The 115,343-nt window shown below is 42.4% G+C and carries 120 protein-coding genes, 3 tRNA genes and 2 riboswitches (2 of these 125 running past the window's edge); of the genes, 81 read left to right on the top strand and 42 right to left on the bottom strand.

The window, feature by feature from the left end; translation table 11 throughout:
• The 4 genes in view from glmS to ACSFC1_RS01730 are tightly spaced (at most 4 nt apart) and all read right to left on the bottom strand, a layout consistent with a single transcriptional unit that may run on beyond the window.
• Positions 1-709: the 5' portion of a glutamine--fructose-6-phosphate transaminase (isomerizing) gene (glmS, locus tag ACSFC1_RS01745; protein WP_435564411.1), read on the bottom strand. 1,115 nt of this gene lie to the left of the window's left edge; 709 of the gene's 1,824 nt are visible here — the first part of the coding sequence; its start codon is at positions 707-709; the stop codon falls past the left edge of the window.
• On the bottom strand, positions 681-1,667 hold the full coding sequence (gene plsX, locus ACSFC1_RS01740) for a phosphate acyltransferase PlsX (RefSeq protein ID WP_435564410.1): 987 nt from the start codon (positions 1,665-1,667) through the stop codon (positions 681-683). The genes glmS and plsX overlap by 29 nt, the downstream gene beginning before the upstream one ends.
• A 4-nt stretch (positions 1,668-1,671) precedes the next feature.
• Positions 1,672-1,854 (bottom strand): 50S ribosomal protein L32, encoded by a 183-nt coding sequence (rpmF, locus tag ACSFC1_RS01735; RefSeq protein ID WP_435564409.1) that lies wholly within the window; start codon positions 1,852-1,854, stop codon positions 1,672-1,674.
• A 3-nt stretch (positions 1,855-1,857) separates the two neighbouring features.
• The gene (locus ACSFC1_RS01730) at positions 1,858-2,400 is read right to left on the bottom strand and encodes a YceD family protein (RefSeq protein WP_435564408.1); all 543 of its coding nucleotides are present in this window, start codon (positions 2,398-2,400) and stop codon (positions 1,858-1,860) included.
• A 49-nt stretch (positions 2,401-2,449) separates the two neighbouring features.
• Here ACSFC1_RS01730 and ACSFC1_RS01725 point away from each other — a divergent pair, with 49 nt between their 5' ends.
• Genes ACSFC1_RS01725 through ACSFC1_RS01705 form a run of 5 tightly spaced genes read left to right on the top strand, consistent with a single transcriptional unit; the run spans position 2,450 to position 7,938 of the window.
• Positions 2,450-3,328, top strand: coding sequence for a lytic transglycosylase domain-containing protein (locus tag ACSFC1_RS01725; RefSeq protein ID WP_435564407.1), 879 nt, complete (start codon positions 2,450-2,452; stop codon positions 3,326-3,328).
• A gap of 22 nt (positions 3,329-3,350) precedes the next feature.
• Positions 3,351-4,964, top strand: coding sequence for a flagellar basal-body MS-ring/collar protein FliF (gene fliF, locus ACSFC1_RS01720; RefSeq protein ID WP_435564406.1), 1,614 nt, complete (start codon positions 3,351-3,353; stop codon positions 4,962-4,964).
• Position 4,965: 1 nt separating this feature from the next.
• Positions 4,966-5,976, top strand: a complete 1,011-nt coding sequence (gene fliG, locus ACSFC1_RS01715; RefSeq protein WP_435564405.1) for a flagellar motor switch protein FliG — start codon at positions 4,966-4,968, stop codon at positions 5,974-5,976.
• On the top strand, positions 5,973-6,632 hold the full coding sequence (locus ACSFC1_RS01710; protein WP_435564404.1) for a FliH/SctL family protein: 660 nt from the start codon (positions 5,973-5,975) through the stop codon (positions 6,630-6,632). The genes fliG and ACSFC1_RS01710 overlap by 4 nt, the downstream gene beginning before the upstream one ends.
• 10 nt (positions 6,633-6,642) lie before the next feature.
• Entirely contained in the window at positions 6,643-7,938 is a 1,296-nt protein-coding gene (locus ACSFC1_RS01705) for a FliI/YscN family ATPase (protein ID WP_435565963.1), read from the top strand.
• On the opposite strand, the gene ACSFC1_RS01700 is transcribed toward ACSFC1_RS01705, so the two are convergent.
• Positions 7,939-8,505, bottom strand: coding sequence for a class I SAM-dependent methyltransferase (locus tag ACSFC1_RS01700; RefSeq protein WP_435564403.1), 567 nt, complete (start codon positions 8,503-8,505; stop codon positions 7,939-7,941).
• A 126-nt stretch (positions 8,506-8,631) separates the two neighbouring features.
• Between ACSFC1_RS01700 and ACSFC1_RS01695 the strand changes: the two genes are divergently transcribed.
• Positions 8,632-10,047: an MATE family efflux transporter gene (locus ACSFC1_RS01695; RefSeq protein ID WP_435565962.1), complete on the top strand. Its 1,416-nt coding sequence runs from the start codon at positions 8,632-8,634 to the stop codon at positions 10,045-10,047.
• Here the strand turns inward: ACSFC1_RS01695 and ACSFC1_RS01690 are convergent, their stop codons facing one another.
• The 4 genes from ACSFC1_RS01690 to ACSFC1_RS01675 are packed head-to-tail and all read right to left on the bottom strand — an operon-like array spanning position 10,048 to position 14,168.
• Entirely contained in the window at positions 10,048-11,217 is a 1,170-nt protein-coding gene (locus tag ACSFC1_RS01690; protein WP_435564402.1) for a hypothetical protein, read from the bottom strand.
• Between the two features lie 2 nt (positions 11,218-11,219).
• Positions 11,220-12,245, bottom strand: a complete 1,026-nt coding sequence (locus ACSFC1_RS01685) for an AI-2E family transporter (RefSeq protein ID WP_435564401.1) — start codon at positions 12,243-12,245, stop codon at positions 11,220-11,222.
• Entirely contained in the window at positions 12,232-13,353 is a 1,122-nt protein-coding gene (locus ACSFC1_RS01680; protein WP_435564400.1) for an MFS transporter, read from the bottom strand. Before ACSFC1_RS01680 ends, ACSFC1_RS01685 begins: the two co-directional genes overlap by 14 nt.
• Complete coding sequence (locus tag ACSFC1_RS01675; protein ID WP_435564399.1) at positions 13,350-14,168, bottom strand: Mrp/NBP35 family ATP-binding protein; 819 nt, start codon at positions 14,166-14,168, stop codon at positions 13,350-13,352. The genes ACSFC1_RS01680 and ACSFC1_RS01675 overlap by 4 nt, the downstream gene beginning before the upstream one ends.
• A gap of 72 nt (positions 14,169-14,240) precedes the next feature.
• Here ACSFC1_RS01675 and ACSFC1_RS01670 point away from each other — a divergent pair, with 72 nt between their 5' ends.
• The 16 genes from ACSFC1_RS01670 to ACSFC1_RS01595 all read left to right on the top strand — a co-directional run bounded on the left by ACSFC1_RS01670 (position 14,241) and on the right by ACSFC1_RS01595 (position 25,813).
• Entirely contained in the window at positions 14,241-14,420 is a 180-nt protein-coding gene (locus ACSFC1_RS01670; RefSeq protein WP_435564398.1) for a hypothetical protein, read from the top strand.
• Positions 14,421-14,486: 66 nt separating this feature from the next.
• Positions 14,487-14,846, top strand: coding sequence for a 6-carboxytetrahydropterin synthase QueD (gene queD, locus ACSFC1_RS01665; protein ID WP_435564397.1), 360 nt, complete (start codon positions 14,487-14,489; stop codon positions 14,844-14,846).
• Positions 14,847-15,629, top strand: a complete 783-nt coding sequence (gene folE2 / locus ACSFC1_RS01660; protein ID WP_435564396.1) for a GTP cyclohydrolase FolE2 — start codon at positions 14,847-14,849, stop codon at positions 15,627-15,629.
• On the top strand, positions 15,629-16,285 hold the full coding sequence (gene thyX, locus ACSFC1_RS01655) for an FAD-dependent thymidylate synthase (protein ID WP_435565961.1): 657 nt from the start codon (positions 15,629-15,631) through the stop codon (positions 16,283-16,285). Before folE2 ends, thyX begins: the two co-directional genes overlap by 1 nt.
• Positions 16,282-16,635: a hypothetical protein gene (locus ACSFC1_RS01650; protein ID WP_435564395.1), complete on the top strand. Its 354-nt coding sequence runs from the start codon at positions 16,282-16,284 to the stop codon at positions 16,633-16,635. The genes thyX and ACSFC1_RS01650 overlap by 4 nt, the downstream gene beginning before the upstream one ends.
• A gap of 3 nt (positions 16,636-16,638) precedes the next feature.
• Positions 16,639-17,586, top strand: coding sequence for a CBS domain-containing protein (locus ACSFC1_RS01645; RefSeq protein ID WP_435564394.1), 948 nt, complete (start codon positions 16,639-16,641; stop codon positions 17,584-17,586).
• Entirely contained in the window at positions 17,583-17,915 is a 333-nt protein-coding gene (locus tag ACSFC1_RS01640; protein WP_435564393.1) for an iron-sulfur binding hydrogenase, read from the top strand. Before ACSFC1_RS01645 ends, ACSFC1_RS01640 begins: the two co-directional genes overlap by 4 nt.
• Positions 17,912-18,625, top strand: a complete 714-nt coding sequence (locus ACSFC1_RS01635; protein ID WP_435564392.1) for a PHP domain-containing protein — start codon at positions 17,912-17,914, stop codon at positions 18,623-18,625. Before ACSFC1_RS01640 ends, ACSFC1_RS01635 begins: the two co-directional genes overlap by 4 nt.
• Positions 18,616-19,170 carry an ATP-binding protein gene (locus ACSFC1_RS01630; RefSeq protein WP_435564391.1) on the top strand — a complete coding sequence of 185 codons (555 nt, stop codon included), beginning with the start codon at positions 18,616-18,618 and terminating at the stop codon, positions 19,168-19,170. The genes ACSFC1_RS01635 and ACSFC1_RS01630 overlap by 10 nt, the downstream gene beginning before the upstream one ends.
• On the top strand, positions 19,167-21,365 hold the full coding sequence (locus ACSFC1_RS01625; RefSeq protein ID WP_435564390.1) for a BamA/OMP85 family outer membrane protein: 2,199 nt from the start codon (positions 19,167-19,169) through the stop codon (positions 21,363-21,365). Before ACSFC1_RS01630 ends, ACSFC1_RS01625 begins: the two co-directional genes overlap by 4 nt.
• A gap of 97 nt (positions 21,366-21,462) precedes the next feature.
• A complete protein-coding gene (locus ACSFC1_RS01620; protein ID WP_435564389.1) occupies positions 21,463-22,341 on the top strand; it encodes a YicC/YloC family endoribonuclease in 879 nt (292 codons plus the stop codon).
• A 21-nt stretch (positions 22,342-22,362) separates the two neighbouring features.
• The gene (locus tag ACSFC1_RS01615; protein ID WP_435564388.1) at positions 22,363-22,638 is read left to right on the top strand and encodes a DUF370 domain-containing protein; all 276 of its coding nucleotides are present in this window, start codon (positions 22,363-22,365) and stop codon (positions 22,636-22,638) included.
• A gap of 4 nt (positions 22,639-22,642) precedes the next feature.
• Positions 22,643-23,281, top strand: coding sequence for a guanylate kinase (gmk, locus tag ACSFC1_RS01610; protein ID WP_435564387.1), 639 nt, complete (start codon positions 22,643-22,645; stop codon positions 23,279-23,281).
• Positions 23,262-23,492, top strand: a complete 231-nt coding sequence (locus ACSFC1_RS01605) for a DNA-directed RNA polymerase subunit omega (protein ID WP_435564386.1) — start codon at positions 23,262-23,264, stop codon at positions 23,490-23,492. The genes gmk and ACSFC1_RS01605 overlap by 20 nt, the downstream gene beginning before the upstream one ends.
• 1 nt (position 23,493) lies before the next feature.
• Positions 23,494-24,675 carry a bifunctional phosphopantothenoylcysteine decarboxylase/phosphopantothenate--cysteine ligase CoaBC gene (coaBC, locus tag ACSFC1_RS01600; protein WP_435564385.1) on the top strand — a complete coding sequence of 394 codons (1,182 nt, stop codon included), beginning with the start codon at positions 23,494-23,496 and terminating at the stop codon, positions 24,673-24,675.
• Positions 24,611-25,813, top strand: a complete 1,203-nt coding sequence (locus ACSFC1_RS01595; RefSeq protein WP_435564384.1) for a L,D-transpeptidase family protein — start codon at positions 24,611-24,613, stop codon at positions 25,811-25,813. Before coaBC ends, ACSFC1_RS01595 begins: the two co-directional genes overlap by 65 nt.
• Here the strand turns inward: ACSFC1_RS01595 and ACSFC1_RS01590 are convergent.
• Both ACSFC1_RS01590 and rpmE read right to left on the bottom strand, forming a co-directional pair.
• Positions 25,810-26,172, bottom strand: a complete 363-nt coding sequence (locus tag ACSFC1_RS01590) for a S1 RNA-binding domain-containing protein (protein ID WP_435564383.1) — start codon at positions 26,170-26,172, stop codon at positions 25,810-25,812. The genes ACSFC1_RS01595 and ACSFC1_RS01590 overlap by 4 nt on opposite strands.
• A gap of 32 nt (positions 26,173-26,204) precedes the next feature.
• Positions 26,205-26,420, bottom strand: coding sequence for a 50S ribosomal protein L31 (gene rpmE / locus ACSFC1_RS01585; RefSeq protein ID WP_435564382.1), 216 nt, complete (start codon positions 26,418-26,420; stop codon positions 26,205-26,207).
• Between the two features lie 442 nt (positions 26,421-26,862).
• Between rpmE and ACSFC1_RS01580 the strand changes: the two genes are divergently transcribed.
• The 5 genes from ACSFC1_RS01580 (at position 26,863) to ACSFC1_RS01560 (ending at position 30,971) form a co-directional block, all read left to right on the top strand.
• A tRNA-Pro gene (locus ACSFC1_RS01580) sits at positions 26,863-26,940 on the top strand.
• A gap of 587 nt (positions 26,941-27,527) precedes the next feature.
• A tRNA-Glu gene (locus tag ACSFC1_RS01575) sits at positions 27,528-27,603 on the top strand.
• Between the two features lie 320 nt (positions 27,604-27,923).
• Positions 27,924-29,189, top strand: coding sequence for an extracellular solute-binding protein (locus tag ACSFC1_RS01570; RefSeq protein ID WP_435564381.1), 1,266 nt, complete (start codon positions 27,924-27,926; stop codon positions 29,187-29,189).
• Positions 29,190-29,222: 33 nt separating this feature from the next.
• Positions 29,223-30,122 carry a carbohydrate ABC transporter permease gene (locus ACSFC1_RS01565; RefSeq protein ID WP_435564380.1) on the top strand — a complete coding sequence of 300 codons (900 nt, stop codon included), beginning with the start codon at positions 29,223-29,225 and terminating at the stop codon, positions 30,120-30,122.
• 9 nt (positions 30,123-30,131) lie between these two features.
• Positions 30,132-30,971, top strand: coding sequence for a carbohydrate ABC transporter permease (locus ACSFC1_RS01560; RefSeq protein ID WP_435564379.1), 840 nt, complete (start codon positions 30,132-30,134; stop codon positions 30,969-30,971).
• A 37-nt stretch (positions 30,972-31,008) separates the two neighbouring features.
• Here ACSFC1_RS01560 and ACSFC1_RS01555 read toward each other — a convergent pair whose 3' ends face one another.
• From ACSFC1_RS01555 to ACSFC1_RS01545, 3 genes are read right to left on the bottom strand one after another with little or no spacing between them, the layout of a single operon-like run.
• Positions 31,009-31,530 (bottom strand): hypothetical protein, encoded by a 522-nt coding sequence (locus tag ACSFC1_RS01555; RefSeq protein ID WP_435564378.1) that lies wholly within the window; start codon positions 31,528-31,530, stop codon positions 31,009-31,011.
• Positions 31,531-31,570: 40 nt separating this feature from the next.
• Positions 31,571-32,086, bottom strand: a complete 516-nt coding sequence (locus ACSFC1_RS01550) for a chromate transporter (RefSeq protein ID WP_435564377.1) — start codon at positions 32,084-32,086, stop codon at positions 31,571-31,573.
• 1 nt (position 32,087) lies between these two features.
• Entirely contained in the window at positions 32,088-32,621 is a 534-nt protein-coding gene (locus tag ACSFC1_RS01545; protein ID WP_435564376.1) for a chromate transporter, read from the bottom strand.
• A 294-nt stretch (positions 32,622-32,915) separates the two neighbouring features.
• On the opposite strand from ACSFC1_RS01545, the gene ACSFC1_RS01540 reads away from it, so the two are divergent.
• On the top strand, positions 32,916-33,200 hold the full coding sequence (locus ACSFC1_RS01540; RefSeq protein ID WP_435564375.1) for a zinc ribbon domain-containing protein: 285 nt from the start codon (positions 32,916-32,918) through the stop codon (positions 33,198-33,200).
• Positions 33,201-33,288: 88 nt separating this feature from the next.
• On the opposite strand, the gene ACSFC1_RS01535 is transcribed toward ACSFC1_RS01540, so the two are convergent.
• On the bottom strand, positions 33,289-33,864 hold the full coding sequence (locus ACSFC1_RS01535; RefSeq protein ID WP_435564374.1) for a phospholipase D family protein: 576 nt from the start codon (positions 33,862-33,864) through the stop codon (positions 33,289-33,291).
• A 311-nt stretch (positions 33,865-34,175) separates the two neighbouring features.
• Positions 34,176-35,312: a lysoplasmalogenase gene (locus ACSFC1_RS01530; protein ID WP_435564373.1), complete on the bottom strand. Its 1,137-nt coding sequence runs from the start codon at positions 35,310-35,312 to the stop codon at positions 34,176-34,178.
• Between the two features lie 129 nt (positions 35,313-35,441).
• Here ACSFC1_RS01530 and ACSFC1_RS01525 point away from each other — a divergent pair, with 129 nt between their 5' ends.
• From ACSFC1_RS01525 to ACSFC1_RS01475, 11 genes are all read left to right on the top strand, one after another.
• Positions 35,442-36,491 (top strand): GntR family transcriptional regulator, encoded by a 1,050-nt coding sequence (locus ACSFC1_RS01525; protein WP_435564372.1) that lies wholly within the window; start codon positions 35,442-35,444, stop codon positions 36,489-36,491.
• 24 nt (positions 36,492-36,515) lie between these two features.
• Entirely contained in the window at positions 36,516-37,841 is a 1,326-nt protein-coding gene (locus ACSFC1_RS01520) for an extracellular solute-binding protein (RefSeq protein WP_435564371.1), read from the top strand.
• A gap of 45 nt (positions 37,842-37,886) precedes the next feature.
• Complete coding sequence (locus ACSFC1_RS01515; RefSeq protein WP_435564370.1) at positions 37,887-38,768, top strand: carbohydrate ABC transporter permease; 882 nt, start codon at positions 37,887-37,889, stop codon at positions 38,766-38,768.
• Entirely contained in the window at positions 38,765-39,586 is an 822-nt protein-coding gene (locus ACSFC1_RS01510) for a carbohydrate ABC transporter permease (protein ID WP_435564369.1), read from the top strand. The genes ACSFC1_RS01515 and ACSFC1_RS01510 overlap by 4 nt, the downstream gene beginning before the upstream one ends.
• Before the next feature lie 16 nt (positions 39,587-39,602).
• Positions 39,603-40,658, top strand: coding sequence for an ABC transporter ATP-binding protein (locus ACSFC1_RS01505; RefSeq protein WP_435564368.1), 1,056 nt, complete (start codon positions 39,603-39,605; stop codon positions 40,656-40,658).
• Positions 40,655-41,920: a CehA/McbA family metallohydrolase gene (locus tag ACSFC1_RS01500; protein ID WP_435564367.1), complete on the top strand. Its 1,266-nt coding sequence runs from the start codon at positions 40,655-40,657 to the stop codon at positions 41,918-41,920. The genes ACSFC1_RS01505 and ACSFC1_RS01500 overlap by 4 nt, the downstream gene beginning before the upstream one ends.
• Complete coding sequence (locus tag ACSFC1_RS01495) at positions 41,917-44,382, top strand: hypothetical protein (RefSeq protein WP_435564366.1); 2,466 nt, start codon at positions 41,917-41,919, stop codon at positions 44,380-44,382. The genes ACSFC1_RS01500 and ACSFC1_RS01495 overlap by 4 nt, the downstream gene beginning before the upstream one ends.
• Before the next feature lie 11 nt (positions 44,383-44,393).
• A riboswitch (Fluoride riboswitch) is annotated at positions 44,394-44,455 on the top strand.
• A gap of 32 nt (positions 44,456-44,487) precedes the next feature.
• A complete protein-coding gene (locus ACSFC1_RS01490; RefSeq protein ID WP_435564365.1) occupies positions 44,488-45,183 on the top strand; it encodes a DUF6062 family protein in 696 nt (231 codons plus the stop codon).
• Complete coding sequence (locus tag ACSFC1_RS01485; protein WP_435564364.1) at positions 45,150-46,097, top strand: AAA family ATPase; 948 nt, start codon at positions 45,150-45,152, stop codon at positions 46,095-46,097. Before ACSFC1_RS01490 ends, ACSFC1_RS01485 begins: the two co-directional genes overlap by 34 nt.
• Positions 46,087-47,367, top strand: coding sequence for a DUF58 domain-containing protein (locus ACSFC1_RS01480; protein ID WP_435564363.1), 1,281 nt, complete (start codon positions 46,087-46,089; stop codon positions 47,365-47,367). Before ACSFC1_RS01485 ends, ACSFC1_RS01480 begins: the two co-directional genes overlap by 11 nt.
• Positions 47,348-48,712 (top strand): hypothetical protein, encoded by a 1,365-nt coding sequence (locus tag ACSFC1_RS01475; protein ID WP_435564362.1) that lies wholly within the window; start codon positions 47,348-47,350, stop codon positions 48,710-48,712. Before ACSFC1_RS01480 ends, ACSFC1_RS01475 begins: the two co-directional genes overlap by 20 nt.
• A gap of 38 nt (positions 48,713-48,750) precedes the next feature.
• Here the strand turns inward: ACSFC1_RS01475 and ACSFC1_RS01470 are convergent, their stop codons facing one another.
• Positions 48,751-49,587 carry a VIT1/CCC1 transporter family protein gene (locus tag ACSFC1_RS01470; RefSeq protein WP_435564361.1) on the bottom strand — a complete coding sequence of 279 codons (837 nt, stop codon included), beginning with the start codon at positions 49,585-49,587 and terminating at the stop codon, positions 48,751-48,753.
• A 275-nt stretch (positions 49,588-49,862) separates the two neighbouring features.
• On the opposite strand from ACSFC1_RS01470, the gene ACSFC1_RS01465 reads away from it, so the two are divergent.
• The 12 genes from ACSFC1_RS01465 to purD all read left to right on the top strand — a co-directional run bounded on the left by ACSFC1_RS01465 (position 49,863) and on the right by purD (position 61,375).
• The gene (locus ACSFC1_RS01465; RefSeq protein WP_435564360.1) at positions 49,863-50,204 is read left to right on the top strand and encodes a ferritin family protein; all 342 of its coding nucleotides are present in this window, start codon (positions 49,863-49,865) and stop codon (positions 50,202-50,204) included.
• 1 nt (position 50,205) lies between these two features.
• A complete protein-coding gene (locus ACSFC1_RS01460; RefSeq protein WP_435564359.1) occupies positions 50,206-50,988 on the top strand; it encodes a family 1 encapsulin nanocompartment shell protein in 783 nt (260 codons plus the stop codon).
• 110 nt (positions 50,989-51,098) lie between these two features.
• Positions 51,099-51,201: riboswitch (purine riboswitch) on the top strand.
• A gap of 46 nt (positions 51,202-51,247) precedes the next feature.
• Positions 51,248-51,733 (top strand): 5-(carboxyamino)imidazole ribonucleotide mutase, encoded by a 486-nt coding sequence (gene purE, locus ACSFC1_RS01455; RefSeq protein WP_435564358.1) that lies wholly within the window; start codon positions 51,248-51,250, stop codon positions 51,731-51,733.
• On the top strand, positions 51,730-52,431 hold the full coding sequence (gene purC / locus ACSFC1_RS01450; protein ID WP_435564357.1) for a phosphoribosylaminoimidazolesuccinocarboxamide synthase: 702 nt from the start codon (positions 51,730-51,732) through the stop codon (positions 52,429-52,431). Before purE ends, purC begins: the two co-directional genes overlap by 4 nt.
• Before the next feature lie 10 nt (positions 52,432-52,441).
• Positions 52,442-52,696, top strand: a complete 255-nt coding sequence (gene purS, locus ACSFC1_RS01445; protein WP_435564356.1) for a phosphoribosylformylglycinamidine synthase subunit PurS — start codon at positions 52,442-52,444, stop codon at positions 52,694-52,696.
• Complete coding sequence (purQ, locus tag ACSFC1_RS01440; protein ID WP_435564355.1) at positions 52,693-53,394, top strand: phosphoribosylformylglycinamidine synthase subunit PurQ; 702 nt, start codon at positions 52,693-52,695, stop codon at positions 53,392-53,394. The genes purS and purQ overlap by 4 nt, the downstream gene beginning before the upstream one ends.
• Positions 53,384-55,567 (top strand): phosphoribosylformylglycinamidine synthase subunit PurL, encoded by a 2,184-nt coding sequence (purL, locus tag ACSFC1_RS01435; protein ID WP_435564354.1) that lies wholly within the window; start codon positions 53,384-53,386, stop codon positions 55,565-55,567. The genes purQ and purL overlap by 11 nt, the downstream gene beginning before the upstream one ends.
• The gene (gene purF, locus ACSFC1_RS01430; protein WP_435564353.1) at positions 55,558-56,949 is read left to right on the top strand and encodes an amidophosphoribosyltransferase; all 1,392 of its coding nucleotides are present in this window, start codon (positions 55,558-55,560) and stop codon (positions 56,947-56,949) included. Before purL ends, purF begins: the two co-directional genes overlap by 10 nt.
• Positions 56,950-56,958: 9 nt before the next feature.
• Positions 56,959-57,972, top strand: coding sequence for a phosphoribosylformylglycinamidine cyclo-ligase (gene purM / locus ACSFC1_RS01425; RefSeq protein ID WP_435564352.1), 1,014 nt, complete (start codon positions 56,959-56,961; stop codon positions 57,970-57,972).
• On the top strand, positions 57,969-58,595 hold the full coding sequence (purN, locus tag ACSFC1_RS01420; protein ID WP_435564351.1) for a phosphoribosylglycinamide formyltransferase: 627 nt from the start codon (positions 57,969-57,971) through the stop codon (positions 58,593-58,595). Before purM ends, purN begins: the two co-directional genes overlap by 4 nt.
• A gap of 4 nt (positions 58,596-58,599) precedes the next feature.
• Positions 58,600-60,120, top strand: a complete 1,521-nt coding sequence (gene purH, locus ACSFC1_RS01415; protein ID WP_435564350.1) for a bifunctional phosphoribosylaminoimidazolecarboxamide formyltransferase/IMP cyclohydrolase — start codon at positions 58,600-58,602, stop codon at positions 60,118-60,120.
• Between the two features lie 10 nt (positions 60,121-60,130).
• Positions 60,131-61,375: a phosphoribosylamine--glycine ligase gene (gene purD / locus ACSFC1_RS01410; RefSeq protein ID WP_435564349.1), complete on the top strand. Its 1,245-nt coding sequence runs from the start codon at positions 60,131-60,133 to the stop codon at positions 61,373-61,375.
• On the opposite strand, the gene ACSFC1_RS01405 is transcribed toward purD, so the two are convergent.
• Genes ACSFC1_RS01405 through ACSFC1_RS01390 form a run of 4 tightly spaced genes read right to left on the bottom strand, consistent with a single transcriptional unit; the run spans position 61,356 to position 65,187 of the window.
• Positions 61,356-62,189 carry a carbohydrate ABC transporter permease gene (locus ACSFC1_RS01405; protein WP_435564348.1) on the bottom strand — a complete coding sequence of 278 codons (834 nt, stop codon included), beginning with the start codon at positions 62,187-62,189 and terminating at the stop codon, positions 61,356-61,358. The two genes, purD and ACSFC1_RS01405, sit on opposite strands and share 20 nt — an antisense overlap.
• Complete coding sequence (locus ACSFC1_RS01400; protein WP_435564347.1) at positions 62,186-63,076, bottom strand: carbohydrate ABC transporter permease; 891 nt, start codon at positions 63,074-63,076, stop codon at positions 62,186-62,188. The genes ACSFC1_RS01405 and ACSFC1_RS01400 overlap by 4 nt, the downstream gene beginning before the upstream one ends.
• 6 nt (positions 63,077-63,082) lie before the next feature.
• Positions 63,083-63,898 (bottom strand): amidohydrolase family protein, encoded by an 816-nt coding sequence (locus tag ACSFC1_RS01395; RefSeq protein WP_435564346.1) that lies wholly within the window; start codon positions 63,896-63,898, stop codon positions 63,083-63,085.
• Positions 63,899-63,945: 47 nt separating this feature from the next.
• A complete protein-coding gene (locus ACSFC1_RS01390) occupies positions 63,946-65,187 on the bottom strand; it encodes an ABC transporter substrate-binding protein (RefSeq protein WP_435564345.1) in 1,242 nt (413 codons plus the stop codon).
• Between the two features lie 121 nt (positions 65,188-65,308).
• On the opposite strand from ACSFC1_RS01390, the gene ACSFC1_RS01385 reads away from it, so the two are divergent.
• Complete coding sequence (locus ACSFC1_RS01385) at positions 65,309-66,358, top strand: ROK family protein (protein WP_435564344.1); 1,050 nt, start codon at positions 65,309-65,311, stop codon at positions 66,356-66,358.
• A gap of 40 nt (positions 66,359-66,398) precedes the next feature.
• On the opposite strand, the gene ACSFC1_RS01380 is transcribed toward ACSFC1_RS01385, so the two are convergent.
• Together ACSFC1_RS01380 and ACSFC1_RS01375 are read right to left on the bottom strand one after the other, a co-directional pair.
• Entirely contained in the window at positions 66,399-67,127 is a 729-nt protein-coding gene (locus ACSFC1_RS01380; protein ID WP_435564343.1) for a radical SAM protein, read from the bottom strand.
• On the bottom strand, positions 67,124-69,166 hold the full coding sequence (locus tag ACSFC1_RS01375) for a GumC family protein (protein ID WP_435564342.1): 2,043 nt from the start codon (positions 69,164-69,166) through the stop codon (positions 67,124-67,126). The genes ACSFC1_RS01380 and ACSFC1_RS01375 overlap by 4 nt, the downstream gene beginning before the upstream one ends.
• Before the next feature lie 93 nt (positions 69,167-69,259).
• On the opposite strand from ACSFC1_RS01375, the gene rbsK reads away from it, so the two are divergent.
• From rbsK to ACSFC1_RS01360, 3 genes are read left to right on the top strand one after another with little or no spacing between them, the layout of a single operon-like run.
• Positions 69,260-70,162, top strand: a complete 903-nt coding sequence (gene rbsK, locus ACSFC1_RS01370) for a ribokinase (RefSeq protein WP_435564341.1) — start codon at positions 69,260-69,262, stop codon at positions 70,160-70,162.
• Positions 70,159-71,151 carry a hypothetical protein gene (locus ACSFC1_RS01365; RefSeq protein ID WP_435564340.1) on the top strand — a complete coding sequence of 331 codons (993 nt, stop codon included), beginning with the start codon at positions 70,159-70,161 and terminating at the stop codon, positions 71,149-71,151. The genes rbsK and ACSFC1_RS01365 overlap by 4 nt, the downstream gene beginning before the upstream one ends.
• Positions 71,148-71,825, top strand: coding sequence for a YjjG family noncanonical pyrimidine nucleotidase (locus tag ACSFC1_RS01360; protein WP_435564339.1), 678 nt, complete (start codon positions 71,148-71,150; stop codon positions 71,823-71,825). The genes ACSFC1_RS01365 and ACSFC1_RS01360 overlap by 4 nt, the downstream gene beginning before the upstream one ends.
• On the opposite strand, the gene ACSFC1_RS01355 is transcribed toward ACSFC1_RS01360, so the two are convergent.
• Complete coding sequence (locus tag ACSFC1_RS01355; RefSeq protein WP_435564338.1) at positions 71,814-73,493, bottom strand: M3 family oligoendopeptidase; 1,680 nt, start codon at positions 73,491-73,493, stop codon at positions 71,814-71,816. The two genes, ACSFC1_RS01360 and ACSFC1_RS01355, sit on opposite strands and share 12 nt — an antisense overlap.
• Positions 73,494-73,603: 110 nt before the next feature.
• Between ACSFC1_RS01355 and aspS the strand changes: the two genes are divergently transcribed.
• The 9 genes from aspS to ACSFC1_RS01310 are packed head-to-tail and all read left to right on the top strand — an operon-like array spanning position 73,604 to position 82,787.
• Positions 73,604-75,352, top strand: coding sequence for an aspartate--tRNA ligase (gene aspS, locus ACSFC1_RS01350; protein WP_435564337.1), 1,749 nt, complete (start codon positions 73,604-73,606; stop codon positions 75,350-75,352).
• On the top strand, positions 75,352-75,687 hold the full coding sequence (locus ACSFC1_RS01345) for an STAS domain-containing protein (RefSeq protein WP_435564336.1): 336 nt from the start codon (positions 75,352-75,354) through the stop codon (positions 75,685-75,687). Before aspS ends, ACSFC1_RS01345 begins: the two co-directional genes overlap by 1 nt.
• A 1-nt stretch (position 75,688) precedes the next feature.
• Positions 75,689-76,360, top strand: a complete 672-nt coding sequence (gene cmk, locus ACSFC1_RS01340) for a (d)CMP kinase (protein ID WP_435564335.1) — start codon at positions 75,689-75,691, stop codon at positions 76,358-76,360.
• Positions 76,347-77,174 carry a 4-hydroxy-3-methylbut-2-enyl diphosphate reductase gene (ispH, locus tag ACSFC1_RS01335; RefSeq protein WP_435565960.1) on the top strand — a complete coding sequence of 276 codons (828 nt, stop codon included), beginning with the start codon at positions 76,347-76,349 and terminating at the stop codon, positions 77,172-77,174. The genes cmk and ispH overlap by 14 nt, the downstream gene beginning before the upstream one ends.
• Positions 77,171-78,790, top strand: a complete 1,620-nt coding sequence (locus tag ACSFC1_RS01330; RefSeq protein WP_435564334.1) for a S1 RNA-binding domain-containing protein — start codon at positions 77,171-77,173, stop codon at positions 78,788-78,790. The genes ispH and ACSFC1_RS01330 overlap by 4 nt, the downstream gene beginning before the upstream one ends.
• Positions 78,790-80,106, top strand: a complete 1,317-nt coding sequence (gene der, locus ACSFC1_RS01325; RefSeq protein ID WP_435564333.1) for a ribosome biogenesis GTPase Der — start codon at positions 78,790-78,792, stop codon at positions 80,104-80,106. Before ACSFC1_RS01330 ends, der begins: the two co-directional genes overlap by 1 nt.
• A complete protein-coding gene (gene plsY, locus ACSFC1_RS01320; protein WP_435564332.1) occupies positions 80,103-80,705 on the top strand; it encodes a glycerol-3-phosphate 1-O-acyltransferase PlsY in 603 nt (200 codons plus the stop codon). The genes der and plsY overlap by 4 nt, the downstream gene beginning before the upstream one ends.
• A gap of 1 nt (position 80,706) precedes the next feature.
• On the top strand, positions 80,707-82,314 hold the full coding sequence (locus ACSFC1_RS01315) for a hypothetical protein (protein WP_435564331.1): 1,608 nt from the start codon (positions 80,707-80,709) through the stop codon (positions 82,312-82,314).
• On the top strand, positions 82,314-82,787 hold the full coding sequence (locus ACSFC1_RS01310; RefSeq protein WP_435564330.1) for a tetratricopeptide repeat protein: 474 nt from the start codon (positions 82,314-82,316) through the stop codon (positions 82,785-82,787). Before ACSFC1_RS01315 ends, ACSFC1_RS01310 begins: the two co-directional genes overlap by 1 nt.
• Here ACSFC1_RS01310 and ACSFC1_RS01305 read toward each other — a convergent pair.
• The 11 genes from ACSFC1_RS01305 to ACSFC1_RS01255 form a co-directional block, all read right to left on the bottom strand.
• Positions 82,784-83,407 carry a sigma-70 family RNA polymerase sigma factor gene (locus tag ACSFC1_RS01305; protein WP_435564329.1) on the bottom strand — a complete coding sequence of 208 codons (624 nt, stop codon included), beginning with the start codon at positions 83,405-83,407 and terminating at the stop codon, positions 82,784-82,786. The two genes, ACSFC1_RS01310 and ACSFC1_RS01305, sit on opposite strands and share 4 nt — an antisense overlap.
• A gap of 5 nt (positions 83,408-83,412) precedes the next feature.
• Positions 83,413-84,207, bottom strand: a complete 795-nt coding sequence (locus ACSFC1_RS01300) for an HAD-IIA family hydrolase (RefSeq protein WP_435564328.1) — start codon at positions 84,205-84,207, stop codon at positions 83,413-83,415.
• Positions 84,208-84,363: 156 nt separating this feature from the next.
• Positions 84,364-86,112 (bottom strand): ABC transporter ATP-binding protein, encoded by a 1,749-nt coding sequence (locus ACSFC1_RS01295; protein WP_435565959.1) that lies wholly within the window; start codon positions 86,110-86,112, stop codon positions 84,364-84,366.
• 20 nt (positions 86,113-86,132) lie between these two features.
• Positions 86,133-86,948: a peptide chain release factor N(5)-glutamine methyltransferase gene (gene prmC, locus ACSFC1_RS01290; RefSeq protein WP_435564327.1), complete on the bottom strand. Its 816-nt coding sequence runs from the start codon at positions 86,946-86,948 to the stop codon at positions 86,133-86,135.
• The gene (locus tag ACSFC1_RS01285) at positions 86,945-87,244 is read right to left on the bottom strand and encodes a metal-sulfur cluster assembly factor (protein WP_435564326.1); all 300 of its coding nucleotides are present in this window, start codon (positions 87,242-87,244) and stop codon (positions 86,945-86,947) included. The genes prmC and ACSFC1_RS01285 overlap by 4 nt, the downstream gene beginning before the upstream one ends.
• Positions 87,245-87,256: 12 nt before the next feature.
• Positions 87,257-87,739: a ferritin family protein gene (locus tag ACSFC1_RS01280; RefSeq protein ID WP_435564325.1), complete on the bottom strand. Its 483-nt coding sequence runs from the start codon at positions 87,737-87,739 to the stop codon at positions 87,257-87,259.
• Positions 87,740-87,743: 4 nt separating this feature from the next.
• Positions 87,744-88,229 carry a ferritin gene (locus ACSFC1_RS01275; protein ID WP_435564324.1) on the bottom strand — a complete coding sequence of 162 codons (486 nt, stop codon included), beginning with the start codon at positions 88,227-88,229 and terminating at the stop codon, positions 87,744-87,746.
• 90 nt (positions 88,230-88,319) lie between these two features.
• Positions 88,320-88,952: a peroxiredoxin gene (locus tag ACSFC1_RS01270; protein WP_435564323.1), complete on the bottom strand. Its 633-nt coding sequence runs from the start codon at positions 88,950-88,952 to the stop codon at positions 88,320-88,322.
• A gap of 524 nt (positions 88,953-89,476) precedes the next feature.
• Positions 89,477-90,322 carry a protease modulator HflC gene (gene hflC, locus ACSFC1_RS01265; RefSeq protein ID WP_435564322.1) on the bottom strand — a complete coding sequence of 282 codons (846 nt, stop codon included), beginning with the start codon at positions 90,320-90,322 and terminating at the stop codon, positions 89,477-89,479.
• Entirely contained in the window at positions 90,319-91,239 is a 921-nt protein-coding gene (gene hflK / locus ACSFC1_RS01260) for an FtsH protease activity modulator HflK (protein ID WP_435564321.1), read from the bottom strand. The genes hflC and hflK overlap by 4 nt, the downstream gene beginning before the upstream one ends.
• 79 nt (positions 91,240-91,318) lie before the next feature.
• Complete coding sequence (locus tag ACSFC1_RS01255) at positions 91,319-93,307, bottom strand: efflux RND transporter permease subunit (RefSeq protein WP_435564320.1); 1,989 nt, start codon at positions 93,305-93,307, stop codon at positions 91,319-91,321.
• A gap of 92 nt (positions 93,308-93,399) precedes the next feature.
• Between ACSFC1_RS01255 and ACSFC1_RS01250 the strand changes: the two genes are divergently transcribed.
• Positions 93,400-94,167: a TatD family hydrolase gene (locus tag ACSFC1_RS01250; protein ID WP_435564319.1), complete on the top strand. Its 768-nt coding sequence runs from the start codon at positions 93,400-93,402 to the stop codon at positions 94,165-94,167.
• A gap of 6 nt (positions 94,168-94,173) precedes the next feature.
• Here ACSFC1_RS01250 and ACSFC1_RS01245 read toward each other — a convergent pair whose 3' ends face one another.
• Complete coding sequence (locus ACSFC1_RS01245) at positions 94,174-95,352, bottom strand: MFS transporter (protein WP_435564318.1); 1,179 nt, start codon at positions 95,350-95,352, stop codon at positions 94,174-94,176.
• A 190-nt stretch (positions 95,353-95,542) separates the two neighbouring features.
• On the opposite strand from ACSFC1_RS01245, the gene ACSFC1_RS01240 reads away from it, so the two are divergent.
• The 12 genes from ACSFC1_RS01240 to ACSFC1_RS01185 all read left to right on the top strand — a co-directional run bounded on the left by ACSFC1_RS01240 (position 95,543) and on the right by ACSFC1_RS01185 (position 107,289).
• Positions 95,543-95,785, top strand: a complete 243-nt coding sequence (locus tag ACSFC1_RS01240; protein ID WP_435564317.1) for an NAD(P)H-dependent oxidoreductase subunit E — start codon at positions 95,543-95,545, stop codon at positions 95,783-95,785.
• The gene (locus tag ACSFC1_RS01235; RefSeq protein WP_435564316.1) at positions 95,763-97,364 is read left to right on the top strand and encodes a [Fe-Fe] hydrogenase large subunit C-terminal domain-containing protein; all 1,602 of its coding nucleotides are present in this window, start codon (positions 95,763-95,765) and stop codon (positions 97,362-97,364) included. Before ACSFC1_RS01240 ends, ACSFC1_RS01235 begins: the two co-directional genes overlap by 23 nt.
• Position 97,365: 1 nt before the next feature.
• Positions 97,366-98,505, top strand: a complete 1,140-nt coding sequence (locus tag ACSFC1_RS01230) for a SpoIIE family protein phosphatase (protein WP_435564315.1) — start codon at positions 97,366-97,368, stop codon at positions 98,503-98,505.
• A gap of 12 nt (positions 98,506-98,517) precedes the next feature.
• The gene (gene nuoE / locus ACSFC1_RS01225; RefSeq protein ID WP_435564314.1) at positions 98,518-99,009 is read left to right on the top strand and encodes an NADH-quinone oxidoreductase subunit NuoE; all 492 of its coding nucleotides are present in this window, start codon (positions 98,518-98,520) and stop codon (positions 99,007-99,009) included.
• Positions 98,990-100,870: an NADH-ubiquinone oxidoreductase-F iron-sulfur binding region domain-containing protein gene (locus ACSFC1_RS01220; RefSeq protein ID WP_435564313.1), complete on the top strand. Its 1,881-nt coding sequence runs from the start codon at positions 98,990-98,992 to the stop codon at positions 100,868-100,870. The genes nuoE and ACSFC1_RS01220 overlap by 20 nt, the downstream gene beginning before the upstream one ends.
• Before the next feature lie 12 nt (positions 100,871-100,882).
• Complete coding sequence (locus ACSFC1_RS01215) at positions 100,883-102,856, top strand: [Fe-Fe] hydrogenase large subunit C-terminal domain-containing protein (protein WP_435564312.1); 1,974 nt, start codon at positions 100,883-100,885, stop codon at positions 102,854-102,856.
• Positions 102,826-103,497, top strand: coding sequence for a redox-sensing transcriptional repressor Rex (locus tag ACSFC1_RS01210; RefSeq protein ID WP_435564311.1), 672 nt, complete (start codon positions 102,826-102,828; stop codon positions 103,495-103,497). The genes ACSFC1_RS01215 and ACSFC1_RS01210 overlap by 31 nt, the downstream gene beginning before the upstream one ends.
• Positions 103,487-104,023, top strand: coding sequence for a FadR/GntR family transcriptional regulator (locus ACSFC1_RS01205; protein WP_435564310.1), 537 nt, complete (start codon positions 103,487-103,489; stop codon positions 104,021-104,023). Before ACSFC1_RS01210 ends, ACSFC1_RS01205 begins: the two co-directional genes overlap by 11 nt.
• Before the next feature lie 169 nt (positions 104,024-104,192).
• The gene (locus tag ACSFC1_RS01200; RefSeq protein ID WP_435564309.1) at positions 104,193-104,558 is read left to right on the top strand and encodes a YkvA family protein; all 366 of its coding nucleotides are present in this window, start codon (positions 104,193-104,195) and stop codon (positions 104,556-104,558) included.
• 117 nt (positions 104,559-104,675) lie between these two features.
• Positions 104,676-104,751: transfer RNA gene (locus tag ACSFC1_RS01195), tRNA-Asn, on the top strand.
• Between the two features lie 638 nt (positions 104,752-105,389).
• Complete coding sequence (locus tag ACSFC1_RS01190) at positions 105,390-106,232, top strand: DNA-methyltransferase (RefSeq protein WP_435564308.1); 843 nt, start codon at positions 105,390-105,392, stop codon at positions 106,230-106,232.
• Positions 106,216-107,289 carry a hypothetical protein gene (locus ACSFC1_RS01185; RefSeq protein ID WP_435564307.1) on the top strand — a complete coding sequence of 358 codons (1,074 nt, stop codon included), beginning with the start codon at positions 106,216-106,218 and terminating at the stop codon, positions 107,287-107,289. The genes ACSFC1_RS01190 and ACSFC1_RS01185 overlap by 17 nt, the downstream gene beginning before the upstream one ends.
• A 288-nt stretch (positions 107,290-107,577) precedes the next feature.
• On the opposite strand, the gene ACSFC1_RS01180 is transcribed toward ACSFC1_RS01185, so the two are convergent.
• From ACSFC1_RS01180 to ACSFC1_RS01165, 4 genes are all read right to left on the bottom strand, one after another.
• Positions 107,578-107,889, bottom strand: a complete 312-nt coding sequence (locus ACSFC1_RS01180) for a cupin domain-containing protein (RefSeq protein ID WP_435565958.1) — start codon at positions 107,887-107,889, stop codon at positions 107,578-107,580.
• A gap of 84 nt (positions 107,890-107,973) precedes the next feature.
• Entirely contained in the window at positions 107,974-108,834 is an 861-nt protein-coding gene (locus ACSFC1_RS01175) for a bifunctional methionine sulfoxide reductase B/A protein (protein WP_435564306.1), read from the bottom strand.
• Positions 108,835-108,872: 38 nt separating this feature from the next.
• On the bottom strand, positions 108,873-110,243 hold the full coding sequence (locus tag ACSFC1_RS01170) for a deoxyribodipyrimidine photo-lyase (protein ID WP_435564305.1): 1,371 nt from the start codon (positions 110,241-110,243) through the stop codon (positions 108,873-108,875).
• Positions 110,244-110,247: 4 nt separating this feature from the next.
• The gene (locus ACSFC1_RS01165; protein WP_435564304.1) at positions 110,248-110,640 is read right to left on the bottom strand and encodes a GIY-YIG nuclease family protein; all 393 of its coding nucleotides are present in this window, start codon (positions 110,638-110,640) and stop codon (positions 110,248-110,250) included.
• 194 nt (positions 110,641-110,834) lie between these two features.
• Between ACSFC1_RS01165 and ACSFC1_RS01160 the strand changes: the two genes are divergently transcribed.
• Positions 110,835-111,323 (top strand): flavodoxin family protein, encoded by a 489-nt coding sequence (locus ACSFC1_RS01160; RefSeq protein WP_435564303.1) that lies wholly within the window; start codon positions 110,835-110,837, stop codon positions 111,321-111,323.
• 581 nt (positions 111,324-111,904) lie between these two features.
• Here ACSFC1_RS01160 and ACSFC1_RS01155 read toward each other — a convergent pair.
• Positions 111,905-113,161: an ABC transporter permease gene (locus ACSFC1_RS01155; protein ID WP_435564302.1), complete on the bottom strand. Its 1,257-nt coding sequence runs from the start codon at positions 113,159-113,161 to the stop codon at positions 111,905-111,907.
• On the bottom strand, positions 113,143-113,853 hold the full coding sequence (locus ACSFC1_RS01150; protein WP_435564301.1) for an ABC transporter ATP-binding protein: 711 nt from the start codon (positions 113,851-113,853) through the stop codon (positions 113,143-113,145). Before ACSFC1_RS01150 ends, ACSFC1_RS01155 begins: the two co-directional genes overlap by 19 nt.
• Positions 113,854-114,048: 195 nt before the next feature.
• Between ACSFC1_RS01150 and ACSFC1_RS01145 the strand changes: the two genes are divergently transcribed.
• The 3 genes in view from ACSFC1_RS01145 to wecB are tightly spaced (at most 14 nt apart) and all read left to right on the top strand, a layout consistent with a single transcriptional unit that may run on beyond the window.
• A complete protein-coding gene (locus tag ACSFC1_RS01145) occupies positions 114,049-114,669 on the top strand; it encodes a site-2 protease family protein (RefSeq protein ID WP_435564300.1) in 621 nt (206 codons plus the stop codon).
• A 14-nt stretch (positions 114,670-114,683) separates the two neighbouring features.
• Positions 114,684-115,172, top strand: a complete 489-nt coding sequence (locus tag ACSFC1_RS01140) for a fumarate hydratase C-terminal domain-containing protein (RefSeq protein ID WP_435564299.1) — start codon at positions 114,684-114,686, stop codon at positions 115,170-115,172.
• Positions 115,169-115,343, top strand: partial view of a non-hydrolyzing UDP-N-acetylglucosamine 2-epimerase gene (gene wecB, locus ACSFC1_RS01135; protein ID WP_435564298.1) — the beginning only. The gene runs 905 nt beyond the window's last position; 175 of the gene's 1,080 nt are visible here — the first part of the coding sequence; its start codon is at positions 115,169-115,171; its stop codon lies beyond the right edge, outside the window. Before ACSFC1_RS01140 ends, wecB begins: the two co-directional genes overlap by 4 nt.

Below are 115,343 nucleotides of genomic sequence, written 5' to 3'. Positions count from 1 at the left end.
TTGTGTTGTACGATTTTGTGCGTTCAAGTCCATCTATACCAAAAACCTTCACTTCGTTTCTTTTCAGCAATGCTACTTCTCCATCTTCAAGAAAGATGACATCTCTGGTATATCGGAGCAGAGGAGTGAGATCTGAGGCAAGAACGGTGCAGCAATCACCTTTTCCAACCACTAAAGGACTTCCCTTTCTTGCAGCAACGATGACACCTGGGTGATCTGCATGTACTACGGCTATCGCATAACTACCTTCAAGTCTCAAGAGGGCTTTTCTCACGGCTTCCAACAACTCTCCGTTGTAGTACTCTTCAATCAGGTGAGGAATGACCTCGGTGTCTGTGTCTGAGACAAAGTTATGGCCGATCTCCTTCAGTCTTGCTTTGAGCTGTCGGAAATTCTCGATGATGCCGTTGTGAACCACAGAGATTTTCGAAGAACAATCCAAGTGAGGGTGTGCGTTTACATCGTTTGGTTCTCCGTGAGTAGCCCAGCGCGTGTGGGCGATACCTGTACTGGTTAACTCAGACAACGACGCTGCTAAGCTTTCCCTCAGCATCCCCACTTTCCCTTTATTCTTATAGACTTTGACTGAACCATCTTTCAGAAAGGCAACTCCGGCAGAGTCATAACCACGGTACTCGAGTTTTTCAAGTGCCTCGATGAGCTCAAGCACTTGAAATTCATCAGCCACCAACCCCACGATTCCGCACACGCTCTATCTCACCTCTGATAGATTCTACAAGCTTCATTTGAACTCCACGATATGCCACCTGCAAGGCGTTGTTTATCGCAAATCTGTCTGAAGAACCGTGTGCTTTCACAACAACTCCGTTCACGCCTAAGATAAAACCCCCGCCATAAGTTCTCGGGTCAAGTGTCTTTTTCAGTGAGGAGAAAACCTTTTTCATCAAGAGCGCACCGAGTTTTTGAAAGAGACCAGCACCTTCGACTTGAGATTTCAAAGTCTGCAGTATCATCTTAGCTGTGCCTTCCATTGTTTTCATTGCAACATTTCCAGAAAAACCATCTGCAACCACGACATCCGCTTTGCCGAGATTTATGTCGTGGCCTTCGACGTTCCCAATGAAATACTCCGCGAAATTCTCTTTTAAAAGTTGGTAAGCTTCTTTTGTTGTTTCATCACCTTTTGATTCTTCTTCGCCAACATTCAGTAAGCCAACCCTTGGACTGTCTCGTCCCAGTACGCGAATGAATGACAAACCCATAGCAGCGAAGTCCAAAAGATGTTCTGCTCGCACGTGAACATTGGCACCTGCATCTATTAGAATTGTGAAACCATTTGTGGAGGGTACGGGGACAGCAAGAGCCGGTCTTTCAACTGAATCGATCCTACCGAGAACAAAGGTGGCGCCAGCCAGCAATGCACCAGTGTTGCCAGCACTCACGAAGGCATCGACAACACTATCTTTCAGAAGTTTCAAACCCACATACATCGAAGAATTCTTTCTACGAAGAATTTCGGTGGGTTTCACATCCATCGGTAGGTAATCGTCTACTTCGATCTTTTCATAGCCTTCTATTTCATCAAGGGCATCTTTGGTACCTATTAAGTAAAGCTTGCAATCACTTAGGGAAGATAACTTGGCACCCTCCAAGATCTCGGTGGGTGCCTTATCTCCTCCCATCAAATCAAGGGCGACACTTATCATTGCCTCACTCTGCTACTTCCAAAACTTGCCTGCCGTTGTAGTAACCACAGTGCAGGCACACTCTGTGTGGCAACTTTGGCTGACCACAGTTAGGACACTTGCTCATCGGAACAGATATCGCTCTGTAAATCTTTGCGCGTTTTGCATGCGTTCTCGACCTCGTGCGTTTGTATTTTGGTACCGCCATCTATTAACCCTCCTTACCTGGATTTTCTTTTAGCGACAGCAACTTGCTAAACCGTGGATCTGAAATCTTCTCCGTACAGGAATGATCAGCGTTTTCGTTTAAATCAGTTCCACAGTACGGACAAAGACCTTTGCAATCAGGCTTACAGAGAACCTTCATTGGAACGTCCACAACGATTGCCTCAAGTATTCTCTCAGAAAGATCTATTTTGTCCGATGAGTAGTATATCACGTTTCTCAGGGACTGTAACTCCTCTTCCTTTTCTTTTGGAATATTGCTTTCAGGTTTGTAAAGAGCCTCTATTGTGCCGTTTATTGGCAGTTTAACTGGCTTTAAACACCTATCACAAGGGTGCTCCAAGACGGTCTTGACATAACCTCCTACTGCTATTCCATCCTTCGTGATAACCGCAACGATCTTCACCTTTATGGGTTCAAGAACCTTGCACTTAGCGCCTGGCAGATCGATCGTTTCTGCGTCATATATGCCCTGTAGGAATACCCTCCGTTCTTTGGTAACTTTTTCAACTTCGATTGTCCAGTTCAAGAGATCACCTCAAGTTCCTTATATATAATCTGAGTAAGGAGGTGGATTTTTGCAAAAGCTCCTAATAACTCTTCTTATAGGCATTGCGTGTTTCATTCTTGCCGATCCACTTTTCTTTTTCATAGATCCAAAAACTCATGTTTCCATAGAATTGTACAACAACCAGTTCAAGTTGTCCATTCTTCAACCATTTGTTTACAGTTCTGTACCAATAGACCCCCTGTTGTCACCAGACAAGCGAGAAACAATGAAGGGTTTGATGAGTGTTGAGTCAAGCTTTTTTCTGCACGCCTTTTCGAAAACAGGTGCGATGGGTCTAACGCAACTGATGCCTTCAACAGCAAGAAAGCTTAATGTTTTGAATCCTTTCAACCTCTTCTGGTCAATAGATGGTGCACAAAGATATCTGACAAAACTTGAAAACAGGTTTGGCAATCTTGAATACGCATTAGCTGCTTATTATGAAGGACCTTCGAAAGTTGCCTCTCGTGGTGTAAGCACTGAAGGATCCAGATATGCAAACAGAGTCTTAGCTGAGTCAAGACGATTGAAAGATCAAAATGTTCTGATAAAAGACGTACTCTACATAAAGCCATACATTGGCGTTGGTGAGAGTTTCTCAATAGGTACTGAACTTATCTTGTCAGTACTCGGGATTTTCGATGTTGAAGCCGGTCTGGATTTTACCAACAGCTGTTCACATTTTGTGTACATGCGGCCAAATATCTCTGATTCTCTGGGATTGATAATTGGAGAAAGAGATCTGGACTTCACATTGGGGCTTGCCTATAGAAAGTTGCCAAATTTTGGTGTACAATTCTTGTTAAGCTCGAATGATTTTGACCTGTCCATGATGCTCAAAGTATGGCAGATCTACTTCACCGCAGGCATTTCACCCAAAGGTTTGCGCTTTGGAGTGGTAAAATAGTAACGTCCGAGGAGTGGTAAGTTTGGACTTCTTGAAAAAAATCTGGGGATACATCAAGGGCCTCTACGAGAAGTACAAAGGTCTACCAACTCCCAGTAAGGTACTCTTCATGGGTATCTTTGTAGCGATAATTACCGTCAGTATTGTTATGATATCCATCTTTGCTGCTCCAAGATATGTCCTTCTTGTAAGTGGCTTAACCGATGAGCAATCAGGGTATCTGATTCAACAGCTCCAGACGATGGGCGTGCAATACAAGGTAGAACCAGGAAGAATTCTTATCTCTGATAAGTACAACGTCTACGAACTAAGGATGAGACTCGCTTCAATGGGTGTAATAGGTGCAACGACAAAGGGTTTTGAAATACTCGACCAACAGAGTTTTGGTGCCACGAGTTTCGACAGGCAGGTCAGATACCAGGTAGCCTTGCAAGGTGAACTTGAAAGAAGCATCATGACCATAAGCGGTGTAAAGTCTGCACGTGTTCATCTCACACTCCCAAAGTACACATATTACGTTCGCGGTGAAATGGCTGAACCGAGGGCATCAGTTTTGGTCGTTCTGCAACCCGGACAAGATCTGACACAAAACCAAGTAAAAGGAATCATGGAGTTGGTGGCTGGAGCCGTCGAGGGAATGAAACTCGAGAATGTCAAAGTGATCGACCAGATGTCAAGGGTTTTGAGCGATAAAGTGACCGCATCTACTGACATGCTTTTGGCTTCAAACAGGACTGAGTTGAAGATGAACTTAGAGGCTTATTATGGCAAGAAGATCAAACAAACGCTCGAAGCAGTTTTTGGTCCCAGTAGAGTCGAAGTGATTCCAGACATCAAGTTGAACTGGGAGAAGATAGAGAAACAGTCTACTACTTATGAACCAGTCACAAGACAGGGTGGAATCGTCAGAAGTCAGGAACAAGAAGCTGAGAAAAGTACAAACCAACCACCTACAGGCGGAGCAGTTGGTACAGATTCAAATATACCACCGACTTATCCCAGTACCACGGGCCAGGGCACATCGACCTACGAAAAAACACATACTATAACAAACTATGAGATCAACACCATCGTCGAAAACGTCGTTCAAAACAAAGAAGGCGAGATTGAGGGTTTGAGTCTGTCAGTGATAATCGATGCATCTTCATCGGTATTTCAGAAATTCGATGAAAATGAAAGATTGAAATGGGCGAGCATTGTTTCAGATTTAGTCGGTAAGGGTATAGGTGCGAATTCGAGTGATCCCAAACTCTCGGTTTCAGTGGCATTTTTACCTTTCGACAGATCTCTTGAACAAGAATATCAGAGAAGTCTGGTAGAGATCGAGAAGAAGAGACGCTTCACCATGATGGTTTTGGGCTTGAGCTTACTGTTCATACTTGGATTTCTCTTGATATATTTGATGATCGTGCAGCTTAGAAGAATCAAAGGCAGAAAGTTGGTAGAACAACGGAGATTGAGGATGGAAGAAGAACTGAAGAAAGTGCTGGAAGAAGAAAAGGTCAAAGAAGCACCTCTCACACCAGAGCAGCAGGCATTGCTTCAACTGAAAGAAGACCTCGAGAAGATGTACAGAGAATCCCCAGAAGAGGTTGCCAACATAATAAAGCTCTGGTTAGTGGAAAGAGGGATATGAAATGGCTGAAAAGAAGCAAATCACTGGTAGAAGAAAGGCTGCAGTGTTGTTAGTGATGCTTGGGCCAGAAAAAGCGGCCACAGTCTTGAAGCATCTCGATGAAGCCGATGTCGAGCAACTCACCGTTGAGATTGCCAATGTTGGTAAGATCACGGAGGAAGAAAAAAAGGTCGTTCTCTCAGAGTTTCAGGAGATAGCCCGAGCACGTGAGATGATCTCTCAGGGTGGAATTGAGTATGCCAAAGAGGTTTTGCAAAAGGCTTTCGGTCCAGAAAGAGCCATGAAAATAATAGAGAGATTGATCTCCAATCTTCAAGTCAAGCCATTCGATTTCCTCAGGCAAACAGATCCCTTACAGCTCGTGAACTTTTTGCAAAGTGAGCATCCTCAGACAGTTGCCCTAATACTCAGCTATCTCGAACCACAACTTGCAGGAAGAATACTTTCATCACTTCCCGAAGATCTTCAGGTCGAAGTTGTCAAGAGAATTGCGTTGTTGGAAAGATCTTCACCAGATGTCATAAGAGAGATTGAAAAGAACCTGGAGAGAAAACTTTCAGGCTTCGTGAGTCAAAGCTTCAGTCAGGTTGGTGGTGTTGATACGGCAGCAGAGATCATGAACAGCATAGACCGATCTTCAGAAAGAAAAATCATGGAAAAACTCGGCTATGACTCACCAGAACTTGCTGAAGAAATCAGAAGAAGAATGTTTGTTTTCGAAGATCTCACAAAACTCGACGACAGATCGGTGCAACTCATACTCCGCGAGGTAGAAACGAAAGATTTAGCACTGGCACTCAAGGGAGCGTCAGAAGAGGTCAAGGAAAAGATATTCAAAAACATTTCAAAGAGGGCTGCTCAGCTGTTGCAAGACGAACTGGAATACATGGGACCAGTCAGAATCAAAGATGTCGAAGAAGCTCAGCAGAAGATCATAAACGTAGTCCGTAGACTTGAAGAGGCTGGTGAGATAATTGTTGCCAAAGGTGGTGGCGAGGAGCTGATTGTGTGATCATTAAAAAGCGACAGCTTTTCATAGACAGTCCTTATATAGCAAACCGGGTAGTAAAGATCACCGAGGATCCAATGGAACTTCTCAAAAAAGCTGAGCAACAGTTAAAAGAAGCCCAAGAACAAGCCAAAAAGATAGTAGAAAGTGCTCAACTGCAAGCACAGACCATAGTTGATGAAGCAAAAGAACAAGCCAAGAAAATCGTAGAGAGCGCCAAAAAAGAAAGCCTTGTCATACAAAATCAGATAAAAACTTCCACAGAGCTGCTTGAAAAGATCGTCAAGAAATTCAACGAAGAACTTCGTTCAAAGACAACCGAAATCTCTAATTCACTTTCAGAAACCGTCTTCGAGCTTGTCAGAAAGATAACTTACAGAGAAATAGACAAGGTAGACTACCAGAGAAAAATCGAAGAGATCTTGGCAAAGATCATAGGCATGAACAACGTGAAAGTCACCGTCAACCAATCAGATTTCGAAACATTTCCCCAGATAATGGAAAAATTAAAGGCTCTGGGTATAGAGGTTGTGAAATCGGCAAAACTTCAACGTGGCGATGTATTAGTTGACACTGAACTTGGTGTCATCGATGCCTCCAAAGGGTACCTTCTGAGAGTTGCAGATCAGCTGTTTGAGGAGGTATTCGGAAGTGATTGAGTTGTTACAGATGCTGAGCCTTCTCAAGCAAAAGGTTGGGGAAGAAGATTTTTTGAAGGTGAACGGTAAGGTCAGTCGAATAGTGGGATTGACCGTTGAATCAATCGGTCCTGATGCATTCCTTGGTGAAACTTGCAAACTGAACTTGGATGGCAAGCAACCACTGTGCGAAGTGGTTGGATTCAAAGATGGAAAGGTCTTACTCATGCCATTAGAGGATCTATCTGGTGCAAAACATGGAACGACGGTCTGTAGAACAGGCAAACGTTTGGATGTAGCTGTATCCGATGAAATGAAAGGCAGAATTCTCGATGGTTTGGGAAGACCGATAGATGGGAAACCGATTCTTGCAAGACAGAGGTATCCTTTGATCAACACAGCACCGCATCCACTCAAAAGGGCAAGAATAACAAAACCACTCTCTGTGGGTGTTCGTGCAATCGATGGTTTTACAACAATAGGCAAGGGACAACGCATAGGAATCTTTGCCGGAAGCGGTGTGGGTAAGAGTACCCTTCTTGGTATGATAGCGCGAAACACCGTTGCTGATGTGAACGTCATTGCCCTAATAGGTGAGAGAGGTAGAGAGGTTAGAGAGTTCATAGAAAAAGACCTCGCGAGTGGTATTCAAAAATCGGTTGTTGTAGTTTCCACATCGGATCAACCGGCGTTGATGAGATCTAAAGCTCTGTACACGGCAACCAGCATTGCCGAGTATTTTCGTGACAGAGGTTTGGATGTCCTTCTGATGGTGGACTCTTTGACACGTTGGGCGATGGCACAAAGAGAGATAGGACTTGCCATTGGAGAACCACCAACAGCCAGAGGATACCCACCAAGTGTTTTTGCAGGCATACCTGGTATTTTAGAAAGGGCTGGAAACTCTGACAAGGGAAGCATTACTGCCATATACACAGTACTTGTCGAAGCAGATGACTTCAACGAACCTATATCTGATACCGTTAGAAGTGTTGTAGATGGTCACATAATGCTCTCCAGAAGATTGGCAGAATTGAATCACTATCCAGCCATAGATGTCTTGGCAAGTGTGAGCAGATTGATGATCGATGTAGCCAGTAAGGAGCATTTGGAGGCGAGTAAGAAATTGCGTGGCCTTATGGCTGTTTATTACGAAGCAAAGGATTTGATCGACGTAGGTGCTTACAGGCCAGGATCTAATCCACAGATAGACAAGGCGATTGAGATGATAGAACCTATAAACAACTTTCTCAAGCAAGCAATCGATGAAAAACCAAGTTATGACGAAACAATAAAACAGCTTTTGAAGCTTTCCTCCATGGTTTGATCATCTTTTCACGTCGGCAATCTTGGAGAACTCTAAATGAAAGATCTGATCGGACAACTCTTCGTTGAGCAATTTGAAACCATTTTCACGTGCGATTTTCTTGATAAGACCTGAACTCTGTTCGAACTTCCACTTAGTTACATGCACCATTTTGATCATCTCAAGACCCGTATCGATTAGAATCGGTACCGCGAAGAAACTCTTATGCCCAACCTTCTTGGGTATGGTCACATCCCACACAAGTAGTCTTCCCCATCTTTTCAAAATGTAATTGACATTTTCGAAGATAGCTTTGTGTTTTGGCAAGTAAAAAAAGGTGAAAAAGCATAGCACAACATCAAAAGATTCAGGGGCAAAAGAAAGTTTCGTTGGATTCATCAAGATTTTTAAAGCTTTCGCATCAGCTGCTTTCAATAGATCCTCAAGCGGTGTGACAAAAACAATCTTTTCCTTGAGTAGTTTACTGAAAAGATCTTCACCACCGCTACATAGGACAAGTATTCTGTCAGCAGAGAAATCTGTCTTAAGTTTTATCTGCTGATCTTTTATGCTGTAATAACCACTCATGTGATGCCTCCAAGAAAAGTATACGATGAATTACCCAACTGCGCGACCTTCATATAACGAAAAGTTACTTCTGCGAACTAAATTTGGAAAAGATAAAGTGCTATTGATGGTATTGGAGGCTTTGTTCTGAAGTATTCATTGTTGAAGGAATATCTCAGCAAGACTCAAAAAAGGGAAGTCAGAAAAGAGCTTCTGCTGTTGGGCTTGCCTTCTATGGCTGAGAACGCTTTGCAGATGCTCTTGGGATTGGTCGACACAGCTTTCTTGGGACACCTGTCTTGGCAAGCAATGAGTGGTGTATCGCTCGCAAACCAAGTCTTTTTTATCTTTCAAGTCGTGCTAATAGCCGCATCCACTGGTGTTACAGTGCTTGTATCTAATGCCGTTGGCGCGAGAAACAACAAGATGATAAGCAGATCTCTTTGGAATGGCTTATACTTGGCAACGATCTGGGGATTGGCTATGATGGTTTTCGTCCCTTTTATTCCAACAATCTTGAAGATCTTTCCAAACGTCGATCAACAAGTTTATCAGATGAGTGTTGATTATCTCACGGTAATACTTTCTGGCATACTGACGATGTCTTTCATGGGAACTCTTTCGGCGGCACTGAGAGGATCTGGAGACACCAAGACTCCTATGTTGGTGGCAGCAATTTCAAATGCCTTGAACATTGTCCTTGATTACGGTATGATCTTTGGAAAACTGGGTTTTCCGAGACTTGAAGCAAAAGGAGCCGCACTTGCCACCGTTTTGTCGCGCCTGGTTGGAGTCATCCTACTTTTGATCGCGGTACTCAACAGCTATAACCTACACGCGCGAGAAAAACAGGGAAGAAAGATTGATTTCACTACGATGGGAAATATCCTCGCCGTTGGTTTGCCAACAGCGGCAGAAAACATGCTCTTTTCAACTGGTCTTTTACTCTTCGCCAACATACTGTTGATGGCTGGAGCGAAAGCCTATGCAGCACATCGTGTTGGGATAAACATTGAATCAATCTCCTTCATGCCGGGTATGGGTTTGTCTGTTGCGATAACGGCACTCGTTGGGCGTTACAACGGTAGAGGAGAACTGACAAAGATAGCCGGAGTTGTTCGACAAGGTTGGATACTCACAACAATTTTTCAAGTATCTGTTGGGATCTTCATCTTCGCCTTTCCAAAACTTCTGATCACCCTTTTCACAAACGATGCAGAAATCATTTCCATCGCTCTGTTGCCAGTGAGACTCATAGGTTTGTTTCAAGCCTTTCTTGCAATCGATTATTGTATGAATGGCGCACTAAGAGGTACTGGCAACACATCCTTCCCAATGATAACTGTCGCCATTGCAATGTGGCTCATCAGACTGCCAGTTGGCTATTTTCTTGTCAAAAACTTCAATCTTGGTTTACTCGGTGCTTGGATTGGAATGATGACAGACATAGTCTTCAGAAGCTTGATAAAGTTGTTCTTCTATTTGAGTGGTAGATGGGAAAAGAGGGCAAAGAAAACTACATTAAAGGTTAAAGCCACATCAGGTGACTTGCCGGGGAATTGATCATCTGCCCTTTTCTTGAGGTGCCCTAAGCATTTTACTCAAATCCTTTATACATTGATACTCTTTTATTGCTTCATCCACTTTGCCAATCTGTTCGTACAACATTGCCAGCTTAAAATGCATAGACAGATCTGAAGGTTTCTTCAAGAGAATCTTTTTGCACAACTTAATAGCTGATTTTCTCATCCTGAAGAATAAAAGAAAATTCAGTTTCAAACGACTGATGGATAAAACTAATGAAGCAAAACTTATCACACCGAGTAACAGCCAAATCCAAACAGGAATTCTTCTAACGACTTTTTTCTCTAATCCTCGAAGAAGCGAATTTATATACTCATCTTTTGTTTCAACGTATACAAGCTCTGCTCCCATCTTCTTGGCAGACTGTATCAAGAAGATCAGACGTTTTCTGATTTCTTCTTTCGGTTCAGCCAATCTATCAAAGCTCATGAGAAATGCATAAAATTCCGAAGAGTTCAACCTTGAAGGCTCAAATCTGCTCAGCATATTGAGCATTTCCATATAGGTGGTCAATCTCTTTTCAAACTCATCGGGCTGCCGGCTACTCAACTGATTTGCGATTTCAAATAACCTGTAGAGCGATGGAAAATGCTGTTCTTGGTTTTGGTAAAACAAGCATCTTTCAACAATTTGTCGCGAGATCTCTTCAGCATTGTCTGAATTTTTCAACATTGCAATCAGATTCCAATCAACTGTGTAGGGATCTTTCAAGAATCTATCTACAACCCAACGACCAAAGTCACTCGGCGGTGAAACTTTGACGCCTATCTTCCAGATACCTTTGAGCTTCTCAAAGTTTTCGAAGCTGTCTTTTTCAAAGGCTGTTATTGTATCTCTTAACTGAGGGAAAACCAAGAAAACCTCTTGTGAAAGATCTACTTGCAAATCAACTGAAAAAACCAAATCTTTGAGAAATCTGTCAAAGTTTTCATCAACAACGGCTTCTCTGAACGATTCGAATCTTGCAAGACGTCTCTTGGCTGATATTTTTGGACCTTCGGTCAGTATCACATTCGAATCTGGATCGGTTTTTATAAGCTTTATCAACTCTTCCCAACTCTGCTCTGGATCTTTACCAGCCTTGTCAATGACGCCTGCGAAAACACAAATGGATAAAAGAACGATCATTGCAAGTGATACGCATTTCATCATTAATCCCTTTCAAATTCTGAACGTAGAAACTGCTTGTAGAATACCACCGCAAACACCGCAGCTGGCACACCGAAGAACACACCAGCTGGTCCAAAGATCTCCCCGGTGACCAAAATTGCGAAGATCATGAGAACTGGATTGACTTTCGCATAACCTTTCATAACCTCAAAGAAGAGCACGAAGACACCAAGGTGTATCAGCACCGAGAACAAAACAATCCACAACATGCCTTCCAAACCAAGAGATAGAGAAAACAAGAAGATTGGAATGAATTCGAAAACGACACCAACAATTGGTATGAAATTGGTGAGAAAAGCCCAGAAGGCGACAAGAGGTGCATAACGCAAATTCATGGCTCTGAACAAAATGTAGAACGCCGCTCCCACTATAACGGCATTCAGTGCTATGACTCCTATGAATCTTCTCATGTTGATCTTAAGTTCGTCGAGAAAACTCTTCACATGGTCTCTACTCCTCTTGGGATAAAGCAAGGGTACAACTTGTAAAATACTTCGTGCATAGAGAGAGACATAGATCGTGCCGAGTATTGTGAAAAACAGTATTACCAAGGCTCCAGGAATCTGTCCAGCAACAGTTCTAATCAAATAGTTGGCGAGCTCGTTGATACTCGGTTTTATGAAATCGACAAGACCATTCAACATATTCAACAAATCTTGGTTGCCTTGGATATACTGCTCCCATGCTCGTTTTTCAACAACATCTGATATCAGTTTGTAGAAGTCAGCAATCTGTGTAAAAGCAGCTGGAATGATCGCGATCAGTCCCCAAAGTAGCAGTGAAAAGCAAGTAATCAACGACAAAATAGTTGACATCATTCTTGGAATCTTGACCTTGCGCAAAAGGCTCGCCACCGCGTCTACCACCATAACGGCAATGAAGGTGAACAGCACGGTGCTGAAGAAATTCTTGTAGATCAGAAACAGAAGAACGAAAAACACAGTGTAAAGCAGAGTAAAGTACATCGCTACCTTTCTTGGTTCAACGATCTTTTCACCTAACGGCAAGATATCTTCTCCCTCCTAAAAGTACAACAAAGGCCATCATAGCGGAAATTGATGCCGTTACGTAGAACAGAGTGTCCGTAGCATTACCAAAGGGTATTATCAGAAAGAACCTCAACCCTGTCCCACAAGCCCAAGCAAAGCCCATAACCACAGAAGATGCGAACGATGTGTGATTGGGCAATCCAGCTTGAGCATGAGAAAGATTCGAAGACATAGTTAGATAACCAAAGCCATCCATGAGAATGTAGCTCAGCAGCATCACTATTTTACTCGCGCTGCTGACAAGAATCAGTAAGGCTAATGCCATCCCAAAAAAGCTTACAAGATTCACGACATGATTTCCGAATCGGTTGCTCAGTGCCGCACCCAACACAGTGGTCAAAACACCAACAGTAACACCTGCAGAAAGTAGACTTCCACCGAAGACGAGCGAAAACCCTTTTTGGGTAGATAAAATCGGTGCGTACAGATGCGCTATAGACATGACAAGGGTTCTAATGGTTACCAAAAGCCATAGACTGATCAACAGCCTTTTCTGCTTGAAAGTTATTTTCTCATGACTTATTGAAACTGCCAGTCGATCTGAACTTTCATTTCTCACCATCAAAGTCATCAAGAAAACTATTGGCAGACTCACTATCCACAGAAATCTTAACCCCACCTTTGAGGAAAAAACTGTTATGAAAATTGGCCCGAGTGCAGCACCAAGAGTGCCTGCTGACACAAAAAACGGCACGGCTCTTTTCGATTTTCCATGCACAAGTGCCGCACCGGCTGGATGAAAAGCTGAGTTCGCGAAATAGGCAATTATGAAGATGATGAATAAAACCAAGATACTCGGAGCGAATTCTATTATGCTTATCATTAGAACCGTTGCAACAGTCAGTATGTATATAAACCTACTCGTGTTACTGACCTTTTGTGCCAGAAAGCCAAAGAGAATTTGAAATACGGACGATATGAATGAGATCAAGGTTATGAACAAAGCAATATCTTTTGCTTCTACACGATATTTGTCCATAAAGTAAGGCGCAAGTGGTGTCAAGAAGGAGACATAAAAATCGGATACAAAGTGGCTCACAGACGCAAGAAGTTGAATTTCAATCACTCCCCGACTTCTCTTAGAATATTCCCTACAATCTTTCTGAAACTCTTTTCAGCCTCTGAACCTCTTAAGAACGAAACAACCGGCTTACCAACATCTGAGTACTGAGCCACGACGGGATCCATCGGCACTTCGCCCAAACAATTCACTCCGGTTCGTTGCATCAATTCATTCACAACTCCTTCACCAAATGGTTTGATCTTCGTACCGCAATTTGGGCAAATCAAGTACGCCATGTTGGTGACAAAACCGAGTACCTTCTGTCCCATCTCATTAACGAAATTTATCGCCCTCTCAACATCATCAACTGCCACACGTTGCGGTGTCGTGACAATCACAGTTCCATCGAGCTTCACGAGTTGGAAAAGACTCAGAGCCTCATCGCCAGTTCCAGGTGGCATATCGAATATCAAGAAATCCAATTTACCCCAATTGGTGTCACCCAGAAATTGCTGAATCACAGTGTGTTTCAATGGACCTCTCCAAACTACAGGTTGACCATCTTCAAGCAACATCGCCATCGAAAGAACCTTGAGATTGGTTAAATAGGTCAATGGAAGGATCAAACCATCTTGCATAACTGGCTCATCCATTAACCCAAGCATACGCGCGACGTCAGGACCGTGAATGTCCAGATCGGCAAGCCCTACTTCAAATCCTTCCTCTGCTAAAGCCACGGCGAGATTCACAGCAACGGTTGTCTTCCCAACACCGCCTTTTCCACTGAGAACGGCTATCTTGTGGTTGATTTGAGATAGATTCTCTTCGATTCTCTTCTGCCTCTCCTTGATCTGAGCAAATCTGTCAGTTTGTTCCATCCTCTCTCACCTCTTTAAGATATTCTACACTGTTTGCAAATGATAGAATCAATTCATGAGGAGGAATTCTCGATGGTGAAAAACATTTCTGAAAGATTTGAAATAATCGATGCTAAAACCAGAACTCTGAATAATCCCTCAAGATTCCTACCAAAAACGGAACCTATTAATCTCATGAAGAATTCAAGATATGTGAAAGAATCACTGAACATCAGAGAGCAACTTGCAGTTGCTTTGTCTGTTTGCTTCTGATAAACTTTTTGAATCTTCATTTGCTATTATTGTCGTAATGATGAAAGAGAAAAAGGAGTTGAAAGGATGTTTTTGATTTCGCGAGATTTCACTTTTGATGCAGCTCACAAACTTGAAAGATATCACGGAAAATGTGAATCACTACATGGTCATACCTACAGACTCAGAGTAACACTGTCTGGCGAACCAGATGAAGAAGGTATGATAATAGATTTCGTACAGTTCAAAGAGACAGTTCAGAAAGAAATACTGCTTCAGCTTGACCACAACTATCTGAACGATATAATAAATCAACCAACTGCGGAGAATATAGCAAGGTGGATATGGCATAGACTGAAAGATAGACTGAGTTGTGACAGATACAAGTTGTACGAAATCATCATTTGGGAAAGTGAAACCGCTTTCGTAACTTACAGAGGTGAGTGAATGAAAGACGTTCAAAGCCAACCAGATATGAGAAATGTGTATCTGCAAAGGGTTGGTATAAAGAATCTGAGTTACCCCGTAACGGTGATGGATAAGAAAGACGGTTATCAAGACACTGTGGCAATTATCAACATGTACGTCGATCTACCAGTTGAATTCAGGGGTACTCATATGAGCAGATTTGTTGAAGTTTTGAACAAATATCGCCTTGGAATAGATCCAAAGATCATAAGAGAGATGCTTGAAGAGTTGAGAGCCACTTTGAATGCGAGCGTTGCGAGAGTTGAAATCGAGTTTCCATACTTCGTGCTAAAAAAGGCACCTGTTTCAAAGCACGAAAGTTTCACAAGATACATCTGCCGAATCGATGGTCAAAAATCAGCAAACACATATGATTTCACCGTTTCAGTCGGTGTACCTGTTTTGACGCTCTGTCCGTGTTCGAAAGAAATCAGTGAAAGAGGTGCACACAACCAGAGAGCGATCGTCTGGATACACGTGAGATCGAAAAAGCTCATTTGGTTCGAAGAATTGATAGAATACGCAGAGGAGAGTGCTAGTTCACCTGTTTACACCATTCTGAAAAGAGTTGACGAGAAATTCATTACAGAACACGCTTATGATAATCCGAGATTCGTTGAAGATGTAGCAAGAGAGATCGCGCTTAGATTGAACAACGACCAGAGAATCTCTTGGTATAGGGTTGAAGTAGAAAGTTTTGAATCTATACACGATCACAACGCATATGCATGCGTTACCAAGAACAAGGAGGAATCAAGGTGATTACAATAGAAGTACTCGACAAAGGCTTTGTAAAACTCGTTGATAGTATGGGCACAGATCTTTCAGCGGTTAGAGCAGCGAGGATTTCACATGGCAGAGAGCCCATAGACGAAGAAAGAGATAAAAGACTACTGGAACATCTCATGAAAAGTGGACATGAATCTCCATTTGAACACATCGTTTTTACCTTTCATGTGAAATGTCCCGTTTTCGTTGCAAGACAGTGGATGAGGCATCGAATAGCTTCTTATAACGAGTTGAGCGGCAGATACACTGAAATGGCAGATGAGTTCTACATTCCAGATCTTGAGAAGAGAGGTAACATGAATTCCGATAACCGCAGTGTACAACAGATCTTTGAAGAATCTTACGAAAGATCTTATGAGCAGTACAAGAAGTTGCTCGAAATGGGTTTTCAAAGGGAATTGGCAAGATTAGTTCTACCTCTCGCCACCTACACACAGTTCCTTTGGACTATCAATGCGAGGAGCCTAATGAACTTTCTCTCACTCAGAGCTGATTCACATGCACAGTGGGAAATGCAGCAGTTTGCGGTTGCCGTGGCACGAATATTCAAGCAACTATGTCCATGGACCTTTGAGGCTTTCGTTAAATACCGTTACACAGGTGATCTACTAAAGGAGGTGGAGCCGTGAGACTATCCGAGATACTGAGCGAACTGAAGGCAAAGGTACTCGCTTGTGAAGAAAAAGTGGACCAGCTTGAATTTGAATACGTCGCAGCTTCAGACCTGATGAGCGAAGTCTTGGCTATAGCAAGACCAAGTATGATCTTGCTGACTGGATTGACAACTCCACAGAGCATTAGAACTGCCGACGTCGTGGGAATACAAGCCGTTGTCGTGGTCCGAAAGGATTCATTACCGAGTGAAACAATAGAAATGGCTAAGACAACAGGCGTCGTCCTCGCCGTAACCAAAATGACGATGTTTGAGGCTTGTGGGCGATTGTACAACAGACAGCTCAAACCCATCTGGGGAGTGTAGTTGATGGAAAAAGTACTCGATCGTGTACAGAGTTACTTCGTAGATATGCCGATCACCGAAGTGATGAATCAAAATGTCATCTCTGTTAGACCGGATAGGACTCTAAGACAGGTAAAAGAAATCTTGCGTATAAAGAGAATCTCAGGCCTTCCCGTGGTCGACAATCAGAGGAAACTCGTTGGTATAGTGAGCATAGAAGACATAATTAAGGCTCTCGAAGGTGGTTACATCGACGATACCGTCGAAAACAGGATGACGAGGAATGTGATTTCAATAAGAAGTGATGCAACACTCAAAGATGTAATAGAGATCTTTGAAAAATGGTCTTACGGAAGATTCCCAGTCATCGATTCAAATAACAGGCTCGTTGGAATAGTGACCAAGAACGATGTGATGATGGCTTTGTTGGCAAAGTTGGGTTTGGTTTATCTACACGATGAAAGACGACGTGAAGTTCTCGAAAGCCCAGATTATTTTGGAAGATCACTGCTCACAGGTGAAAAGCTTGATAAATCCGGTGCAGATTTCTATTTTTCAATAGATTATTTCGACATAAACTTGGCGGGAATTGGTGCATCACGGCTGAGACAGTTCTTGCTTTCTAAAGGTATTGACGAGAAAACAGCGAGAAGAGTAGCAATAGCCACATACGAAGCCGAAACAAATGTGGTGATACACAGTGGCAGTACTGGTTCTATATACTGTTTCATAAAACCAGAAAGTATCTTCGTGAGAGTTGAAGACACTGGAAAAGGTATCGAGGACGTCGAACTCGCAATGAGAGAAGGTTATTCCACCGCCCCTGATTATGTCAGAGAACTTGGTTTTGGAGCAGGGATGGGGCTTGCGAACATGAAACGGTGCTCTGACAACATGATCGTCATGTCAAAGGTAGGTGCTGGTGTAGTGGTGGAAATGGAATTCATACGGGGAAGGGAGGCAAAGATGTGAAAATCTCAGAAGTTATCGAGAAAGTTGGTTTGGAAGTGTGTTGTGGAAATTGCGAGGAAGAAGTCTTTCATGGTTGTTGTGGCGATCTTCTAAGCGAAGTGATGTCACATGCAAAACCTTCCTCAATTTGGGTCACGGTACAGTCACATGTGAACATAGTAGCTGTTGCCGCGATATCTGGCATCAAGGCAGTTGTTCTTTGCAACGATCACAATTACCCTCAAGAAACCTTACTGAAGGCTGAACACGAGAAGATCTGTCTTCTCAAATCGAAGAAATCTCCATTTGAGGTAGCAGGTTTGCTTTATTCGATTGGTATTAAACCATGATAAAGGCAGATTTGCATGTGCACTCATGCTTATCCCCGTGCGCTGAGATAACCATGGTACCAAGTCTTGTCGCCAAGATAGCAGTCGAGAGGGGACTTGATGCGATATCGATAACCGATCACAATGCATGTGATAATCTGATGAGCTTCTCCAGAAAATTGAAAAACTTACTCATTCCAGGAGTTGAGCTCACTTCAGCCGAAGAGGTTCATGTACTTGCTTACTTCGATTCAATCGAGAAGACTTCCAATTTCTGTGAAAGAGTGAAGAAACTCTTGATGAGAGTAGATTACAATCCAGAACTGATGGGCTACGAGATCGCGGTGGATGAGAACGATAATTTTCAGAGATTGGAAGATCGCTTCTATGGTGTGGCACTTCAGATATCTTTGAACGATCTTGTGGGGATGATTTGTGAACATGGAGGGATACCTGTTTATGCTCATATCGAGAGGCGTTTTGGCGTTCTCTACCAACTGGGTATTTTTCCAAGAGATGAACGAGTCAAAATAGTTGAGGCACGGAGTAAACAAGGTTGGGAAGATGCTATTAAATCAGGTTTAGTTGTCATGAGTAACTCTGATGCCCATAGCCTTGATGAAATTGGGTGCAGATTCACGAGATTTGCAGCCGAGACCTTAAGCCTTCAAGAACTGTTCAGCATTTTGATTTCGCCAAACAGAGAGAGGATCTTATCGATATGGGACTGAGAACGATTGCCGATCATATTATGGACATAGTGCAAAACTCATTCAACGCACAAGCAAAAAGGATCTATTTGAAAATAGAGCAAAACCAAAACTGGTTCTGCTTTGAGGTCCAAGATGATGGAAAAGGAATGGATGAATTACAACTACAAAAGATCTTTGACCCATTCTATACGACACGAGATCCAAGAATAAGAAGAGTGGGTTTTGGACTGCCGTTCTTGAAACAAGCAGCAGAAGCAACTGGAGGGACTGTACAAATTCATAGTACTAAAGGGCTCGGAACAACTGTAAAAGCCTGTTTTGATACAAGTCATATCGACTGTCAGGAAATCGGAAATCTTGCGGATGCAATTTCAACGTTACTCTTGACCTCAAATGATATAGAATTAGTCGTGTACAGATCAAGAGATGGTAACGAGTACTCTGTGTCGAGCACTCAGCTCAAAGAATTCTTGAAAGATCTGTCTTCACCTTCAGCAATGAAATTCGTATATGAAGCCGTTGAAGAACTCGAAAGAAGCATCATTGAGGAGGTGCAACGATGAAGCTCAGGTTCATTTTCTTACTGACAGTCCTTATTTGTTTTTGTTCTGTTGTATCGGCAGTGGTTATAAACGATCTGAAATTCCTGGGATTGGAAACTGTGGAAGCCTCTGAGCTGAGACAATTAGCGAGAGACTATCTGAATGTTGAACTGACTGATCAAGGTGTTCAAGACCTTCTGAAAAAGATCTTCGACACTGGATATTTTTCTTCACTTGAACCAAAAGCTATTACAACAGCGGCTGGTTATGTTCTGGAAATCCACCTTCAGGAGAATCCTGTTGTGAAAGACTGGCAGATCACTGTAGAAGGACCTGATTTGATAAAAAAGAGCGATCTTGAAGCAGTCGTGAAGGTGGAAAAAAACAAGGCATTGAGTATCACAAAAGTTAGAGAATCTCTCCAAGCGATAAAAGACAAATTCGATGAGGCTGGATACTTTCTCGTTGAAATCAGCGGCGATTTCAAAGATGGCGTCTACGTATTTAATGTTGTTGAGTACGCTCTGTGGGAAGTGTATTTCGAGGGGGAAACAGACGGTCTGGATTTTTCAAAGATCAGACAACAGATCAAGATAGACACACTGAAAGACTATTACACGACACCGGGTTTTCTGAGAATCTTTACAAAAGATATAAAACGCTGCTATCCAAAGGTTGAAAACATATCTTCAGTAATGAGTGTACTGAGCAAGTATGTGTATTTCGACGCTAACACGTCGATGAATTTCGAAAAAGTCAGCATCGACGGAGTAGATGAAAAAACAGCGGTTCTGAAGATCAATACTGTCTTGAAGAAAGTTGTCAGTGATGGAAAACAATTTGAAAAGATCGAAATCATTGGCAACACATTGATTCCCACTAAAGAACTTGAAGCCATCTTGTCGTTTAGACCAGAACAAATTCTCTACAATGTCGATGTGCTCAAGGCAATGCAGGCAATCGTCGAATATTACGAGAGCAAGGGATATTTGATGACCTATGTTCTTGCTGCAGAAAGAGGAAATGTTCTCACCTTCCAGATCTTCGAAAAATATGTCTCAGACGTTGAGTTCAAAGGTTTCGAGATAACAAAGAAATACGTGATCGACGATCTAATAACCTTCGAAAAAGGTGAAGCACTCAAAAAGCAAGACTTTTATGACACATCATCAGCTTTGAACCGAACACAGTTTTTCGAATCTGTGAGCGTTTATCCCACAGGAACGATGGAAGCGACAAATGTGAATGTAGTCATAGAGATTGCCGAGAAAAAGAGGAAATTCGACCTTTCAGGCGGTATATCATGGACTCCATTCGCTGGCAAAGAATGGTATGAGGGATTCGTCGGGCAAGTCACACTCTCAGCCATAAATCCATTCGGTTATGGACAGAGCTTTTCGATCTCGGGTGAACTTGGTTTACAGACGAAGACCGTCACCTTCGAGTACTCTATAAGAAAACCCTTCGAACTGCCGGCGACACTCGGCGCACTCATAAGCTATGAGAACACAACAGCGGATTCGTCTCTTACGAACATCTTCAAGGTCGGAGGCAATTTCACTACATTGCGTTCGCAAGGTCATGCGTTCGGTGCTGGTATAACATACGAGTACAGGTATTACTCATTGTTGAGTGCGGACGAGAATACCATTATACTGTCTGGAAACTACTCTTATGACACTCGAAACAACGCGATCTATCCAACCGAAGGACGATATCTGCACGTCAACTTGGATAAAGCGGGATTGTTTGGAATTCTTGACGACAGGGATTACTGGAAGGCAAGACTTGATGTGAGGATCTACATACCAGTTTATCAAGATATCTTATCAGTCGCTGTCAGAGGTTTTGCTTCATCACTTTTCTTAGAAAAATACAAGGTCTCCGGCACAATACAAGAGACTATCACCTTTTATGGTGTGAACTCTGTAAGAGGTACCGACAGTGCAAAGGCGAAAGCTGGTTGGCTTGGTACCTTCGAATTGAGATATGATTTGAAATCCCAAACTGTGCCAATGTACGTTCTTGCTTTTGTCGACGTCGGCGGAACCGGCAATAGCCTGCAGCAAACAAATGTAAAGTTCACCGCTGGACCTGAGCTGGACATAGCCTTACCGATGCTTGGTGTTCTGGGCTTCGGCGTGGCTTACGACTTTGATGGGAATTGGACCTTTGAAAACTTCAAACCGTTCTTTAGGTTTGGTGCAGCTTTCTAAAGAAACCAAGTGTGAAAAGAAGAAATCGTAACCTTTCTGGGCAATAGTCGGAATTTTTTCTCAAAGAATGCTATAATTGGGTGTAGGTGATGGAATTTTGGCAAAAAGCATGACAGGTTATTCAAAACTCGATAAGGTAAAGGACAAGTACAGAGTCTCATGTGAGATCAGGTCTTTGAACTCGAAATATTTCACCACCGATCTTCAAATACCTTCTTACTTGTCTGCTCGAGAAAAAGAAATAATACAATTGGCTCAAAGCGTAATCAAGCGTGGAAAGGTTACAATAAGGATATACATTGAGTTTTTAACGCCGATTGACGCTGTGAGGATCGATTATGGCTTGGCGAGAAGTTATTACGAAGCCCTTGAGAACTTAGTAACCCAACTCGGGATACCAGAACCAGTCAACCTTGAGAATCTCTTGAGATTCCGTGAATTGATCAGGTTTGAATTACCGCAGCAGCAAGAAGAAGAAATATTCAGCATCGTGACATCGGTATTAAATGAAGCTCTCAGATCGCTGGACGAAGATAAGGTTTCGGAAGGATCGAAGCTCACTGAAGACTTACTCAGAGTTATCCGGCAGTTGTTTGAATTTCAGAAAGATGTACTCAAGATCTCTCAGGAAGCCCCGCTTTTGCTCAAAGAAAGAATCAAACAAGATATCCAGAGATTACTTGAAGATACCGTCCAACTGAACGAAGGTTTGCTCGAAAATGCTGTTGTCTTAGCTGTTCAGAAGACGGACATCCGCGAAGAAGTTGCCAGACTGGAAAGCCATCTCCAGAAGGCACAGAAACTATTACTCTCGAATGAATCGGTCGGAAACCATCTGGACTTTTTAGCTCAAGAGATGTTCAGAGAGGTTAACACGATTTTGTCCAAGTCACAAGATCAAAGGATCATAGATGGTGCTTTGAAAGCAAAGGTATTGATCTCTCAGTTCAGAGAGCAGGTCCAAAATATCGAATGACATTGGGAGGTGCGGTCCGCGATGTACGGTCTGATCAACATAGGTTTCGGAAATGTGATTTCTGGTGACCGAGTGATAGCAATCGTGAATCCAGAATCTGCACCACTCAAGAGATTGAAGGATGAAGCAAAAGATGAGGGAAAACTCATCGATGCAACATATGGTCGCAAGACAAGAGCAATACTCATCACCGATAGCAATCACATAATCCTCAGCGCCATTCAACCGGAGACAATAGCTCAGAGATTCAAACAGTCGATGATAGAGATCGAAGAAGATCTGAGCAAAGCGAGGTAATAGGGTGAAAGGTGTTCTTTATGTAATCAGCGGACCATCAGGAGTCGGCAAAACCTCCATCATCGAAGCAACCTTGAAAAGAGTTAAGAATCTGGTCTTTTCTGTCTCATGTACGACAAGGCCAAGGAGACCAAGCGAAACAGAAGGCAAGGATTACTTCTTTGTCGATTTTGATCACTTCAAGAAAATGATACAGAACGACGAATTTCTCGAGTGGGCGATTGTTCACAACCATTACTATGGAACACCGAAAAAGTTCGTAGAAGACCAGCTTGATCAAGGAAAGAACGTACTGCTGGATATAGATGTTCAAGGTGCCATGACAGTCATGAAAAAAGCAAAGGAAGCTGTATATATTTTCATAGCCCCACCTTCTTTCGATGTTCTCAAGCAAAGACTGATCAACCGAGGTACTGAGACAAAAGAAAATCTCGAGCGTCGTTTGGATGACGCAAAAAAAGAGCTGTCGTATATCCCAGTTTTCGAGTATATAATAGTCAATGCTAATCTACAAGAGTCGGTTGACCAGTTGTGTTCCATAATCGTTGCTGAACAATTGAAGGTGAAAAGAGTTATCGATCGTCTCGGAGTACACAGATTTTTCGAAAACGGAGGTGAAACGAATGAGCAAACCGGTCGTTAACTACGACTATTTGTCTAAGAGAATTCCTTACAAGTATGCCGTACCAATAGCCGTGGCAAAAAGAGCCGAGGCTCTGAAAGAATATGCGAAACCATATACAACAACACCTGATGGAAATCTGGTGTCTATAGCCTTCAAAGAGTTGCAAGAAGGTTACATAAGAATCAAGAACGAGGAGATTCTCAGAATTCTTCTTCCAGAAGTAAAGTGATATGAAGATCCTTTTGGGAGTGACTGGGTGCATAGCGATCTATAAGGTCGCTGGGCTTGCCAGTTCCCTGAGAAAAGAAGGAAATGAACTGAAAATAATCATGACACAGAGTGCGGAGAGACTCGTGTCAAAGGATTTGTTTTCAGCTGTTGGAAACTGTGAGGTCTATACTGACTCAGATTCATTTAACATAAGAAATGGCTTCATACCACACACAGATCTCTCGAAATGGCCAGACGTACTGGTCATTGCACCGGCGACCGCTAATACGATTGCAAAAATAGCTCACGGTTTTGCCGACAATCTACTGACAATGATTTGTCTTGCGTACAACGGCGATAAAAAACTGATTGTGCCGGCTATGAATTACAGAATGTACGAAAATCCACTCACACAAGAGAACTTGAGAGCTTTGAACCAAAGAGGCTGGTGGGTCCTTGAACCAACGGTGGGCCATCTCGCTTGTGGAGAGTACGGTAAAGGAAGATACCCAGAGAATGAAATCGTCGAGGAAGCGATCAAGATTCTTCATTGGGAAAAACCCTTAAAAGGTATGAAAATTCTCATCACAGCTGGACCAACCTGGGAGCCAATCGACCCCGTGAGGGTTATCTCGAATCGTTCAAGTGGGAAGATGGGTTATGAACTAGCGAAGATTGCAAAAAGATTGGGTGCATTTGTGAGATTGGTCTCTGGACCAGCATCGATCCAACCACCGTATTTTGTAGATGAATTCGTTAGAATTGAAAGCGCTCAAGAGATGTTTGATGCGGTGGTTGAAAGATTTGAGCAAGTTGATGTTGTTATAATGGCTGCCGCTGTAGCTGATTACACACCGGTTCAAACAAGCAAGACAAAGATAAAAAAGACAGCAGAAGAACTTCAAATACTTATGAAAAGGACAACGGATATCTTGAAGTATCTGGGCTGCAAAAAGAAAAACCAGATTCTTGTTGGCTTTGCAGTAGAATCAGAGTCACTCGAAGAATATGCTAAAGAAAAACTTTTCACTAAGAACCTTGACATGATAGTTGCCAATCAAGTTGAAGCAATGGGAAGTGACAAAAACAGCGTGATTATCTTCAAGAAAGATGGTATGGCAAAGAGAGTTGGTCCTGATGAGAAAGAGCGCATTGCTCTTGATATTCTGCTTGAGCTTGTTGGCATTTGGAATAGACCATGAACTGACTGTTCTGTCCTTTGAAAACGAGAAACTCACCTTTGCTGTCAAACCACTTTACACCCAGCTTGGTCCTCAAAGGGCATATATTTTCACTCAAACCGGCCACAGACTTGTAAAAGAAAGCTCTCAAGGGACTTTCATTTTTGACGTTTCCAGAACTGATTGGGTAATCCCCGAAGTCACTGGAAAGAACATTCTTCACAGTCCTATGACCGGGACCAATCCTACTGTTTTGAGAATAACAACCTTCAGAGAACAACCGGAATTGTTCCTTTTCAGCGATACTCAGCACAACAAAAGATTGTACGTGATATTGAAGATTCCAAAAGACTGGAAATTCATCAAATGTACTCTGCAAAACAGCAACTTTCACTCTTTCACGTACTCTGGTTATCTCTACCTCTACACAGATAATCCACTAAAGGACGGTATTCACCAGATCACATTGGACTTTGAGTTACCATACGGCATGAAAAAACAGCTCAAGAGAGATCTCTTCATTCTTGGAGGAATAGCGAATTTCCTACGAGGCAGCACGGCACCATATATCGTCGAGCAGGTACCACCTTATCAACACCTTGTCAAATCTGGTGAAACGCTTTGGTCAATTGCAAACACCTACGGACTAAGGATAGCAGATCTTGAGCTTGCCAACGGTTTAGAAGACGGCAGTAGGATCATCGCGGGCACGACGCTGAAGCTGGCAAGAGTTAGATTTGACAGCGCGTTGACAACAGTAGTCATAAACACAATGGTGGCACGCATGGCTGTTTACTACAACGGTTTCTTAGTGAAGACCTTTCCTGCAGCCATTGGAAAGAGTGATACTACACCCCCAGGAATTTACTGGATCACCAAGAAAGAGATCGATCCTGCGTTGTACTGGTATGGCGAGTACATACCACCAAGATCACCCATAAATGGCTTGGGCACAAGGTTTTTGCAACTGTCGAACCCCACCTATGGTATTCACGGTACAACAAAACCGTGGGAGATTGGAAAAAGAATCTCCCACGGTTGCGTACGTATGTTGAATCAAGATGTGGAAACCTTGGATGCCTTTGTCGACGTTGGAACTAAAATAATAGTCATTAGAAACACAGAACCTTTTCCTGAAAGACTTGAGGATCTTCTTTAGAACCTCCCACCCTTTTTCTCTACCCTCTTGCGATACTCTGCCATTCTTCTCTCGCTTTCCTTCATGAACTTAGCGAGTTTTCTCTCAAAATCTGCCTTGCTTGAACCTGCACTTTTCTGTTCCTCGGTACCTTTCTGCTCTTTCAGAGAAAGTTCCCACTTTCCATCCTTTGTCTTACCGATGACTCTTGCGGTGACCTCTTGACCTTGCTTCAGAAAATCCTCGACGTTCTTCACATACTGATTCGCAATCTTGGAAATGTGAATAAAACCTGGTTCTCCACTCTCGAGTGTGACTACTGCTCCGAACTTAGTGATTTGAGTTACCTTGCTCTTCACAACGTCTCCAACCTTTGTCACAAAAATGCCCCTCCTTGAAGAATGTATTGCCTTCAATATTGCTTACCTTTGTATTTGCGGCGGAATTTTTCGATTCTACCTTCGGTGTCTATTACCAAGCTCGCGCCTGAAAGTCCCTTGTACAGCGGATGACAGCTGGAGCACACGTCTATTCTCACGTTCTCCTTTGTTGTGTAAAACTTATGCTCTGCACCACAAGCGCACTTTACCGTAAGAAACTTCATCTCTGGATGTATCTTTTCCTTCATTCTTATATCACCTCTCCAAACTTCTTGTTTACCTTATCAATCATATCACACAATTTATAACAGTCAACTGAAGCGACAATTTCCAAAAAATGATATCACTTTGCCGAGAAAAAATCAACAGATAGTGTAAAACAAAGACAACTCAGAAAAAAATCTCAATTCATTCCTTTACTACTTGAAACGTAACAACATTCTCGTGTCTTTAGACATGAGTAACCTATAGCATCTTCCCACTTGATTTATTCTGTGATTTAAGCTATGATAAACATGTAGGGTTGGGACGACCCGAGCCTAATGGCTATGCCTGTGGAGATTGGGTTTCTACTGCTGGGAAGTCAAACCTTAGCTTTTCAGCAGCAAGCTCGGTCGATGAAGCAGGAAGCCCACGACTTTAGTCATGGGTAGTTCACATACTTTCTCTAAAGTGGTATCATTATTCACGCGGGGCGTGGCGCAGTTTGGCTAGCGCGCTTGCATGGGGCGCAAGAGGTCGCTGGTTCAAGTCCAGTCGCCCCGACCAGGCGGCATCTGCCGCCTTTTTTCTTGAGAATCTGGTTGGCTTTCTTAAGCACTTTGTGAGTAGATAGAAAAATCAACCTTTGTCATTCTGTTAGACTCAGAAGAACAGATAAACTGTCCGTTAGTATGAGTTTTGCTGAACGCTTTTATTCATCTTTTTCAAAATCTAAGGCTCTTTGCACGATTATCGAAGCATTCTAACATACCACGCCAAATCAGCTGTCTTCTGACTCTACGCATAGGGCAAAGATTGTGTGATTCTCAGTTAGTCAATCACCAATACAGCGTGTGAAAAATAACACCATCACTCGCTCAGAATTCTCTAATTTGTACAGTCCGTTTCTTGAATTCACTTGATACTGTCTAAATCTTTATATTTGCGCCCACTCAGACTAAGGAGCACCTAAAACTTCGAATGTAGATGATCTTTATTTGTAATTGCGTTTGCATCGAGCTATTCTGGGTAATCTCATTTTCTCACTAAAGCGAGAGAAAAGAAAGATGGATCTGCCACACAAGGCTTAGCGAACAGAACCAAAAGACCTCTTGACCATTTTGGTGAGATAGTGTAATATAACCTTGTGCTGAGCCCCCATCGTCTAGCGGCCTAGGACACTGGCCTTTCAAGCCAGAAGCAGGGGTTCGAATCCCCTTGGGGGCGCCACCCAAAAATCTTGAACAAGGGCACTTTGTGTGCCCTTTTGTTTTTGACACAACAGATACACTCTAAAAACTAAACACTCTTGAGATTTTGTTTTGTTAGATCTTCCACGAACCTTCAACATAGAGAAAAGTCCTCACAATACAAGATTGGAATATATTTGAAGCATAGAGAATCCCACATCAGCTTATGCAGAAAGGTCTTCAACTTTGCAGAGTATTCCCACTACCAGTGACAGATGCTATATCTCTTGGTATTTCCAGGTGTATAAGGGTATAATACTGTTGAAGGTATTGATTCTATGTAGAGAGGGGGGGATTGGTATGAAGTGGTTAGCGGTTTTGTTAATCTTTGTCTTGTCAGTCTCGTTGCTCGCCGCTCGAATCGAGATAATCTTCTGGACACACGAAGATCCAAACAGGACTCCTCTGGAGGAGCGGTACATCCAAGAATTTGAAAAGATGTACCCAGATGTTAAGATCACGCGCGTGACATACCCATCGGCAAAGATCAGAGAAGTTGTGCTGACTGCATTCGCTGCTCGCAAAGGGCCTGACATCTTCAACATGGAGATACAAGATGCGTACCCCTACATCATCAACGAAAGAGTGGCCCCAGTGAATCTGAGTGTACTTGGCTTGAAAGATTTTGGCGAACTCAAAGACCTCTATGTTGAAGGAGCTCTTGATGCGGTTACCTATCAAGGCAAGATCTATGGTCTGCCATTGGAACTCACAAATTGGAGTGTTTTCATCAACAAAAAATACTTCAGAGAAGTGGGACTTGATCCCGAAAAAGACTATCCAAAAACGTGGGAAGAGATGATGCAGGTCAGCGAGAAGCTCGTCATAAGAGATGGGCAAATACTCAAGAGAAGAGGCTTTGACTTTCGATATCCATACTATCTGACATTCTTCTTGCCCATGGTTGAGCAACTTGGTGGAGCTCTGTTCAGTGAAGACGGTAAAGTTGCCATCGTGAACGACGAGGCTTGGCTAAAAGTACTGAAATTCATGAAAGAATGGGGACCAAATGGTAAGAACCTGGGTTCTCCTACGTACACAGCTGCAAGAAAGGAATTCAACAAGGACAACAACACAATCACGATGTGTCTATCTGGTCTATACCAGATAGATAGAATCAAAGCAGAAAACCCAAACTTCTACAACAGTAAAGAATGGATGGTCGTACCATTCCCTGTCTTCAAAGATGCTGTCAAGGATGTCCGATGCAATTACTATGGACACTACTACATGGTCAACGCCGAAAGCTCAAAAGAGAAGCAAGAATGGGCTTGGAGATTCATAAACTACATGCTCAACCATCCGGAAGATTACCTCTTGAATGTGGGGCTTATTCAACCTAAGAAATCCCTGATAGAGTCTGATACCTTCAAGAACTATCCTTATGCGAAGGTTTTTCTGCAAGATATGGAGAAGGCTCATATCGTCCCACTTCATCCCAAAGGACCACAGTTTGAACAGCTGATCAAAGAAGCTGTCGAATCTGTGATGTTGACAACCACAACGCCAGAAGAAGCATTAAAGGTCCTGAAAAGGAAAGCGAACGAACTTCTCAAAGAAGAATAAAGAGGTGGGCTCTGCCCACCTTTTTGTGGAGTGATGTCTCTGAGAAGCTTGGAGAGAAAGAAAGCAGCATGGGGATTTGTGTTCACCTTGCCTGCGATTGTCTTTTTCGTTCTTTTCAGTTTCTATCCGATGGCAAATGCCTTTTGGACCAGTTTCTTCAAGAAGGAACTCTTGTCGCTCAAACCACCAAAGTTTGTGGGATTTGGTAATTACCTATATCTTTTCAGATCGGAAAGTTTTTGGAATTCCATCAAAGCAACTGCGATTTTTGCCGTTGGAACCTTTGTCCCAATGGTTGTGTTCAGCTTGATTTTTGCAGCTCTGATACTCACCAGAAAGAGATTTCAGAAGCTTCTACAAATGGCTTATTATTCACCCGCAGTTCTTTCATCAGTCGTTGCAGCGGCAATATGGCTTTTGATATTTGATCCAAGAGGGTTGTCAAACCAATTTTTGAACTTTTTCTTGAACACGAGAGGTGTGGATTATCGCTGGTTGGCAAATGAAAATATGTTGAGGTTCGCAACGATAATCGTTTATTTTTGGAAATACGTCGGTTATTTCACGATAATCTTTGTCGCCGGCATGACGAGTATCCCAAGATCTGTTCATGAAGCTGCCATAATTGATGGTGCGAACAAGTGGCAAGATTTTTGGTACATAACCCTGCCGTTGCTAAAACCAACGACGCTGTTGGTCTCTGTAATGTCGATGATCCAATGTTTGAGAACCTTCAGCACCCAGTATTTGTTCGTTCAAGGCGGTGCTCCCATCAAACCTATCGACGTGATAACACTCAGTATATACAACACAGCCATTCGAGATCATCAGATAGGCCGTGCCAGCGCGATGAGTGTGATTTTGTTTTTGATAATCATGTCTTTCAGTTATCTACAGATCAAGATATCTAAAACGGAGAACGTAAGTTACTGAGGTGGTTTTGTGAGACAATCGATTTTTGTCGATATTCTCATATGGTTTTTTCTGATAGTCTTTGCACTTTTCATAGTTCTCCCAATTGTCTTCATGTTTACCGCTTCAATCATGTCGTCAAAAAACATAATGAAGATACCATATCCATGGATCTCTGGGGAATTCCGCTGGCAGAATTACTGGCAAGCTATAAGGGGAAATGACGGAAAGTTCTTCTATTTGAGAAGTATTTGGAATTCTTTTCTCGTCGCATCTCTCACAACAGTTGGTACAGTACTTTTGAGTTCTTTAACTGGCTATGGCCTTGCAAAATACAAATTTAGAGGACGCACATTTGTCTTGATGATGATACTGAGCACGATGATGATTCCATTTGAGGCAATTATGATCCCGCTGTATTTGATCATCACAAGAATGGGTATGCAAGATACCTATTCTGGTCTAATAATCCCACTGTTGATGAGCGCCTTTGGTGTTTTTATGATGAGACAGTACTTACTGACTTTCCCAGATGAACTGATCGATGCAGCCAGAATCGATGGAACAACTGAGTTTGGTATATATTGGAAGATCGTATTACCCAACAGTCTGCCGGCTGTTGCAACATTAGCTATACTGACTTTCAGATCCCAGTGGGACAATCTTCTCTGGCCTTTGCTTGTGATCCAAAGCCCCGAAAAGAAAACAATACCCCTTTACATAATTCAGTTCGCAACAGAAAAATACACCAACGAAGGTGCTATGATGGCAGCCGCGGCAATCGCAAGCATACCTATGTTCATCTTGTTCTTTGCCTTGACAAAGTACTTTCTATCTGGCGCAGAACTTTTCGCAGCCAGAAAGGATTGATTTTGTCCTTTGACCTGACCATCAGCAGAATCGCATATTATCTTTTCTGAAAATCTACCAGTTCAAAGGTGTAACCAGATTCATGAATAATGGATTTGAGAACCAATGGCACATTCTTGTTAATCACCCAGCTTATCAGTGGCTTATCGTTTACATAGTAGGTGAACTTTTTCCCTTGGTACTTACCAACCTTTTCTTCGCCTTCATAGGCGATCTTTACACCGTACATGTTCAGCGTCGTTGGATTGTCAACATCGATCATACCAAAGAAACTCATATACGCCGGGTTATAAACGAAAGTGAAAAGCGCAGCTAAGTAAGATGTTGCGAAGTAATCATAGCTCAGTTCTTCGTCTTCGGGAACGGTGAATTTTGACCAATGTGTGATTTCATAACTATTTTTTATCTTCTCGCTTGTAAAACCTGCCAAAATTTCTTGTCCATCCTCTGTGATAACTTTGTAGGTGAAAAACTTGAAATCAGACAAGTTTAGAGTCTCCTGAGCAGCGAAAAGAAACACAGAAATGCCAATGAACAACCACAGCAGAAGCTTTCTCATTCATATCCCCCCTCATGATTTAGGATCAATCTATTATACATCAAAAAATGCCATAGACAAGAACTCCCACAAAACCACTTGCAAAGATTAGTATGAGAGGATGAATCTTGAACTTATTGATAGAGAAGAACACCACCGCGGCAATAAAGATCGTCCATAGATCACTTATTCTCGGTAGAACCAGTGAGTACAAAGTTACCGTAACCATCACTGTGGTGATACCTGCCAAAGCCTTAGACCATCTTTCCTTATCAACACTCACTCGATTGGCGAGTACGAAGAGAAAAAAGATGATCACTATAGGTGCCAAGAGAAAGGTAAATGTAGTGACCAACGCCCCGAGAAACCCAAAGTACTTATAACCTGTGTAAGTGGCAAGATTTATGGCAACAGGTCCGGGAGTCATCTGGGCAATCGAGACTGCTTGAGCAAATTCTTCTGCAGAAAGTATTCCCTTGGAAATCATCTCAGATCTCAGGATTCCTACAATTGCCCAACCACCGCCAAAAGCGAAAAAACCTATCTTTAAGAACGTGAGGATTAAGTTCAACAGCATCTCATTTTGCTCCTTTCAGATAGAGAACACCTATCACTCCGAGAAAGACAAATATGAGCAAAGATGAATTCAAGATCAGCAAGATCACACCAGTTAAAACAACCAAAATCCTGAAAAGATCCCACTTCTGTCTCTTCAACATGCCGTAGAAAACATTGAAAACAAGACCTATTACAGCTGCATAACAACCATTGAGAAATCCTTGAACATAGACACTGGCAGAGAAGGACTTTATCACAGATGCTACAGCCACTATTGCGAGAAATGGAGGAATAACTATTGCGAGTCCAGCCAAGAAAGCTCCTAAGATGCCTGCCACTTGCTTGCCTATAATTATAGCCGTGTTAAAGGCAATAGGACCCGGTATCGACTGAGCAATAGATAGGTTTTTGTAGAACTCATCTTCCGTCAGCCAGTTGAGTTTTTTTGCTTCCCACTGCATCACAGGAATCATTGCATATCCTCCGCCAAGTGTCAAAGCGGAAATCTTCAAGAAAGTGAAAAACACTTTGCGCAATAGCTTGGCATTGATCATCCCGAAATACTCCTTTCACCAGAACAATTGTTATTTTAGCGAACATATCCATTTTCTGTGTCCGTTTAACCTTTGTTAAACTCATCTTTATACATCTCTTGATCCAGACGATCGAACCATAAAGAAATGGTAACCCAGTTTAGATCTTCTCACCACACCAACTGTTTGAAAGTCAGTTACCTCTGAATCAATTTCATGGAGTTGTACACCATTGCAAGGAGGTTGAAAAGATCGATAATCAGCGAGAGAGAAGTTGCGCTATTTGGCTGATGTTTTTAAAGTGCAAGCAATAAGATGCGGCTCACTACGTTCAAAGCTCATAAGGAATTTCTAAGGCAAACCTACAGTGTGAAGTTCGATTATCTATATATTCTCTACTGCCACTGTAGCTCAATATGCACAACGAAGACATGCAGTAACTGTGGAAGCACACGAGAGATAAGACTGTCAGAAAGAGAGTATGAATGTCCTGTATGTGGACACAGTATGAACAGAGATTTGAACTCGGCGATTAATATGTTAAGGTTCGTAGGGCTGGAGCGGTTTGAAGTGAAACCTGAGGAGGTCACCCAGCAGTAATCGATATGGCTCAACTAAAGGTTATATCGAGAACCCAAAGCTCCTCGATTCATCAAGAATGTAGTTCACAACAGCTTGATAGCTGTGATTATTCAATAGTCATTAGTGTAGCATCTTCAGTTGGAGTGGCAGTTTCAGTTTCATCTATCTCTGCTGGTACTTCAAAGACCAAGTAAGAATGAGCCTTGTGAACCTCGTAGTTCTCAAGGTAGATGGCAGCAAGTTGAGAAGACTTCAAAATCACCAAGTTTTCAGCATTTGTTTGCTCGGCAGCCTTTGAGAAATTGAAAGAACCAGTGATTACTATTTCTTCATCTATAACAATCACTTTGTTGTGGTGAATGGATTCTTTGGCATCCACATATACAGGAATACCAGCCTTTCGGAGAAATGGAGTTTGAGAATATCTTGATCTGTCATTTGCCTCATCTATAATAATCTCAACGTGTATTCCTCTGTAAAAAGCCTCCAAGAGGGCATCAGCAATAGGTTTGGATGTAAATGAGTATATCATTACTTTGATCTCTCTTTCTGCTTGTTGAATCTGCTGAACAATTGCGTTCGTAGATCCACCTTTCGGAGAAAAATAAACGCCGAGAACTTCAACCTCAAAGCCAAGCAGAAGAGTACAAAGCAGCAGAAGTGAAAGAACGATCCTTTTCATGGTAGTTCCCTCTGTAAATTGTATCACAAAAAATAGGGGCCTCGTTGGGGGGCCCCACAATCCCGCGAGAAGGTGTTGATCTATGAGAAAGGTTGCTGGTCGCCGAAATTATTCGTGAATCTTTGATATCGAAGAGTTTCTACTGCAAAGTTCGTTCTCCGATTTCTATCATAATAGAGATTTCAAAAAATGCTCACCACTTAAAGTGATTTTTCGTGAATTGTTTCACTATTATCACATTCACGACCTCTTTTGAAAAGCGCACTTCAATACACTTATCTTCGCTAAGAGAAGGAAAAAACTTTTCCAATTCAGAAAATAGTGGAGAGTGAGATGATCCACTGAGATACGAAATAACTTGCGAGCACTATCGCATCGCGCGCTGGTATCTCACGAACATATTTGTCTACAGCTAAGCAGAAATCTGAAAAAACGAAGAGGCCTCCAGCAAGTGGTAGAAGCACTCTTAGAAAATAGATTTGCTCGTTTAGGACTGAAAATGTCGTACAGAACATCCAACCAATCACGAGCACGTACACAAAGATTGGCAACCTCATCTCACCAAGATGTTTGTGAAGAACCACAAAGTACAAAAACAACAGCGAGCCAAAGACGATCAAAACAAAATGAAAAGCTGGAAAAGAAAACTCTGAAACAAAAGCAAGGCTGTAGAATAAATGCCCCAATAGGAAGGCGATCATTCCGCGTAAAAAGCCTTCTGGTTTCTCCAAGAAGATATCTCCGAGAAGACCAAAGAGCAATCCAAAGAAGACAAGCCACTCTTTGCCACTGGCATTCAAGAATGCTATCACAATCGCACAAGAAGTCGTTAACGCTTTTAGTATCACAGCGCTCTTGTTTTTCTTCTTGAAAATAATCGTCAGCATAGCAAGAACGGCCATAATGAGAGACAGAAAAAAAGTTGCCTTCAATCTTAAACCACTGCGCCAACTGTAGATCTTTTCAGCATCTTGCCTTGTTCCTTTCAAGTTACCCAAATCAAACGAAGCGTATTCGATGTTCTGCAAAGGTTTGTTTGAAAACATATGATTCCATGTGCTGACATAGATCACTATTTGTCCGTCTTCTGTCTCGAAACTCTCAATTGGTACCTGTGCCTTGTTGTGTAAATTCTCAGTCTGAAAATACGACCGCGAATCACAGAAATCGTCTTTGAATTCAACATGATCTTCAAAAATGAAAAAGGTCTCTATATCATAAAAACGTCCCCACTTGAAGAACCTGTACAGATCGTAAATAAAGTCGGTGAATGGTTTTGGATGATCCTCGTCCCAAAAAACAACGGTTATCTCGATTTTGTCAGCATCTTCATATGAATAGATTGCATGAACTGAGTTCTCTTTGTCAAAAGTTGGAATCTTTATCCTCGCCCCGAACCCCAAAACGACGAATACCAAGATGACAAAAATGAAGGTCTTCTTTTGCACTTGGTCACCTCCATAACAATTATTATACTTTTCTCATGAAAAGTTCACATCACGTGTCAAATTTGTCAATCTTGTTGACATGAGAGCAAATATATGATATAACATGTAATGATAAGTGGGGTGAGTGTGTTGAAGAACAAGCCGATGTACAAAGTGGTGAAAGAATACATCCTCTCTAAGATTAGGAAAGGTGAACTTGCAGCCGAAGAACGAATACCGTCTGAAAAAGAGTTGATGGATCTATTTCAAGTGAGCAGAATAACTGTGAGAAAAGCCATAGACGAACTTGCTTTGGAAGGATACATTTACAGATTGCAGGGCATAGGTGCTTTTGTTCAAAAACCTTCTTCGAAAATTCAACCTGTTTCCTCAAAGTTGGTTGGTGTCTTTCTGACAACAGCTTCTGATGTGTTGAGTGTTGGCATCCTGCGGGGTGTCGAAGAATATCTATCTACCTTGGATTTTCATCCGGTGGTGCAGTTTTCTGACGATGATGAGAACTCCGAGAGAGAAAAACTGAACAGACTCGTGCGGCTTGAAGTAGCTGGTTTCATAATCCTTCCACATCTGTGTTCTCTTTCTGATGAGACACTCCTTGAGTTGGTAAGGCAGAAGAAGCCAGTTGTCTTCGTAGACAGAACAATCGAAGGGTTGGAGTATCACAGCGTTCAGTCAGACAACCAAAAAGGCGCTTACGATATCACGAAGCACTTAGTTGAGGTGCACAACTACAGGAAGATCGCCTTCGTTTCTTGGGAGAGCACCAAGGTGAGCAGTGTTAGAGAAAGATTTCGCGGTGCAAAAAGAGCGTGTGACGAACACAACGCAATTATCCACTTGATTCAGATCGATAAACAACAGATAAAGGATTTGCACCAGATGGTAAAACAATTTGACGCCATCTTTGCCTGTACAGATTTACTCGCTGTAGAGATAATATCTCATTTACAGACCTTTGGTTTTTCGATTCCAGAAGACATTGCTGTAGTAGGCTTTGACGACAGGCCTTTCAGCGAGTTCATTCAACCAAAACTCACCACGGTGCGTCAATATCCAGAGAAAATAGGCGAAAGAGCAGCTGCAACTCTCATCTCTCTTTTGGCATGGAATGATGTAGAAGAAAGAGTGCAGTACGTTCCCACAAAGTTGGTTGTTCGACATTCCTGTGGTTGCAAGTAGCACTTCATAGGGGGAGGTGTTTTCATGAAAAGGTTGTTTTGTTTGTTACTGCTGGTCGCTTTGGCTATCTTTGTAGCTGCTGAAAAAGTCACCATCATCGCAAATGCCATCAAGGGTGGCAAGAACACGCAGGTAGTTGACTGGTTTGAAAAGTTCATCCCAAGTATTGAGAAAGAACTGAATATCCAAGTTGAATTGATTCAGACCGGTATCAAAGACGAAGACTTCAAAGCCAGGATAGTTCTGGACATCAAAGGTGGCGGCGGAGCAGACATACTCTGGATCGACGGCTTTTGGGTACCGGAGTTCGTCGAAGCAGGTTATCTGAGGCCCATCGACGATATTCTTGAATCTATTCCAGCTTGGAAATACTACTATGATTCAATGAAAGCGATGGGTAGTTACAAAGGAAAGACCTATCTTGTACCTGCCTCCACAGATGTCAGAATGATTTATTACAACAAGGAGCTCTTCAAGAAGGCAGGGATACCAATTCCATGGCAACCGAAGAGTTGGGAGGATATCATCAAAACTGCAAGAATCATCAAAGAGAAGCTCCCTGGTGTGACACCATTGCAGATCAATGCCGGTACAGAGATGGGCGAAGCTACAACGATGCAGGGATTCTTCATGGTTCTGCTCGGGGCTGGTGGAAATCTCTACGACTGGGAAAGCGGAAAGTGGATCACAAACAGCAGCGCATTGAGAGACACACTTGCCTTTTACAAACAAATCTACGTCGATGAAAAACTTGGAGATGCACAACTTCAAGTCTCACCAGGTGCACGTGAAAAAAGCTTTGAGCTCTTCAGACAAGAGAAGATAGCCATGTACGTTGAAGGAACATGGATGTTCACCTCCGTACTCAATCCAAACAATGCATCCTGGGGCTTTCCTGATAGAGACGAGAGAATCGGTTGGGCTGCAATGCCTGGGAGAGGCAAACCAGGAGATCCAGAGTTTGTCTCAATCTCTGGCGGTACAGGCTTCGCGGTCAACCCGAATACAAAGAATCCAAAACTAGTGGCAGAAGTCCTCAAGAGAATCCTCTACATAGAACCACAACTTACCTACTTTGAACTGAAACCATTTGTCTCACCAAGATCTGACCTTGCCGATTCTTGCTGGACTATCAACAGAGACAAATTCATCGCTGAAACGAGCAGAGCCTTGGTGAAGTACACTACCTTCAGACCTGCATTCCCAGTCTATCCAGAGATATCTTTCCAAGCTCAACTTTTGACAGAGAGAGTCGTGACAAAACAAATGACGATCGACCAGGCACTCAAAGAATTTGCAGCAGAGGTAACTCGAATAGTTGGCAAAGAAAATGTGACCGAAAAACCTTGATTCGAAAGGGGGGTTTATCCCCCCTTCTTTTGGATGGTGATCTCTTTGCACAGAAGATATTTGATGGGTAAAAAGATGACTTTCATTCTTCTGATACCAGCTTTAGTGTTCATATCGATCTTCCTCATCTTTCCAGCAATCTGGGTTCTGAAAGTGGGTATGACGAATGAAACACTGACTGGTGTAAAAGCAAGAAGTCCAGACTTTGTCGGCTTTGATAATTTCAGAAGAATTCTTTCAGATCGTTTCTTTTACAACGCCCTTCGAATAAGTTTGTTGTTCGTTTTTGGCTCCGCAATAATAGGGCAAGCTGGTCTTGGGATGGTCTTAGCACTACTGACTTATAGAAAAAGTCACAGACTCAAAACACTGGTTCAATCAGTAGTCATTCTTGCATGGATCATACCAGAAGTTGTAGTCGCCTACTTGTGGATTGCCTTTCTTGACAAAGACTATGGAACGCTGAATTCATTACTCTCTTGGATGGGAGCTGGAAAGATTAACTGGTTCTACGATCATCCGATTTTCACAATCGTGATCTTCAACACCTGGAGAGGTACAGCATATTCGATGCTTCTCTTCTCGGCAGCCCTTGAAACTATTCCACCATCTTATCTTGAGACTGCCGACATAATAGGAACGTCGAGTTGGAGAAAGTTCAAAGATATCATTCTGCCGAACGTAAAAAGCTACATCTTCACCGATTTCATATTGATAACCCTGTGGACCTTCAACGTCTTTACACCTTATCTGTTGACAGGTGGAGGACCATCCTTTAGAACAGAACTTCTACCAATTTACATCTACAGAAATGCCTTCAGGTATTTCAAAATAGGTTATGGTTCAGCGATATCAACTGTTGTTCTGATGATAAATCTTGTGCTTGCCGTTTTCTACATAACTCTGTCACGGAGGAAAAGAACATGAGAGACCCAAGAAGGATCAGTAAGATCACAACTTATATAATACTCAGTCCAATACTTGCTTTCTTTATTGCCCCAATTCTTTGGTTGCTGGTAACACCCTTCAGCTCGCGACCATCGCTTTTCATATCATTCTCGACTCCGACACTTGAAAACTTCGTAAAGGTCTTTCAGAACAAAACCGCAGTAACTGCATTCAAGAACAGCGTGATCATTTCTGTAGGAGTAGTCCTCCTCGTAACTACTTGTGCGCTCTTTGCATCATATGTTCTCTCAAGGCATTATTTCAGAGGTAGAGATATCCTGCTCTACGTACTCGTTCTCTTTTCGAGCATAGTTACAGGTGTGGCAGCGATGGTACCGATATTCATATTGAATCTGAGGTTTGGCCTGATCGACAAAGAACTTGGCGTGATCTTGACGATGACAGGAGGTATGTTACCGACCTCGATATTCATTCTGAAAGATTTTTTTGATTCAATTCCCAGAACTTTCGAAGAAGCTGCACTCGTCGATGGAAGCTCTCCACTTCAAGTCATGTTCAGAATATTCTTACCTCTTTCGAGCAAGGGAATAATAGTGATTGCAATGCTTGTTTTTGCTCAATCATGGAGTAATTTTCTCATACCGTTCATACTTCTGAGGTCTCATACAAAATATCCAGTATCAATAGCGATATACACATTCTTCACCGAAATAGGTGTTCCAGACATAGGCATGATCTCTGCTTATGCCTTGCTCTACACAACCCCAGTCATAGTGACCTATTTTCTGATCGAAAGAAAGTTTGGCTTTTCATTCTACGGTGGCATAAAAGGCTAAAAGGAGGTATTCTGAAGTGCCTTGGATAGAGTTCGTAAACGTTGTAAAACATTTCGACAATGTGATCGCGGTGAAAAATGTGAGTTTTTCAATAGAAAGAAACGATTTCTTCACCTTACTTGGACCATCGGGCTGTGGAAAGACCACCACATTGAGACTCATTGCCGGACTTGAGATACCAGATGATGGCAAGATTTTCATAGCCAATCAGGACGTTACGTACAAACTCCCGAAGGAGAGAAATGTTGCCATGGTCTTTCAAAACTACGCGCTTTATCCTCACATGACCGTTAAGGAAAACATCTCATACCCACTTGTCGTCAGAAAAATGCCGAAGGCAGAGATAGAGAAAAGAGTCGGTTATATTGCACAAAGTCTTCAAATACACCAACTTTTGGACAGATACCCACAACAGATAAGCGGTGGACAACAGCAGAGAGTGGCATTGGCTCGGGCAATGATACAAACACCATCGGTTTTCTTGTTAGATGAACCTTTGTCTAATCTTGATGCAAAACTCAGATTGGAGGCAAGAAGTTTCCTTAAACACCTTTACACAGAACTTGGCACTGCTGTGGTGTATGTCACGCACGATCAGGCTGAGGCAATGGCTTTGTCAACGAAGATAGCAGTAATGGATAATGGGGTTGTCAAACAGATTGGCTCTCCCAAAGAGATCTACGACGAACCTGCAAATACATTTGTTGCATCCTTTATAGGCAATCCTCCGATGAATATTCTCCGGTGCGAGATATCTGAAAATCACTGTTACATAGGTGAACAGAGGATCGACCTACAACCTTCACTGAAGAAAGATCTTCAAAGAGGCTATCTTGGAATAAGACCAGAGAACCTTCAACTACATCCAACCAAAGGAGATCTTGTTGCAGAGATTTTCGTTGTTGAACCACTCGGCGTCGAAACAATAGTGACTCTCAGTGTCAATGGGTACCAGTTGAAATCTCTTGTTTTCGAAGATGTCCCTTACAAACCTGGTGATAAAATTTGGATTAACTTCAAAAGAGACAAGATCCACATATTCGATGAAAATGGACAGAGGGTGGCCAGATGAGTGAACCTGTGATAATCGAAGGAAAACTGGCAGCAGAAGATTCTAAGAGATTGATCTTCCAACATTTTGAAGTCCCAGAAAATACAAGCAGTGTACGAATACATTTTGAGTACTCTCCAACCTCAGTTGGACCGATACAGAATCACGTCAACCTTCTGATCTACGATTCACTTGGAAGATTCATGGGGAGATACGATCGAGGAACGAAAGAATTCACAGTTGGAAAAGATGCAACTTGCGCTGCAGAAAGAACACTTCCTTTACCTGGAGAATGGACGATTTGCTTCGAAAACCACTACTTATTCACAGATGTTAGATACAAAGTTCTTATTGAAACACAGGGTGATCTGAAGTACACAGCTTTCATTGGAGAATTGCACACACACAGTGTGCACAGCGATGGGGTTTTCGCCGTTCAGGAGCTCTCAAGATACCTCAAGGAAATTGGGTTTGACTTCTTCTTCTTGACAGATCACAGCAACATAACTGGATGGAGAGAGATAGAAGATATCGAAGGTATCAGTTGTTTCCCCGGGCAAGAACTCAACACCTTTAACGGTCACGCACTCATCTTGGGATGCAAGACCTTCATAGACTGGAAAGAGGCTGACGGCACCCAGAAAAAGATACCTCAAATACTAAGAGAAGTTCATCTGCAGAATGGACTCATTGGAGTTGCCCATCCATTCGCTTTGGGAGATCCGTTGTGTGTTGGATGCAAATGGATGTATGATTTCAACCCATTTGTGAGCGATTTTGTCGAAGTCTGGAATTCAGATTTGAGCAGATTTGAACTGAATTTCGAAGCAATAGGAAAGTGGATTGAGAATCTCAAAAAAGGTAGAAGAACAACGGCAACTGCGGGTAGAGATTTGCACAGACGTTCTGACTCAGATTGGCTCAAGACTGTTGTACTTGTAAGAGAATTGAGCCTATCAGAGGTGATCTATGCAATAAAGTTTGGCAAAACTTATCTGGGCTACACGAACGGCCTGTCCTTTACGGTTGAAGGAAAATCCTTTGGACAGACCATCTCTTGGCAGGAAAGTGTGCGCGTGATGGCTAATATCGGTGACTTTGATCAACAAAATGTGATGATAGTCACAAAAAGCTCATCAAAAGATTTCGGCAAAGTCAAGGAGATAGATACAAAAATAGAGGTTCACCCAGATGATTTTGTGATTCTCATCGTCTACGGCAAGCACAGTTTACCGATTTTCATAACAAACCCAGTCTTTGTAAAGAGAGGTGAAGAGAATTGAAAAAGGCTTACATGATCACACATACCCATTGGGACAGAGAGTGGTATGCCACCTTCGAAATCTTCAGAGAAAGACTGACACTCCTGCTGGAAAAATTGACTCAAATCATGAGCAAAGATGACTCTTTCAAACACTTTCACTTGGATGGTCAAACGATAGTACTCGAAGACTTTCAAGAGACTATGGGTCAAAAAGAGGAACTTCTAAAGTTGATACGAAAAGGAAGAATAGCCGTAGGGCCCTGGTACATACTAGCAGATGAATTTCTGGTAAATTCTGAATCTTGGATCAGAAATTACCTGTACAGTGAGAAAATCGCCGAGCAGCTCGATATCAAAATCTCAAAGATTGGTTACCTACCAGACATGTTTGGTCACAACGCTTACATGCCATCTATAATCAAAGGCTTGGGTATGAAATGGGCAGTTATATGGCGCGGAATAGATAACATTGAAAAAACGACCTTTTCTTGGTCGAGCCCTTTTGGTGATTCTGTTAACGTAGTTTATCTGATTCACAGTTACTCAAATGCTGCGCACTTTGGAATTGAGCGTGAAGCCCTCAAAGAAAAGTTCATAGAAGAAGCAAAGATTCTCTCAAAGATCGATCCAACCAACCCGCCTCTTCTGATGAATGGGACGGACCACGAGATACCGTACTGCGATGTTGGGAAGATCATTGAGGAGGCTTCTACATCGGAAATGGAGTTTGTCCAGACGAGTTTTGAAGAATACATCTCGAAACTCAGTACTCCGAAAGTGAGCGTTTCTGGAGAACTTAGATCACCGAGGGCCTTCCCGATTCTCAAAGACGTGACTTCAGCACGAATCTGGGAAAAGATATTGCATCACAGAGCTGAGAAATTCTACATTCACTATCTTGAACCGATCCTTGCAATCTCAAAACTTCTTGGCAACTCAACCCCATATCAGTCGCTTTCTTATGGATGGAAGTTGATACTGCAATGTCAACCTCATGACAGCATCTGTGGTTGTAGCATCGATGAAGTTCACAGAACAGTTCAGAACAGGTTGAAAAGATCAATAGACCATGGCAAGGCTTTGTTTGCGAAAACCTTCCTCCAGATCATGGGGGAACGCACCAGCGATATGGCGCTCACATTCTTCAACCCACTTGAAAGAGAGTTCAAAGGGGTTGTCGAAAGTCATCTGCGTTTACCCGAAGGAAGCTACGATTTTGTCGACGAGGAAAATGGAGAGATCGCTGAGTCAGTTGCATTGAATTGCGTAGAAAACTCTGAAACAGATTTGAGCACTCTTGTGAGATTCTATGAAAACCACACGACTAAAGCTGTTGAAAATGATCTCAGGGAAAGGCATACTTATTTGGTGAACATAAACGTACCAGCCTTTGGCTTCAAGACCTTCAAAGTCGTACCAAAAGGCAAGCGATCTGAGAATGTCTTCAACTCACCTCATCGAATAAAAGAGAACGGAACTTTGACACTGAATCATGCTGGAAAGACTGTGGAAAATCTTTGCTACTTGGAGGATATTGAAGACGTTGGCGATGAGTACAACTACAGCTTTGCACAGAAAGAAATCTTCACTTCACTCGATTCAAGGGCAACAATAACTGAGACTGTCAACTGTTCCTTTGTCAAGAAGGTGGCTGTGAAAAATCATATGCTCATACCTGAGTCGATACAGAGCAACAGAAAGAGTCGTTCTGAAAGATTGGTTCACTTACCCTTTGAGATCGAGTACACTTTTTATCGTGATCTGCCAAGAGTAGATGTTAAGCTAAGATTCACCAATCTTGCCAAGGATCACAGACTTTCGGTTGTCTTCCCGATGAAAGACTTGACCGAAGTCATTACCGATGGATACTTTGGTCCTGTTGTTCACAAGATAGAAAACTTCAACGCTGATTACTCCCAGTGGGCAGAGCTTCCTGAGAACAACTTTGCCATGTACTGGTTTGTGACGATACCGCAAGTGGGTATCACGATTTCCACCAAAGGATTGAGAGAAGTACGCGTGGAAAAGGAAGGTTTGAAGATAACTCTTTTGAGAAGTGTCGAATGGCTTTCGAGAAACGATCTTGTCACCAGACCAGGACACGCAGGACCTGGCATCAAGACACCTGAAGCACAAGGCATTGGCGAGCACAGTGTGGAATTTTCAATCATACTTCACGAAGATTGGAGTCTTGAAGAAGTCTACAGAAAGGTCAGAGAGTATCAAGTCCCGCCTCTGGCGATACAGGGGAAGTTTGAAGAAACTCTTAGTGTGGAGAAAATCGAACTGACCGATGGATTTTTGAACGCCTTCAAACCATCACAAAATGGTGAAGGCGTGATAGTACGTGCCTTCAATCCAGAGGGAAAAAGCCCAATTCTCAGATGCACAAAACCGATCTCAGAAACAAATCTTGCTGAGAAAGCTGTCCAAGATCATGATAGATTGACGAATGTGAGAAGTTGGTTGATCCAGGTATAAACCATGCTATAATTTCCTTAGGCAATGGAGTCTGCCATAATTGCCTGTAGAGGCTGATGACTCCTACTCGAAAGAGTAGGAGCTTTTTTCTTTGAGGTGGGACAATTGAAACCAAGAGACTTCACCGAAATCAAGATTATCGACACTCTTATGAAAAAAGATAGAAACTGTCCTGTGTGCGTGCTTGTTGAAAGAAGTGTTGAACAACTCATCGATACGATACTCTATGAACTTGTGAATGATCCTCAGATCAGAGCAGATCTGAGGGAGGTTGGCTTGTGCAAGAGACATACCGACAAGGTTCAGCAATACCTTCAGAAGCATCCTGAGCTCGGGTTGTTAGGAATTGCAATAATATATGAAGACATGATGGATAGCCATCTCAAAGCCTTAAATGAAACCACGTCTTTGAATCACAACTGTTACTTGTGCAACCGTGAAACTGAAATTGAGAGAATGTACATAACTTCCTTTGGCAAGTTGTTCAACGATAGAGAAGGCTTAGATCTTTTCAGAAAAAGCAAATCAATCCTATGTATCGATCATTATTGCAAATTGTCTTCAAAGATGAATCCTGCTTACAGAAATAGCTTAAGTGAAATTGAGATAGCAAAGCTGACTTCACTGAAAAATGATCTATCTATGTTCATTAAGAAACACGATTATCGAAACAGGGAATCTTTTAAGGAAGAAGAAGCAAGTGCGTATAGAATTGCTGGTGGGATACTTGCCAAACCAGTGAATTTGAATGCCAGGAGGAGTTCGAGATGGAAACCTTGGAAACTTTCGCAAGACGCGTAACTGAAAATGTGTCAAAGGTGATCGTTGGGAAAGAACTCATCATTGAGAAAATATTGGCTTCGATGCTGAGTGACGGACATGTCCTTCTAAACGATGTACCCGGTGTTGGTAAAACAATGTTGGCAAGAGCATTGGCAATCTCTACTGGACTGAGCTTCAACAGAATACAGTGCACGCCAGATCTGTTGCCATCAGACATAACTGGCTTGAACATCTTGGATACCAAACAGAATGAATTTGTTTTCAAAAAGGGACCTCTCTTCACAGACCTACTTCTCGCAGACGAGATAAACCGAGCAACTCCAAGAACACAGTCTGCCTTATTACAAGCCATGGCGGAAAGACAGGTAACAGTGGATGGTACAACTTACCCACTGAGCAAGCACTTTTTTGTGATAGCCACGCAAAATCCCGTTGAGTTCGAAGGGACATTTCCATTACCAGAGGCACAGTTAGACAGATTCGCAATCTGTGTGTCACTGGGGTATCTCGAAAAAACAGAAGAAATGCAGATGCTCCGCAGATTAGAAAAGATGCATCCTATTGACTCACTACAGCCAGTCTGTGATGAAAGTGAATTGGCTCACGCCAAGGAGATGATTAAGAAAGTCTATATTGACGACTCTATATTAGAGTACATCGTGAGAATCGTCTCACGCACCAGAAGCCATGAAGACATAGCCCTTGGCGCAAGCCCAAGAGGTGCCATCGCCTTAATGGAGATTTCGAAAGCACTCGCTGCGTTGAGAGGTAGAGAGTATGTCCTACCAGACGATGTGAAGGAAATAGTAATCGATACACTCGCCCACAGAATAATACTCAGACCCGAGGCAAGGCTCATGAGAAAAACTAAGCAACAGATAATCGAAGAAATTCTCAAAACGGAGGAGGCTCCCATAAAGAGTGAAACTTAAACCAAGAAAAATCGTTTCGTCGAACAGTTTGCTCGCGATCTTGACAGTTCTCTCAACACTCTGGCTTGTCGCAAACCTCAATGGCTTTTCGGTGCTCTTGAGCGTCTCATGTGCATTTCTTTGGATGAATTACTTCACAACAAGACAAACAATAGCAAATCTTGAAGTTGAACGATTTTCAAATAGAACAAGGGCTTTTACAAATGAAGATGTCATTGTAACTCACAGGTTGTACAATAATTCTGGATCATTAAGAGTAACCGTTCTGTCTCAAATAGAGATTGCTGAGTTTCTGTCATACAATCTACTGGAACAGGAAGTGACGCTGAAAAAGTCTCAAACAGTTACGATACAGGCTAAGACATCCTTTTCTACTCGTGGCAGAAAGGTTCTCACAGATTTTGTTGTTGTCTACGAACATCCTCTTGGTTTCTTCAAGCATTGGGCTTACTACCACGCAGATCAAGAAATACTCGTACTTCCCAAGATCATGCACTTAGAATCATTCCCATCGAGACTTCGAGAGTTACTTCCGGGAAGCAAATCTGATTTCAAATTGCTCGAAGACACAACTCAGGTGAAGGGAGTGAGGGAATACTCAAATGAGCCTTTGAACAGAGTTCATTGGAAGATATCGGCGAAACTTGGCTCACTGTATGTGAAGGAATTCGATTTCACTGCGATCAGTAGTACAATACTCTATTTGGATCTGAATCTATCTAAAGAAATCTTTGCCAAAAATGTGTGGGCACAGATAAGAAAGAACTACGAAGAAGAGGCGGTGCTGGCGGCTTCATCGATCATTTACTGGCTGACACGTTTTGGTAATCTAATCGATCTCGTTGTGATCGCGAAGGATGTCCTCAAGACGAATTACACACCAAAGTCTGACTGGGTGAGCGCCGTTGAACTTCTGGCAATGGCAAAAGGAGATGAGAATGGACCACAACTGAATGAAGAATTGGCAAAAGATCTGTATAGGTTGACACCATCGAACACCTTGGTCATCATATCAATGTATTTGACCGATTCACTCTTACCGCTTTTGATAAATGCCAGGGCAAAATGTTCACGTGTAATAGTGCTTCTGATTCCATATGGCTACAGAGATCCAAGGTATAAACCTTCCAGAACATACGAGATGTATCCAATAGACATGCAGAGACTTGGTGATAGAGCAAAATTGCTCGAAAGAGAACAAATAATCGTCAGAATAGTAAAACCAAGTCAAACACTTCAGGAGGTCTTCGATGAAATCCAAAGCCCTTAACCGCTTTTTGTCAAGCTCTGTCATTGCCTTAGTTGCATTCTATGTATTCAGTTCGTTGATGCCTCTGTGGGCAAACTTAATACTCGTTGCTCTGACAGTTTTCTGTGTACTACTTCTCACTTGGGATATAGGTTGTTCGATCGTTCTCATATTGCCAATCATCTTCATTACTACCTTTGTGATCTCTGGAATCGTAAAGATTGAATTCTTCAGCGCCATGGTACTAATCTTTGTGATCATCTCATTAGTCTTGGTCTCGACCTCCGATGGGGTTCTTTCACTGAGTTCTTTAATCTTTCTGGGACTCTATTTCAGCTTGACAACAGTTCACGGTAGAATCTTCGATCTTCTGTGCTTTGGGCTTTTGATTGGCTTTTGGTACGCAAACAAATCAAAGTTGTTCAATCTGAAGGTTGCTCTGATGTACGTTATGGCAACTGTCTTGGTAGCGGTTGGCTTTGCCAGAGTAAATCTCTTCCCACTGAAACCTGTTTTATCTTCTATTCCACAACCTCAGAAACAAGAAAGTTCCGAGAAAATTCAGTCACAAGAGCAGCTCATAATCACGATCAAATCAAGCGATCAGCAAGAGTCATCAAAAAAAAGCTGGCTGACAGACTTCATAGACAAAGTGTGGTTTCCAATTGTACTGATACTCTTTGGCCTTCTTCTCTTCACATTTTCAGTAACTAACTTTGGCGTAAAAGGGACACTCAAACTTCTCTTACTCGGATTGCTCATCTTTACAGTTTCAGTCTCAACTTTGTCACTCATCTTTAGATTTATAAAACCTAGTGAAAGAGTCTCACAACAGCTTCTGTCACTTCAAGAAGGTGAACAGCAAGCTCAAGAGAGCTATCAGGTTAGCCAAGAAGCAACTGTTCTGATCGTCGAAGATTCAAGAACAAAAAAATCTTTGACAAACATGCAAACAATTCTTGATTGGATAAGCGTTCTTTCACTCGCACTCATGAGTGTTGTTTTGGTATATTCTATTTTCAAAGTTTCGGAGCGCATAAAACTACCTGTGAGAGATGAACAAACTGACTTTCTTGAAGATATTGTGGTTTATCCGTTGGATAAGATTCCAGAATATGAGTGCAGTGAAAGGTATGTTCTTGGAGCTTATTGGTGGCTTCGCAGAAAGTATTTCCCCCAACATCACAACATGACACCATATGAAATTCTTGCACTCACAAACAAAGACAAGGATCTTTATGTGATAAGTGATATCTATGTAAAAGTGAGATATGCCAAACACACGATCAGTGAGCAAGATACAGAACTGTTTCACGAACATTTTTTAAAATTCATAAGAACTATTGACAACTCACAGACAGGTTGAGAAAACTTGAAAAGACTTACTGCAAAACATGAAAACAGCTACACTTCAATGCCGAGAAATTTCCTAACCAACAGACCTATGAGAAACGAAACTGCTGTTACTCCCATGCTTATGAGAAACATCTCAAGAAAATTCTTTTTGAAACTCTGATCCTTGACAGTTGAGACAAAAAAGGTGAAGATGAATATCACAAAGACTGCATTCACTACGGTGAGAAACAACGCAGCAAATGGATTTTCGAACAAAAGGTACGGAAAAGTGAGAAACAGAACTGTAAAGATATAAGCGATTCCAGTGTACAATGCTGACTTGAGTGGTTTCTTCTCTCCTCCCTCAGACTTTCTGGACAAATAATCTGAAGCAGACATCGAAAGTGCAGCGGCTATGCCGGTGATTATGCCAGAAAGGGCAACGATAGAACTATTCTGCAGAGCGAGTGTTAAGCCGGCGAGTGCCCCCGTCAGTTCCACAAGGGCATCGTTCAGACCAAGGACCATCGAACCTATGTAATCAAGTTTTTCTTCATCGATCATCTTGAGTAACTTTTCTTCATGTTCCTTTTCTTCCGTTGCGAGCTGACTTAGATTAATTTCTCCAACCTTCCCATAAGCCTCCTGTGCTTTTTCTTCGCCTCTTTCCATCAATTTCAGTGCGAAGGTCAAGCCAAGAGTCTTTGCGAGTACAAAATACCAAAAGACCTTCATCCAGTTGGGAGAAAGATCTTCCCTTGTTATGGCTTTGATCTTCTTGTAGTGAGCAAGTTCGTCATCGGCTATCTTTGCCAGAATTTCTCGATTTGAAGATCTCTCGTACTTTGCAAGCAGTCTATAAACATGATATTCAGTAATCTCATTTCGCTGAAGTTCTGTTAGCAATCACGAACACCCCTTTGAAAGTAGTATAACTTAGAAAAAATTGGAAAACAAGAGGTTCTAAGGAGTTTTTGTCATTTTTTGCCAAAGTTCAAGAGCGCTCGGTGTAGATTTCTCAGCAATTGGCAGTCAATGGTGCTTCAAAATCTGCAAGAAAGGCATAATAAAAAGAATAACTGCTGTTGAAGGGAACCAAATTGTGCATAAACCTCAAATGTACTAATAATTGGAGTTATGAAAATAATGATAGATGATACAATATTCTTGGAGGTGAACATATGCCAGAATTTGTCAATCCATTTAGTGGTAAGGTTCCTGAAAGAAAGTTGACACTCTCGGAATTGATAAGAGCCATCAGACTCAATATTGCGGCGGAGCACGAAGCCGTTCATCAATATCTGTCTCATGCCGATGCTACTGACCATCCTTTGGCGAAAAAAGTCCTCAAAGAGATCGCCGACGAAGAAAGAGTTCATATTGGAGAGTTCACAAAACTGTTGGAGATTCTCACAAAAGACGAGGCACAGTTCATGGCTGAGGGTGCTAAGGAAGTTGAAGATATTATCAAAGAAATTGGTGATGAAGAACCCACCGTTGGTTCTCTCAAAGAAGGTGAGTAAGATGGCGAATAAGTATTTGATGCAGGAAGATGCACCTCTCTCGGCAGAGCTTTGGGAACTTTTCAACAGAACCATGATAGAAGTTGCAAAAAGCCAGCTTGCAGGAAGAAAGATCCTTTCAGTGAAAGGACCGTTCGGTTTTGGCTTACGGCAGGTGTCTTTGGGAGAAGTTGAAATTGAACCTGGCATTTTTTCAACCAAAGTTCTTCCTTTGACTTACATACACAAAACCTTCTCGATATCTAAAAGAGATCTTGCTGCCTATGAAAAAGAAGCGGTCACTCTCGATCTTTCTTCACTGATTGAAGCCACAAAGGAATGTGCAAAGATAGAAGATAGGTTGGTTTTTGAAGGCATAAATTCCAAGGGTTTGCTCAACTCAGATGGTGTACTAAGTTCTGGGTTAAGATCTTGGAAGAATGTAGGCGAAGCAGTCAGCGACGTCATCGAAGCTGCTACTCAACTTGACGAGGCTGGCTTTCATGGTCCATATTTGCTTGCTCTCTCTCCTGACAGATACAACCTTCTTTTCAGAAGGTACGAAAGTGGAAATCAAACTGAATTTGAACACCTCAAGACCATCGTTAAAGCCGTACACAAAGCCCCAGTTTTGAAAAACTCTGGTGTACTGATACAGGAATCAGATGTCTATGCCTCTATCGTAGTTGGTCAAGACATCTCAATAGGTTTCATAGGACCTGTGGGAGAAAAGCTGGAGTTCTCTATCTCTGAAAGCATCGCACTTCTTTTGAATGCACCTTCGAGTATCTGTGTCTTGAAATAGATATAGAGTGCCATTCTAAATTCAACTCAAGGTAAAGTACTTTTTTCTTTTTGAAAACACATAGCAGTCAGGTGTCTGTGCTATTATTGAATCAGTACAAGTGAATATTCCCCTCCCACGGGGAATGCCCTTGTATAATTCCGAGAATAAGGCTCGGAAGTCTCTACCGGACAGCCGTAAACTGTCCTGGCTACAAGGGCTCTATTTGTTTTCGGTAGAGACTTTCGCTACCGATTTTTTATTTTGTGGAGGTGCTGTGATGAAAGTTGCAATTGTTGTAGGAAGTGACAGCGATTTGAAGTTTGCACAGGAAACCTCTGAGGTACTCAAACTCTTCGATCTTCCACATGAAATCTTCATCCTTTCTGCCCACCGAACACCACTTGAAACAATGGACTTTGCGAAAAACGCAGAAAAAGAGTTTTCAGTTATCATCGCAATGGCAGGCAAAGCAGCTCATCTACCTGGAGTCATAGCCTCGATGACCACACTACCAGTGATCGGTGTGCCTCTTTCTGTTTCTTTGAATGGACTCGATTCGCTTCTTTCAATCTGCCAAATGCCAACAGGTGTACCTGTGGCGACAATGGCAGTAGATGGTGCAAAAAACGCCGGACTGTTTGCAGTTCAGATACTTTCACTCACCGATCAAAAGCTCAGAGAGAAATTGAAAGAGTACCGTGAGAATCTGAGAAGTACCGTTGTCAAAAAGAATTCTTCTTTGAGAAATGGGGTGAATAAATGAAGAAAGAAATGATCTACGAAGGCAAAGCCAAGAGGGTGTATAGGACAGATGACTCAGACCTTTTCATCATCGAGTACAAGGACGATGCAACGGCATTTGACGGCAAAAAACGCGGCACAATAACAAACAAAGGTATTCTTAACAACAAGATCTCTGCGATCTTCTTCCAGTTAATAGAAAAGCACGGCGTACAGACACACTTTGTCAAGACTTTGAGCGATAGAGAGATGCTCGTCAGAGCAGTCAAGATAGTCCCTATAGAAGTTATAGTGAGAAACATCGTTGCAGGAAGTCTTTCAAAAAGACTTGGCTTACCAGAAGGGACTACGCTGAAAAGAACCGTCTTAGAGTTCTGTTACAAAAGTGATGAACTCGGTGACCCGATGATAAATCACTACCACACCCTTGCCATGGAACTGGCAACAGAGGAAGAACTCAAACAGATAGAGCAGACCGCTTTGAAGGTGAACGAGATTCTGAAGAGTTTCTTGGCACAACGAGGAATTGTCTTGGTCGATTTCAAACTGGAGTTTGGCAGAAAAGACACTCAGATCTTACTCGCAGATGAGATCTCACCAGATACCTGTAGATTCTGGGACAGCTCGACAAACGAGAAATTAGACAAAGATAGATTCAGAAGGGATCTGGGTAATGTCGAAGAAGCTTACTGGGAAATCTACAAAAGAGTGAGCATTTAGGAGTGATACTGTGTACAGAGCAGTCGTTCAGGTGACACTCAAAGAAGGAGTACTCGATCCTCAAGGAAATGCGGTGAGAGGAGCTTTACATCACCTTGGTTTTCATAAGGTTCAAGAGGTGAAGATCGGCAAAATCATCGAAATCACCCTCAAAGCTGATTCAAAAGAAGAAGTCGAAGAGTCTGCTCAGAAAATGTGTGAAAAACTGCTCGCCAATCCCGTTATCGAGAGATATACCATACTGTCTGTGGAGGAACTCTCATGAAAGCGGCGGTAGTTGTCTTTCCGGGATCAAACTGTGATAGAGACGCATATCATGTACTCAGGCATGTAATAGGTTTCGACTGTCAATATGTCTTCCACAAAGAAAACTTTCACCCTGAGGACTTCGACTTGATAGTCTTGCCGGGTGGTTTTTCCTATGGAGATTATCTCAGAGCTGGGGCAATTGCGAGATTTTCACCGGTTATGCGATCTGTTACAACAGCAGCTCAAAGTGGTGTTTTAGTTCTTGGTATCTGCAACGGCTTTCAGATACTCACCGAAGCAGGTTTGCTACCAGGTGCTCTGATGAAAAACAAAGACCTCAGATTTCATTGTCACGATGTTTATCTGCTGGTAGAAAACAACGAAACACCTTTCACTTGTTTCTATCGAAAAGGTGAAGTTGTGAAGATGAGTATTGCACACGGTGAGGGTAATTACTACATAGAAGATCTGAGAAGCATAAGGGATCAAGTCGTCTTTCGCTACTGTGAAAAAGATGGTAGCACAACAGAATCTGCGAACCCGAATGGATCAATCTTCAACATAGCTGGTGTAGTCAACGAGCGCGGTAATGTTTTCGGATTGATGCCACACCCAGAAAGATGTGGTGAAGCAATTCTCGGATCAGCCGACGGCAGAAAACTCTTTGAATCTATTGCTCTGTATCTAAAGCGAGGTAAATGCAATGTTGTATGAACAGTTCGGGCTCAACGAAAGAGAGTACAGGAAAATTCTTGAAATCTTACAGAGAGAACCAAACGAAGTTGAACTTGGAATCTTTTCAGTAATGTGGTCTGAACACTGTAGTTATAAACACACCAAACCGCTTTTAAAAAAGTTTCCAACGAAGGGAAAACGCGTTATTCAAGGACCAGGCGAAAATGCCGGAGTAGTAGATATAGGTGATGATCTTGCAATTGTTTTCAAGATGGAAAGCCACAACCACCCATCCGCAGTCGAGCCATTTCAAGGTGCTGCTACGGGGATAGGGGGTATTGTGAGAGACATCCTTGCCATGGGGGCAAGACCCATAGCATTACTCGATTCTTTGAGATTCGGTAATCTGAAGGTGCAGAGAACAAAATATCTATTCTCTGGTGTAGTTTCGGGCATAGCCCACTATGGAAACTGCATTGGAGTGCCCACCGTGGCTGGTGAGATCTACTTTTACGACTGCTACACAGACAATCCTTTAGTGAATGTCATGTGTGTCGGGATAGCTCGCCAAGATGAAATAAAATACGCAAGGGCACAGGTTAATGACGCAACGGTGATGCTCGTCGGTGCAATGACAGGCAGAGATGGCATACATGGTGCGAGTTTCGCATCTGAAAATCTCACAGAACAGTCCGAGAAGAAAAGACCTTCAGTTCAGATTGGCGATCCTTTCATGGAAAAATTGCTCATCGAGGCGTGTCTTGAAGCTGCCAAGCTCGACTGTGTACTTGCGGTTCAAGACCTTGGTGCTGCAGGGCTAACATCGGCGTGTTCTGAGATCGCTTCCAAGAATGATAAAGGCATCGAGATAGAGCTTTCGTCGGTACCACAGAGAGAAAAAGATATGAATGCCTATGAGATCGTCCTGTCAGAGTCTCAAGAGAGAATGCTATTGCTGGTAAAACCTGGTCACGAAGAAGAGGTCAAACAAGTCTTTGAAAGATGGGATCTTAATGCACAAGAGATAGGTAGAATGACAAATGATGGTCTTTTCACTGTGAAGATGAATGAAAAGATCGTTGCACAGATTCCTGCGAAGGCTCTTACAGATGAGGTACCAACGATCATTCTCAAGGCGAGCAAAAACATTGCACACCGTGAAACTGTCTTCCCATATGCACAAGATTTAGAGGAATGCTTCTTGAAACTACTTGGAAGTGAAAACATATGCAGTAGAAGATCTGTTTACGAAAGATACGATCACAGAGTTGGTACCGACACAATCATACTACCTGGTTCGGATGCTGCAGTCTTGAGGATCAAAGGGACAAAAAAGGCAGTCGCTTTGACAACTGATTGCAACAGCCTTTATTGCTACTTAGACCCCTATGAAGGTGCGAAGATTGCAGTTGTAGAAGCAGCAAGAAATCTTGTCGTCACCGGAGCAGAACCAGTTGGTATAACAGACTGTTTGAACTTTGCAAATCCCGATGATGAGAATGTCGCAGATCAGCTTGTCAAAGCTATTGAAGGTATTGCAGAAGTGGCAAGATTCTTTGAAATACCAGTAGTTAGTGGCAACGTCAGTCTTTACAACGAAAGCCCAACCAAGAAGATATATCCAACACCAGTTATAGGAATGGTTGGAGTTATAGATGATCTTTCAAAGATCTGTGATGCTTCTTTCAAAGATGAAGGAGACTTAGTTGTCTTACTTGGTAGACAAGATGTGGAAGAGTCTGTCTGCGAGTATACCAGAGTAATTCACAACATAGAAGACGGTAACCCACCTACGATCGATCTAACCTTCGAGAAGAGATTACAAAAGTTGTGTTTGAAGGCTATCAGAGAAGGAATTGTCAAGTCAGCGCACGATCTTTCGGAGGGAGGTTTGGCGATCTGCTTAGCTGAATCGGCTATCTTAGGCGGCATGGGAGTTGAATGCAATGTGTACACAGACAGCAGAGTGGATTTCTGCCTCTTTGGTGAAACTCAATCACGAATCGTTGTTAGTCTTTCAAAGGAAAAACTTGAGTATTTACGAATTCTCTCACAACAAGAAGAGGTACCCATAACCGTCTTGGGTAAGGTGACAAAAGACAGATTCTGCATAAGAGTGAACGGCGAGAAAGCCATAGATATTGATGTGAAGAAAATAGAAGAAATATACAACTCTTCACTCGAAAAGCTGGTGAACGAACAATGGCATTGAAGGAAGCCTGTGGTTTGCTGGGGATTTTCTCATCGTCCTTCGATAAGACAATAGCAAAAACTGTCTACTATGGGCTTTTTGCCCTGCAACATAGAGGTCAAGAGAGCGCAGGCATAGCTGTGAGTGATACCAATTCGATTAGACATCACAAAGGCTTGGGATTGGTCTCTGAAGTCTTTGACGAAGATGAACTTGAAAAACTCTGTGGCAAGATAGCCATCGGTCATGTGAGATATTCAACAACAGGGAGCAATGTGTTTTCAAATGCACAGCCGTTGGTCATCAGATACCATTCTGGGGAACTTGCAGTTGCACACAACGGAAATCTGGTGAATGCTTTGGAAATCAGAGAAAGACTGGAAAAGAATGGTCTCATGTTCCACACGACTACCGACAGCGAAGTGATTGCTGCATTGATAGCAAGATCTCAGACAAACCTCATCGATTCGATATTCAGTTGTGTGAAGCAAATCCATGGAGCTTATTCTCTTTTACTTATGTCGAAAGACCAACTGATAGCCGTTAGAGATCCTCACGGCTTTCGACCGCTGTGCCTTGGCTCTTACAACGGTTCGTATGTTGTTGCATCTGAGAGTGCTGCGTTCAATACAATCGGTGCAACTTTCATAAGAGATCTGAAACCTGGAGAGATCTTACTCATCGACGACTCTGGTTTGAAGAGTTACGAATTACCAAAATCAAAAAGGTCATTGTGTGTCTTCGAGTTTGTATACTTTGCAAGACCAGACAGCACCATAGACGGTGTAAGCGTCTACCTGGCTCGCTACAGAGCCGGAGCAATCCTCGCAGAACAACACCCAGCCGAAGCAGATTTAGTTGTTGCTGTACCCGACTCAGGGAGCGTTGCTGCAATAGGCTTCTCTGACCAATCGAAGATACCGTTGGGTATGGGGTTGATTAAAAATCGGTACATAGGAAGAACCTTCATAGAACCTTCTGAGAGAATGAGAAACCTTGGGGTGAGACTGAAACTGAGCCCTTTGAAGGAACTCATAGATGGCAAACGCGTTGTCTTGGTCGACGATTCCATAGTTCGTGGGACAACAATGGGACAGATCGTGAAGATGCTCAGAGATTGTGGGGCTAAAGAGATTCACGTGCGCATAAGCTCTCCACCCATAACGCACAGTTGCTACTTTGGTATAGACACATCAACTAAGCGTGAACTGATTGCCTCGCGTTTTGATGCAGAGTCGATAAGACAGTTCATCGGTGCAGATAGTCTTGGTTATCTGAATTTGGAAGGACTGATTGAAGCAACTGGTCTGACAGAGAAAGAATTGTGTTTGGCTTGTTTCAACGGGGATTACCCTGTGATGACGCCCATGGAAGGCAAGAAATATCTCTTTGAAAAAAGATGAGGTGGTCCAATGGGTCTTTCATACAAAGATGCGGGTGTAGACATCGATGCTGCAGATTTAGCAGTGCAGATGATGAAAAAGTACGTGCATTCCACTTACACAAAAGGCGTTTTGGGAGACATAGGAAGCTTTGGCGGTTTCTTCCAAATCGAAGGAGATTATAAGAACCCTGTTCTGGTAGCAGGTGCAGACGGTGTTGGGACTAAGTTGAAGATAGCCTTTGCTCTGGACAAACACGATACCGTTGGTATAGACTGCGTCGCCATGTGTGTGAACGACGTACTGGTGCACGGTGCAAGACCTCTGTTTTTCTTAGACTACATTGCAGTTGGAAAACTTGTGCCTGAAAAGATCACCCAGATAGTCAAAGGTCTTGCCGATGGTTGTATTCAAGCTGGGTGTGCACTGATAGGTGGTGAAACAGCTCAGATGCCAGACATGTACAAAGAAGATGAATACGATCTGGCAGGCTTTGCAGTAGGGGTAGTGGAAAGAGAAAGACTTCTCGATGGATCGAAGGTGAAGAAAGGTGATCTGGTCGTTGGAATAAGTTCGAGTGGTATTCACAGCAACGGGTTTTCACTGGTGAGAAAGACACTTTTGAGTAAACTCAACCTCGCAGACTATATTGAAGATCTGCGGAGAACCTTGGGCGAAGAGTTGCTCACACCAACGAAGATATATGTTAAGAGTGTTATGGAAATCTTGAATGAAAAGCTACACGCGATGGCACACATAACCGGTGGTGGACTCATCGAAAACCTTCCCAGAGTCCTGCCGCAAGGGCTTGAGTTCAGATTGGACAAAGATGCCTGGGAAGTTCCACCTATCTTCAAGATCATAGAGAAAGTTGGCAAAATCGATCAAAAAGAAATGTACAGAACCTTCAACATGGGCATTGGCTTTGTTTTAGTCGTTGACCAAAACCACGCCGAAGGGATCTTAGAGAAGTTGCGATCTTTTGAAGAGAAGGCTTGGATAATCGGTGAAGTGAAAGAAGGGGATAGGGGTGTAGTCCTTTGAGTCTTCTCAGAGTGGGGATCCTCGCATCGGGCAATGGTAGCAACTTTCAAAAGATAGTTGATGAATCTGAAAAAGGTGAACTGCCTGCAAAAGTGGTCGTTCTTCTGAGCGACAGATCAGATGCCTTCGTTCTACAACGGGCAAGAAACCATCAAATACCAACCTATGTGGTAAAGCCAAGAGATTTTTCAAGTCAAGAGGAATACGAAGAGAAGATGATTGAGATTCTCAACCAACACTGTGTCCAGCTGGTCGTTCTGGCAGGTTTTATGAAAATACTTTCACCAAGATTCATTCGTGCCTTCAAAGACAAAGTTATCAACATACACCCATCGTTGATACCAGCCTTTTGTGGAAAAGGTTTTTATGGAATGAAAGTTCATCAAGCCGCAATCGAATATGGAGTGAAGATCTCTGGGGCGACGGTTCACTTCGTGAATGAAGATGTCGACGCAGGACCGATCATTATCCAAAAGGCTGTCCTTGTTTCTGATGATGACACTCCTGAGACTCTGGCAGAAAAGGTACACCGAGTTGAACACGAAATACTACCTGAAGCGATAAGACTCTTCGCATTGGGAAAGCTTCAGATAAGAGGTAGAAGAGTGATCGTGAAGGAGTGAGAGAATGCGTGCTCTTATATCTGTCTCAAACAAAGAAGGAGTAGTTGATTTGGCGAAAGCTTTACACAAATTGAATGTGCAGATCATAAGCACCGGTGGTACCGCAAAACATCTGAAAGAAAATTCAATAGAGGTGATCGAGGTTTCGCAGTTAACCTCCTCTCCAGAGATTTTAGATGGCAGGGTAAAGACGCTTCATCCATCGATACATGGAGCAATCCTCGCCAAAAGAGATAACTTGGAACACTTAGAAGAACTCAAAAGACTTTCTATCACACCGATTGACATCGTGGTTGTCAATCTCTACCCATTTAAAGAAACTGTTTTGAAAACAATTGATATAGAGGAAATTGTGGAGAACATAGACATCGGTGGACCTACCCTTCTGAGGGCTGCCGCAAAAAACTTCAAAGACGTGATAGTGATCTGCGATGTGAACGACTATCACTGGTTGGTAGAAAAGCTCTCCAAAGGAGAGTCAATCACACTGAATGAAAGAATGAAACTGGCACTCAAAGCCTTCAGACACACTGCTCATTACGATGCACTGATCTGTGAATACTTCTCGAAGTTGGTGTGTGACGAAGATCTTCCACAAACCTTCACAAAGAGTTTTGAGAAACTCTTCGATCTACGATACGGAGAGAACCCACATCAAAAGGCTGCACTGTACAGAAATCCTTTTTGTAAGATTTCTGGAATAGTTAACGCAGAACAACTTCAAGGAAAGGAGCTCTCTTACAACAACATCTGCGATGCCGATGCTGCATTGAGCCTGGTGTGTGAGTTCGATGAGCCGTGCGCTGTCGCCGTGAAACACACTAATCCATGTGGAGTGTCCTGTGATAAAGAGATCCTCAAAGCCTTTGAAAAGGCTTATCAAGCAGATCCTATCTCGATCTTCGGTGGCATCGTTGCTTTTAACAGAACTGTGGATGAAAAGGTTGCCCAAAGACTTTCAGAGATCTTTCTTGAAGTCTTACTCGCACCAGAATACACTCAGGAGGCGTTGAAAGTACTTTCCAAGAAAAAGAACCTCAGAGTGTTGAAGGTGAAAATGAACAACGAAGGAGATCAAATAGAGATCAGGACGGTGAGTGGTGGCATACTGGTACAAACCAAAGACGATAAGGATTTCGAACAGCTCACCGTGGTTACGAAGAGAAAGCCGACTGAAAATGAAATGAAAGATCTACTCTTCGCTTGGAAGGTTGTCAAGCATGTCAAATCGAATGCAATTGTTTTGGCAAAGGAATTGACCACGCTCGGCATAGGTTCTGGGCAGGTCAACAGACTTTGGCCCACCGAGCACTGTGTAAGAGTGGCTGGCGAGAATGCAAAAGGTGCTGTTCTTGCCTCAGATGCCTTCTTTCCATTTCCAGACGCAGTCGAAGTGGCTGCGAAGGCTGGTGTTACAGCCGTCATTCAGCCAGGCGGCTCACTGAGAGATGAACAGGTCATTCAGATTGCCGACAGATATAACATAGCGATGATTTTCACTGGCACGAGACACTTCAAGCATTGAGGTGAATGCTATGAAAGTCCTGATCATTGGTCAAGGTGGAAGAGAACACGCATTGGCATGGAAACTCTCAGGGAGAAATGAGATCTACTGTGCACCTGGCAATGCAGGAATGAGTGAAATTGCAAGTTATTTTGAGATATATGACAAAGCCGAACTGCTGAATCTCGCAATAAAAGAAAAAATAGATATGACAATCGTTGGACCAGAGGCTTACCTGGTCGAAGGCATCGTCGATGACTTTGAAAAACACGATTTGAAGATATTTGGTCCTAACCAAAAGGCGGCGACTATCGAAGGCAGCAAGGTCTTTGCCAAAGTACTAATGCAAAAATATGGTATTCCAACATCACCATTTGAAGTATTCGATGACCCAAATGCCGCAGACAGATACATCTTAAGAATCGAAAAACCTGTCGTCATCAAAGCAGATGGTCTTGCGGCTGGAAAGGGTGCAATCGTGGCAAGAACGAAAGAAGAAGCCTTCAAAGCGATAGATGATTTAATGAGAAAGAAGATCTTCAAGGACGCTGGCAACAAAGTGGTGGTTGAAGAATTTCTCACAGGCTGGGAGGTTTCGATCCTTGCCTTCTGCGATGGCTATACCATTGTGCCGATGGTGAGCAGCATGGATTACAAGAAAGCTTATGAGAACGACAGAGGGCCAAACACAGGGGGGATGGGTTCGATAGCCCCATCACCGTATTACACCGGTGAACTGTCTCAGTTTGTGAACAGAGAAATCTTACTCAAGACGGTCAACGCTTTGAACAGAGAAGGGATCGAATACAAAGGCGTTTTGTATGCCGGTTTGATGGTTACGAAGGATGGTCCAAAGGTACTGGAATTCAACTGCCGGTTTGGTGATCCAGAAACTCAATCCATACTCTTGCTGTTGAAGAGCGATTTAATGGAGATCTTTGAAGCTGTCGTCGAAGGTGAACTTTCAAAATGCAAGATCTCTTGGAGCGATGAAAAAGCCGTTTGTGTTGTTCTCGCGAGCGAAGGTTATCCTGAATCATACAAGACGGGTTACGAAATATCTGGACTTGAAAAACTAAAGGATGTTGTAGTTTTCCACGCAGGTACGAAAAAAGTAGATGGAAAAATTCTCACCAGCGGAGGAAGAGTGCTGAATGTGTGCGCGAAAGCAAAGACTTACGTTGAAGCCAAAGACAAGGTGTACGAAGCCATAAAAAAGATACACTTTGAAAATATGTACTTCCGCAAGGACGTAGCTAACCTTTCAGACCTGTGAGCGTTATGCCTTTTATGAGGTACTTCTGTCCAACGATAAAGGCTATCACCGAAGGGACAACACCCATCACTGCAGCAGCCATCAAAAGATTCCAGCTGGTTCCATACATACCTTGAAAGCTTGCCAAACCTATAGTTATCGTTTTCATATAATCTTTGCTCACCACCACAAGAGGCCAGAGCAAATTGTTCCACTGAAAGACAAAGGTGAAGATTGCGAGGGTTGAAACTGCCGGTATAGAAAGTGGAATAATGATCCTCGAATAAACGTAAAACCTTGAAGCGCCATCTATTCTTGCGGCATCTTCATAGTCCTTCGGGATCGTCATAAAAAACTGCCTCAGCAGGAAAACCCCAAAAGCTGTGAAAACGTTGGGTAGTATCAACCCAATGTACGTGTCCGTCCAGCCAAAGATCTTGACCAAGATGAAGTTTGGTATCATAGTTACCTGTCCTGGTATCATTAAAGTCGCAATATACAGTAAGAACAATCTATCTCTGCCAGGAAAGTTCAATCTTGCAAAGGCATATGCACTGAGTGAAGCAACTATCAGATGCAGAAATGTAATGAAGGTTGAGACAATGAGGCTGTTGAGCATGTATCTTCCAAAGGGAACTACTGTCCAAACCTTCCTGTAATTCTCCCACTGTGGTGTAGATGGAATCCACCTTGGTGGATATTCAAAAACCTCTCCAACAGTTTTCAGAGACGTTGAAAACATCCAAAAGAATGGTACCAACATGAAAAAAGCTACGACAATCATTGCACAAAACAGTATCCAGTTTATCAACTTCTCTTTCGTGTGCCTTTTCATTCGTAATACACCCACTTTTTTTGATACCGAAATTGCACGAGTGTCGCAAGAAAGATTATGCCAAACAAAACCCAAGCGATAGCAGAGGCATACCCCATTTTAAACCATTGAAAGGCGTTGCTGTATATATAGTAAACAATAGTATTCGTTGCGTTACCCGGTCCACCGCCTGTGAGAACGTAGGCTTGGTCAAAGACCTGAAAAGAGCTTATCACATTGATCACTATCACGAAAAAAGTTGTAGGTGACAGCAATGGCATCGTTATATAAACAAAGCGCTTCCAACTATTTGCGCCATCGAGTTGTGCAGCTTCGTACAGCGAAGAAGGTATACCCTCAAGACCCGCCATGAAAAGCACAGTTGAAAAGCCAACATCTTTCCACACACTGAGAATGACTATTGCTATCAATGCCCATCTTGGTTCGGAGAGCCAGCGCGGCAGATTTGAAACACCTAAGTTGTAGAGAAAATCGTTCAAGAGCCCGAAATCTGCGTTGAAGATCCACCTGAAGACCATCGCAGCCGCCACCGTTGGAACGATCACGGGGAAAAAAACAGCTGCTCTAAAGAAAACCCGAAGCGGGATCTTTCTAACCAATATCAATGCAAAGACAAGCCCCAAGATCACTCTGGTTGGCACCGTGCCAAGGACAAAGATTATGGTGTTTTTCAAAACCAACCCAAAGGTTTTGTCTTTGGTGAATAGAGTCGCATAGTTCTGCAATCCCACAAAACGCGGTTGTGTGAGCATATCCCACTGCAGGAAACTCAAGATCAGAGAAACTATCACCGCACCGAAGACAAAAACACAAAAACCAACAAACCCAGGCAGTAGAAAGGACCAAGCGGCAAGTGTTTCTTTGCTTCGCAATGTCAATTCAATCACCGCTCTTCAACTCAAATAAATCTCCGCAGCATTTGAATAGAAAATCCTGTCTATTTCTTCTTCAGATAAACCCATCGATCTAAGTGAATCATACCATCCAATTATTTCACGCGGCATCTTCTCGATGCTGCTGTCGGTGCCAAAGATGATTTTCTTTACAGAGATCTCCTTCTTGACATAACCACCTTCTATTATGTGCCTTCGCACCACCTCACCACCCGAGAGATCAAAATAAACATTCTTCCTCCATCTGGCAACGGCACACGAGATCATGTATTCGGGCCAACCGAGGTGTGCACCGATTATTCTCAATCTTGGAAAAGAATTCGCAATTGTGTCCAAGTAAATCGACCTCATACGCGCAGAAGATTTCCCTTTGAGCTTGCTTAGAATCTCCTCTTCGTCAGCTACCATACCACTTTTCTCATCGAGTAAGTAATCTACAGGTCCTCCGATCACACCCGTGTGAAACAAGATCACCATATTGTTGTTCTGAGCTTCTTCGTAGAAAGGAAAATAACTCGGATCATCATAATTTCTATCGGTGAGAATGACCTTCAGACCGACGAAGCCCATCTTCTTGTAGAGTTCTACATCCTTCAAATCATCGTTGTCCAGATCAATCCAAGCAATACCAAGAAAGCGATCTGGAAATTCATCAAAGGCTTTTTTCACAAGTTCATTGGCATCAGGTGCACCAATGAGTACCATCTTTTCAACGTTGTTCTTCTCACTGTATTCAAGTAATCTGTTGACAAAATCTGAATACTGACTCTCCTGGGAAATAAAATGAATGTGTGTGTCAAATACGCGCAGTTTCATCGAACACCTTCTTTTTAGGTAATGCGGCGCCGAAGCGCCGCAGAGATCTACCACGTTCCATACTGTTTGATCATCTTCGTGACCTCTTGAGTGACATACTCAAGGACCTCAACAGCGGACTTTTGACCTGTCCAGACATAGTCAAGCTCTCTGGTGACATAATCAAAGATCTCCCACCAGCCCGGCATCTGTGGAAACTTCACACCAAACTCAGTCTCGGTGAAGAAAACAAGTCTTTCCTGTTCGCTCGGTGGATTAGAAATGAACGCTTTAACTGTTTCAGGAGTTCTCATCGCTGGCACAGCATCGCCACTTTTTGCAAAGATTGCTTGTCCTTTTGGACCACACAAGAACTGCATGAACTTCCAAGCGGCATCTTTGTTCTTAGACTTTGAATACATCACAAAACCTGCCCCACCCAAGGTGTTCGTACGTGTCAGCATGTAAGGTAAGGGAGCAACACCAAACTTCAAGTTCTTGTTCGTCAGGAATGAACCTATCTGAGCAGCATTGCTCAAAACCATTGCCACCCTGCCTGTTGTGAACAACTCCGCTGCCGAACCCAGTTGCGCAAGTTCTGCTATGGACGGAGTCACTTTGTAAGAAAGAATCATATCTGCAATGAATTGAATTGCTTCAACCGCAGCTCTTTCATTGAGAGTACACTTCGTTGGTGCATCGTAATTGTCAACGATCCTTCCACCGTTCATGTGAATCCACAGGTGCCATTTGTTCCTCTCGAGCACAACACCCCACTGAGTTACCCTGCCGCGTGAATCAATCTTAGTTAACTTTCTTGCTGCATCCAGGAACTTCTGCCAATTCCAAGAATAATCAGGGTAAGAGACACCAGCTTCATCGAAGAGTGTTTTGTTGTAAAATACCACAGTTGTGTCGTTGTCTCTTGGGAAGCCATAGATCCTTCCTTTGTACGTGAAAGTGCTCAGCAACTCTTGGTTGTAAGCCATCGCTGGAAAGTTTGTTTTCTCAATGTACGGTGTGAGATCCTCCAAGACACCTTTTGCCGCCCAGCTCGGTATAGTGTGTAGAAACATGACATCAGGTGCATCTTCTGCAGCCATCATTGCCTGAATCTTGTCAAAGTACGTCGACCAAGGGTAGTTGATGATCTCCACCTGAATATCTGGGTTTTCAGCCTGGAACTGCTTCACAATCTCCTGATAGGGTGGTAACTCTGCAGGTGAACCCCAGAAAGAAAACCGAATCTTCGTAGCGGCAAAGGAAAGGACAACAGCTGTCAGGACTATCAACACAGCTAGCCTTCTCATGGAAACACCTCCCCCTCTCGTCAACTAAAATGGACTATAGCATATTTTTCATACTTATGTCAAGTCTTGTAAAAAGTCTTGGAAATATCAATTTTGTGGTAAAATTAAAATGGTGAGGTAGATGAGCAAGATAAGAAACAGTTCCTACTTAAGAAGAAATAATTTGAGAGTTGTTCTTAAAGAAGTACTCAAACATCAACCTGTCTCCAAATCGCAGGTTGCCAAGAAGCTGAATGTTAACTCTTCAACTATCTCTGAGCTACTCAAGCCGCTCATCAGTGCAAAGATAATCTTGCAGTCTTCTCAAGGACCTTCATCTGGTGGAAGACCTCCCATTCTATTGAAGATCAACCCATCTGCTGCACGCGTGGTTGCAGTAGACCTATCGAGTTATTCGGTGCGAGTAGCCTTGGTGAACAGCCTACTGAAGGTGGAGCAGGTTAGAGATTTCACCCTGGAGCAGAACATATACACGGGACTTGAGCAAATGATTAGACATATAAACGAAAGTCTTCAGCAGATTGAGAACTCACGAGTTCTTGGAATCTGTATCGCCGTTTCTGGTGTTTTGGACCCTGTGACTGGAAGAGTCAGCAGCAGTCTGATAAAGGGTTTGGAGAATATTCGCCTCGTTGAGTATCTGCAAAAAAGATTCAAATTCCCTGTGATGATTGAGAACGATGCGAATCTTTCTGCACTCGGTGAGTTCATGAGTATGGAAGAAGAGATTGCAAACATGTTTTACATACACTTAGGTGATGGCTTAGGCGGTGGAATGATTTTGGAAAAATCACTCTTCAAAGGAAATCGTGGCTATGCCGGAGAAATAGGTAAGATGATCTATAACAGTAATCCTTTGACTACTACAGGAGAATTCTACAGCAAACTCTTGGAGAATCACTCAGTTCAAGGGAAGTTCAATGAAGAGCAACTGACAAGATTGCTGGCAACGATTGTCCAAAATGTCGTCTCTACAATCGATGTGTACCACTTTGTAATTGGAGGCAGATACGCCATCTTTGGTGAAAATGTACTCCACGAGGTAGAACGAATTGTCAGAGAAAGGTTTTATGGATTTGAGATCTTCATCAGAAAATCTCTCAGCAACCCCGATGCAATCTTGATCGGAGCAGCAGAGTACATGTTAGAAAACAGAATCTTCAACACGTGAAGCTTAGATGAGAATAAAGATCGGCGCCTGTACTGTTCAGTCAGTACCTAACATTGTCCTTTCCAAAGATTTTCTCAAAAACTTCCACCGTTTCGAAAAACTTCTCCTCTGTAAGCCACTCTTGCCAACCACATTTTGTGTACACTGAGTTCACCAATCTGTGGTAATTCAGTGCGTCGAGAAAAACGTTGTCCACATACTTTGACAGTTGCTTTGCCAGATTTTCTGGATTCATTGGCAGAACTGGACCGACAAAGACTGAAACTTTGATACCATCTTCTTTGAGCTTCTTCAAGGTATTTAGTCTTTCCTCCACCGCTGGTGCGCCAGGTTCGAGGATCTTCCTGACATCCTCTCGATCTGTAGTAATCGTGAGCGTTACAGAAAGCTCTCTCAAAAGATCGACGTCTCTACTCACAAGGGTTGATTTTGTCATGATGTGAGCTTCTCGAAAGTGAGATCTCAAAAGCTGCAAGATCCTTCTGGTCAACTGGTATTTTTTCTCTACGTGCTGGTATGGGTCGCACACACTGGAAAGAAAGAAATCACCCGAAGCCTTAGGCAGTTCCTTTTCGATGAGATCTGCTGCGTTCACTTTCACCCAAAGATCTCTGTCCCACTTGGAACTGGTGTACTTGAAAGGACCTATGAACTGTGCAAAACAATAAAGACATCCAAAAGAACAACCGATGTATGGATTGATCACATACTTTGCAACCGGTATCTTGGTGCGTGTGATGATTTTCTTACAATTTACCTCATGTATCATCTTTCTTGAAGAACCAGTCCAAGCAATTTGTTTTGCAAACCGTTCTCTTCCAAGTGTGCAGCCAACTCCTTCTTTGTGTTATTCAACTTAACAGCGATGATGATCTTCTTGACGATCTGCGCCGCGAGCAAACCATCAGCACTTGTCAAGTGTGGTATCTCGATGATTACCTTATCGTAGCGCTGTGAAAGTTCCCCGAGTATCTGTGGTAATTTCGAACTACTCATCAACCAGTCGTCTTCTTTTTCAAGAAGAATCAGATCAAGATTCTCCGAAGCGCTGAAAACACACTCTTCTAACTTTCTGCCATTCAAAAAAGCCAGTAAACCTGGGTGCTCATGATTCTTGAGAAAGATTTCTTTCAGCTTTGGTGCGCAAGAGTTTAGATCGACCAACAAAACTCTTTGAGACATCTTCGACAAGACGTAAGCTAGGTTGATCGCAACGAAGGTCTTTCCCTCTTTCGGCTCAAGGCTTGTAACGCCGATCACATGACCCGAAGAGTCGCTACAAATCTTTACTGCGATCTGTTTGAGTTCCTCGAGTGCTTTGTCGTCGGTAAGAGTACCGGTCAAAGGCGACCTTGAAGATCGAATCTTGCCAAGGATCATCTTTGGAAAGGTTCTTTCAATTTCATCTCTTGTTCTAAATTTCTTGTCGGTGACATCACGAATGAAAACACCCAGAAGACCAAGGAAAATTCCAAGGACTCCACCAACTGCGAGTATCAAACGTTTATTAGGTCTTGAAGGTCTCTTTGGCACAATTGCACTGCTCAACAACTTCACGTTTTCTACAGTACCTGCAGCACCAATTCTCGCTTGCTCATACTGAGCCAAAAGGGCTAAGTAAGTAGTCTGCTTTGCCTGCCTTTCCCTCTCAAGTTCAAAAAGCTTCTGTTCAACAGTTGGAACGATCGATGCTTTCTTAAAGTACTCATCGCGTATCTTTTGCACCGCACTCAGTGAAGCTTCCAGAACCTGCAGTTCAGTTTGTTTGAGTATCACATTCGTATAAAGCTGTGAATATGCAGGATTGATCGTCTGCACTTCTGCACTGACGACCTTTGCTATCTCTTTCTGCAGAAGATCCTGTGTCTCTTCGATCTGCTTTTTAAGTGAGACTACCCTTCTGTCGTCCTCTGAATAGCTTTGCAACAATGCAGACAGCTGCACCTGTAGATCGACGAGCTTTGAACGAAGTTGCTGAACAACTGGATTAGTACTTATCGTCTCCGATGAAATGATCTTTTGATCAACCTTCTTGAGCATATCCTCTGCCGCCTTTATGCCAGCTTTTGTCTGCTGAATGTTCAACAGGTACTCGTTCACCATAGCATCATATTGAGCTATGTACTTAACTAAATTTGCTGCTTGATCACTCAGTGCATATATCTGGTTCTCCTCTTTGAATTTCTTCAGCCTGTCCTCAACTTCTTTCAACTCCTGCTCAACACGTGGCAACTGACTTTCGATGAAATTCAATCTTGCAGTGTATTCATTCGTTGTAAGTCTGCTTTTCATATCTAAGTAGAGATCGACCAGAGTGTTTGCTACTTTTGCAGCGAGCTGTGGATCTTCATTTTCAACAGAAAGCTCGACTATCTTCGAGTTCTTGACGTTTTCGACTTTGATCCATTTCTTTGCAATCACACCAACGACATCTTGTAGATCTACCTCACTGCCCTTCTTTGCTCTGGATTTGAAAAGCTCTAAAAGATTCAATTGCTGCACCAATTTTTCTATGTTCACACGGCTCTTGATCAACTCAATCTCTGTAGTGAGGTCCAGACCTGTACCTGCAATCCCGCTAATACCCAAAAGCTGCGTCACCTGGCTGGAAATGGGAATACTTATTGACTGCCCACCAGCAGAAACGAGCAGCTGTGCTGTCGCAGTGTAGACAGGTTTAGCGAAAAACAAAAGATAGATCAAAGTGACAAAACAGGTGATCAAAAAGATCGACACGAACAATCCAAAACGTCTTTTGAAGATCAGGATAATATCTTTCAATGTTATTTCTGTGTTATCGTCGTTCAAAATCAACCCTCCAATCTCTTATCCTCAGAAAATATTAAACCACAAACCAGCAGATTGGTCCATCGTGATAGACTCTTTTTAGGAGGTGCAAGGGTGATCGCAGTAGTTGGTAGCAACAACGTTGATTTAGTTTTGACGGTGGAAGAGTTCACAAAACCTGGTGAAACACAATCTTGTCTTTCTTTTGAGAGATTTGCAGGAGGCAAAGGAGCAAACCAAGCTGTTGCTTGTAAAAAACTCGGCGGTGAAGTTCTTTTTCTCACCTGTGTTGGCAGCGATGGAAACGGTGATTTTTCCTACAATGAACTGGCTAAGGCAGACGTCAAAGAACTTGTTGTTAGAACACAGCTTTCAAACGGCTTTGCCATGATAGAGATAACTAAGCGCGGTGAGAACAGAATAATAATCTATCCAGGTTCCAACGCCGCGCTCACACCCGAACTGCTCAGAGAACATACAAATGAACTTCTGAAAGCTCAAATACTTCTGCTTCAGAATGAGATCTCTTTTTCAACAACCTTTGAGGCTGCAAAGCTCTTCAAAGAGAATGAAAAGACTGTGATCTTTGACCCTGCTCCTGCTCATAGAATCGATCTTGCTATCCTCAAATATGTCGACTTCGTGACACCAAATGAGACAGAACTTCTCGCACTGACAGGATCAAAAGACCCCGAAGATGGGGCAAGAATCTTACTCGAAAAAGGGTGTAAGAACGTTATAGTCAAAATGGGTGATAAAGGTTGTTTGCTTTTGGGAGAACTTGGAAAGATGAAGATTGGTGCCTTCAAGGTCGATGCTATAGACAGCACAGCGGCTGGAGATATCTTCAACGCAGCCTTTGCTGTAGAGTTTGAGAAAGCAAAAGATGTCGAAAAGGCAATGATCTTTGCCAGTGCGGCAGCGGCAATCAGTGTCACAAAGAAAGGTGCGCAGAGTTCTATACCGACTCGAAGTGAGGTCATCGAGTTTTTAAGAGAGAGGGGTAAAGAAATATGAAATTTGGAGTGAGCTATTTTGGAAACAGAATGCCTTGGTATGTGAAGGAAGATTTGAAGCTCCTCAAGAAGGATGGTTTTGGTATCATAGTACACACTTACAGTGAGAACGATTTTAGGTTCTATGAAAAGACGATGAGAGATATTGCAAAGATCAGTAAAGATATGGGTTTTGAGATCTGGGCAGATCCATGGGGATGGGGTGGTGTCTTCGGTGGCGAAGCTTTCAGCGGCTTTCTGCAGCACCACATGGATCAGGCACAAGTTGGTAACGACGGCAGGCAAAAGGGGTCTGTTTGCTTCAATTCACAGAATTTCAGAGAACAGATGAAAGAATGGATCGATGCCACCAAAGATGCTGGTTTTGACGCAATCTTCTGGGATGAACCACACTTTCACATTCCATCACCATTCACTGACTTTCCTTCTGTCTGGACTTGTAGATGCGACAGGTGTAAAAAACTTTTTCAAGAGAAGTATGGTTACCCGATGCCTGTTGAATACAATGAAGATGTTGCCAACTTCAGAAATGACACGGTGGTGGAATTCTTCTCAGATCTAACAAGGTACGCTAAGGAAAAAACTCTGAAGAACGTTGTTTGTTTTCTTCCTTTTGAGATGGAGTTATTTGGTGTTAGAGACTTCGAACAGATAACCAGACTTGATTTCATAGATAACATTGGTACAGACCCATATTGGTTTTCCTTTGGATTACAGGTCAACCCATTCGTTGAAGAATCTGCCCAGAAAATAGAGAGACTCTCACAAGAGTACAACAAAGAAAACCACATGTGGCTACAAGGTTTCAAAGTACCAGCAGGGAGAGAAGAAGAACTCCTCGAAGGATACTTAACGATAAGAAATCACAAAATAGATACATTACTCTTTTGGGGCGTCTACGCGTGCAAACACATAAGCAGCATCGCACCAGATGATCCAAAAAAGACTTGGCAGACAGTTTTGAAAATAGTCAGCGGTGAAAGAAAATGAAGTATGAGATCGTCTACTTTGATTTAGACAACACGCTTTTGGATTTTTCACGCTCTGAAAAGGAAGCTCTTTACAACACCTTCAGAGACCATGGCATTTTTTTGACACAAGAGCAGATAACTCTCTACACGCAGATCAACAAAAAATGGTGGCTTGCCTTTTCACAGGGAAAATACGACAAAGAATACATAGTTTTTGCGCGATTTGAAGAGTTCCTCGACAATATCAACGTAAAAAGCCTTGATGCCAAAAGGATCGCTCAGAGATATTTGGAAACTCTTTCACATCTTGCCTATTTTCTTCCAGGAGCAGAAGATCTATTAGAGAAGCTTAAAAAGAGAAAACAAAGAATGGCTGTGTTGACCAACGGTGTGAAAACAGTTCAAGAGAGTAGATCAAAGTTACTCAGACTTGATAGATTCTTCGAGTTCATCCTAACCTCTGAAGAAGTCGGAAAACCGAAGCCAGATCCAACACTCTTTTTCAAGGCTCAAGAGATCAGTGGTGTTCCATTGAGCAGATCCGTTTACATTGGAGATGACCCTCAGACAGACTCTCTTGCCGCAAAGAATGCCGGTGTAGATTTCATTTTGTTTGACTACACCGGCACCGGCAATGACAGTCAAAAGACAGCAAGAACTTTCGAGCAACTCTACTCAATGTTATTGATGTGAATCAATCCATCTTGAAACTTCACCTGCGACAAATTCTATGGTCTTTTCTTCAAATGGTGAAGAAAGATTTGCCACCTTTAACAGCTCAGTGAATGGCAGACTGCCTCCCATGTCACACAGTTTCACATAGTCTCTGAAAACATCTCTTTCTTTGCGCGACTTTGCCCAGAACTGAAAGGCACAGATCTGCGCTAAGACATAGTCAATGTAATAAAATGGACTTTCAAAGATATGCATCTGCTGGTGCCATCTGCCACCGTTTTCCAGAAATTTGTTTCCGTCGTAGTCAACCTCAGGCATGTAGATCTTTTCTACTTCTCTCCACAGAGACCTTCTTTCTCTTGGTGTGAGATCTGGATTTTCGTAAACTCGGTGTTGGAACTCGTCAACTGCAGTACCATAAGGTATGAAGTTGATCGCTCCCCACAGATGAACAAGCCTTGCCTTGTCAGCTTCATCCTCGTAAAAGTACTCCATCCATGGCCAAGCAAAGAATTCCATACTCATCGAATGGATTTCGCATGCCTCGAGTGTTGGCCAATGATACTCTGGTACCTCGTAGTTTCTACTTCTGAACACTTGAAAGGCATGTCCCGCTTCGTGAGTCAATACTTCCACGTCGTGTTCCGTACCGTTGAAATTCGCAAATATGAACGGTGCTTTGTACTCTGGAATGAAGTTGCAGAATCCTCCAGGGTACTTCCCCTCTCGACTCTTCAGATCTAACAGTTCGTTGTTCAACATGAAGTTGAAGAACTCATTTGTCTCGCTTGACATCTCTTCGTACATTTGCTTTGCCTTGGCGACGATTTGATCTTCATCGCCCCTTGGTTTTGGATTTCCTTCCTTTAGCAAAACAGAGAGATCATAGTATTTCAGTTTTTCAACGCCCAATAGTACCGCTTGTTTTTCACGTAACTTCCCTACAACGGGCACGATATACTTTTTCACCGCTTTTCTGAGCTTCTCTACCATCTTCGCATCGTAATCTGAACGCGTGAGCCTATCATAAGCAAGCTGTGTGAAAGAACCATAACCCAATTTGTGTGCGATCTTCGTTCTCAGCCTGACAAGTTTATCGTATATCTGGTCTGAACTTTCTTCCTTTGCGGCAAAAAAGGAATAAATTGCCTCGGCTGCAGCCTTACGAATCTCTCTTTTTTCAGAGAGCATATAAGCTCTGAGTTGTGGTAGGGTCAACTTTTTTCCTTCAAAGTCTATCTGTGCAGAAGAAACAAGATCTGAATATTCAGTTGAAAGCTTATTCTCTTCGATGAGATCCTCAAGGATTTCTGGTTTGAAGGTTTTGATCGCAAGTGTTGCAATGTTGAAAAGTTGCTTTCCATAGATCTTCTCAAGATCTTCTCTAAAAGGCGATTGGAGTAGAGCTCTGTAATAATCTGTCGACAAACCTTCAACAACAGGTGTTGCACTGTCAAAGAAGTCTTTCTCCTTCTTGTAGAATTCATCCTTCGTGTTCATGCAATAACGAATCGAGCAAATAACAAAAGCCGTTGAAAAATCCTCCCTGATCTTGTTGATCTCATCGACGACCTCTCTTGCCTGCACTGAATTTCTTGCCGTTTTCAATCTGCTAACCAGTTCTTGGAGTCTTCCCTTGAGTTGTTCCAGATCAGGCCTCTTGTAGACAAAAGATGAGAATTTCACAGTCACACCTCCTTTTTATGCCGGTTGCACTGCTCACAGCTGCTCATACGTGATATATTATTTCCAAGAACAATGATATAGTATTCGAGGCAAAAATAGGAGGATGAAAGATGTTGAGAACTCACACTTGTGGAGAACTCACCCTTCAAGACGTTGGTAAGAAGGTTACTCTGGCTGGTTGGGTTGACAGGATCAGGGACCTTGGTGGCGTGAAGTTTATAATGCTCAGAGACAGGTATGGTCTAACGCAGGTTGTACTATCACCAGAGATAGAAGTCGATCTTCGCAGAGAAGCCGTCGTTCAAGTCGAAGGGCTTGTCAGGGAAAGACCCAAGGAAACTGTGAACAAGGATCTTTCAACTGGCGAGATTGAAGTTATAGCTGAAAGAGTGAAAATTCTCTCTTCACCGTCCAAAGACCTACCATTTTATCCAGGAGAGACAAAATTGCCAGCCGAAGACGTCAGATTGAAGTATCGCTACATCGATCTTCGAAGAAGAGAAGCCATGGACAGAATTATAACAAGACACAAGGTTGCCCAAGCTGTAAGAGAGTATCTAGGAGCACAAGGATTTATAGAAGTCGAAACTCCCTTTCTGACAAAGAGTACACCGGAAGGAGCAAGAGACTTTTTGGTTCCCTCAAGGCTTAAGCCTGGTACCTTCTATGCCTTACCACAATCACCACAACTCTTCAAGCAATTGTTGATGTTGAGCGGATTAGATCGATATTTTCAGATTGTGAGATGTTTCCGTGATGAAGATTTGAGGGCTGACAGACAACCTGAGTTCACACAGATCGATATAGAGATGTCTTTCAACACAAGAGAAGATGTCATGCAAGTCACAGAAGGTATGCTCAGGTATGTCTTCAAAAAAGTTTTGGGTATTGAACTACCTGAAAAACTCGACCGACTGACCTATGAATATTGCATGAACACCTATGGGTCAGACAAACCAGATCGAAGAATACAGATGCAGTTTAAAGATTTCAGTGAGTTTTTCAGAGACTCTGATTACCATGTGGTCTTGAATGTCTTGAAAAACGATGGGGTTGTTAAAGGGTTTGTAGCCAAGGGACTTTCACAGAAGATGACAAGAAAGTTGGCAGACGAACTCGATCAGCTCGCAAAAGCCTTTGGTGTTGGAGGAGTTCTCTGGTTTGCAATAGATGTCAATGGCGTTATGCGTGGTGCCGCGTTGAAACACTTACAAAAGAGCTATGAAGCGATATCAAAAGATCTTTCGATGCAACCAGAAGATGTGTGTATAATCGCAGCGGGGAAAAACACCGATGTCAACAATGCCCTTGGAGAGATCAGAAAGAGTCTTGGCGAACAATTCTATTCACATCTCAAATCTGGTTTTGACATCTTCTGGGTGATAGATTTTCCAATGTTTGAGTACAGCGATGAAGAAAAAAGATTCGTTGCACAACATCATCCTTTCACAATGCCAAACCTTGAAGACTTGGCAGAGTATAGAGGTAGCGATCTTTCTAAAATAAGAGCACAATCTTATGACATTGTCATAAACGGCTTTGAAGTAGGGTCAGGAAGTGTTAGAATTCATAATGCAGAGCTTCAAAGAGAAGTCTTCGAGTTGATGCAACTGACCGAGGAGGAAATCAAAGTAAAGTTCGGATTTTTGTTGGAAGCTTTTCAGTACGGCGCGCCGCCACATGGTGGTATAGCGCTTGGTTTGGACAGATTAGTTGCCATAATGTGTGGTGTCTCTTCGATACGCGATGTGATAGCATTCCCGAAGACTTCGAGCGGTGTTTGTCCGCTTACGGGAGCACCAGACATAGTCAGTGAAAGACAACTGAAGGAACTCAAGATAAACTTAGGGGGCGATTGATGATGAACGATATTTCGGTGAAGTTTGAAGAAGCCAAAGCCATGTTGATCTGCAGAGTAGAAGGTGACTTTGACGCATATCATTCTGCTGACATCAAAAAAACGATTAAGGAGAAACTTGAAAAATCAAGTAATGCAAAAATAGTGATCGACATGTCAAACGTTCCCTATATCGACAGTGCCGGGCTTGGTACGATGGTTTCACTTCTGAAAGATACGAGAACATTGGGAAAAGAACTCGTTTTGGCTGGCTTGAGACAAAATGTCAAGCGTATCTTTGAGATGACGCGACTTGACAAAGTATTCAAAATCGTTGATGTACCGGAGGAAGCGTGAATTGAAGGAACTTCTCATAGCAATAGATGGTCCTGCTGGTTCTGGAAAATCTTCTGTGGCGCAGCTTGTTGCAAAAAAATTGAAGTTGAACTACTTAGACACCGGTGCTATGTACAGAGCTGTCGGCATTTATTTGCACTCAAAAAATCTTTCGCCCTCAGATGATCTGTCAAAAGCCCTCGATGAGATAGAGTTTTTTTACAATTCAGGCGACCTGTACCTCAATGGTGAGAAGCTAAAAGAACAGATAAGAACTGCTCAGGCAGGAAAACTTGCTTCTGATTTTGCTGTAAATCCCTTAGTAAGGTTGAAGCTGACAGAGATTCAAAGAAATATATGTAAAGGTGGAAGATTCGTAGTCGATGGGAGAGACATAGGAACAGTGGTCCTTCCAAACGCACAGGTGAAGATCTTTCTCACAGCGTCCTTCGAAGAACGCGTTCGAAGAAGACTCAAAGAACTGTGCCACAAGGGTGTTGATCTCACCTTTGAAGAAGTAGCAGAACAGATCAGATTGAGAGATGAACAAGACTCCAAAAGATCACTTGCACCACTTCGACCAGCTGAGGACGCCATAGTCATCGACACAACAGACAAGAGTATAGAAGAAGTGGTTCAAGAGATTTGTGACATTGTACTCAGGAGGATGAACTGTGAGAATGATCGTTGCTGAAGATGTAGGTTTTTGCTTTGGTGTTAACCGCGCCTTAGAGATAGCACTGAGCGAGATTTCCAAGAACGAAAGAGTTTACACACTCGGTGAGTTGGTTCACAACAAAACAGTTATACAATCTCTGAAGCAAAAGGGAGTTGAAGTCATAGAAAAAGAGATTCCAGAAGATGCAAAGGATTCTGTCTTGATAATACGCGCACATGGCGTTCCAGAAGAAGAGATAAAGAAAGCTAAAGAGACTTTTAAGAAAGTTGTTGATACAACTTGTCCAATTGTTTTGAATCTGTTCAAAACTGCTCAGCAGATGTACCAATCAGGTTACAGAGTCTTCATTTTTGGTAAGAAAGATCATCCTGAAATGAATGCACTGGTCAGTTATGCACCAACTGCCTTGATCACGACCGAACCTGTTGTGTTAGAAGCGAAGAGTTGTATATTATCACAGACCACAATGTCTGTTGAAGAATTCAACACGTTTGTCTTAAGCTCAATTCAAATGTCTGTTTACAAAGAATTACGTGTCATAAACACGATATGCGATGTGACAGCAAGGAGGGAAAGAGAAACAAAAAAGATATCACAGGAAAGTGATTTGGTGATAGTTTTAGGTGGCAAGAACAGTTCAAATACCTCCAAACTTGCAAAGATCGCTTCAAAGATAACGAGGGTTGTGCATATCGAAGATCCTTCAGAAGTGGAGAAAACTGATTTAAGTGGTATAAACACTATAGGTATTGTCACAGGCACTTCAACGCCCAAAGAAGACTTGGAAATACTCATCGGCAAAATTCTTCATAGGAGGGAAAAGAAATGAGCGAGAAACAAGAAAGGATGGAAAATTTTGAAGAGTACCTGGACATCTCCGAGAACAGTCCAGGTCAGATCGTAGAAGCAACGGTGACCAGAATCAACCCAGCCGAAGGAATCTCCGTTGATTTCGGAGGTAAGCAAGAAGGAATGATACCCCAGAACGAGCTCGTACGCCCGGCGACTACTTACAGATTAGGTGAAAAAATCAAAGCTCAGATACTCAAAATCAACGATGAGGAAGGTTATGCTGTCCTCTCCGAAAGAAAGCCCTTTGCAAGAGAGGTACGAAACTCACTAAAGAAGGCTTATGAAACAAAGACACCGATCAAAGGTAAGATAGTTCAGGCGGTTTCTGGAGGCTATCAAGTTGATATTCAGGGTGTCCTCAGCGCATTCTTGCCAGGATCACACTCTCTGCTCAGAAAGGATCAAGCAATTCCAGACGAGGAAATGGAGTTCCTGATAATCGAGTACACCGTGGACCGGAAACGACAGCGAGTTGTTGTTTCAAGAAGAGCACTTGTAGAGCAACTGCGACGTGATTTCTTCAACTCTCACAAAGTCGGTGATGAGGTTCTCGCAGTTGTTGAACAGATTTCTGAAGATCATGCCATACTCGATTTGGGTATAGTAAAAGCCTTTTTGCCGAGAACTGAGCTCTCCCACGATCCATCGATTTCCTTTGCAGACATCTTGAAAAAGGGAGAAAAGATCAAGATCAAGATAATAGAATTGGACGAAACAAAAGGTTCTGTGACCGTCAGTTTGAAAGCACTTGAACCAGATCCTTGGTTGAAAGTCTCCGAGAAGTACCCTGTTGGAACGATAGTACAAGGTGCAGTGAAGAGCATTCTGCCTTTCGGTGTCTTTATAAATCTTGAGCCTGGTCTTGATGGATTAATACACATCTCGGAAATCTTTTGGGGCAGCAAAAAGGCCGATCTTCACAAATATTTCAAGGTTGGACAGTTAGTGCAGGCTGAAGTAGTTGAAATAGATCCTGAAAAGCGTAGAATTTCCTTAAGCTATAAGAAAGCTAAGGGCGATCCATGGGAGAATGTTGCAGAGAAATATCCTGAGGGAAGTGTTGTGAGCGGAGTTGTACAGAGAGTACTTTCAACCGGTGCTATAGTGGAAATCGAAGATGGCGTGAGTGGGTTTGTACCAAAATCAGAACTCTCCTGGAACAAGATAAAGGATCCATCAGAACTCCTGAAAGAGAAACAAAGAGTCGACGTAAAGATCCTTTCCATCGATCAACAACAAAGACGAATGAGACTGAGTATAAAACAGCTGACATCTGACCCGTGGGAAGAAGTACTCACTAAACTGAATGAAGACTCTGTTGTCAAAGCAACTGTTAAGTCAAAGGTCAACTCTGGATTCATTGTCTTTTTGAACGATTTCTCAGTAGAAGGGTTGATGCCATCTGGACATGCTCATGAAGATCTGAAAGAAGGCGATGAAGTAGAGGTTTTAGTTCTAAGACTCATACCTGAGAGAAGAAAGGTCTTGGTGAGCCAGAAAAAACTTGAAGAAAAGAGAGCTTACGAAGATTACAAGAAAACGATCGGTGGAGAATCGAACCAAAAAACGCTTGGTGATAGGATGAAAGGCTGATGGCTGTTGTTGTAATTGCCGGCAGAACAAATGTTGGGAAGTCCACTCTTTTCAACAGATTGATAGGAAGACGGAAGGCAATAACAGAAAAGCTCGATGGCGTTACGCGGGATGCAGTAAAAGGTCTCGTCAGTTATGACGAGACCGTTTTCACATTGTACGATACCTGCGGTGTCTTTGAAAAGACAAACGATCCAATGCTTGAGGCGATGCGTGAAAGGGCATTCAAAACCTTTCAAAAAGCAGATTTGATACTTTTCGTTGTCGATGGAAGAAGCGGTATAACATCAGACGATGAGTATGTGGCAGACCAACTGAGAAAGACAGGTAAGAAAGTGATACTCGTGATAAACAAAGCTGAGAACATGTCGCTTATCGAAAGCAATCTCTCAGAGTTTCTAAGATTAGGTTTTGAAGATTATGTATTCGTCTCCGCACAACACGGAAAAAGCACCGACGAACTGCTCGACAAGATTGCGAAATTTCTGAAAGAAAACAACTGCACTTCCGAAAAAGTAGATCAAGAGTCTCTGCCATCGATAGCAATTGTTGGTAAACCAAATGTTGGCAAATCTTCTCTGTTCAACGCCTTGGTTGGTGAAGACAGAGCGACAGTGACGCCCATTCCTGGAACAACAAGAGATCCAATCGATGAGGTCGCAGAGATAGGAGGTAAAAAATACATTTTCGTGGACACCGCCGGAATGAGGCGTAAGAGTAGAATCGAAAGAAAAACAGTTGAACGTTTCAGTGTGAGCCGAACTATAGACGCCATAGAATCAGCCGATGTAGTCTTGCTCGTAATGGATGCAACAGAGGGTATTACTCATCAAGACAAAAGAATAGCAGATCTGATACTGAGCAACGGTAGAGCGATGATCTGTGTGATGAACAAATTCGATTTGAGTCAGGTTTCAAAAAGACAGTATGAAGAGATCTTTCATTCACAGATGCCATTTGCAAACTTCTGTCGAATCGTCTTCACCAGTGCGGTGAAAAAAGTTGGTTTAAAACAACTCATAGAGGCAATTGACGAAGCATACGAATCTTATTCGAAAAAGATACCCCAAAACCAACTGAGTAAACTGGTATCGCAGCTTTCTCTTCTTGCCCCCAACCTTTCCAAAGGAGAACTCAGAATATACTCTGTTAGACAAGTGAAAGCAAAACCACCGAAATTCGTCGTTCAAGTTAATAAAAAAGAGCAAGCTACTGAAACTGTCTCAAGGACATTGCAACGACTCATAAGAGAAACGGTCTATCCTTTCTGTGGGTCTCCTATAATTCTTATTTTCAAAGGTAGGGAGAATAGATGAATTACCTCTTGGTCGGGGTGATTTCTTACATCTGTGGCGCAGTACCCTTTAGTTATATACTCCCAAAATTGAAAAAAGTAGACGTGAGGAATGTGGGAAGCGGTAATGTTGGTGGGACAAACGCATTGAGAGCAGCAGGCCCATTGATTGGCATGACGTGTATGATTCTCGATGCACTCAAATCCTTTATCCCAGTGCTAATAGTTTCGAGAATCTTCATGTACGATCCTCATTATATTGGTATTGCGGCAATCTTTGCTGTACTCGGTCATGATTTTCCCATCTTTTTGAAATTCAAAGGAGGGAAAGGCGTAGCGAGTACAACGGGTGTCTTTTTCGCGATATACCCACTCTCTGGATTTGTCTTCTTAGGTGTATGGATAAGCCTCACTCTGTACATCAAATATGTCTCTCTGGCTTCGATCATTGGAATGTACTGTGCAGCACTGGTTACATTTCTTTTCAACAGAGACATTGCCGTACTCTTTTTGCTTCTGGCAACCCTTGCAACTTTGAGACACTCAGAAAACATAGAAAGACTCTTAAAAGGTACAGAAAGAAAAACAGATCTCATATCAATGTTCAGAAAGAGGCGCTGATATGAGAAAGTTCATTATTTTTAGCTTATCGATCGTTTTTTGCGTCATCAGTTTCTCCATAATAAACGAAGAGCAAGCTCGTGAACTTTTTTCTCAGGCGCTTTCGTACTGGTATGAAGGCGACGTCATAAAAGCCAAAAGTCTCATGGATGATGCTTTATCAGGTTTGATCTATGTTTCTGATATTCCAGAATTCTGGTTCTTCACCTCCAAAATAGACATCGACATGCGGGCCGTTGAAAAGGCACAAGAAGACCTGAAAACTATCCTGGTGATCAGTCCCGGCAAACCGGAGGTCCTTTCCCTCCTCAAAGAGATTGACACGCTGCTCAAGCCTTTGGAGTTTTCAACGCCTGCCGTTCAGCAAGAGACTCTTCAGTTCGACGGATTCATCAAAGGCATAGAGTACTTTTACACACCAAATTGTGCCGGTTTTCTGGAAAATTCCTTAGTTATAGCAGACAAAGCCAACAAGAGATTGGTTCGTACTACCGAAGATGGATATGAAATTACCAAACTGAGAACAACTCCATCGAGCATGGCGGTCTCACCCAAAGGAGAACTGTATTTGAGTGGTGATGGTAGACTCCTTCTTTACGATATGAAAACCAGTTCAGAACAAGTTTTATACGATGGTTTTATAAATCCCATTCTCGCCGGTTTCGATAGAATTGGCAGACTTTGGGGCAGTGATGTAGACAGGGTCTTTGTCTACGACGGGAAGACTGTGAAATTTCTTTCACTCGGTGACTTTTTCATCATCAATGATATCGAATTGACACCCTATGGCTTCTGGATTCTCGATGTGATGTCAGACCAACTGATCTACTATGACTTTTCTCTCAAAAAAATCAAAAGCATTCCTGCACATGGCGCTTGGTGCTTTGAGACAACCATTTTAGGTGATCCAATAATCCTGACGAAAGACTTCAGACTTTCAGTACTTCGAGACAACACAGTGAGCGATCTCTATCGTGTCCCGGATGGAACTGTCTTTTTCGAGTACTTCTACCCTTATCTCATCCTTCTGAACTGGAAATCAAATACCGTGACCGTCAAACCGATGAAATCTGAAGAACCGATCATCGTGAAAGTTGACACATTGAGTTTCGAGAACGAAAATCTAAAACTGAGTGTTAGAACTGAAAGTATATACGGAGACCCTATACCTTGTCTGAAAGACTTTCTTGAGGTGCGCGAAGGCGGTGGTCCCGTATTCTTCAACCTATCTGTGGAATACTCTAAACTACAGTGGTTGAAAGGTGAAAAAGGTTTCTTCGAGAAAACATTGCCTTTTATCAAAAGAGGCTTAGCTCATGGCGTATTCTTTGAAAATTCACCTGAAAACTACAAAGAGACAGATTTAGTAACCTTGCGTGGCAAGAACGTGAAGATCTTTTCCAGATCGAATCCAACGGAGTTCGTATTGTTATCAGGAGGAGCTGGTATGCTTTCTTCACCCACTGAAATATGGCAACCTGTGTATCGAATATCTTTCAGCCGCACAAGACCATTGCCATCTGATATCACAGCTGTGACTGTGCAACTGAGATTAGGAAAAGAGCTCTACTCAGATACAATCTATTACACCAGAGGACTGATCAAGTGATGGAAGAGTTATTCAGGCAAGCTTATGAAGCTGCAGAAAAAGGTGATCTAAAAGAGGCAGAAAGACTCTACAGAGAGTGCTTGAGACTCTATCACTCACCAGAAGTTTTGAACAATCTTGGAAATGTGTACAGAAGAATGGAACAAATCGCGAAAGCCATCGAGTGCTATCAGAAAGCCGTTGAACTGGATCGCAATTACACACCAGCTTATGTGAATCTTGCGTCGACGCTTCTCAACTTGGAGAGATACGACAACGCAAAACTCCTTTTGTTAAGAGCCATGGAACTTGGCGTAGAAGATGAGAGAATCACGGCAATGCTCATAGTATGTTATCTTGCACTCGAAGAGGAAATGCAGGCACTCGATCTGTACATTCTGAAGAGAAATGATGAAAAACTTTTGACAGAACTTGTCGAGTACGGTGTTCTGGAGAAATTAGAAAATCTCAGAAGAATTTGGAGGAAAACTTAAATATCTTGGAAGAAACTTCTCACCAGCAGTGGATCTGTCTTTTCTCTGAGTAATCTTTTCAACTTTTGAATGGTGTTATCGACTTTCTTGAAATTCACATTCAGATCACTCTGTATTTGCTCATAACTGGCACCACTTATCCACATATCTACTATTTCACGTTCAAGATCTGTCAGGTATTCGTTTACGGTATCCATTATTAAAGCAGCAATCGCCTGATGTGCAGTTGAGGTTGAAAGATCTTCAAAAGAGTATCCAGTTTCATCAGAATCTTCGCTCGTTAGAAGATCAACACTGACAGCTTCTGTGAGCATTTTGTTCTTCTTTCTGTTGAGGAATGTGATGAAAGATTTCAATTCTGATTCAACGCTTCTCCAAGCAAACGATGAAAAACCACTCTTGTCTGGCTGATAGTAATACACAGCTTTGATCAAACCTACTAACCCATTTTGAACTAAATCTTGGAACTCCGCCCAAGGAGCGTAGTACTTCGAAGAGATCTTCACAACCATTGGGTAGTATCTCTCAACAAGAAGGTCTAGTGCTTCCTTCAAGCCTTGTTGTGCGAGATTAACTAATTCTTCTGTTCTCTTCGTCCTCAGATGATACTTGATCTTCAAGACACTTAGCCACCCTTGAGCATTTTGGCAAGTTCACCTATGTTCTCAAGTACAAGGTCAGGTTCCCAGTCTGCAGACTCTAAGTCTTTCAACGTCGTCTCACCTGATAAAACGAGTACAGAGAATATCTTTGATCTTCTCGCAAACTCCATATCGGTGTAAAGTCTATCGCCAACCATTGCTATCTTTTCTGGATTTGTTCCAGTTTTCTTCGCAATCATCTGAAGCATCAAAGAATTGGGCTTTCCCACTACGAAATCTGGCTTTCTGCCAGTTGATCTCTCTATCAGAGCGATGAAAGATCCAGCATCTGGCACTGGACCATCTAAGGATGGACAGTTTATGTCAGGATGCGTAGCGATGTAGTCTAAACCTTTCCTCAGAAACAAACATCCTCGAGCCAATTTCTCGTAGTTAATCTGTGTATCATAGCCTAAGACAACGATCTGTGGATTCTCAACGACTATCTCATGACCATACTGCCGAAATGTCTCTGCAAGTGACTGAGTGCCTATCAAATAAACCTTGCTCGGTCCATATCTTTCCCTTATGAAGATTGCCGTTGCTTCACCAGATGTGAAGATATCATCCTCCTGAACATCCACTCCCAACCTTCTCAGCTTTGTGGCGTATTCACTTTGACTTTTCGAAGAATTGTTCGTCAGAAAGATAAACTTCTTTGCCTGATCTCTGATCGTCTGTACAAAATCCAAAGCCCCTGGGAGTAGCTGGTCGCCCAGATAGAAAGTTCCATCCATATCGAGCAAGAAGAGTTCGATCTCTTCAAGACACAAAGTCATCACCTCATAGAATACAATACCAAATTTGGGCTACTCAATTCAGAAAGGTTTTTGAAGGAGGAATTCCTTTGAGCCAACGAAATGTAGCATTGAGGTTGTCTATTTTTTCAGCTGAGATTTAACAAAATGCAAAGAAAACAATTACACCCTGTAAGGTCAAGAAGCAAACTGTATTTGGTACAGTTTGTAGTAAACTCCCCTTTTTGAAAGCAGCTCGTTGTGCCGTCCTTCTTCTGCAACTTTGCCATCGTGAATCACCACTATTCTGTCTGCACCCTTCACAGTCGACAATCTGTGTGCGATCATTATCACAGTTCTCTCTTTGGAGAGTTCTCTGACCGCCAACTCTATCCTTGATTCAGTTTCAACGTCTATGTTACTCGTTGCTTCGTCTAAGATCAATATCTTTGCGTTGAATAAAACAGCCCTTGCAAGTGCTATCAATTGTCTTTCACCAGCAGAAAGCGTAGAACCCCTTTCAATTATCTTTGTGTAGATGCCATCACTGAGTTTGCTTATTATGTCATAAGCATAGACCTTTCTGAGCGCTTCAGCAACTTGGTCTTCTGTGTATTCCTCATGAAACAATCTCACGTTGTCGAGTATCGATCCAGAAAAGAGTATGACATCTTGTGGAACTGCCGCAATTTGCTTTCTGATCTTACGCAAATCGTACTCGAGGATGTCTTTACCATCTATCAAAATCTTACCTTTTTGTGGAACATAAAGACCGTTTATCAAATTCATCAACGAAGTCTTGCCCGCACCAGTTTCACCAACGATAGCTGTTAACTCACCAGGTTTGAAAGAGACATTGATCTCTTTCAGAACCCAACGTTGGGAATCATAACTGAACCAGACACCATCAAACTTCAGGTTTCCTTTTGTGATCTCTTTTTCTTCTGAAGGATTTCCCAATTTCTCAGGTTCTTCGTCCATCAACGCGAAGATCTTGTCGCAAGATGCGACAGTGTTTTGAACGATATCGTATTTTTCAGAGATATCACCAAGAGGTCTCATGAAGGTGTCAACGTAAGCTACAAAAGCGTAGAGTTCACCAAATTGAATCGTTCCACCAATGATGTACTTAGAGCCAAACCAAACTATTGCACTCAGAGCAAAGTAATGAATGAGATCGATGAATGGCCTGAAAATTCCAAAGACGTAGAGTTGGTTTATCAGAGATCTGTACAGATCTTTGTTCACTGAATCGAACTCCTTGGATTTGTAATCTTCAGCCATGAACAGCTTGATCACACCTATACCACTTATATGCTCGGCAAGGTAGGCATTGACACGAGCAAGATTTGTTCGTACCTCTCTGTACACCTTCAGATCAAAGTATCTGAACAACACCATAGCACCTACGATTATCGGGAAGATGAAACTGACATTGCTGAAAAGTCTTGTGCTTATCTGAAGCATGAAATAGATAACACCGGCAAGCAAGAAGAAATCTTTGACAATCGCCGTTATGACTGTGGAAAAGAACTCTTGAACATTCTGAGTGTCATTGACAATCCTGGTGTTGATTCTGCCAGAAGGATTTTTGTCGAAAAAGGACATCGGCAGATCAAGAACTTTCTTGTACAGCTCACTTCTTATGTCGTATACTACCCTGTTTCCAAGAAAAGAAGTCAGGTAAGTACTCAGATAACCCAAAAGAAACTGAAGCCCAACCACACCTAAGAGCGCAAAAGCCATTCTTGAGACACCAGCAATTCGATCCTGCATGTTCAGCGTCGAGTTGTTCATGTAACCATCTATAGCACGTCTCACAATTTGTGGAGGAAGCAAATCTATAACTGCTGCAACAAGAACAACGAGTATTGCGAGAACAAAAAACCAAAAATATGGCTTTGCGTATCCCAAAAGTCTTTTCAAGGGTAGATCACCTCGTGTCATTAGCCTCACGAACTATTCTACTACTTTATCTTGATGTGGAAAAACCTAATCTTTCCAAACTGATCGTGATAAAATGAAATCTCTCCAAAAACACCGAATCTCTCAATCTGATCTTTCTGCTCTGGGGAAAACTCCATCAAGATATCTTTGCCTCTCAGCAGATTTACCTGACTGAAAAACTCCCTGTAGAATTCGAGTCCGTCCTCTCCCGCAAACAAAGCATTCACTGGTTCCATCAAAACTTCTTTCGGAAGAATGGCATCTTTTGGAATATAGGGAGGATTTGAGACAATCAAATCAACCTTGTTCAACACAGGCTTTAATGGTTCCAAAAAAGCACCCTTGAAAAGACAAATCTTGGCGCCCAACTTCTCTGCATTTCTTTGAGCCAAAGTCAGCGCTCTTTCATTCACATCAGTTGCATAGACTTGACAAGAGCTGTTCAGAGAAATGGCGATTGCTATTGCTCCTGAACCAGTACCTATGTCAGCAACTACTCTGAGGTCTCCTTTCTCAACGATCTCTAAGGCAATATCTACAAGCACTTCTGTTTCAATTCTCGGTATGAACACCCCATCTTCGATGTCGAGTTCCAAACCGTAGAAATAGCACTTTCCGACAAGGTACTGAAGTGGAAAACCATCAGATCTAAGTCGAGCTAAATCAAGTACCCTTCGAATCACATCATCTTCGACGGGATCATCAAAGTGCAGCAAAACCCTTTCTTTGGTGAGTTGAGTGACATATGACAAAAGCAAAAGAGCCTCCGTTCCGGAAGAATCGGAGGCATTGCTGATCAAGGCTTTCACAGTCTTGTACAACTCTCTGAAAGTCATAGGCCGAATCTTTTTCTCAGCTCCTCATTCATCATCTCTGGAGACCAAGGGGGATCAAAGGTTAAGTTCACCTTTACATCCTTGACACCTTCAAGCTGACGTACCTTATCTTCTGCATCTTGCAAGATCATGCCCGCCAAAGGACATGCTGGTGTTGTCATGGTCATGGTGACTGTAACATTACCTTCTTGATCAACATCAACACCGTAAACCAATCCAAGACTTACCACATCAAGACCTAATTCAAAATCTATGACATTACTCAGAGCTTCCATGACTTGTTCTTTAGTTACCATGGGTCTCTCCTTTCAAAAAGATTCCAAAAGTCCTGTCAAGATGGAAACATGACTCATCTCTTCTTTAACGATGAGATCTATCTTGTCTTTGCCCAGTTCGACAGGTACCATTTCTTTTACACCAAGATAAAAGATTATCGAATCTTTTTCTATATCGATCGCGATTCTCAAAAGTTCAGAGACAGATCTGATGTCTTTGAACTTCGTTGTAGGATCTGCTCGCAGATCAAAGACCTTACTATGGGCTATCGCTCTGAGATATTCAACTGCTTCTCCTTGCGGGTCTAAAAACTCTGAGAGTTCGCGTTCTTTTTGTGCAAGATCAACTCTCATACTGTGAAATCTCTTTTCGTGTTCTTTCTCCATCTCTGCCAACTTCAAAAAGAGCGATTTTTTTGTGTACTCTGGGAATTCTTCAGCGGCCTTTGTGTAGAAGGTAACGCCATTTCGTTCTATCTGCTCGGCAATCTCGAAGATCTCATCGATGTTGAACATCTAATCACTCCCTTTTTGCCAGCTCTCTGTCCAACATCATTATACCAGCAAAGTTGTCCTTTATGCGCTCCAATAAGGTCAGAATCTTCTGTGCATTGGATTCCTCTTCGACTTGTTCGTTGACAAACCAATTCAGAAAGACCAAAGCAGCGTTGTCTTTCAGCTCACTCGCTAACTGAACCAAATCGTTTATGCTCTGAGTGACTTTTTGTTCATGTTCGTAAGTTTGTTTGAAGACTTCCAAGGCAGATGACCAATCTTTCCCCAAGAGGGAAATCGGTTGCAACTCCACGCGTGCACCACGCTCGTTGAGGTGTTCGTAAAATTTCATCGCATGGTTGAGTTCTTCTTGGGCTTGTTTTTTCATCCAATGTGCGAAACCTTCCAGCGTTTGATTATCGAAGTAAGCAGCCATCGCCAGATAAAGATATGCTGACTCAATCTCTTTTCTTATCTGATCATTAAAGGCTTTAACAAGCTTTTCGTTCATCTTTCTCACCTCTTCGCTTAGATTTTGAAAAACTCAAGATCAATTCGCAATATCGCACAAAAAGCCCGGTAAATGCTACCGGGCCTGAACTTATACTTTTTTGTGGCACAGCCACCAATCAAGACAATCATACTGCTGTTTTCTTTTCATCGCTTCTTCTATACTCGTTGGTGGTGGAACTATTACCTCATCTTTGAACAGTTCGTTGTTTGGCCAGTTCGCCGGTATGGCAACTTTGTTGGCATCTGCTACTGTAAAGGCTTTTATGATCCTCAAGACCTCATCGATATTTCTACCGACTTCTTGTGGATAGTACAAAATCGTTCTAATCAAACCATTTGGATCGATTATGAAAACTGCTCTCACTGTGTTGCTACCTTTTGCTGGATGAATCATGCCCAATGTCTCAGCTACCTTGCCTGTGTCAGCAATGATGGGGAACTCAATCTTAACACCAACCTTTTCCTCAATCCACTCCACCCATTTGATGTGTGAAAAAATCTGATCTACACTTAACCCTATCAGTTCTGCCCCCAGTTTTTTGAACTCGTCGTACCTTTTTTGAAAACCTATGAACTCCGTTGTACAAACAGGTGTGAAATCAGCAGGATGACTGAACAAAACAAGCCATTTTCCCTTGTAAGCATCGGGAAGTTTCATCTTTCCATGTGTTGTCAGTACTTCAATCTCAGGAAACCTTTCACCCAAAAGTGGTATACCCATACGATCACCTCCAAGTAAAATATACCACACATAGAATTTGGAATGTGGAAGTCTTACATATTGTTACTTAGAACTATTATATTATTGACTGTAGAAGAAAACCAGCAACACATCTCTTAAGAGAACAGCGACAAGAGATTGAACAACAAATCATCGCAGGCGTATGACAAACGTGACCTCCTCCCATCTCCTAAAGGAGATGAGCTTGCTGCTTTATCGTAGGAAACTTACCAAGATGTTGGGATTATTCCCAAACACCTTAGCAGCGGCCTCCCACTCCACAGGCTTCGCTTCGGACCAGTCCAGACCTACAAACTTTTGATATGCAAGCTTGATTTTTCTCTGCCTTTGTCAAGCACGCATCACCACATGAGATCTCTTTTCTGGCACCAATTCTGTAAAAAAGCTCATACAGATAGTGATACAAACTACTCCGATATGTCAAAGCCAGCAGAACATAGATGTCTTGATCGTCTTGAAGGATTAAGAGAGCAAAGGAAGGCTTACGCCTTCCTCTGTCTAAATCACTTCATCTGATTGAGTATGGTCAAATCTTCGCCGATCAGAATGACGCTGTCTGGGATGATGAGTTTGTAACTTTCAAGCGTTCTGAGAAATCTGTAGAACTCCTGATCCTGTCCGTAAACTTGAGCATAGATTCTGGTTGCACTTGCTTCTCCTGTGCCTTTTATTCTTTCAGCTTCGCTGAGTGCCTCAGCTTTTAGAATGGTTGCCTTCTTATCTGCCTCTGAACGAATCTTTTGTGCTTCTTTCTGCCCCTCTGCTCTTATCAAGGCCGCTATGCTCTGTCTTTCGGATTTCATCCTTTCGAATACTGCTTGTTGATTTTCGGCTGGCAAGTCTGTGTGCTTGATTCTCACATCTTGAATATCGATACCAAAATCTACCAAATTCCGCTTCGAAAACTCTGTGATATCACTCAGATATTGTCTTTCACCGGTCACTATGTCGTCAAAGTCCAGTTTTGCGAGTGTATTTCTAAGCCCAGAATAGACTACATCATCGATTCTCGAGAGCGCCAAGGAAACAGTCCTCACCGACTCAATGAACTTCTTTGGATCGGATATTCTCCACACCGCATAGGAATCAACAAGCATAGTCTTTTTGTCCAAGGTTATTATCTTCTCAACTGGTATGTCGTATATGTAAAAACGCTTGCTGAAACGTATTACGTTGTCCACAAAGGGGGTTTTGACGTAGAGCCCAGGTTCAGAAATGACTTTTCTTATTTCGCCAAATCTGAGTACGACCGCATACTGAGTTTGATCGACTATGAAAAACGACAGCCCTATGAAAAGAACTGCCACAACAGACAGGATCAAAACAAATATCAAAACCATTGTCTTCATTTCTCACCACCACCTATCAACTTATCCAAACTCAGTAGCGTTATGTTTTGTGACCCATCAAGTAGGATTATCCTTTTCGCCTTTGGCAAAACTTCTTCAAGTGTCTCAATTCTCAATCGTGTTTCGGTGATCCTCGGTGATCCTTTGTATTCTTTCAATATGCTGAGAAACCTCTGTGTTTCACCCTGTGCTTGTAAAATCCTCTGTTGGGCATAGGCTTCTGCCTCGAGGATGATCTTTCTGGCTTCACCTTCAACAGATGGTATGAGATTGTTTGCATATCTGAGCGCTTCATTTATGTATCTTTCCTTGTCTTGCTTTGCGTTGTTCACATCGTCAAAGGCAGCTATAACTGTTTGGGGGGGTACTACTTCCTGAAGCAAGACATTGATCACAGTAATTCCCACATCGTAGGCATCCAGTAGTTGCTGCGTTATCTGGTGAACTTCATAGGATACTCTATCCCGTTCCGCCGTCAGAATCTCATCCACTGTGCGCTTTGCAATCATTTCTCGCAGGGCAGATTCGGTGGTGAACTTGACAAGTTCCTCAGGATTTTCAACACGAAAAACGAACTTCACCGGATCGTTTACTTTGAATTGAACAACGGCTTCGACAGAGACTATGTTTCCATCACCTGTTAGGATCAAAGCCTCTTCCTTTTTCTGCACATACTGCCCTGGCCTGACTGTTCTGAAACCTATTTCTTGTTTCCGAACAGTCTGGACATCAACAATCACATGTGACTGAAATGGAAAAGGTGCATGAATGTGAATTCCTGGTCCTACGGTGTGCGTGTACTTACCAAAAGTTTTAACCAACGCCACTTGAGATGGATCGACTTGATAAACTCCTGTTACAGCATACACAACAAGCAATATAACGACAACAACAATGGTTATGAGTTTCACCTTCATTCACATCACTCCCCTACTCGCAGATGTCGCTGATTTGTCATGCATGTAGGAAACTACACAATCTGCCTGTGTATTGATTTTAGCATCTTTCTCTTGTCATCATGATAAGCCAAATAAGAGTGTAAAAAGATGACATAATCATAGCAATGAATATCAGAATTGCTATATGGACGTGCACACTCATAGGTGAGAACAGCAAAACAGAGAATCCAACTGCAATACCAACGGCATTTGCCAGTATTGGTTTACCAGTTATCTGAAGGGTTTGAGAGAGTGCATAAGGTTTTCTACTTTTGCACATCATCTTGTAAGTATATGTGAAGTGAATTGCGTAGTCTATACCTGCTCCAAGTGCTATGTTCATTATATATGCACTTATAACGTTTAAGGGTATTTGAAAAAGCCCCAAGAAACCGTACAGATTCAGAATGGTCAAAACTATTGGAACTGTACTGATCAAGCCAAACTTAAGATCTCTAAGCATCAGAATCATCATCAAGCCAATCACAGTCAGTGCAACTACGATGCTCGCCTTTTGATTGCTAAGAGTTTCATCGTTCATCTGCAAGTATTTGTAATTCTCTCCAGTGACATGAACAGATCTCAACCCATTCATGGAAAAAGATTCAACGGTCTGTTGAAAATCGTAGTGTGTCTTTCTCGATAGATCTTTCAGGAAAACGAGCATCAATGCGCTCTTGTCCCTTCGGTTTACAAAGATTCCTTCAGGCAGAATGATTGACACGAAGTTCCCAAGAACAGAAGGTAAAAGTTCTTTGACTTCGAGAATTGATAAGGTACGTAAAGAGTAGCTTGAAGCTATTCTTCTAACATTCTCAAGTATCTCAAGTGCATCCTTGGAAAGTGGATCAACTTCAAAATTTATCTTAACAAGTACTGGTATACTGACACCAGATACAGTTTCTACTATTCTCGCGCCTTCCATGACCTTTGAAGATCTTCTGAAAAACATCAAGGCATGAAATTCTTCTTTGACGTTCAACGTGAAGAAGCAGAGAATCACCGAAATGACCAAGAAAATGATTAGATTCAGTCTTCGATATCGCAAGAAAAACCTCGTCAGCTTATCTCCCTTGGACTGTTTTCTCTGAGATTTTAAAAAGGTTGCCACCGGTGGAAGGAATACGAAGGTTGATAATCCAGCCATACCGACACCACACGCACCAGACAAACCCAGTTCACTCATCACCGGCGATGATGTAAAACACATTGAGAGAAAACCAACAACCGTTGTTGCAGTGGTCATCAAAAGCGGTACAAATGTTTCCTTTAGTGCCTTTTGAGCCCTCTCAAAAACATCGAAATCAGTTAGAGAAAGATAATGGGAGACATAGTGCAAACCCGCAGCACTGCCCATGACAAGTGTTATGAAGGGCATTAAGACATTTTCAAGGGTTATGGTCTTACCGAAGACACTATAAGCTCCAAGCATGTAAACCGTGGCAAGCAAACTTGGCAAAAAGGAGAGCACCGTTGCCCAGAAATTTCTCAGAGTTATGTAGAATACCACAAAGATCACAACGATAGCTAAGGGTGACAAGAATTTTAGGATGAAACTGATATAATCAAGCGCCTTTGCAGAGATATAGGAATTACCGAACAACGAAGTCCCATATTGCTTTGTTGCCTTTTCTATTCTAAGAGTTGTATCCTCTGGTCTTGAAGATATCACAGCCACCAAAATTGCATAGTTCTTCCCTTTATATTTCCCAACCAAACCAAGTTGTCGGGCAATACCACCTTTTCCCCCGATGGTGAATGGGAACTCCATCGGGTTAACAACCAACGAAACACTTCTCGTTTCTCTGACTATTCCTGCAACCTTATTCACTGTTTGTGGATCTTCACTTGGAACGGCTATCAAAAGAATATCTCTGACTGCAAAAGTGCTTGCTACTTCTCTCTCAACTCTGATGTAATGAGATTGCGTTGTAACCTGAGATCTGAAGTATCCCCCTACTCTTAGATCCTTGAGCTGAAAAATTGAAAGAGAACCCAGCAAGACCATTAGCATGATAGAAAGCCATCTCTTTTTTATCCAGTTCAAGAAAGACCAGCTCCCAGATGCTCTATGTGTTAAACTCTTTTTGGGACTAGATGTCTCCAAACAGAATATAACACAGTCTGGGAGGGAAAAGGTTGAAAATTGTTGATACACATGCCCATCTACATTTTCGGCAATTCAAAGATGATGTTGAATCACTCGTAAAGAAATTTGACTCACACGGCATTGAATTTGTCGTCAACGTCGGAATAGACGTGATAGATTCCGCCGAGTCTCTGGTTTTAGCCAGGAAATTCCAGAAGATCTACTGTTCCATAGGCATTCACCCACATGAAGCCAGTAGGGTTGGTCGAGATTACATTGAAAAGCTCAGAGAAATGGCAGCCGACCCGAAGGTAGTCGCACTCGGTGAGATGGGACTTGACTATTTCAGAAACTTCTCAGAAAAGGCCGATCAAATAGAGGTTTTCAAAAGACAGCTCATCCTTGCAAAAGAACTCGATTTACCCGTTATCATTCATATAAGAGAGGCTTACGAAGACGCTTATGAAATACTATCAGAGATAGGCTTGCCAAATGCCGGAGGAGTTGTCCATGCGTTCTCAGCCGATACTCAATGGGCTTTGAAGTTCGTCGAATTGGGCCTTTTCATAGGCATAGGCGGACCTTTGACCTATCCGAAGAACGTCGTGCTCAGAAATGTAGTTCAAGCCATTGGCACTGAGAACATCGTTACAGAAACTGACTGCCCTTACTTGCCCCCACAACAGTTCAGAGGCAAGAGAAACGAACCTTCATATGTGCGTTTTGTTATCAACGAGATATCACAAATACTGAAAGAAGATCCATCTGAAATTTCTGAAAAGCTTGTTCAGAATGCCAAGGAACTCTTCGGGCTGTAAAAGAAATCATGCCTTGACAGCTGGGTAGTTCTTTCTCATCCACAGCTGTGCTGGTATCGAGACAATCAAAGCTGTCAGCCCCAGCAAACCTGAAACAACGAAAACCCAGTGATAACCAATCCTCGTTGCCACATAAGCAGACAAGACGGGGATGAAAATCCTGCTGAAAATGTTCATTCCCTGGAAAAAACCTTCCCACCTGCCCAGTTCCCTGGGGGCTATCTGGATCTTTATCGTCTCTTTAGCTGGAAACCAAAAGATGAAACCTATTCCCATTATCACATGCGAGATAAAAAACAAATACATGTTTGGAATCACCCAAAGGAAAAACGAGCAAACGATCAACCCAGTCCCAACTGTCAAGTTCAGCGAAGGATGACTTTTCACCGACCTTTTCCAGAAAATTGAAGAAGCGACAGAAAAGGAAAAGATCATCTCAAATAAGAACGGAGACGAACCATCAAGTTTGAAGTAATCGATCAAATAATAAGATATCACCAAGAAACTGGCAAAACTGAACGCTGAGTAGCAGAGGTACTGGTGAAACATGATAGAGAGAAACGTGCCAAGGTGCGTAGTAGCTACGACGTGATCTTTTGGAATTTTCGTGCCACTGTCGATTCTTGGCAGGATTTTCAAATACGAAATGGCGTAGAAAATATTCACAGCGAAAACTGCAAAGAAGATCGCTCTCAAGAATCCCTGTCCCGTCATGAAGGGAGCGAGTATGAAAACAAAGACAAAGTAGGTAATAGATTTGACAAATTCAGTGATGAAAAACTCTAAGGAATATATTTCCTCTCTGATCTTAGGCGGGAAAAGGGCTCTCTCGTACATCACCTGACAAGGATAGAAGATATCGGTGAAACCCAGCAGTACCTGTGCTATGGCAAAGTTCCACAGACCTTTTGTCAAAGCAAAGCTCAGAGATCCAAGAGCAAAGCAAACTCTGGCAGAGAACAAACCATAATTCACAGGGATTTTCTCAAACCGTCTTCCAAAGATATATGACAAGAGTGCCTGAAAAACATACGAAACACTGAACAACCAACCAAGCTGTTCCATGGGAATCTCCAGAAGTTTTCCCAAGGTTGGCGCTGCAATGATCGAGGAAAAAGAAAAACCAGCTATCCCATAAAAGAGAAGATACTTCTTCACATCTTTGTTCAGATCGCTCCAACTCACGAAACCACCATGAAAGAGTTTATCTTACAAAGATTTGTTTTTCAACACGCAGGATCGATTTCATTTCTTTGCAATGGTTACTTAACAGCGATTTATTTTTTGTACAAAAGCCTTCATTGACAAAGATGGCGATGTGCGATAGTATTATTGTGAAAAATATAACGAGAAAAATATCACGATTGGTGATCGTATGGTTGTGAGAGTGTGTATGGGAAGTTCATGTCATCTTAAAGGTTCTTACAAGGTTGTTCAGAGACTTGAAGAACTCAGATCCACACATCCGGAGATTCAAATCTACGGCTCCCTATGCTTTGGGAACTGCTCAGATGGTGTCTGTGTTGAGATAGATGGAAAGCTCTACAAAAACGTGAATGCTGAGAATATAAAGCAAATTCTTGTGGAGGCGAAAAATGGGTCTGATCCTCTCAAATGAAGCAAGCTGCATGTACTGTTACAAATGTTTGAGAAACTGTCCTGTGAAATCCTTGAGTTTTAGTGACGGCAAGACAAGGGTAATAGAAGAGGAATGTATAGAGTGCGCGCGGTGCATTCAGATATGCCCTCAAAAAGCGAAGACCTATCTAAGATCAACAGAGGATTTCGAAAGAATTCTAAGAAAGCCTTTCTTGGTATCGATTGCGCCTTCTTTCTTTGCCCATTACGATGACCCCTACAAGGTCATATCTCTGCTCAAAAGATTAGGAGCTATAGTTGTTCAAGAAACATCGCTTGGTGCAGAGCTCGTTTCACAAAAGTATTCAGAACAATTCTCAGTTCAAAAGATCCTCATCACCACAGCATGTCCGGTTGTTGTAAATCTCGCTGAGAAATACTATCCTCAAGCACAAAAGTATCTCGCACCATTTGTCTCGCCTATGGGTGCTCACGCCAAATTTCTGAAAGAACGATATGGTGACTTTCCTGTTGTTTTTTTAGGTCCGTGCATAGCCAAGAAAAACGAAAGGACCTTAGTCGATATCGTTATGACCTTTGAAGAATTCGATGAATTCCTGAAGGATAGAAATATGCGAATCAAAGACTTGCCTGATGAATTACCCACACCACCCTACCCTCAAAGAGCAAGAATGTATCCAACTTCCGGAGGCATAAACTACACCGTACAAGGCAACTGGGTAGACCATCTTGTAGTAGAAGGAGTTGAAAACATCGCAAGGATTTTTTCTCACATTGAAACCTTCGAAACAACCGTATTCATAGAGGCTTCAGCCTGTGAAGGTGGTTGTATCAACGGCCCAGCGATAAGGAAGGACATAGGTCTCTTAGAAAAGCGACGAAGAATCATAGAGCATATCAAAAGACTCAACTCGATAGAGGAAAAGATTGATAAATCAGTTTTTTCCATCGATTTGACGAGAAAGTTCTCGAAAAAAGATATTCCACACACAGTTAGCGAAGCTCAAATCCAAGAGATCTTGAGATCACTCGGGAAGGACGATCCCAAGAAACAACTCAACTGTGGTGCCTGTGGTTATGAAAGCTGCAGAGATAAGGCAGTAGCGGTTGCCATGAACAGAGCCGAAAGAGAAATGTGCATCACCTACCTTGTTGACAAACTCAAAGCCGCGACTAACAGAGTCGTCGAAGAATCTCCAAACGCGATAATCATATACAAAGACGATAAAATCCTTTACAAAAACAAAGCGGCACAAAACTTTCTGACAGGTCTTTCGGCAGAAGAAACAATGAACTTGCTCAGAGAAATATCAACCCAAGCGAACCAAATTTTGGAGATCTCAGAGAAAGGTTACTTCTTCATAAAATCGTTCAAACTACCACAGGATGCCAGCGAAGTTCTTCTGCTCGTGGACATGACCAAGGAGAAACAACAAGAAGACAAACTAAAAGCAATCAAACACGAGACACTCAACAAGATCGAAGAAATGCTCTCCAAACAAATGAGGATTGCACAAGAGATAGCAGGATTACTGGGTGAATCTATCGCAGAGACCAAGAGTCATTTTGTGGAACTACGCAAGTTCATGGAGGAATGAGATGCTCACTTGCGAAATCGATTACGCAAAGAAGAACAAAAACGGTGAAGAAATCTGTGGAGATTCAGTGGCTATAAAGAGAGATTCAAACAAAGTGGTGCTGAGTGTTTCAGATGGCCTTGGTAGCGGGGTAAAGGCGAGTATACTCTCTACACTGACCACCTCGATGGCAACAACAATGCTCTTCAACGATCTTCCTATCGACGAAGTTTTTTCCTCAATCTTGGCTACTCTGCCAGTGTGTAAAGTCAGAGGTATTAGTTATGCCAATCTTTGTTCGGTCATCTTCAACGCTAATCAAAATGCGTGTTCGATTGTGGAATACGAATTCCCAGTCGTTCTCTACTTCAGAGAAGGGAAGATACTTGAACTTAAAAAAACAACCACCACCGTTCATGATAAAGAAATCTCGATCGCAAAGATCACGCCTCAAGAAGGTGACAGCCTCTTCATCATGACAGACGGAATCTCACAAGCCGGTATGGGCACAAGTACTTTTCCACTCGGATTTGGTATCAAGAACATAACAAGGGAAATATCAACATTGCTCGAAAAGAAGATAAAACCTTCGAGCGTTGTCAGGCATCTTGTTCGACTTGCTCAAAGACTTGACAACGGAACAAGAGGCGATGATGCTCTTGCCGCTGTAGTTCGATTCAAAACACTACAAACTTTGAACCTCTTCGTTGGACCACCGGAAGACAAGACAAAGGATGAGTTTTTGGTGAAAACCTTTATGGAACAACAAGGCAAGAAAGTCATTTGCGGAGGCACAACAGCCCAGATCTTTGAAAGAGTTCTCAAAAAGAAAATTGACTTAGATCTTCGTTCTTTCTCTGAAGACCTACCACCTGTTGGAAAGATGGAAGGAATCGACCTGATAACAGAGGGAATAGTAACCTTGACACACGCTTTCAGATACTTGAACGGACAGCAACAGAATCTGGGATATGGTGCGAGTATCCTTGTCGACATGCTACTTGAAGCAGATCAGATAAACTTCTTCGTCGGGAGAGCGATAAACCCTGCCCATCAAAACCCACTTTTCAGCCATGACATATCTTTGAAATTTCGTTTGGTTCAAGACATCGCTCAAATCCTACAACAAAAGGGAAAGATCGTAAAACTCGAATACTGCTGAGGAGGTGAATGTATGGAGAGAAACTTTGAAAGAGTCGAACAAATACTACAAAAGCATCAATACAAGAAGGAAAATCTCATCAAGATCTTATTGGATGTACAAAAGCTCTACAGATATCTACCACAAGATGTGATCAACTACATAGCTGTTGCCCTGAAGATCCCTCCCGCGAAGATCTTTGGTGTGGGGACTTTCTACGCACAGTTTTCTCTAAAACCAAAGGGAGAATACACCATTTTGCTGTGTGATGGAACTGCTTGCCACATGGAAGGATCAACCTCTCTGCTGAAGGCACTTGAAGAGGAGCTGAACATAAAACCCGGTGAGGTTACGAAGGATCTCAAATTCAGTGTCGATCAAGTTGGATGTCTCGGTGCTTGCGCACTTGCTCCGGCAATGGTGATAAACGGCGAAGTCTATGGAAATCTCACTCCAGAAAGAGTAAAAGAGATCATCAGAAAACTCAAAGAAGAGGGTGAAGAAAATGCTCAAAACCATCAGTGAAGCTTATCAATTCATCGAAGAGCAGAGAAAAAAGAGAGAGAAAAAGCTATCGAATCTATCGATATACATATGTGTTGGTACTGGCTGCACAGCCAAGGGTGCTTTAAAGGTTTACCAGGAATTCGAAAGAATTCTCAAAGAAGAGAATCTGATAGATTCCGTGAAGCTGTCTAAAATCGAAGAAGATGAAGGCATATTGAAGAAAACTGGTTGTTGTGGAAGATGCTCAAATGGTCCTTTAGTCAATATTCTCCCATATGGGTATTTCTATTCACATGTCACTGTGAATGACGTAAGAAAGATCATCGATAAAACAATCAAGCAAGGGCAGCCTGTCGAGGAACTCCTTTTGATTGATCCCAAGACAAATGAGCGTGTAAAAACTCTGGAAGAAACAACACTTTACAAGAATCAGCAGTTCTACATCATGGAGGACATAGGAAGATCTGAATGCGATTCCATAGAAGATTACATGGCAAGAGGTGGCTATCTGTCTCTGATTAAAGTTCTCTCGCAGATGACACCAGATCAGGTCGTCGAAACAGTAAAGGCATCTGGTTTAAGAGGGCGAGGCGGTGGAGGTTTCCCCACCGGACTCAAATGGGAAGCCGCCAAAAACAGCAAAGGAGAGAGAAAGTTCGTAGTTTGTAACGGAGATGAAGGCGACCCAGGAGCATTCATGAACAGAACTCTGCTTGAAAGAGATCCGCATTTGGTCCTCGAAGGCATGATCATCGCTGGTTACACAATAGGTGCCCAGAAGGCATACGCTTATATTCGAGCAGAGTATCCAATTGCCATACAGATGTTCCAAAAAGCAATAGAAGACGCAAGAAAGCTCGGACTTCTTGGTGACAATATTCTCAGCACTGGTTTTTCCTTCGACGTTGAAATAAAAGAAGGTGCTGGTGCCTTTGTCTGTGGTGAAGAAACCGCCCTGCTGGCTTCCATCGAAGGTAAACGCGGCATGCCGAGACCCAGGCCCCCCTTCCCAGCACAGTCAGGTCTTTGGGGATATCCCACTTTGATAAACAACGTCGAGACATATGCAAATATTCCGAGAATCATAAGAGATGGTGTGGACAAATACAGAAAACTTGGTGTTTCGAACTCCCCAGGAACGAAAATGTTCTCAGTTACTGGTCCTGTCAAGATCACAGGAATCATAGAAGTGGAATTTGGCACGACACTTAGAAAGATCATCTACGACATATGTGGAGGTCTCACCAATGGTGAAGAATTCAAAGCCGTACAGATAGGCGGTCCATCTGGTGCATGTCTGTCGAAGGAATTTTTGGACATGCCGATCGATTACGACACACTCAAGTCTGCAGATGCGATGGTAGGTTCTGGAGGAATCGTGGTCATAACCAAGAAAACATGCATGGTTGAAGTTGCAAGATTCTTCCTCGATTTCACAAAAAGAGAATCATGTGGAAAGTGTATACCTTGCAGGGAAGGAACTATGCAAGCTTACAGCATCTTAGAGAAATTCACACAAGGAAAGGCAACGAAAGAAGACCTTGACAACCTTGAATTTCTTGCAAAGCTGATAAAAACAACATCTCTCTGTGGGCTTGGTAAGACTGCTCCAAACCCAATACTCAGCACTTTGAAACTCTTCAAAGATGAGTACATGGCTCACTTGAATGGCAGTTGTCCAAGTGGTACTTGTACTTCCTTCAGAAAGTACACGATCAACGAGACACTCTGCAAAGGCTGTGGATTGTGTGCGAGATCTTGTCCACAAGGAGCAATAACAGGTGAAAGGGGAAAACCATACAAGATAGATCAAAACAAATGCGTCAAATGCGGATTATGTGTTGAGAAATGCAAATTCAAAGCCATAGAAATCGCTTAGGAGGTGAAATAAATGAAAGTCTATGTCAACGGCAGAGAGGTACAATTGAGAGACGATTCCAAAAACCTTCTCGAGGCATTGAAAGAAGCCGGCATTGAGATTCCGAATTTGTGTTATCTGTCAGAAACCTCCGTCTATGGAGCATGTAGAATGTGCCTTGTTGAAATAGATGGTAAAGACATAGTCACTTCTTGTACGACCAAACCTCGTGAGGGTATGAGCATAAGAACTAATACCCCACAGATATATGAAATGAGAAGAGGCATACTGGAACTGATTCTCGCATCGCACAACAGAGATTGCACAACCTGTGACAGGAACGGCAGTTGTAAACTCCAAAAATACGCAGAGGAATTCGGTATAAGAAATGTGAGATTTTCCAACCTGAGTAAAAACACAAAGACAGATAGATCATCGCCCATAATCAGAGACAACTCAAAGTGTATACTCTGCGGTGATTGTGTAAGGGTCTGTGAAGAAGTCCAAGGAATTGGTGTCATAGACTTTGCCAATCGAGGATTTTCAACTCAAGTTTTACCTGCCTTCGAAAGTGAACTGTCCAAGACCGAGTGTGTCTACTGTGGACAATGTGTAGCCCACTGTCCAACGGCAGCACTTAGTTTCAGAAATGATCTTGAGAAACTCTACAAGGCACTTTCAGAGAAAAAAACAGTCATCGGTATGATCGCTCCAGCTGTTAGAGTGGCGATCCAAGAAGAACTATCAGTAACCCCAGACACCGCAATGGCAGAAAGGCTCGTTGGGTTCTTGAAGATGTCAGGATTTGCAAAGGTTTTCGACGTGGCATTCGGCGCCGATCTTGTAGCCTTTGAGGAAGCCCATGAATTCTACGAGAGAATCAAGAGCAAAGAAAGACTTCCGCAGTTCACATCATGTTGTCCAGCTTGGGTGAAGTATGTCGAACAGTTCTACCCAGATTACGTCGAAAATCTCTCAACTGTAAAATCTCCACAACAAGCCCTTGGAACGGTCATCAAGAGAATCTTCGCTCAAAAACTCGGGCTCAGACCAGATGAGATCTTTCTGGTATCATTTATGCCCTGTACAGCAAAGAAATTCGAGGCTGAAAGAGAAGAACACCTCGGAACAGTTGATTTGGTTCTAACAACGAGAGAGCTTTCACAGATGATCAAAGCAAGTGGAATGGATATAAAACAGATAACTCCAGAACCTTTTGATAGACCCTTTGGCATCTCCTCACAAGGTGGTCTGAACTTTGGAAAAACAGGTGGTGTACTGGGAACGGTCCTCGAAGTCTTGAGAGAAGAAGTGGGCATTGATGAAGAGCGCTTTTTTGATCTCGAAAATGGCATGAGGATGGTTGAAGTCAAGTTAAAGGATGGCAATTTCTTCAGAGGACTTACCGTTTTTGGTCTGGCGAACGCAAGAGATCTGATGGCAAAGATTACAGAAAAAGTTCTTGAAGTTGATGTGGTCGAAGTGATGGCTTGTAAGTATGGTTGTATAGGCGGGGGAGGTCAACCATATCCAAATGACACAAAGGTCAGACAGACTCGTGCAAAGATACTCAAGGAAACACTGGGAACAAAAACCATTCTCTCACCTAATGAGAATTTCTACCTGCAGAAACTCTATCAAGAAGAACTTAAAGACGAACATCTGCGCCACCACATGATTCACACAAGTTACAGATCAAGAAAACGAATAGCTTCAGAAGATATAGAGATACTCCCACTGCCTAAGGAAGACAAAACAACGGTAAAGGTCTGCCTTGGTACCTCATGTTACATGAAAGGTTCTTATAAACTACTGTCAAGACTTGTTGAATTTGTAAAAGAGGACGATCTTTCTGATGAAGTGGAGATAACCGGTACTTTCTGCTTCGAGAACTGTGGAAAGTCACCAAATATCATGGTTGATGATAAACTTGTTAGTGAGGCGACCTTCGAGAAAGTCAAAGAGGTGTTGAGAGAGTGTCGCAAGAAGACAAAGAGCCAATCTTGATACCGAAACCAACATTGGAAAGGCTCAAACTGTATCATAGACTGCTGATCGAGACAGACCAAAAGCATATCTCTTCAGAAGAAATCGCACAGAATCTTGGGCTCAACGCCGAACAAGTACGAAAAGATTTGACATTTCTCAAGACAATGGGTAAACCCAAGGTTGGTTACCACGTCGAGACACTGCGTCAAGAACTCGACGAACTCTTTGGTGTCAAAAACACGACAAAAGTCATCTTAGTAGGTGCAGGTCACCTGGGAAAAGCCCTCGTGAACTACCCTGGGTTTGAAAACTATGGCATAGAAATCGTCGCAGTTTTTGACAAAGATCCTCAGAAGATCGGTACCTATATCAAAGACTTGGCAGTACTTCCTATGGACAATCTTCGTCGAGTTGTAAGACGCTTCAAGGTTGAAATAGGAATCATCTGTGTGCCAAAAGAATCTGCTCAACAAGTCGCGGATCAATTGATTTCGTGTGGTATAAAAGGCATTTGGAACTTTGCACCAACTAGACTAAATGTTCCAGACGACGTCTTTGTCGTTGACGAAGACATCACACAGAGTCTCTTGACCGTTAAACACTTTCTGGAACTCAGAAAACAAAAAGCCTATCGGAATGGTGAACGTCGTGAAGAGTAGGAAAACCATAGAGCAGATAAGGAATTTGATCATCTCGCAGAACCTTAAAATTGGAGACAGGCTTCCGACAGAGAGAGCTCTCTCAGAGACTTTCGGCGTTTCCAGGATCATCATACGTGAAGCGATAAGTTATCTAAAGGCAATCGGCGTCATAGAAAGTCGTCAAGGTAGTGGAAACTACCTTCTGAGGGTCCCTAACGATCTCTACAACGGTCAAAATGGCTCTATGGAATACGATTTAGATGAAATCATCGATGCACGTGAAACACTCGAATCGATGATAGCCAAAATGTTTTTGAAGAACTTTACGCTCAACATGACACAGGACATGGAATACATGATCCAAAGTATGGAGACACACTTCTACAAAGACGATCTTTTACAGGTGGTGGAAAGCGATGTGCGCTTCCACCACATCTTCTCACAAGCATGCGGTAATTCGATCATCTATTCTTTTTTAGACCACTTAACAGATTACATGAAAACACATGTCATCAACTGTCAACAACAGCACACAATTCCTTAAAGAGCACTATAGTGGCAAACAAAGCAGACAGGATACGGCTTTCTCCTTCCACCTATCATTAAAGAGCCCTGAGACCTTGCAATATGCAGCAGAAAGTTATGAAATATCTCACTTTTAGTCGAAATGTATAACCGATACTGTGCAGATCATCGAGCAATCTCTTTGGAGTGTGAAGCTTATTAAGGTTAAAGATCTGAACAGAACGATTGCAGCACTTTATTTGGCAAGAAAAGACAAACGTGTTCCGAAAAAATCTAAGATTCTGATCTCAGTTGCCATTGGATATGTTCTAAGTCCCATAGACTTGATACCAGATTTCATACCGATCATCGGACAGCTCGATGATCTGATAATCGTGCCGGCGTTAATAGCTCTGGCGATCAAGTCGATGCCAAAAGATGTTTTAGAGCACTACAGATTGAAAGCAGAGCAGATTAATCTTAAGAAGAGCTTTGGAATTATAACTCTTTTCATCACATTCTTTTGGTCTTTGGTGGCAATCTGGCTGATCAAGTTTATCATGAAATTGCTGTGAGTAACTGCGGCTTTTGAATCTCTACGCTTCTTAGCGAGTTTCAACTTAATAATACATTAATGCTATGGACACTTGAAAAGTCTCATAGGTTTGATAAAATCACTGATAGAAAAACGTTCCGGCGTAGCTCAACCGGTAGAGCGGGTGGCTGTTAACCACTAGGTTGGGGGTTCGAGTCCCTCCGCCGGAGCCATATTAAAGAGTAGCCCTGCTTTTTTATGCTTTCGCAGGGCTATTTTGTTGATTCATCGATCAAAGAAGTACTTACTATTTATAACTTGCTGTGTTTTCTTCTGAAAGACTCTTCGCGATTTTGGGCAAGGTCTTTATCGCGGAGAACCGACTTCTCTCTTCTGTTACATTTTCGGACTGTTTAAACCCATCAGAAGTTGAGCAATATTTCCATCAGGCTGTTCAAAGATCCTCGCAACCTTCCCGAAACTTCAACCGTCCTTTCGTGAGTTGCGGCTATCTTTAACAACAAAAACAAGAAGCAGATGGTTGGAGATTTGAAGTAATTTTCGCGCTATACTATCATGGGTTGTATCTGCTGATCTTAACTGATTGATCTACATAGTGATATAGAAGGAGAGTTCACACAGTCTTAGAACCGAACGATTTTATGTAGAAATAGAACCTCGCCGAGCAGAGACAGTAGGACGTCAGAAATCGCAGAATCTGAAAGAAGTCCCAAGCAGTTTTGATTGGGGTTAGTGAACAAACAATCAAGCTGTGCATCTTGGAAGTAAGATTGTCAGTTAAAATTGCTTGTCCTTCGAGAGAATCTAACGCTTTTTGTAAACTGTTATGTCTTTGCGGGAGGTAAAGATAATGACGCACCACAAGTTAATAATCGGCAATTGCATGAATATGGCAGAGATTCCAGACGAAAGCGTGCATCTAATGGTCACCTCTCCGCCGTATTTCAACGCCCCATTTGACTATAAAGGACTTTATGAGAATTATGACCAGTACTTAGATCTTTTAGAAAAAGTGGCAAAAGAGGTATTCAGAGTGCTGAAAGACGGCAGAGTAGCTGTCTTAAATATTGATGATATGCTTGTGAACGGCGAAAAGTTCCCTATAGTCGCTGACGCGACGAAGATATTTCAAAATGCAGGCTTTAGATACAGAGACCGCATCATCTGGAAAAAACCTGATGGTTATTTGAGAATCAGTAGGAGAAGCGGAGTTCTTTTGCAAAATCCCTATCCGATGTATTTTTATCCAGACAATCTGTTGGAAAGCATTCTTATTTTTCAAAAAGGTAAGTTCAATTACCACTCTATCCCAAAAGAGGTAAGAGAATCATCAAAAGTAGATATAAAGGAGTTCTCAGAAAACAAATGGTATATGACACTCTGGGAGATGACGAATGTACTGCCTGGTTCACAACTGGAAAAAGAGATCGCCGCCTTTCCAGAAGAACTACCCTACAGGATCATAAAGTTGTTCTCATATGTTGGTGAAACTGTACTTGATCCCTTTGTTGGCAGTGGAACAACAATGAAGGTTGCAAGAAAATTAGGCAGAAACAGTATTGGCATAGAGATAAAGAAATCTCTCGTTCCTATTATTAGAAAGAAACTTGGCTTTGAAGGACAACTGAATTTCAGTGAGGACACCTTCGAAGTAATAATGAGAGAGGATGGCGAAAATGGAACTATCAGCTAACGTCATTGGTATAAAATACACTCCGTTTTTGTGTCGCGAGTTGAAAGAATACGACCTTTCAGATTTGGAAAAAGCCTTATCTGAGAGTGGATCATCTGTCATTAAGATGGGGCACAATCAACAAATAACATTGAGCTGGTGGCGTTCTCCGAAAAGAACAAGATCATATCCCTATGCAAGGGTGTACGATACTCTAAGATTTTCCGGCAGGAAAGTAACTGTTATTCCATTCATGAAAGACGAAGGTATTGACGGAGACAGAGATTTCTTGCAGTGGGACACGGTGTCTCTGATGAGTTTACTCGGTGTGTATACGATTATCGCTTATTACAATCGTGCACAAAAGAGTTCAAGGTACGAAAACAAGATAACGAATCAGAGATTCGACATAGACTATGTTAAAGAGGAGATAAACTGCCTTTTGAGTTATCATTCAGATGCTTTGCACTGGAATCTTTCACAAATTGATAAAGTGAGCGTGATTGCTCAAAAAGCTTTGGCTGCCTACAAAAAGATCTCAGAAGAACTCAAAGTCAAAATGCACTCAGAGGAATCTGTAGTTCAAAGAGTTGATGAACTTAGTAAAGGAAAAGAAAGCTTCAAGGATCTTTCAAGAGACCTAGCGAAGAAGGCACAAGATAGAGAAGTAATAACGGTCCAGCCAAAGGAAAAGCTGTCAGGTGTTAAGGCTGCTTTAACGATCACGAATTACCTTGGGGGGCGTTACTTTTTCACTTGTGACGAAGTCGGGATCGAAGGAAAAACTGTTTATCTAATAGAGGGAAAGCACAGCAAACAGAAGATTCTTCCATCATTGGATGACATAAAGGACGGATTGGTAAAAATGATCTTGTACACAAACCTGCGCGAAGTGAAAATAGACAATGCTTGTTACTATCCAGTAGCTGTTTTGAAACTCACCTCTGATTTGAAGTTTTCGCCAGACTCGCTGAAAAAATCTCACATTGATGCCCTAAGGCTTCTCAAAGAAGAAGCAGAAAAGAATAATTTTCAAGTCTTCATAAATAATGAGGATTTGGAGCAGCTGACTTTATAACGAACTTGACTTTCCGAAGATACTGCAGACGTGAACAGGGATAGACAATTGCAATTAAGAGAACGTCTTATTGCAAAACTGTGTTGCGGTGTGTTTGGAATCCTTTGTCCCAAGAGATAAAGCTTTCACACAGGTTCTCTATGATGCACACAGACGCCTTACACATGAACAGACTTTCATTGCAACTATTCTCTTAGTTTTCATTTCAATCTAAAGATAATTGTTGGTACTTGAGAAAAGCTTTAGATCAACCTTTGTGAACAGGTGATTGAATCTGAAACACCGAGGTCATGATTTTATCATCACAAGGAGCATCTTGAATCTGGTCGGTGCTCTCAGAGCGTGAGGCTTGTTCGCTGGCATGATTATCGTCTCTCCAGCTTCCACCTTGAAGAGTCTTTCTTCTATCTTCACCTCTGCCAGACCTTCGATCACCAAAACCATAGCATCGTACGGTGCTGTATGCTCACTCAAGCCTTGTCCTTCGTCGAATGCAAAGAGAGTGACTGTTCCTGAACTCTTGTCGATCAGAGTTTTGCTCACTACAGCGCCTTTTTGATACTCGACCAGGTGAGATAAACTCATCTTTTCTCCCAGCATACTCACTATCCCTCCTAATTGAACAATCGTGAATTACCTGCAAGAGATGATCGTTTTTTACAATTACCTTGGTTGCCCGAATTCTCAAAAGACCTTCCTTCTGAAGTGGCAGTACGGCGTCTTTTTTGTTTTTTCGTAGTAATCTTGGTGATACTCTTCTGCCAGCCAGAAAGTTGAAGCCTTCTTAATGGTAGTTGCAACTTTGTACTTTTTCTTGAGCTGTGCAATTATCTGCTCAGCAACAGATCTTTGAAGATCGTTGGTGTAGAATATCACACTTTTGTACTGTTCTCCTATATCAGGTCCCTGACCGTTCTCTTGGGAAAAATCGTGTATCTCAAAGAAGTACTTGACAAGAGTGATTTCATCAACTTTGCTCGGCTCAAAGATCACTTCCACAGTTTCGTAATGTCCTGTTAGCCCGGTGCAGACTTGTTCGTACGTTGGATTTTTGACATGTCCACCCATGTAACCAACACGCGTATCGAAAACACCTTTGAATTCTTTAAAAAGGTGCTCCACACCCCAAAAACAACCGCCAGCAAAGAATATGCGATCTATCTTTGGTCTCTGTCCATCTGGGATAAACTTCAGCGAGACTGAGTTAACACAGTGCCTGAGATTCTTTGGTGTGAAACCCTCTCCAAAAAAGACATGACCAAGGTGTGCTCCACAGTAGGCACAGAGTATCTCTGTTCGCTTGCCATCCTTGTCAGGCTGACGAAAAACGGCTGCTGGAATCTCATCGTCAAAGGCTGGCCATCCACAACCAGAGTGGAACTTGTCTTCTGATTTATAAAGAGGAATTCCACAATTCTTGCAAACGTAGATCCCCTTTTCAAAATGATTTTCGTATTCCCCTGTGAAGGGTGGTTCAGTTCCTTTTAGAAAAAGCACGAACTTCTCAAAATCATTCAGATCCTGATTGATGATCTTCTTTTTCACATCATTCACCTCCAAGCCACTTTATTCTGTTTGACCACTCATTTGCTGTACTTTGATACATATTCCTTCACATCGAATTTCTTCTTACAGCCTTCGTAACTCATATATCTAATCTTCCCAAAGACATCTCTCTCAATCCATGGTCTATCGTGTACTCCTCCGATTGCCCAGGCGATACCCGCATAACCATTTGGATCTCTTCCATCGAGTTCGTACTTGTCGTTCAGATAGATTGAATATTCAAGTGCTCTTTGAGGTGTTTCAGTCCATTCCAAGATTTTCTTAGCCCAGTACATTCTCATATAACCGTGCATCTTTCCAGTCTTCACCATCTGCAGTTGAGCCGCATTCCATAGCTCATCGTGAGTTTGGGCGTTTTCCAGATCACAAAGCTCATAGATATGAGTTCTTTTGTCATCAAGGTGTTTCTCGAGTGTTTCTCTTGCCCACCTTGGGAAAGCCTTCATTGAATCGTACTCTTCGTTGTAAAGGCAGAAATTGTCTGCCAGTTCACGACGAACTATGAGCTCTTCCAAAAAGCTCGAAACAGCATCTGTGTAAAGACCAGAAAGCTTTCCTACTTCCAGTGCCACACGTTGTGGAGCTATCTGCCCAAAGTGAAGATATGGTGACAGATTTGATGTACCATCGATGGTTGGGTCATTTCGAAATCTATCGTAAGATCTGAGCTTGTGCTCAAGGAACTGTTGCAGGGCTTTAAAACCGCCGGTAGAACCAGGCTCAAAGCTTTCTGTCGGCAGAACCGAGCCATCCACCTTCAAAATCCTCAGAATGTCATCGAAATCTTTGAATTTGTTGATCTGCTCAAAAGACAGATTTTCAGAAGGCATCTTTTTCAACTTTGGAAACTGTGTCATAAACTGATTCAAGAATTTCATGAGCTTTGGTCTCAGCGTGTAAGCACCGTACTCTTGTTTCTGAGAGACAAAGAATGCAGGAACGATGTTGTGAGAGTCCACTTCGTAAACTGGAATGCTCAAAAGATCCACAAGCTTCTTTTTCCAAGATCTCACAAGACGTAGTGGATTAAAATCTGTCACAACAGATGATATCTTTAAATCTCTCACAACTTCGAGTACAGATTCACTCGGTTCTCCAAAGGTGAAAACAAGTGGTATATTGAACTGAGCCAGCGCTTGTTTTGTCTCGAACAAACCGCGCAGCATGAAATCGTACTGTCTCAAGGTAGCGCCGAGAAAGGATGAAACCAGATTGAAAACCACTATTAAGGAAACTTTGTTCTCAACAGCAAGCTCTTGTGCATAGAACAATGCCCAGTTATCTTGAGCTCTCTGGTCTCTCTGCATCCAGTAAAGAACTGGACCTGTTCTCTTTAAATTTTTCTCTTTCAAGATGCGAACGCGTCTTGGATCAACAAAGTTCTGCATTTATTCACCCACTCAGATTAATCATTGAACCAACTACCTGAAATAACTTGCTGACGCTGTCTATGTAAAAGAGATTGGACTCAACCTTCAAGTCAGAGGCACCGAATTTTCTGATACTTGGAAAGTGTTTTGCAAGTACTTTAGATATTTCTTCTTCGATCTTTTTATCAGATCTTATCATGACAACAAAGTTGATCTTGGCTTTTTCGAGCAAATAATCGATGTGCCAGTGTCTTTTCTTTTCTGGTGAAAGATGCCGCGAAACTCTTTCTTCAAGACTGTTCATCGCCGAACCGACGTAAGCGTACAGACCAGGCTTGAAAGACCATTCGTTTTTGGAAACTCTCACTGTTGAAGGTTCAAAGACTTCGATCAGTAAAAGGTAAGCACCTTTCAAAAAACCACCTCGCCCAAGATAGATTCGGTTTGCAGATCTCTGTGGATCATCCTGATCAAGTGAATGAGACTCATCTTGGAAAGACCATCTTTTGACAATATAATATTACCAGTACTTTGCTGAATGCTGTCGTCTTCGATTTTAAAAAAGAGTCAATCTTTAATGAAAGCCTGAGAATCTAAGGAGGTTTTTGCGTGAGATCGTTGATCATCTATTTTTCACTGGAAGGGCACACAAGATTGGTGGCAGAGCTTATAGCCAAGCAAGTGAACGCAGATCTTGTTGAGCTACAGACCGTGAAAGAATATCCAAGAAAAGGTTTCAAGAAGTACTTTTGGTGTGGAAAGGCAGCTGTTTTCAGAGAGAAACCAGAACTGAAGACAAAGCTTCCAGATCTCAACAAATACGATTTGATTCTTATAGGAACACCAGTCTGGGCTGGAAACTGTACACCTCCTATCAACACTTTGCTGAGCAAACACACAATCGTTGGTAAGAAGGTAGCTCTGTTCATAACCAATCGCGGCGGGAGCATCTCTCGGTGTACAAAGCAAATCAGCAAAGCTCTCAGCGGAAACACCTTGCTAAAACCTATTCACTTTGTGAACCCAGTTGAGGAAGAAAGAGAGAAATTATCTCAGAAAATCAAGCAATGGCTCAAGGAAATAGGATGTCTTGAATAGTTCTGTGGTTGTTTGCAAAGGTAGTCAACACAGATGAACTCTTGAACACAGCGTCTTAGTCTAAACTAAATTCTCTAACAGGCTTTCTGAATGCATTCTCTGCTGTTATCCTCTAAAGTATTGATGAGCACATCGTTTTGTGCAATTGTGAAGTGTTTCACATTCGTATATTATATTATGGCGCCAACCAAGATCTTGGTGAAAAGTACCATCTGTACATTGGGGTAGGTCTACTTCGTCAGAAAGGGTACACCTTATTGATATCTCTCTTCAACGCTTTCTTTAGCTTTTCTCGATACACCAAAACAAGTAAAGAAAGTCGTTTTAGTTAAAAAGATTGACTCTGACTACAACTAACACCAGCTGAAGAATTTTGTACTCTTCAAAAGATTCAATCTCTTCTTTTCCGTAGAATCTTTCTGACACCTTTACTCATGTTTGTTCACCACTCGTGACAGCAATAAACTGCATCGCAGATCTTCAAAGCGTTTCTGCCTTTCATCGTACCCCTCAAGGAAGCTTGGTCTTCTCGACAAAACACGGCGGCTCTTGATGAGCCGCCTTTTTGCATGCAACTTTGGCTATTGAACTTTTGTGTTTTCCTTTTTCCTTGAGTTTTTGAAAGAAACACCAACGATGAGTCGATCGCTGTTGAAGATTCTTGTTATTAAAGTTATGAGAAAAACTGCCAGCACGATGTTGTAAAAACAGCCACAGACGACGAGCATATTGTTTCCAAAAAGAAGATTTCTCATCGAAAGCATTGGGTGAGTGAACGGTATTGCAAAGATCACAACTCTCAGTGGCAGTGAGAGAGTGGCAAAGTCCTTGAACATAGTTACAATCATACTGAAAATTGCAAGTGCTGTGATGGGGAAGGTCATAACCTGTGCGCTTTTGAAGTCTTTCGAGATGACTCCCAGTAGCATCGCCATACCGATACCACAGAGCAAAGCAGAAAACAATGAAACTCCTACAAGCAAGTAGTCTGACAGATCAAGACGAAGTCCAAGAGACGCTGTTGAAGAAAAAGTGAATGACTTCATGTAAAAGTTAAAGCCTATCATGTATATACCTGCCATCACCGAACCGGCAATCGTTGCTGCAAGGATCTTAGAAAAGACAATATAGCTCCTCTTCACAGGCAAAGTCATGAGCGTCTCTAAGGTTTTGTTTTCCTTCTCCAAACCCATCGAAGAGATCACAGTGTTGCCTGCCATTATTATAAGCATCATTATTACTACCGATGTCATTGTGGTCTGAGAATTTGTCAGATTCAGAAGTTGCGGTGGCGACATATCTTCAAGTGTCATCTGCCCAAAGACAGTCGTGTCTGTTTTTTCAATCGGAGAGAGTACAAACTGTGGATTTTGAATGCCGTGCTGTACCATGATGGCTTTTTTGATCTGATCTTCAAAGGTTCTGTAAAAACCTTCAAAAACACTCGACGAAATTGTGTCTGCTATACCGAGGCCCTTTAACAGCCAGAAAACCTTTATTCTGGCTTTCTCACCAGATTGAAGTTGTTTGGTAAAATCCTTTTCTATCACAAGCAACGCAGTTCCATTTTGCCTTTTCAGCTCTTCGAGACCCTTTTGAAGATCGTTACCGTTGTAGAAAACATTTGCGAAATTCACAACACCCTGCTCGACTGCTTTTCCAAAGTCGCCCTCATCGAGATTGACAATGGCTACCGATGGCTTCTTTAGTACCTCTTTTTCGATATTTCCTACAGATTTACCAATAAAGGCGTAGACAAAAGAGATTACCACCACTGTGACAACACTGGAAACAGTCAAAACTTCCTTCAGTTCTTTTTTCAGCAAGTTCCAGAACATCTTATCACCTCTGTGAACACCTCTTCGATATTCGATGCGTTGAACTCTTTTTTCAAATCTTGAGGCGCCCCAGTTTTGACTATTCTCCCGCTGTTTATCAAGGAAATTCTGTCACACAGAAATTCGACTTCGAGCATATTGTGCGACGATAGTAAAACAGTGCCACCATTTTTGGTGAACTCCTTTATAGTATTTCTCACTTCACGCGCATTTAACACATCCAAACCAGAGGTGGGTTCATCGAGTACAGCCAATTTCGGGTCGATCATCAAAGCCCTGGCTATTAAGAGTCTTCTTGTCATACCTTTGCTGTAAGTACTCACCTTTGTCTTCAAACGATCAGACAATCCTGATATTTGAACTCCCTTTTCAACCATCTGATGGAAATGCTTTTCATCCTTTGCGAAAAACCTTGCGATGAATTTCAAGTAGTCTATACCTGTTAGTTCTTTATATGCACCTGCATCTTCTGGTAGATAGCTTATCAACTTGCGAATTTCGTCTGCTTGGCTTGTAAGATCATATCCAAAGATCTTCACAGATCCAGAGTCAGGTTTTAGCAAAGTACATAGAATCCTGAGAGTAGTGGTCTTGCCTGCCCCGTTGGGTCCTATGAGTCCATAGATCTCTCCTTGCTCAATCTCAAGATCAATCTGCTTCAGTGCCTGAAAACTTCCGTAGCTTTTTCTCAAATCTTTGACTTCAACTACCCCATCAAGCTACCTCCTCCTGAAAAATATATCACTTACAAGTGTGCGTTTTCTATCAACAAATGTGAAGATATCATTCGCAAGTCTCGAAAACTTTGCCGGTAAGTTCCATTTCAAAGTCCATGAAGATGCGAAAACAAATTCTGAGTGTGATAGAATTTGCTCGAGGTGTACAGTTTGAGGTTAACCTATTATCTTGGAAATCTTTTGGAGATCATCATAACAGGCTTCATTGCTGTAACTCTCGCTGTTGTTCCGCGAGAGTATTTCAAGGCTCGCATGGCACTCTTTTTTGGTGATCAAACACCTGCCAAAGTAGGTCGTGTCTCACTGAATCCTTTTGTCCATCTTGATCCAATAGGTACTGTAGCATTCATATTTCTGAACTTCGGCTGGTCGCGACCCGTTCCTGTGAGACCGTGGAATCTCAAAGGAAGGAGAAAGACCCTTCTTTTTGTTTCGCTCTTAGGACCGATAGTCGGTGTTCTCTGTTTCTTGGTGTACGGAATCTTGGCGCGCAGCATCGAGAATAAACACAGCTATATCTTTGAAACGCTCTTCAAAGCCGCTAAATTCAGTCTCACCTATGCTCTTTTTTCGCTCTTTCCTATTCCACCGCTGGATGGTTCAAGGATTCTCGGTGCGCTCCTTCCAGAGCACTACACCGAGTGGTATCTCAAGTACGAAGTATACGGTGTGCTCTTTCTACTCGCTCTGCTTGTCCTTTGGATCATACCTTTGGTGATGAGTCCTTTTGTGAATTTCATCGACAAACTCACACTACTCGTGACTGGCTGAAGGGAGTTGCGCGAATGCTGGTGATAAGATACCCACTCTCCTTAAATGTTGCAAGAAGACTCAAAGCATCAGATCTCGTCAAATACACCGGAAGGATAATCTTACTGAGCAAACCTGCATTTGAAAGAGCTCTCGTCTATGAAAAAGCAGAAGGACTGATACCAGATTACATGAGTGGTGAAATAATCTGCTTTGGTCGCTTGCAAAACAACTCAGTTCAGCTCCTGGAACCCGCAGAGTTTGAAGATTGCCTTGAGAAGTCCTTTCTCTTTGGTGCCGTGGCAGTGCTCTCGAAAAGTGCCAAGATCAACAACTTCAATTTCCGAAGGTATGCCAGAGTCATGTTTGTTCCCGTCTCAGATATCACGATAAAATTCTCGAAGATATTGGCATATGCTGACCTGAAGAGCGAAGCTGTCTTCGAAATAGAAGTTGAAGATTTGTTGATGCGTGTTGCCATTGATTCGAGAGGAAATACAAAGAAAGTGGAGGTCGAACAATGAAACCCTGCTTTATCTTTGGTACAAGACCAGAAGTCATAAAGGTTGCACCAGTATACCTGTATTTCAAGAACCAAGGGGAGAATGCAATCGCAGTCGCTACAGCACAGCACAGAGAAATGATGGACATGATGCTACAAGTTTTTGACATGGAACCAGATTACGATCTGAATG

Origin of the sequence: Pseudothermotoga sp. U03pept, assembly GCF_051235805.1 — a bacterium.
Classification (GTDB): Bacteria; Thermotogota; Thermotogae; order Thermotogales; family DSM-5069; genus Pseudothermotoga_B.
The sequence above is the reverse complement of the archived record's forward strand: the minus strand, read 5'-3'. Positions and strand labels throughout refer to the sequence as shown.

Excerpts from the sequence above, each read along its gene's own strand:
- ACSFC1_RS01550 (WP_435564377.1), bottom strand. The coding sequence starts at position 32,086 with ATGCTGTTGAACTTAATCCTCACGTTCTTAAAGATAGGTTTTTTCGCT.
- purM (WP_435564352.1), top strand. The coding sequence starts at position 56,959 with ATGGGTCTTTCATACAAAGATGCGGGTGTAGACATCGATGCTGCAGAT.
- ACSFC1_RS01215 (WP_435564312.1), top strand. The coding sequence starts at position 100,883 with ATGAAAGTCTATGTCAACGGCAGAGAGGTACAATTGAGAGACGATTCC.
- der (WP_435564333.1), top strand. The coding sequence starts at position 78,790 with ATGGCTGTTGTTGTAATTGCCGGCAGAACAAATGTTGGGAAGTCCACT.
- nuoE (WP_435564314.1), top strand. The coding sequence starts at position 98,518 with ATGGAGAGAAACTTTGAAAGAGTCGAACAAATACTACAAAAGCATCAA.
- ACSFC1_RS01475 (WP_435564362.1), top strand. The coding sequence starts at position 47,348 with ATGAAATCCAAAGCCCTTAACCGCTTTTTGTCAAGCTCTGTCATTGCC.
- ACSFC1_RS01500 (WP_435564367.1), top strand. The coding sequence starts at position 40,655 with ATGAGTGAACCTGTGATAATCGAAGGAAAACTGGCAGCAGAAGATTCT.
- ACSFC1_RS01705 (WP_435565963.1), top strand. The coding sequence starts at position 6,643 with ATGCTGAGCCTTCTCAAGCAAAAGGTTGGGGAAGAAGATTTTTTGAAG.
- fliG (WP_435564405.1), top strand. The coding sequence starts at position 4,966 with ATGGCTGAAAAGAAGCAAATCACTGGTAGAAGAAAGGCTGCAGTGTTG.
- ACSFC1_RS01170 (WP_435564305.1), bottom strand. The coding sequence starts at position 110,243 with ATGCAGAACTTTGTTGATCCAAGACGCGTTCGCATCTTGAAAGAGAAA.
- ACSFC1_RS01385 (WP_435564344.1), top strand. The coding sequence starts at position 65,309 with ATGAGCAAGATAAGAAACAGTTCCTACTTAAGAAGAAATAATTTGAGA.
- ACSFC1_RS01545 (WP_435564376.1), bottom strand. The coding sequence starts at position 32,621 with ATGATCAATGCCAAGCTATTGCGCAAAGTGTTTTTCACTTTCTTGAAG.
- ACSFC1_RS01485 (WP_435564364.1), top strand. The coding sequence starts at position 45,150 with ATGGAAACCTTGGAAACTTTCGCAAGACGCGTAACTGAAAATGTGTCA.
- ACSFC1_RS01230 (WP_435564315.1), top strand. The coding sequence starts at position 97,366 with ATGCTCACTTGCGAAATCGATTACGCAAAGAAGAACAAAAACGGTGAA.
- ACSFC1_RS01190 (WP_435564308.1), top strand. The coding sequence starts at position 105,390 with ATGACGCACCACAAGTTAATAATCGGCAATTGCATGAATATGGCAGAG.
- prmC (WP_435564327.1), bottom strand. The coding sequence starts at position 86,948 with ATGACTTTCAGAGAGTTGTACAAGACTGTGAAAGCCTTGATCAGCAAT.
- rpmE (WP_435564382.1), bottom strand. The coding sequence starts at position 26,420 with ATGAAGGAAAAGATACATCCAGAGATGAAGTTTCTTACGGTAAAGTGC.
- purH (WP_435564350.1), top strand. The coding sequence starts at position 58,600 with ATGCGTGCTCTTATATCTGTCTCAAACAAAGAAGGAGTAGTTGATTTG.
- ACSFC1_RS01140 (WP_435564299.1), top strand. The coding sequence starts at position 114,684 with ATGCTGGTGATAAGATACCCACTCTCCTTAAATGTTGCAAGAAGACTC.
- ACSFC1_RS01380 (WP_435564343.1), bottom strand. The coding sequence starts at position 67,127 with ATGATACATGAGGTAAATTGTAAGAAAATCATCACACGCACCAAGATA.
- ACSFC1_RS01155 (WP_435564302.1), bottom strand. The coding sequence starts at position 113,161 with ATGTTCTGGAACTTGCTGAAAAAAGAACTGAAGGAAGTTTTGACTGTT.
- ACSFC1_RS01300 (WP_435564328.1), bottom strand. The coding sequence starts at position 84,207 with ATGACTTTGTGTCTTGAAGAGATCGAACTCTTCTTGCTCGATATGGAT.
- ACSFC1_RS01285 (WP_435564326.1), bottom strand. The coding sequence starts at position 87,244 with ATGGTAACTAAAGAACAAGTCATGGAAGCTCTGAGTAATGTCATAGAT.
- ACSFC1_RS01280 (WP_435564325.1), bottom strand. The coding sequence starts at position 87,739 with ATGTTCAACATCGATGAGATCTTCGAGATTGCCGAGCAGATAGAACGA.
- rpmF (WP_435564409.1), bottom strand. The coding sequence starts at position 1,854 with ATGGCGGTACCAAAATACAAACGCACGAGGTCGAGAACGCATGCAAAA.
- ACSFC1_RS01520 (WP_435564371.1), top strand. The coding sequence starts at position 36,516 with ATGAAAAGGTTGTTTTGTTTGTTACTGCTGGTCGCTTTGGCTATCTTT.
- ACSFC1_RS01565 (WP_435564380.1), top strand. The coding sequence starts at position 29,223 with ATGTCTCTGAGAAGCTTGGAGAGAAAGAAAGCAGCATGGGGATTTGTG.
- ACSFC1_RS01670 (WP_435564398.1), top strand. The coding sequence starts at position 14,241 with ATGGTGAAAAACATTTCTGAAAGATTTGAAATAATCGATGCTAAAACC.
- ACSFC1_RS01460 (WP_435564359.1), top strand. The coding sequence starts at position 50,206 with ATGGCGAATAAGTATTTGATGCAGGAAGATGCACCTCTCTCGGCAGAG.
- ACSFC1_RS01510 (WP_435564369.1), top strand. The coding sequence starts at position 38,765 with ATGAGAGACCCAAGAAGGATCAGTAAGATCACAACTTATATAATACTC.
- ACSFC1_RS01185 (WP_435564307.1), top strand. The coding sequence starts at position 106,216 with ATGGAACTATCAGCTAACGTCATTGGTATAAAATACACTCCGTTTTTG.
- ACSFC1_RS01465 (WP_435564360.1), top strand. The coding sequence starts at position 49,863 with ATGCCAGAATTTGTCAATCCATTTAGTGGTAAGGTTCCTGAAAGAAAG.
- ACSFC1_RS01615 (WP_435564388.1), top strand. The coding sequence starts at position 22,363 with ATGTACGGTCTGATCAACATAGGTTTCGGAAATGTGATTTCTGGTGAC.
- ACSFC1_RS01360 (WP_435564339.1), top strand. The coding sequence starts at position 71,148 with ATGAAGTATGAGATCGTCTACTTTGATTTAGACAACACGCTTTTGGAT.
- ACSFC1_RS01315 (WP_435564331.1), top strand. The coding sequence starts at position 80,707 with ATGAGAAAGTTCATTATTTTTAGCTTATCGATCGTTTTTTGCGTCATC.
- ACSFC1_RS01700 (WP_435564403.1), bottom strand. The coding sequence starts at position 8,505 with ATGAGTGGTTATTACAGCATAAAAGATCAGCAGATAAAACTTAAGACA.
- ACSFC1_RS01605 (WP_435564386.1), top strand. The coding sequence starts at position 23,262 with ATGAGCAAACCGGTCGTTAACTACGACTATTTGTCTAAGAGAATTCCT.
- ACSFC1_RS01310 (WP_435564330.1), top strand. The coding sequence starts at position 82,314 with ATGGAAGAGTTATTCAGGCAAGCTTATGAAGCTGCAGAAAAAGGTGAT.
- ACSFC1_RS01405 (WP_435564348.1), bottom strand. The coding sequence starts at position 62,189 with ATGAAAAGGCACACGAAAGAGAAGTTGATAAACTGGATACTGTTTTGT.
- ACSFC1_RS01555 (WP_435564378.1), bottom strand. The coding sequence starts at position 31,530 with ATGAGAAAGCTTCTGCTGTGGTTGTTCATTGGCATTTCTGTGTTTCTT.
- purQ (WP_435564355.1), top strand. The coding sequence starts at position 52,693 with ATGAAAGCGGCGGTAGTTGTCTTTCCGGGATCAAACTGTGATAGAGAC.
- ispH (WP_435565960.1), top strand. The coding sequence starts at position 76,347 with ATGATCGTTGCTGAAGATGTAGGTTTTTGCTTTGGTGTTAACCGCGCC.
- ACSFC1_RS01395 (WP_435564346.1), bottom strand. The coding sequence starts at position 63,898 with ATGAAACTGCGCGTATTTGACACACACATTCATTTTATTTCCCAGGAG.
- ACSFC1_RS01365 (WP_435564340.1), top strand. The coding sequence starts at position 70,159 with ATGAAATTTGGAGTGAGCTATTTTGGAAACAGAATGCCTTGGTATGTG.
- purF (WP_435564353.1), top strand. The coding sequence starts at position 55,558 with ATGGCATTGAAGGAAGCCTGTGGTTTGCTGGGGATTTTCTCATCGTCC.
- ACSFC1_RS01345 (WP_435564336.1), top strand. The coding sequence starts at position 75,352 with ATGATGAACGATATTTCGGTGAAGTTTGAAGAAGCCAAAGCCATGTTG.
- aspS (WP_435564337.1), top strand. The coding sequence starts at position 73,604 with ATGTTGAGAACTCACACTTGTGGAGAACTCACCCTTCAAGACGTTGGT.
- ACSFC1_RS01675 (WP_435564399.1), bottom strand. The coding sequence starts at position 14,168 with ATGGAACAAACTGACAGATTTGCTCAGATCAAGGAGAGGCAGAAGAGA.
- plsY (WP_435564332.1), top strand. The coding sequence starts at position 80,103 with ATGAATTACCTCTTGGTCGGGGTGATTTCTTACATCTGTGGCGCAGTA.
- plsX (WP_435564410.1), bottom strand. The coding sequence starts at position 1,667 with ATGATAAGTGTCGCCCTTGATTTGATGGGAGGAGATAAGGCACCCACC.
- ACSFC1_RS01235 (WP_435564316.1), top strand. The coding sequence starts at position 95,763 with ATGGGTCTGATCCTCTCAAATGAAGCAAGCTGCATGTACTGTTACAAA.
- ACSFC1_RS01625 (WP_435564390.1), top strand. The coding sequence starts at position 19,167 with ATGAAGCTCAGGTTCATTTTCTTACTGACAGTCCTTATTTGTTTTTGT.
- ACSFC1_RS01540 (WP_435564375.1), top strand. The coding sequence starts at position 32,916 with ATGCGGCTCACTACGTTCAAAGCTCATAAGGAATTTCTAAGGCAAACC.
- folE2 (WP_435564396.1), top strand. The coding sequence starts at position 14,847 with ATGAAAGACGTTCAAAGCCAACCAGATATGAGAAATGTGTATCTGCAA.
- ACSFC1_RS01690 (WP_435564402.1), bottom strand. The coding sequence starts at position 11,217 with ATGAAATGCGTATCACTTGCAATGATCGTTCTTTTATCCATTTGTGTT.
- ACSFC1_RS01180 (WP_435565958.1), bottom strand. The coding sequence starts at position 107,889 with ATGCTGGGAGAAAAGATGAGTTTATCTCACCTGGTCGAGTATCAAAAA.
- coaBC (WP_435564385.1), top strand. The coding sequence starts at position 23,494 with ATGAAGATCCTTTTGGGAGTGACTGGGTGCATAGCGATCTATAAGGTC.
- ACSFC1_RS01535 (WP_435564374.1), bottom strand. The coding sequence starts at position 33,864 with ATGAAAAGGATCGTTCTTTCACTTCTGCTGCTTTGTACTCTTCTGCTT.
- ACSFC1_RS01330 (WP_435564334.1), top strand. The coding sequence starts at position 77,171 with ATGAGCGAGAAACAAGAAAGGATGGAAAATTTTGAAGAGTACCTGGAC.
- ACSFC1_RS01275 (WP_435564324.1), bottom strand. The coding sequence starts at position 88,229 with ATGAACGAAAAGCTTGTTAAAGCCTTTAATGATCAGATAAGAAAAGAG.
- hflK (WP_435564321.1), bottom strand. The coding sequence starts at position 91,239 with ATGAAGGTGAAACTCATAACCATTGTTGTTGTCGTTATATTGCTTGTT.
- purE (WP_435564358.1), top strand. The coding sequence starts at position 51,248 with ATGAAAGTTGCAATTGTTGTAGGAAGTGACAGCGATTTGAAGTTTGCA.
- queD (WP_435564397.1), top strand. The coding sequence starts at position 14,487 with ATGTTTTTGATTTCGCGAGATTTCACTTTTGATGCAGCTCACAAACTT.
- ACSFC1_RS01645 (WP_435564394.1), top strand. The coding sequence starts at position 16,639 with ATGGAAAAAGTACTCGATCGTGTACAGAGTTACTTCGTAGATATGCCG.
- purL (WP_435564354.1), top strand. The coding sequence starts at position 53,384 with ATGTTGTATGAACAGTTCGGGCTCAACGAAAGAGAGTACAGGAAAATT.
- ACSFC1_RS01635 (WP_435564392.1), top strand. The coding sequence starts at position 17,912 with ATGATAAAGGCAGATTTGCATGTGCACTCATGCTTATCCCCGTGCGCT.
- hflC (WP_435564322.1), bottom strand. The coding sequence starts at position 90,322 with ATGAAGACAATGGTTTTGATATTTGTTTTGATCCTGTCTGTTGTGGCA.
- purD (WP_435564349.1), top strand. The coding sequence starts at position 60,131 with ATGAAAGTCCTGATCATTGGTCAAGGTGGAAGAGAACACGCATTGGCA.
- ACSFC1_RS01220 (WP_435564313.1), top strand. The coding sequence starts at position 98,990 with ATGCTCAAAACCATCAGTGAAGCTTATCAATTCATCGAAGAGCAGAGA.
- purC (WP_435564357.1), top strand. The coding sequence starts at position 51,730 with ATGAAGAAAGAAATGATCTACGAAGGCAAAGCCAAGAGGGTGTATAGG.
- ACSFC1_RS01295 (WP_435565959.1), bottom strand. The coding sequence starts at position 86,112 with ATGACACGAGGTGATCTACCCTTGAAAAGACTTTTGGGATACGCAAAG.
- ACSFC1_RS01570 (WP_435564381.1), top strand. The coding sequence starts at position 27,924 with ATGAAGTGGTTAGCGGTTTTGTTAATCTTTGTCTTGTCAGTCTCGTTG.
- ACSFC1_RS01270 (WP_435564323.1), bottom strand. The coding sequence starts at position 88,952 with ATGGGTATACCACTTTTGGGTGAAAGGTTTCCTGAGATTGAAGTACTG.
- ACSFC1_RS01240 (WP_435564317.1), top strand. The coding sequence starts at position 95,543 with ATGGTTGTGAGAGTGTGTATGGGAAGTTCATGTCATCTTAAAGGTTCT.
- ACSFC1_RS01595 (WP_435564384.1), top strand. The coding sequence starts at position 24,611 with ATGAGAAAGAGCGCATTGCTCTTGATATTCTGCTTGAGCTTGTTGGCA.
- ACSFC1_RS01630 (WP_435564391.1), top strand. The coding sequence starts at position 18,616 with ATGGGACTGAGAACGATTGCCGATCATATTATGGACATAGTGCAAAAC.
- ACSFC1_RS01390 (WP_435564345.1), bottom strand. The coding sequence starts at position 65,187 with ATGAGAAGGCTAGCTGTGTTGATAGTCCTGACAGCTGTTGTCCTTTCC.